The 115,343-nt window shown below is 60.0% G+C and carries 92 protein-coding genes and 1 pseudogene (2 of these 93 cut by a window edge); 51 read left to right on the forward strand and 42 right to left on the reverse strand.

Annotated elements, in window-relative coordinates; all coding sequences use genetic code 11:
• On the reverse strand, positions 1–140 hold the 5' end (the start) of the coding sequence (locus tag PspCFBP13508_RS06600; protein WP_137214011.1) for a helicase HerA-like domain-containing protein. Its footprint begins 1,348 nt before the window's first position; the window shows 140 of its 1,488 coding nt (coding positions 1–140); its start codon is at positions 138–140; its stop codon lies beyond the left edge, outside the window.
• Positions 141–326: 186 nt separating this feature from the next.
• Here PspCFBP13508_RS06600 and PspCFBP13508_RS06605 point away from each other — a divergent pair, with 186 nt between their 5' ends.
• From PspCFBP13508_RS06605 to PspCFBP13508_RS06620, 4 genes are all read left to right on the forward strand, one after another.
• Positions 327–2,216 carry a methyl-accepting chemotaxis protein gene (locus PspCFBP13508_RS06605; RefSeq protein ID WP_137214012.1) on the forward strand — a complete coding sequence of 630 codons (1,890 nt, stop codon included), beginning with the start codon at positions 327–329 and terminating at the stop codon, positions 2,214–2,216.
• A gap of 216 nt (positions 2,217–2,432) precedes the next feature.
• Positions 2,433–3,524 (forward strand): glycosyltransferase family 1 protein, encoded by a 1,092-nt coding sequence (locus PspCFBP13508_RS06610; RefSeq protein WP_178084478.1) that lies wholly within the window; start codon positions 2,433–2,435, stop codon positions 3,522–3,524.
• The gene (locus PspCFBP13508_RS06615) at positions 3,517–4,287 is read left to right on the forward strand and encodes a polysaccharide deacetylase family protein (protein WP_137214014.1); all 771 of its coding nucleotides are present in this window, start codon (positions 3,517–3,519) and stop codon (positions 4,285–4,287) included. Before PspCFBP13508_RS06610 ends, PspCFBP13508_RS06615 begins: the two co-directional genes overlap by 8 nt.
• Positions 4,284–5,282 (forward strand): lysylphosphatidylglycerol synthase transmembrane domain-containing protein, encoded by a 999-nt coding sequence (locus PspCFBP13508_RS06620; RefSeq protein ID WP_137214015.1) that lies wholly within the window; start codon positions 4,284–4,286, stop codon positions 5,280–5,282. Before PspCFBP13508_RS06615 ends, PspCFBP13508_RS06620 begins: the two co-directional genes overlap by 4 nt.
• On the opposite strand, the gene PspCFBP13508_RS27405 is transcribed toward PspCFBP13508_RS06620, so the two are convergent.
• Together PspCFBP13508_RS27405 and purU are read right to left on the reverse strand one after the other, a co-directional pair.
• A complete protein-coding gene (locus tag PspCFBP13508_RS27405; protein WP_163018872.1) occupies positions 5,266–5,442 on the reverse strand; it encodes a hypothetical protein in 177 nt (58 codons plus the stop codon). The two genes, PspCFBP13508_RS06620 and PspCFBP13508_RS27405, sit on opposite strands and share 17 nt — an antisense overlap.
• A gap of 81 nt (positions 5,443–5,523) precedes the next feature.
• Positions 5,524–6,372 (reverse strand): formyltetrahydrofolate deformylase, encoded by an 849-nt coding sequence (gene purU, locus PspCFBP13508_RS06625; RefSeq protein ID WP_016773477.1) that lies wholly within the window; start codon positions 6,370–6,372, stop codon positions 5,524–5,526.
• A 336-nt stretch (positions 6,373–6,708) separates the two neighbouring features.
• Between purU and mvaT the strand changes: the two genes are divergently transcribed.
• Positions 6,709–7,086: a histone-like nucleoid-structuring protein MvaT gene (mvaT, locus tag PspCFBP13508_RS06630; protein WP_016773476.1), complete on the forward strand. Its 378-nt coding sequence runs from the start codon at positions 6,709–6,711 to the stop codon at positions 7,084–7,086.
• Between the two features lie 96 nt (positions 7,087–7,182).
• Here mvaT and sbcB read toward each other — a convergent pair whose 3' ends face one another.
• Positions 7,183–8,613 carry an exodeoxyribonuclease I gene (sbcB, locus tag PspCFBP13508_RS06635; RefSeq protein ID WP_137214016.1) on the reverse strand — a complete coding sequence of 477 codons (1,431 nt, stop codon included), beginning with the start codon at positions 8,611–8,613 and terminating at the stop codon, positions 7,183–7,185.
• Positions 8,614–8,880: 267 nt separating this feature from the next.
• Here sbcB and PspCFBP13508_RS06640 point away from each other — a divergent pair, with 267 nt between their 5' ends.
• From PspCFBP13508_RS06640 to PspCFBP13508_RS06665, 6 genes are read left to right on the forward strand one after another with little or no spacing between them, the layout of a single operon-like run.
• Positions 8,881–9,597, forward strand: coding sequence for an RDD family protein (locus PspCFBP13508_RS06640; RefSeq protein WP_130910005.1), 717 nt, complete (start codon positions 8,881–8,883; stop codon positions 9,595–9,597).
• Positions 9,594–10,571 (forward strand): stage II sporulation protein M, encoded by a 978-nt coding sequence (locus tag PspCFBP13508_RS06645; RefSeq protein ID WP_137214017.1) that lies wholly within the window; start codon positions 9,594–9,596, stop codon positions 10,569–10,571. Before PspCFBP13508_RS06640 ends, PspCFBP13508_RS06645 begins: the two co-directional genes overlap by 4 nt.
• Positions 10,558–12,096: a DUF4129 domain-containing protein gene (locus tag PspCFBP13508_RS06650; protein WP_137214018.1), complete on the forward strand. Its 1,539-nt coding sequence runs from the start codon at positions 10,558–10,560 to the stop codon at positions 12,094–12,096. The genes PspCFBP13508_RS06645 and PspCFBP13508_RS06650 overlap by 14 nt, the downstream gene beginning before the upstream one ends.
• A complete protein-coding gene (locus PspCFBP13508_RS06655; RefSeq protein WP_137214019.1) occupies positions 12,093–13,256 on the forward strand; it encodes a DUF4350 domain-containing protein in 1,164 nt (387 codons plus the stop codon). Before PspCFBP13508_RS06650 ends, PspCFBP13508_RS06655 begins: the two co-directional genes overlap by 4 nt.
• Entirely contained in the window at positions 13,253–14,254 is a 1,002-nt protein-coding gene (locus tag PspCFBP13508_RS06660; protein WP_137214020.1) for a MoxR family ATPase, read from the forward strand. The genes PspCFBP13508_RS06655 and PspCFBP13508_RS06660 overlap by 4 nt, the downstream gene beginning before the upstream one ends.
• Positions 14,251–15,579: a DUF58 domain-containing protein gene (locus PspCFBP13508_RS06665; RefSeq protein ID WP_137214021.1), complete on the forward strand. Its 1,329-nt coding sequence runs from the start codon at positions 14,251–14,253 to the stop codon at positions 15,577–15,579. Before PspCFBP13508_RS06660 ends, PspCFBP13508_RS06665 begins: the two co-directional genes overlap by 4 nt.
• A gap of 13 nt (positions 15,580–15,592) precedes the next feature.
• Here the strand turns inward: PspCFBP13508_RS06665 and PspCFBP13508_RS06670 are convergent, their stop codons facing one another.
• From PspCFBP13508_RS06670 to PspCFBP13508_RS06695, 6 genes are all read right to left on the reverse strand, one after another.
• Positions 15,593–19,897 carry a hypothetical protein gene (locus PspCFBP13508_RS06670; protein WP_137214022.1) on the reverse strand — a complete coding sequence of 1,435 codons (4,305 nt, stop codon included), beginning with the start codon at positions 19,895–19,897 and terminating at the stop codon, positions 15,593–15,595.
• The gene (locus PspCFBP13508_RS06675) at positions 19,890–23,987 is read right to left on the reverse strand and encodes a neuraminidase-like domain-containing protein (RefSeq protein WP_137214023.1); all 4,098 of its coding nucleotides are present in this window, start codon (positions 23,985–23,987) and stop codon (positions 19,890–19,892) included. Before PspCFBP13508_RS06675 ends, PspCFBP13508_RS06670 begins: the two co-directional genes overlap by 8 nt.
• A 32-nt stretch (positions 23,988–24,019) precedes the next feature.
• On the reverse strand, positions 24,020–27,676 hold the full coding sequence (locus tag PspCFBP13508_RS06680; protein WP_137214024.1) for a Tc toxin subunit A: 3,657 nt from the start codon (positions 27,674–27,676) through the stop codon (positions 24,020–24,022).
• 140 nt (positions 27,677–27,816) lie between these two features.
• Positions 27,817–30,903: a hypothetical protein gene (locus tag PspCFBP13508_RS06685; RefSeq protein ID WP_137214025.1), complete on the reverse strand. Its 3,087-nt coding sequence runs from the start codon at positions 30,901–30,903 to the stop codon at positions 27,817–27,819.
• A gap of 332 nt (positions 30,904–31,235) precedes the next feature.
• Complete coding sequence (locus tag PspCFBP13508_RS06690; RefSeq protein ID WP_137214026.1) at positions 31,236–31,595, reverse strand: PilZ domain-containing protein; 360 nt, start codon at positions 31,593–31,595, stop codon at positions 31,236–31,238.
• 230 nt (positions 31,596–31,825) lie between these two features.
• Positions 31,826–32,212 carry a hypothetical protein gene (locus PspCFBP13508_RS06695; RefSeq protein ID WP_016773461.1) on the reverse strand — a complete coding sequence of 129 codons (387 nt, stop codon included), beginning with the start codon at positions 32,210–32,212 and terminating at the stop codon, positions 31,826–31,828.
• A 172-nt stretch (positions 32,213–32,384) separates the two neighbouring features.
• Here PspCFBP13508_RS06695 and pyk point away from each other — a divergent pair, with 172 nt between their 5' ends.
• Positions 32,385–33,836, forward strand: coding sequence for a pyruvate kinase (gene pyk / locus PspCFBP13508_RS06700; RefSeq protein WP_024014116.1), 1,452 nt, complete (start codon positions 32,385–32,387; stop codon positions 33,834–33,836).
• Positions 33,837–34,006: 170 nt separating this feature from the next.
• Here pyk and PspCFBP13508_RS06705 read toward each other — a convergent pair whose 3' ends face one another.
• Genes PspCFBP13508_RS06705 through PspCFBP13508_RS06715 form a run of 3 tightly spaced genes read right to left on the reverse strand, consistent with a single transcriptional unit; the run spans position 34,007 to position 36,813 of the window.
• On the reverse strand, positions 34,007–34,750 hold the full coding sequence (locus PspCFBP13508_RS06705) for an enoyl-CoA hydratase-related protein (RefSeq protein WP_137214027.1): 744 nt from the start codon (positions 34,748–34,750) through the stop codon (positions 34,007–34,009).
• A 28-nt stretch (positions 34,751–34,778) separates the two neighbouring features.
• The gene (locus tag PspCFBP13508_RS06710) at positions 34,779–35,714 is read right to left on the reverse strand and encodes an iron-sulfur-binding ferredoxin reductase (RefSeq protein ID WP_137214028.1); all 936 of its coding nucleotides are present in this window, start codon (positions 35,712–35,714) and stop codon (positions 34,779–34,781) included.
• Positions 35,707–36,813, reverse strand: coding sequence for a diguanylate cyclase (locus PspCFBP13508_RS06715; protein WP_137214029.1), 1,107 nt, complete (start codon positions 36,811–36,813; stop codon positions 35,707–35,709). The genes PspCFBP13508_RS06710 and PspCFBP13508_RS06715 overlap by 8 nt, the downstream gene beginning before the upstream one ends.
• A gap of 478 nt (positions 36,814–37,291) precedes the next feature.
• Here PspCFBP13508_RS06715 and PspCFBP13508_RS06720 point away from each other — a divergent pair, with 478 nt between their 5' ends.
• The 8 genes from PspCFBP13508_RS06720 to PspCFBP13508_RS06755 all read left to right on the forward strand — a co-directional run bounded on the left by PspCFBP13508_RS06720 (position 37,292) and on the right by PspCFBP13508_RS06755 (position 54,646).
• Complete coding sequence (locus PspCFBP13508_RS06720) at positions 37,292–38,815, forward strand: fumarate hydratase (protein WP_007916251.1); 1,524 nt, start codon at positions 37,292–37,294, stop codon at positions 38,813–38,815.
• A gap of 199 nt (positions 38,816–39,014) precedes the next feature.
• Positions 39,015–43,499: a SpvB/TcaC N-terminal domain-containing protein gene (locus PspCFBP13508_RS06725; RefSeq protein WP_137214030.1), complete on the forward strand. Its 4,485-nt coding sequence runs from the start codon at positions 39,015–39,017 to the stop codon at positions 43,497–43,499.
• Positions 43,496–46,237, forward strand: coding sequence for an RHS repeat-associated core domain-containing protein (locus tag PspCFBP13508_RS06730; protein WP_137214031.1), 2,742 nt, complete (start codon positions 43,496–43,498; stop codon positions 46,235–46,237). Before PspCFBP13508_RS06725 ends, PspCFBP13508_RS06730 begins: the two co-directional genes overlap by 4 nt.
• Entirely contained in the window at positions 46,234–49,017 is a 2,784-nt protein-coding gene (locus tag PspCFBP13508_RS06735) for an RHS repeat-associated core domain-containing protein (RefSeq protein ID WP_137214032.1), read from the forward strand. The genes PspCFBP13508_RS06730 and PspCFBP13508_RS06735 overlap by 4 nt, the downstream gene beginning before the upstream one ends.
• 78 nt (positions 49,018–49,095) lie before the next feature.
• Positions 49,096–50,856: an ATP-binding protein gene (locus PspCFBP13508_RS06740; RefSeq protein ID WP_137214033.1), complete on the forward strand. Its 1,761-nt coding sequence runs from the start codon at positions 49,096–49,098 to the stop codon at positions 50,854–50,856.
• Positions 50,856–52,184: a sigma-54 dependent transcriptional regulator gene (locus tag PspCFBP13508_RS06745; protein WP_137214034.1), complete on the forward strand. Its 1,329-nt coding sequence runs from the start codon at positions 50,856–50,858 to the stop codon at positions 52,182–52,184. Before PspCFBP13508_RS06740 ends, PspCFBP13508_RS06745 begins: the two co-directional genes overlap by 1 nt.
• 377 nt (positions 52,185–52,561) lie before the next feature.
• On the forward strand, positions 52,562–53,881 hold the full coding sequence (locus tag PspCFBP13508_RS06750) for an MFS transporter (protein WP_076563978.1): 1,320 nt from the start codon (positions 52,562–52,564) through the stop codon (positions 53,879–53,881).
• A gap of 135 nt (positions 53,882–54,016) precedes the next feature.
• Positions 54,017–54,646, forward strand: a complete 630-nt coding sequence (locus tag PspCFBP13508_RS06755) for a flavin reductase family protein (protein ID WP_071173402.1) — start codon at positions 54,017–54,019, stop codon at positions 54,644–54,646.
• Here PspCFBP13508_RS06755 and PspCFBP13508_RS06760 read toward each other — a convergent pair whose 3' ends face one another.
• Positions 54,647–54,889 carry a hypothetical protein gene (locus PspCFBP13508_RS06760; RefSeq protein WP_041479831.1) on the reverse strand — a complete coding sequence of 81 codons (243 nt, stop codon included), beginning with the start codon at positions 54,887–54,889 and terminating at the stop codon, positions 54,647–54,649. It abuts the gene before it with no gap.
• Positions 54,890–54,932: 43 nt separating this feature from the next.
• Positions 54,933–55,286, reverse strand: a complete 354-nt coding sequence (locus tag PspCFBP13508_RS06765) for an antibiotic biosynthesis monooxygenase family protein (protein ID WP_041479832.1) — start codon at positions 55,284–55,286, stop codon at positions 54,933–54,935.
• Positions 55,287–55,682: 396 nt separating this feature from the next.
• Here PspCFBP13508_RS06765 and PspCFBP13508_RS06770 point away from each other — a divergent pair, with 396 nt between their 5' ends.
• Complete coding sequence (locus PspCFBP13508_RS06770) at positions 55,683–56,612, forward strand: AraC family transcriptional regulator (protein WP_016773445.1); 930 nt, start codon at positions 55,683–55,685, stop codon at positions 56,610–56,612.
• Positions 56,613–56,736: 124 nt separating this feature from the next.
• Here PspCFBP13508_RS06770 and PspCFBP13508_RS06775 read toward each other — a convergent pair whose 3' ends face one another.
• Together PspCFBP13508_RS06775 and PspCFBP13508_RS06780 are read right to left on the reverse strand one after the other, a co-directional pair.
• Complete coding sequence (locus tag PspCFBP13508_RS06775) at positions 56,737–58,188, reverse strand: aldehyde dehydrogenase family protein (protein ID WP_137214035.1); 1,452 nt, start codon at positions 58,186–58,188, stop codon at positions 56,737–56,739.
• Complete coding sequence (locus PspCFBP13508_RS06780; RefSeq protein ID WP_137214036.1) at positions 58,185–59,822, reverse strand: 5-guanidino-2-oxopentanoate decarboxylase; 1,638 nt, start codon at positions 59,820–59,822, stop codon at positions 58,185–58,187. The genes PspCFBP13508_RS06775 and PspCFBP13508_RS06780 overlap by 4 nt, the downstream gene beginning before the upstream one ends.
• Before the next feature lie 218 nt (positions 59,823–60,040).
• Between PspCFBP13508_RS06780 and PspCFBP13508_RS06785 the strand changes: the two genes are divergently transcribed.
• Positions 60,041–60,922, forward strand: a complete 882-nt coding sequence (locus PspCFBP13508_RS06785) for a LysR substrate-binding domain-containing protein (protein WP_137214037.1) — start codon at positions 60,041–60,043, stop codon at positions 60,920–60,922.
• 209 nt (positions 60,923–61,131) lie between these two features.
• Here PspCFBP13508_RS06785 and PspCFBP13508_RS06790 read toward each other — a convergent pair whose 3' ends face one another.
• Together PspCFBP13508_RS06790 and PspCFBP13508_RS06795 are read right to left on the reverse strand one after the other, a co-directional pair.
• On the reverse strand, positions 61,132–61,746 hold the full coding sequence (locus tag PspCFBP13508_RS06790; RefSeq protein WP_137214038.1) for an NAD(P)-dependent oxidoreductase: 615 nt from the start codon (positions 61,744–61,746) through the stop codon (positions 61,132–61,134).
• A 45-nt stretch (positions 61,747–61,791) separates the two neighbouring features.
• Positions 61,792–62,670, reverse strand: coding sequence for an MBL fold metallo-hydrolase (locus PspCFBP13508_RS06795; protein WP_137214039.1), 879 nt, complete (start codon positions 62,668–62,670; stop codon positions 61,792–61,794).
• Between the two features lie 113 nt (positions 62,671–62,783).
• Here PspCFBP13508_RS06795 and PspCFBP13508_RS06800 point away from each other — a divergent pair, with 113 nt between their 5' ends.
• The gene (locus PspCFBP13508_RS06800) at positions 62,784–63,689 is read left to right on the forward strand and encodes a LysR family transcriptional regulator (RefSeq protein WP_206665447.1); all 906 of its coding nucleotides are present in this window, start codon (positions 62,784–62,786) and stop codon (positions 63,687–63,689) included.
• A gap of 218 nt (positions 63,690–63,907) precedes the next feature.
• Positions 63,908–64,084 carry a hypothetical protein gene (locus tag PspCFBP13508_RS27410; RefSeq protein ID WP_016773438.1) on the forward strand — a complete coding sequence of 59 codons (177 nt, stop codon included), beginning with the start codon at positions 63,908–63,910 and terminating at the stop codon, positions 64,082–64,084.
• 129 nt (positions 64,085–64,213) lie between these two features.
• On the opposite strand, the gene PspCFBP13508_RS06805 is transcribed toward PspCFBP13508_RS27410, so the two are convergent.
• Complete coding sequence (locus PspCFBP13508_RS06805) at positions 64,214–65,104, reverse strand: helix-turn-helix domain-containing protein (RefSeq protein WP_024014136.1); 891 nt, start codon at positions 65,102–65,104, stop codon at positions 64,214–64,216.
• Between the two features lie 175 nt (positions 65,105–65,279).
• Between PspCFBP13508_RS06805 and pobA the strand changes: the two genes are divergently transcribed.
• Together pobA and PspCFBP13508_RS06815 are read left to right on the forward strand one after the other, a co-directional pair.
• Positions 65,280–66,473 carry a 4-hydroxybenzoate 3-monooxygenase gene (gene pobA, locus PspCFBP13508_RS06810; RefSeq protein WP_137214040.1) on the forward strand — a complete coding sequence of 398 codons (1,194 nt, stop codon included), beginning with the start codon at positions 65,280–65,282 and terminating at the stop codon, positions 66,471–66,473.
• Between the two features lie 78 nt (positions 66,474–66,551).
• A complete protein-coding gene (locus PspCFBP13508_RS06815; protein ID WP_137214041.1) occupies positions 66,552–68,069 on the forward strand; it encodes an MDR family MFS transporter in 1,518 nt (505 codons plus the stop codon).
• A gap of 123 nt (positions 68,070–68,192) precedes the next feature.
• Here PspCFBP13508_RS06815 and PspCFBP13508_RS06820 read toward each other — a convergent pair whose 3' ends face one another.
• The 4 genes from PspCFBP13508_RS06820 to PspCFBP13508_RS06835 all read right to left on the reverse strand — a co-directional run bounded on the left by PspCFBP13508_RS06820 (position 68,193) and on the right by PspCFBP13508_RS06835 (position 72,122).
• A complete protein-coding gene (locus PspCFBP13508_RS06820) occupies positions 68,193–69,041 on the reverse strand; it encodes a cache domain-containing protein (RefSeq protein ID WP_130910932.1) in 849 nt (282 codons plus the stop codon).
• 134 nt (positions 69,042–69,175) lie between these two features.
• A complete protein-coding gene (locus PspCFBP13508_RS06825; RefSeq protein WP_137214042.1) occupies positions 69,176–70,033 on the reverse strand; it encodes an ATPase in 858 nt (285 codons plus the stop codon).
• A gap of 116 nt (positions 70,034–70,149) precedes the next feature.
• On the reverse strand, positions 70,150–71,142 hold the full coding sequence (locus PspCFBP13508_RS06830; RefSeq protein ID WP_137214043.1) for an NAD-dependent epimerase/dehydratase family protein: 993 nt from the start codon (positions 71,140–71,142) through the stop codon (positions 70,150–70,152).
• A gap of 92 nt (positions 71,143–71,234) precedes the next feature.
• Positions 71,235–72,122 carry a LysR family transcriptional regulator ArgP gene (locus PspCFBP13508_RS06835; protein WP_137214044.1) on the reverse strand — a complete coding sequence of 296 codons (888 nt, stop codon included), beginning with the start codon at positions 72,120–72,122 and terminating at the stop codon, positions 71,235–71,237.
• A gap of 97 nt (positions 72,123–72,219) precedes the next feature.
• Between PspCFBP13508_RS06835 and PspCFBP13508_RS06840 the strand changes: the two genes are divergently transcribed.
• From PspCFBP13508_RS06840 to PspCFBP13508_RS06880, 9 genes are all read left to right on the forward strand, one after another.
• Positions 72,220–72,822, forward strand: coding sequence for a LysE/ArgO family amino acid transporter (locus tag PspCFBP13508_RS06840; protein ID WP_016773432.1), 603 nt, complete (start codon positions 72,220–72,222; stop codon positions 72,820–72,822).
• 176 nt (positions 72,823–72,998) lie between these two features.
• Positions 72,999–73,595, forward strand: coding sequence for a Fe-Mn family superoxide dismutase (locus tag PspCFBP13508_RS06845; protein ID WP_016773431.1), 597 nt, complete (start codon positions 72,999–73,001; stop codon positions 73,593–73,595).
• 329 nt (positions 73,596–73,924) lie between these two features.
• Complete coding sequence (locus PspCFBP13508_RS06850; protein ID WP_137214045.1) at positions 73,925–75,976, forward strand: bifunctional diguanylate cyclase/phosphodiesterase; 2,052 nt, start codon at positions 73,925–73,927, stop codon at positions 75,974–75,976.
• Between the two features lie 225 nt (positions 75,977–76,201).
• Positions 76,202–77,560, forward strand: coding sequence for an imelysin family protein (locus PspCFBP13508_RS06855; protein WP_137214046.1), 1,359 nt, complete (start codon positions 76,202–76,204; stop codon positions 77,558–77,560).
• Positions 77,561–77,838: 278 nt separating this feature from the next.
• Positions 77,839–79,266, forward strand: coding sequence for a di-heme oxidoredictase family protein (locus tag PspCFBP13508_RS06860; RefSeq protein WP_137214047.1), 1,428 nt, complete (start codon positions 77,839–77,841; stop codon positions 79,264–79,266).
• A 27-nt stretch (positions 79,267–79,293) separates the two neighbouring features.
• Positions 79,294–80,358 (forward strand): imelysin family protein, encoded by a 1,065-nt coding sequence (locus PspCFBP13508_RS06865; RefSeq protein ID WP_137214048.1) that lies wholly within the window; start codon positions 79,294–79,296, stop codon positions 80,356–80,358.
• A 14-nt stretch (positions 80,359–80,372) separates the two neighbouring features.
• Positions 80,373–81,473: a DUF1513 domain-containing protein gene (locus tag PspCFBP13508_RS06870; RefSeq protein ID WP_137214049.1), complete on the forward strand. Its 1,101-nt coding sequence runs from the start codon at positions 80,373–80,375 to the stop codon at positions 81,471–81,473.
• A 168-nt stretch (positions 81,474–81,641) separates the two neighbouring features.
• On the forward strand, positions 81,642–82,790 hold the full coding sequence (locus PspCFBP13508_RS06875) for an efflux RND transporter periplasmic adaptor subunit (RefSeq protein WP_137214050.1): 1,149 nt from the start codon (positions 81,642–81,644) through the stop codon (positions 82,788–82,790).
• 13 nt (positions 82,791–82,803) lie between these two features.
• Positions 82,804–85,830, forward strand: coding sequence for a multidrug efflux RND transporter permease subunit (locus PspCFBP13508_RS06880; RefSeq protein ID WP_137214051.1), 3,027 nt, complete (start codon positions 82,804–82,806; stop codon positions 85,828–85,830).
• Positions 85,831–86,008: 178 nt separating this feature from the next.
• On the opposite strand, the gene PspCFBP13508_RS06885 is transcribed toward PspCFBP13508_RS06880, so the two are convergent.
• The 5 genes from PspCFBP13508_RS06885 to colR form a co-directional block, all read right to left on the reverse strand.
• Complete coding sequence (locus PspCFBP13508_RS06885) at positions 86,009–86,236, reverse strand: hypothetical protein (RefSeq protein WP_016773424.1); 228 nt, start codon at positions 86,234–86,236, stop codon at positions 86,009–86,011.
• Positions 86,237–86,238: 2 nt separating this feature from the next.
• Positions 86,239–86,955, reverse strand: coding sequence for a lipopolysaccharide kinase InaA family protein (locus tag PspCFBP13508_RS06890; RefSeq protein WP_130912038.1), 717 nt, complete (start codon positions 86,953–86,955; stop codon positions 86,239–86,241).
• Between the two features lie 3 nt (positions 86,956–86,958).
• Positions 86,959–87,627 carry a class I SAM-dependent methyltransferase gene (locus tag PspCFBP13508_RS06895; protein ID WP_137214184.1) on the reverse strand — a complete coding sequence of 223 codons (669 nt, stop codon included), beginning with the start codon at positions 87,625–87,627 and terminating at the stop codon, positions 86,959–86,961.
• Positions 87,628–87,778: 151 nt separating this feature from the next.
• Positions 87,779–89,062, reverse strand: coding sequence for a HAMP domain-containing sensor histidine kinase (locus tag PspCFBP13508_RS06900; RefSeq protein ID WP_130912036.1), 1,284 nt, complete (start codon positions 89,060–89,062; stop codon positions 87,779–87,781).
• On the reverse strand, positions 89,052–89,735 hold the full coding sequence (gene colR, locus PspCFBP13508_RS06905) for a two-component system response regulator ColR (RefSeq protein WP_016773421.1): 684 nt from the start codon (positions 89,733–89,735) through the stop codon (positions 89,052–89,054). The genes PspCFBP13508_RS06900 and colR overlap by 11 nt, the downstream gene beginning before the upstream one ends.
• Before the next feature lie 210 nt (positions 89,736–89,945).
• On the opposite strand from colR, the gene PspCFBP13508_RS06910 reads away from it, so the two are divergent.
• A complete protein-coding gene (locus tag PspCFBP13508_RS06910; RefSeq protein WP_137214052.1) occupies positions 89,946–90,689 on the forward strand; it encodes a phosphatase PAP2 family protein in 744 nt (247 codons plus the stop codon).
• Between the two features lie 189 nt (positions 90,690–90,878).
• Here PspCFBP13508_RS06910 and groL read toward each other — a convergent pair whose 3' ends face one another.
• The 4 genes from groL to PspCFBP13508_RS06930 form a co-directional block, all read right to left on the reverse strand.
• Positions 90,879–92,525, reverse strand: a complete 1,647-nt coding sequence (gene groL / locus PspCFBP13508_RS06915; RefSeq protein WP_064365078.1) for a chaperonin GroEL — start codon at positions 92,523–92,525, stop codon at positions 90,879–90,881.
• Positions 92,526–92,575: 50 nt separating this feature from the next.
• Positions 92,576–92,869 carry a co-chaperone GroES gene (locus tag PspCFBP13508_RS06920; RefSeq protein ID WP_007916610.1) on the reverse strand — a complete coding sequence of 98 codons (294 nt, stop codon included), beginning with the start codon at positions 92,867–92,869 and terminating at the stop codon, positions 92,576–92,578.
• A 259-nt stretch (positions 92,870–93,128) separates the two neighbouring features.
• Entirely contained in the window at positions 93,129–93,605 is a 477-nt protein-coding gene (locus PspCFBP13508_RS06925; protein WP_137214053.1) for an FxsA family protein, read from the reverse strand.
• Between the two features lie 71 nt (positions 93,606–93,676).
• The gene (locus tag PspCFBP13508_RS06930; protein WP_137214054.1) at positions 93,677–94,402 is read right to left on the reverse strand and encodes a HugZ family protein; all 726 of its coding nucleotides are present in this window, start codon (positions 94,400–94,402) and stop codon (positions 93,677–93,679) included.
• Between the two features lie 163 nt (positions 94,403–94,565).
• Here PspCFBP13508_RS06930 and PspCFBP13508_RS06935 point away from each other — a divergent pair, with 163 nt between their 5' ends.
• On the forward strand, positions 94,566–95,324 hold the full coding sequence (locus tag PspCFBP13508_RS06935; RefSeq protein WP_137214055.1) for an SDR family oxidoreductase: 759 nt from the start codon (positions 94,566–94,568) through the stop codon (positions 95,322–95,324).
• Between the two features lie 20 nt (positions 95,325–95,344).
• On the opposite strand, the pseudogene PspCFBP13508_RS27590 reads toward PspCFBP13508_RS06935, so the two are convergent.
• Together PspCFBP13508_RS27590 and apbC are read right to left on the reverse strand one after the other, a co-directional pair.
• Positions 95,345–95,452, reverse strand: a pseudogene (locus tag PspCFBP13508_RS27590) (metal ABC transporter ATP-binding protein); the annotation flags it as partial.
• A 3-nt stretch (positions 95,453–95,455) separates the two neighbouring features.
• A complete protein-coding gene (apbC, locus tag PspCFBP13508_RS06945; protein WP_130912033.1) occupies positions 95,456–96,550 on the reverse strand; it encodes an iron-sulfur cluster carrier protein ApbC in 1,095 nt (364 codons plus the stop codon).
• Positions 96,551–96,869: 319 nt separating this feature from the next.
• Here apbC and metG point away from each other — a divergent pair, with 319 nt between their 5' ends.
• The 8 genes from metG (at position 96,870) to PspCFBP13508_RS06985 (ending at position 103,672) form a co-directional block, all read left to right on the forward strand.
• Positions 96,870–98,921 (forward strand): methionine--tRNA ligase, encoded by a 2,052-nt coding sequence (gene metG, locus PspCFBP13508_RS06950; protein ID WP_137214056.1) that lies wholly within the window; start codon positions 96,870–96,872, stop codon positions 98,919–98,921.
• 114 nt (positions 98,922–99,035) lie between these two features.
• The gene (locus PspCFBP13508_RS06955) at positions 99,036–99,605 is read left to right on the forward strand and encodes an Rnf-Nqr domain containing protein (protein WP_137214057.1); all 570 of its coding nucleotides are present in this window, start codon (positions 99,036–99,038) and stop codon (positions 99,603–99,605) included.
• Positions 99,602–100,606: an electron transport complex subunit RsxB gene (gene rsxB / locus PspCFBP13508_RS06960; protein WP_137214058.1), complete on the forward strand. Its 1,005-nt coding sequence runs from the start codon at positions 99,602–99,604 to the stop codon at positions 100,604–100,606. Before PspCFBP13508_RS06955 ends, rsxB begins: the two co-directional genes overlap by 4 nt.
• Positions 100,593–101,576, forward strand: coding sequence for an RnfABCDGE type electron transport complex subunit D (locus PspCFBP13508_RS06965; protein WP_137214059.1), 984 nt, complete (start codon positions 100,593–100,595; stop codon positions 101,574–101,576). Before rsxB ends, PspCFBP13508_RS06965 begins: the two co-directional genes overlap by 14 nt.
• Entirely contained in the window at positions 101,573–102,181 is a 609-nt protein-coding gene (locus PspCFBP13508_RS06970) for an RnfABCDGE type electron transport complex subunit G (RefSeq protein ID WP_137214060.1), read from the forward strand. Before PspCFBP13508_RS06965 ends, PspCFBP13508_RS06970 begins: the two co-directional genes overlap by 4 nt.
• Positions 102,178–102,750 carry an Rnf-Nqr domain containing protein gene (locus PspCFBP13508_RS06975; RefSeq protein ID WP_137214061.1) on the forward strand — a complete coding sequence of 191 codons (573 nt, stop codon included), beginning with the start codon at positions 102,178–102,180 and terminating at the stop codon, positions 102,748–102,750. The genes PspCFBP13508_RS06970 and PspCFBP13508_RS06975 overlap by 4 nt, the downstream gene beginning before the upstream one ends.
• A complete protein-coding gene (gene nth, locus PspCFBP13508_RS06980; RefSeq protein ID WP_016773410.1) occupies positions 102,747–103,385 on the forward strand; it encodes an endonuclease III in 639 nt (212 codons plus the stop codon). The genes PspCFBP13508_RS06975 and nth overlap by 4 nt, the downstream gene beginning before the upstream one ends.
• Positions 103,386–103,492: 107 nt before the next feature.
• The gene (locus tag PspCFBP13508_RS06985) at positions 103,493–103,672 is read left to right on the forward strand and encodes a hypothetical protein (protein ID WP_130912026.1); all 180 of its coding nucleotides are present in this window, start codon (positions 103,493–103,495) and stop codon (positions 103,670–103,672) included.
• Positions 103,673–103,760: 88 nt separating this feature from the next.
• Here PspCFBP13508_RS06985 and PspCFBP13508_RS06990 read toward each other — a convergent pair whose 3' ends face one another.
• Positions 103,761–104,387, reverse strand: coding sequence for a response regulator transcription factor (locus PspCFBP13508_RS06990; protein ID WP_130912025.1), 627 nt, complete (start codon positions 104,385–104,387; stop codon positions 103,761–103,763).
• 418 nt (positions 104,388–104,805) lie between these two features.
• Here PspCFBP13508_RS06990 and PspCFBP13508_RS06995 point away from each other — a divergent pair, with 418 nt between their 5' ends.
• Positions 104,806–105,519, forward strand: coding sequence for a hypothetical protein (locus PspCFBP13508_RS06995; protein ID WP_130912024.1), 714 nt, complete (start codon positions 104,806–104,808; stop codon positions 105,517–105,519).
• 122 nt (positions 105,520–105,641) lie between these two features.
• Here the strand turns inward: PspCFBP13508_RS06995 and PspCFBP13508_RS07000 are convergent, their stop codons facing one another.
• A complete protein-coding gene (locus PspCFBP13508_RS07000) occupies positions 105,642–106,859 on the reverse strand; it encodes an argininosuccinate synthase (protein ID WP_007953201.1) in 1,218 nt (405 codons plus the stop codon).
• Between the two features lie 129 nt (positions 106,860–106,988).
• The gene (locus tag PspCFBP13508_RS07005) at positions 106,989–107,903 is read right to left on the reverse strand and encodes an OmpA family protein (RefSeq protein ID WP_041479867.1); all 915 of its coding nucleotides are present in this window, start codon (positions 107,901–107,903) and stop codon (positions 106,989–106,991) included.
• 160 nt (positions 107,904–108,063) lie between these two features.
• Between PspCFBP13508_RS07005 and pyrC the strand changes: the two genes are divergently transcribed.
• Both pyrC and rnt read left to right on the forward strand, forming a co-directional pair.
• Positions 108,064–109,110, forward strand: coding sequence for a dihydroorotase (pyrC, locus tag PspCFBP13508_RS07010; protein WP_137214062.1), 1,047 nt, complete (start codon positions 108,064–108,066; stop codon positions 109,108–109,110).
• Positions 109,107–109,784: a ribonuclease T gene (gene rnt, locus PspCFBP13508_RS07015; protein WP_016773404.1), complete on the forward strand. Its 678-nt coding sequence runs from the start codon at positions 109,107–109,109 to the stop codon at positions 109,782–109,784. Before pyrC ends, rnt begins: the two co-directional genes overlap by 4 nt.
• A gap of 75 nt (positions 109,785–109,859) precedes the next feature.
• On the opposite strand, the gene PspCFBP13508_RS07020 is transcribed toward rnt, so the two are convergent.
• Complete coding sequence (locus PspCFBP13508_RS07020; RefSeq protein ID WP_003227723.1) at positions 109,860–110,462, reverse strand: peroxiredoxin; 603 nt, start codon at positions 110,460–110,462, stop codon at positions 109,860–109,862.
• Between the two features lie 312 nt (positions 110,463–110,774).
• Between PspCFBP13508_RS07020 and PspCFBP13508_RS07025 the strand changes: the two genes are divergently transcribed.
• Together PspCFBP13508_RS07025 and bfr are read left to right on the forward strand one after the other, a co-directional pair.
• Positions 110,775–110,993, forward strand: a complete 219-nt coding sequence (locus PspCFBP13508_RS07025) for a bacterioferritin-associated ferredoxin (protein ID WP_003227725.1) — start codon at positions 110,775–110,777, stop codon at positions 110,991–110,993.
• Positions 110,994–111,193: 200 nt separating this feature from the next.
• On the forward strand, positions 111,194–111,667 hold the full coding sequence (gene bfr, locus PspCFBP13508_RS07030; protein ID WP_016773403.1) for a bacterioferritin: 474 nt from the start codon (positions 111,194–111,196) through the stop codon (positions 111,665–111,667).
• 205 nt (positions 111,668–111,872) lie between these two features.
• Here the strand turns inward: bfr and grxD are convergent, their stop codons facing one another.
• From grxD to PspCFBP13508_RS07045, 3 genes are all read right to left on the reverse strand, one after another.
• Positions 111,873–112,214 carry a Grx4 family monothiol glutaredoxin gene (grxD, locus tag PspCFBP13508_RS07035; RefSeq protein ID WP_016773402.1) on the reverse strand — a complete coding sequence of 114 codons (342 nt, stop codon included), beginning with the start codon at positions 112,212–112,214 and terminating at the stop codon, positions 111,873–111,875.
• Between the two features lie 97 nt (positions 112,215–112,311).
• Entirely contained in the window at positions 112,312–114,417 is a 2,106-nt protein-coding gene (locus PspCFBP13508_RS07040) for a molybdopterin oxidoreductase family protein (protein WP_137214063.1), read from the reverse strand.
• A 135-nt stretch (positions 114,418–114,552) separates the two neighbouring features.
• Positions 114,553–114,843 (reverse strand): hypothetical protein, encoded by a 291-nt coding sequence (locus tag PspCFBP13508_RS07045; RefSeq protein ID WP_016773401.1) that lies wholly within the window; start codon positions 114,841–114,843, stop codon positions 114,553–114,555.
• A gap of 404 nt (positions 114,844–115,247) precedes the next feature.
• Here PspCFBP13508_RS07045 and argF point away from each other — a divergent pair, with 404 nt between their 5' ends.
• Positions 115,248–115,343, forward strand: the 5' portion of a protein-coding gene (argF, locus tag PspCFBP13508_RS07050; protein ID WP_024014160.1) for an ornithine carbamoyltransferase. Its footprint extends 825 nt past the window's final position; only the first 96 of its 921 coding nucleotides appear in the window; the start codon lies at positions 115,248–115,250; its stop codon lies beyond the right edge, outside the window.

The raw sequence follows: 115,343 nt of genomic DNA on the forward strand, positions 1-115,343 counted from the left end.
GCCAGACGCTGCAATGTCACGGTCTTACCGGTGCCGGTAGCGCCGGCGATCAGCCCGTGGCGGTTGGCGAGGCGCATGGCCTGAGCGATGGGTTGCGCGGCCGGATCAGCGCCGATAACGAGTTGCAAGGAGTCAGGCATTTTCTCACCCAATGGTTAATCTTTGATGACACATGGCCGATACATAAATTGGATAGACCCGTCAGAAAATCGGGTCGGACATTTCCCTAAGGAGAGCCGGAAATATCAGTTTTTCAACCTTGCCCATAGTGCGCGTCTCTATCAAAGCACGCCCAGGACATTAAGACCTTAGCGGAACCCCAAGCCATGAACAAAAACCTGCGCTTCAGCCATAAGATTTTGCTTGCCGCCGCGCTCATCGTCATTGCCGCTTTCGCCTCGTTCACGTTGTACAACGACTGGCTGCAGCGCAATGCGATCCGCGATGATCTGAACAACTACCTCAATGAAATGGGCGAGGTCACCGCCGGCAACATCCAGACCTGGCTCAGCGGGCGCATCCTGCTGATCGAGAACGCCGCGCAGAACATCGCCATCAACCCGGAACCTGCCACGGTCGCCAGCCTGCTCGAACAGAAAAGCCTGACTTCGACGTTCATGGCCACCTATCTGGGCGATGCCACCGGGCACTTCACCATCCGCCCGGACGTGAAAATGCCGGACGGTTTCGATCCGCGCGTACGCCCTTGGTATAAAGGCGCCGAAAGCAGCAGCACTTCAACCCTGACCGAACCCTACATCGATGCGGCCACCGGCCAGTTGATCATCTCCATCGCCACCGCGTCGAAAAAGGCCGGGCAGAGCGTCGGCGTGGTCGGCGGCGACCTCAGCCTGCAATCGCTGGTCGACACCCTCGCCGCACGGGATTTCGATGGCATGGGCTACGTGTTCCTGGTCAGCGCTGACGGCAAGATCCTCGTTCATCCGGACAAGGCCCTGGTGATGAAGTCGCTCAAAGAAGCCTACCCGCAGGACACCCCGCGCATCAGCAGCGATTTCAGCGAAGTGACGGTTGATGGCAAAACCCGCATCGTCACCTTCGCCCCGATCAAGGGCCTGCCGTCGGTGAACTGGTACATCGGTCTGTCGATCGACAAGGATCAGGCCTACTCGATGCTCAGCGAATTCCGCACCTCGGCGGTGATCGCGACCATTATTGCCGTGGCGATCATCATTGCCCTGCTCGGCATGCTCATCCGCCTGCTGATTCAGCCGCTGCACGTGATGACCCGCGCCATGGAAGACATCGCCGACGGCGAGGGCGACCTGACCAAACGCCTGAAAATCGTCAATAACGACGAATTCGGCATCCTTGGCACCGCATTCAACCGCTTCGTCGAGCGTATTCACGGCTCGATCCGCGAAGTGTCCTCGGCCACCGGCCAGGTCAACGAAGTCGCCCTGCGCGTGGTCGCGGCGTCGAACTCGTCGATGTACAACTCCGATCAGCAAGCCTCGCGCACCAGCAGTGTTGCCGCCGCGATCAATCAGCTCGGCGCTGCCGCCCAGGAAATCGCCCGCAACGCCGCGCAAGCGTCGAATCAGGCCAGCGATGCCAGGGGTCTGGCCGAAGATGGCCAGCAGGTGGTCGAGCGCAGCATCAAAGCGATGAACCAACTGTCGAGCATGCTCAGCGCGTCGAGCACCAACATCGAGTCGCTGAACAGCAAGACCGTCAACATCGGCCAGATTCTCGAGGTGATCACCAGTATTTCCCAGCAGACCAACCTGTTGGCGCTGAACGCGGCGATCGAAGCGGCGCGTGCCGGTGAGGCCGGTCGCGGTTTTGCCGTGGTGGCCGATGAAGTGCGCAATCTGGCGCACCGCACGCAGGAATCGGCACAGCAGGTGCAGACCATGATCGAGGAGCTGCAAGTCGGCGCCCGAGAATCGGTGAGCACCATGAGCGACAGCCAGCGCCACAGTCAGGACAGCGTGGAAATCGCCAACCTTGCCGGCGAGCGCCTGAACAGCGTGACCCTGCGCATTGGCGAGATCGACGGAATGAACCAGTCGGTGGCGACCGCGACCGAAGAGCAGACTGCGGTGGTCGAGTCGATCAACGTCGACATTACCGAGATCAATACGCTTAACCAGGAAGGCGTGGAGAACCTGCACGCGACGTTGCGCGCGTGTTCGGATCTGGAGCAGCAGGCTTCGCGTCTCAAGCAACTGGTGGGCAGCTTCAGGATTTAAGCTGCGGCGACTGGCCACTTCGCGAGCAGGCTCGCTCCCACAGGGAAAATGCATTCCATTGTGGGAGCGAGCCTGCTCGCGAATATCTACCTTTCAACGAAACCCGACTGACACCCCACCGCGCAATCCCGACCGAACATCTATTCTGGATAACGGTCAACCAAGGGAGAACAACACAGCGGAGGGTTGCTCACCGTGCATATCGCCGACATCACCATGTTCTACGCCCCGGCCAGCGGAGGCGTACGGACTTATCTGGATGCCAAACACCGTCGCCTCGGCGACCGCAACGCCATTCGTCACAGCCTGCTGATCCCCGGCGCACGACTGGGTGAACATGACGGCATTTACACGGTTCCAGCGCCCGCGCTGCCCTTCGGCAAAGGCTATCGCTTCCCGCTGCGCCTGGCGCCATGGCGCAATGTCCTGCAGGATTTGCAGCCGGACCTGATTGAAGTCGGCGATCCCTACCTCACCGCGTGGGCGGCCCTGGATGCGCGGCGGCAGCTGGATGTGCCGGTGATCGGCTTTTATCACTCTGATCTGCCGCTGCTGGCGGGCAATCGCATGGGCCATTGGGTCACGCCGAATGTCGAGGCCTACGTCACCCGTCTCTATGGCAATTTTGATCGTGTCCTTGCCCCGAGTCAGGTTATGGCCGACAAGCTCATTGGGCTTGGCGTGCGCAACGTGCATGTGCAGCCGCTGGGCGTCGATCTGCACACTTTCCATCCCGACGCCCGCGACCCCGGCCTGCGTGCCGAGCTGGGAATCGCTGAAGACACCCGCCTGCTAATCTTTGCCGGGCGCGGTTCCAAGGAGAAAAACCTGCCGGTGCTGCTCAAGTGCATGCAGCGCCTCGGTCCGCGCTATCACTTGTTGTTAGTCGGCTCGTCGATGCCCGCAGCGGTGCCGGACAACGTCAGCGTCATCGACGAATTCTGCCCGGCGCCGAAAGTCGCGCGGCTGATGGCCAGCGCCGATGCGCTGCTGCATGCCGGCGACCAGGAAACCTTCGGACTGGTCATCCTTGAGGCCATGGCCTGCGGCATTCCCGTGGTGGCGGTGGCGGCCGGGGCGTTTGAAGAAATCGTCAACGATTCCTGCGGCCTGCTCTGCGCGCCGAACAATCCCCAGGCCATGGCCAACGCCGTGCGTGAGCTGTTCAGTCGCGGCTGCGCCCGCCTCGGTCAACAGGCGCGCCAGCACGTCGAACGGTATTACGCCTGGGACACCGTGGTCGACAGTCTGCTCAGCCACTATCACGCGGTGCTCGGCCATACGCTGCCACGGGTGGCCAATGGTTGAAGAAATGAAAGCTGTTTGCCTGGTGTTGCATGATGTGGCGCCCTCGACCTGGGCGGATTACCAGCCCTTCGTCGAGGCTGTCGATGCCTTGGGTGATGTGCCGATGACGTGGCTGGTGGTGCCGGACTTCCATCGCCACGATGCCCTTGATGCCAACCCTGCCTTCCGGCGAGTGCTCGATGCCAGGGTCGCCCGAGGCGATGAACTGGCGCTGCACGGTTACTACCACGACGATCAGGAACCCATGCCAAACACCCCGCGCGACTGGTTCATGCGCCGGGTCTACACCCATGAAGGTGAGTTCTATCGCTTGTCCCGCGAAGCAGCCTTGGCCCGCCTGCATGCGGGTCTGAAAATGTTTCAGCGCTACGACTGGCCGGTGCACGGCTTCGTCGCCCCGGCCTGGCTGATGAGCGACGGCACGCGCCAGGCTTTGCGCGAATTACCGCTCAGCTACACCAGCGATCCGCAGCATCTTTATCGCTTGCCCGACTTCAGCGCCATAGATGCACCGGGGCTGGTGTGGAGTTCGCGCAGTGCCTGGCGTCGTGGCTTGTCGAAAATCGTCAGCGACCAGTGTGAACAGCGCTGGCGCGAGGCATCGGTGATTCGCCTGGGCCTGCATCCGGTGGACATGCGTCACCGTTTTTCTCGCGATTACTGGTTGCACACGCTGCAACGCCTGCTGGCGGAGGGACGCGTGCCGCTGACCAAAATCGACTGGCTGGCCCGACAGCGCGGACAACTGGAACGCGCAGCATGAAGCGCAGCCTGTTGTTGCTGATCGGCCTGCTGGCAGCGGTGCTGATTCCGGTGCTGCTCGGCGGCGGCGAAACCTGGTCGCGCCTGCGCAGTTTTCCGCTGAACTGGCTGTTGATCATGTTCGGCATGATCCTGCTGTGCTGGGGCATCAATACGTTGCGCCTGCGTTTGTTGCTTGGCGATCAGCGTGAAAAGGTCGCGCCGTTGAAAAGCCTCGGCGTAGTGATGGCGGCCGAGTTCGCTTACTGCGCCACGCCTGGCGGAAGCGGCGGACCGCTAACCATCATGGCGTTGCTCGCGCGTTGCGGCGTGCGTCCGGCGCGGGGCAGCGCAGTGTTTGCCATGGATCAGCTCAGCGATCTGCTGTTCTTTCTCTGCGCCCTGAGCGGGATTCTGATTTACGCGCTGTTCCAGCACCTGAGCGATCGCCTTGAATGGTTGCTGACGGTCAGCGCCGTTTCGCTGTTCGGCGGCTTGTTCAGTTGCGTATTGATTGCGCGTTATCACCGCGCATTGATCCGCCTGAGCGGGCGGCTGTTGGCGGGAATGAATGTCACGGCGCGCACTCGCCGACGCTGGGCGCGCAAGTTGCTGCACTTTCTCGCGGCGTTTACCGATACCTTGAAGTTGCCTTGGCAGACGCTGGTTCAGGTGTTTGCCCTGACCTGCGTGCACTGGCTGCTGCGCTACAGCGTCTTGTATCTGGCCTTGCGTGGGCTCGGTGCCGACTTGCAGTGGGCATGGAGTTTTCTGGTGCAGATGCTCTCGCTGGGCGCCGGCCAGTTCAGTTTGTTACCCGGCGGCGCGGGAGCGGCGGAATTGACCTCGGCCGCGTTGCTCGCGCCGATGGTGGGCAAATCCACCGCAGCGGCGGCGATCCTGATCTGGCGCGTGGTGACGTATTACTTCTATCTGCTGGTTGGCGGGCCGGTGTTCGTGTTGATGCTGGGCAAGCCGTTGCTGAAGAAGCTGATGAACGTCAGGCAGGCTTCTTAGGTTCGTCCTGCTCTTGCTGGAGTTGCTCCCAAAGCTCGGCGGCGCCGGGGAATTCGGTGCCGTCGTCCGGGCTCATGTCCTCCGGGTCGTAACGACTCAGGCAACCTTCACCAAGGGTGGCGGGCGCTTTTGAAGTGGCTTTGTCCAGTGGATCGCTCATGGCTTTTCCTCGGGCTCAAATGACAAGGGCCTGGACGATTCAACGCCCAGGCCCTTGGTTTTTCAAGCGTGGCGTGCTCGATCAGAACACAACCGTCTTGTTGCCGTGCACCAGCACGCGGTCTTCCAGGTGATAACGCAGGCCGCGGGCCAGCACCATCTTCTCGACGTCACGGCCGAAACGCACCATGTCTTCGATGCTGTCACTGTGGCTGACACGCACCACGTCCTGCTCGATGATCGGGCCGGCGTCCAGCTCTTCGGTCACGTAATGGCAGGTTGCGCCGATCAGCTTGACGCCGCGCAGGGACGCCTGGTGATACGGCTTGGCGCCGACGAACGAAGGCAGGAAGCTGTGGTGAATGTTGATGACCTTGTGCGCGTATTCGCGGCACATGTCCGGCGGCAGGATCTGCATGTAGCGCGCCAGCACCACCACTTCGGCGTCATGCTGCTTGACCAGCCGCGACACTTCGTCAAATGCAGGCTGCTTGTCCTGCGGATTGACCGGCACATGGTAGTAAGGGATGCCGTGCCACTCGACCATGCTGCGCAGGTCGTCGTGGTTGGAGATCACGCAGGAGATTTCGCAATCCAGTTCGTCGCTGTGCCAGCGGTGCAGCAAGTCGGCCAGGCAGTGGGATTCGCGGCTGGCCATCAGCACCACGCGCTTTTTCTGCTCGGTGTCGGTGATGCGCCAGTCCATCGAGAACTCTTCGGCGATCGGCGCGAACTTCTCGCGCAACTCTTCGATACCGAACGGCAGGGAATCGGCACGGATTTCGTGACGCATGAAGAACCAGCCCACTTGATTGTCAGAGTGGTGGCTCGCTTCGGTGATCCAGCCGTTATGAGAGGCCAGAAAATTACTGACTTTGGCAACGATGCCAACGCGGTCCGGGCAAGATATCACCAGCCGAAAAGTGCGCATGAGGGGGAAACTCCAGAACTTCACAAAGGCCGCCATTCTAGCGACTGCGCAGGAAAACTGCAGTACGCATGCGCGCCGGGCGCAACGAAGCTCGGCGAAACGGCTTTCTGACGCGGGCCTTCGTCAAGACCGTGACGCTTTAGCGAGGCTTTTGTCAGACAACTGTAAATATCTGTGCTGACTGCATCACATTATTTAACTGAACATTCAATTGACGGCTAACTCCTGTAACTCATTTAAATAAAAAGCCGATCTAAATGTTTACTTGATGAAACAGCCTGACTATTATTGCGGCACTGTCCCCTGTCATTCAGCATTCTACAAAAGGTAGTACTCATGTCCTTGATCAACGAATATCGCGCCACCGAAGAAGCTATCAAAGAGCTGCAAGCCCGTCTGAAGAACCTGTCCGAAGACGACAAACTGCAAGCCGAACTGGAATTCGAAGGCAAACTGCGCACGCTGATGGGTGAATACTCCAAGTCGCTGCGTGACATCATCGCGCTGCTGGATCCTGAAGCCAAATCCAAGGCTCCACGTGGCGGCGCAGTAAAAACTACCGGCACCAAGCGCGCGCGCAAAGTTAAGCAATACAAAAACCCGCACAACGGTGAAGTGATCGAAACCAAAGGTGGCAACCACAAGACTCTGAAAGAGTGGAAAGCCAAGTGGGGCGGCGACGTGGTTGAAGGCTGGGCTACCCTGCTGGGCTAAGCCGCAACATTTCGCCGAGCGATCCGCGAACAAAAGAACGCCAGCTTGCGCTGGCGTTTTTTTATGCCCGTAAATTAATTCCGGGTATGTTCGATTTCAAAGATTCAAACGTTTGCGTAATGCCTGGACATAGTTCTGCCAGTCATTGAGTACCTCTCTCTGCATTGGCGTCGCATTAAGCGACCATTGCTCGGCGGCTTCGATAAATGACTGCACGGTATTCGGCGCACCTGCCTCGGGTTGCGTCAGGCGCTGGCGACAAAATAATTTCCAGCGTTCCTGCTCGGCCACATCCAGGGTGTCTGGAAAGTTGCGCGCTCGATATCGAAAAAGTAGTTCGGGCAAACGTTCATCATCGAAAGGCCACTGTTCTTGCGCCAACTGCGCAGGATCGGCCGTTCGAACTTGTTCGCATAGACGCCGATCACGATCACCGATAAATCCATCGTACAACTGCTGCTCGGGATCTTCGCTGGGAGTGAAATCTTCGCTGGCATAAATTGCCGCGATTTTATCTTTCCAGACTTGTTGTGCGTCAGTTAGTCGCACTGTCCGCTCCTGATATAGCGCCATGTCCAGCCCAAGGCGCTGCTGGTCTTGTGCGCGCAATACCGCCAGCGGCGCTACAACCGGGCATCGATTGATGTGAATCAGCTTGAGCGGCACCGGCAGTTCACCTTCGGCCAAGTCATCGCGACGGGTATACAAGCGCTGGCGCAGAGTTTGCGCATCGAGGTCCAGCAGCCCCTGCGGATCGAGATGCAAGTCACAGACGATCAAGGCGTTGCGATTCTTCGGGTGCCAGGCCAGCGGCAGCACCACGCCGACATAACTGCGTGCCGCCGAGAAACGCCCGGACACATGCACCAATGGCTGCAACAGGCGGATCTGGTCCATCACCTTCTGTTTGCTGCGCAACTGGAACAGCCACTCGTAGAGCTTGGGTTGTTTCTCGCGAATCAACCGCGCCAGCGCGATGGTGGCGCGCACATCCGACAGGGCTTCGTGAGCGTGCCCATGATCGATATTGTTGGCCGCTGTCAGGCGTTCGAGCTTGAGGGTCACGCGGCCTTCATCATCGGTCGGCCAGACCAGACCGTCCGGGCGCAATGCGTAAGCGGCGCGCACCACATCAATCAGATCCCAGCGACTGTTGCCACCCTGCCATTCACGGGCATAGGGGTCGAAGAAATTGCGATACAGGCTGTAGCGGGTCATCTCGTCGTCGAAACGCAAGGTGTTGTAACCGGCGCCACAGGTGCCCGGTGCGGCCAGTTGCGCATGCACGCGAGTCATGAAATCGGCTTCGCTCAGACCTTTTTCAGCGAGCTGACCGGGGGTGATGCCAGTGATCGCGCATGCCGCCGGGTGCGGCAGGATGTCTTCGCTGGGCTGGCAATAGAGGTTGACCGGCTCGTCGATCTCGTTGAGCGCATGGTCGGTGCGAATCCCGGCCACTTGCAGCGGTCGGTCGTTGCGCGGATTGATGCCAGTGGTTTCGTAGTCGTACCAGAAGATTGAAGTCACGGGCGAATCCTGAACAGAAGATCGGCGAAGTCTAGGCGTTTCAGGGTTGCCACGGCCAGCCTGGTCGCCCTCGAACAGCAATTTCTCCAGATTCCTACAGGTGAATCGCATTTTCCCTGTGGGAGCGAGCCTGCTCGCGAAAGCTTTCTATCAGTTGCAAATGCGCTGACTGACCCACCACATTCGCGAGCAGGCTCGCTCCCACACCCGAGAGGCTGCTAGCATCAGGCGCACTTGCACCCCGAACAGGCGAACATCAGGTAGCCCATGCTCGAGCCCACAGCACCGCGAAGGAAAGCACCGCTGGATACGCGCCATCAGGTCGAAACACCGGAAGGCATCGACCTGCCGTTGCGCCCTGCCGGATTGATGGTGCGCGCCGTGGCGTTTGCCATCGATCTGGGCGTTCGCGGCTTGATCCTCGGCGTGCTGTTTATCGCACTGGCGTTTCTCGGCAAGCTCGGCATGGGCCTCGGTTCCTTGCTGCTGTTTGCCATCAGCTGGTGGTACATGGTGCTGTTCGAGGTGCTGCGTCAGGGCCGCTCGCCGGGGAAGCAATGGCTGGGTTTGCGCGTCGTGCACGATGACGGCACGCCGATCGGCTGGTCGGCCTCGCTATTGCGCAACCTGCTGCGCTTTGTCGATCTACTACCCTTCGGCTATTTCCTCGGTGCGCTCAGTTGCCTGCAACACCCGACTTTCAAACGCCTCGGCGATATTGCCGCTGGCACCCTGGTCGTCCACAGCGAACGCCTGCTGAGCCGACCGCAATTGCCTGATGCAGAACCTCGTCGCTGCCCTGTCCCACTCACCCTGAGCGAACAACGCGCCGTGCTCGGCTTCGCCGAACGTCAGGCCGAGCTGTCTCCCGCACGGGTCAATGAGTTGGCGGCGTTGCTGGCCCAGCCGCTGCATATTTCGGCACCCAAAGCGGTGTCCGAACTCAACGGCATCGCGCGCGGTTTGTTGGGGCCGACCCCATGAAGCAGAGCCTGTTCGAAAGTCGCCACAAGGCGGAATGGGAGCACTTCGCCTTGGCGCTCGCACGCCTTGAACAGGGCAAGGACACCGCGCAAGTGGCGGCTTTCCCCAAGGCTTATCGTCGCCTCTGCCAACATCTGGCCCTGGCCCAGGAGCGCGGCTACAGCAGTTTTCTGATTGATTCACTGCAGCAGCAAGTGCTGCGCGGCCACCAACAGCTGTACCGGCATCGCAGCCGCCTCGGCGCGCAAATCCTTGCGTTCATCCTCGCCGACTTCCCGCGTCTGGTGCGTGAAGAGTGGCGCTTCGTAGCTGTCGCCAGCCTTCTGTTCTTCGCCAGCCTGATCGGTTTCGCCGTTGTGGTTTATCTGTTCCCGGAACTGATCTACAACCTGATCCCTGCCGAACAGGTGCGCGAAATGCAAGGGATGTACGACCCCGTTGCCGGCCACCTCGGACGCTCGGCCGAGCGGGCGGCGAGCGAAGACTGGGTGATGTTCGGCTATTACGTGATGCACAACACAGGCATCGCCTTCCAGACGTTCGCCAGCGGTTTGCTGATGGGTGTGGGCAGTGCATTTTTCCTGCTTTACAACGGCATGATCATCGGCGCGGTGGCGGGGCATCTCAGCGAAATCGGTTTTGGCCAGACCTTCTGGTCGTTCGTCATCGGTCACGGCGCATTCGAACTAACGGCGATTGCCCTCGCCGGAGCGGCGGGCCTCAAATTGGGCTGGGCGCTGATCGCACCGGGCTGCCTGACACGCGGCGAGGCACTCCGGCTGGCTGCGCGCAAGAGCGTGTTGCTGGTGTGCGGGGTCATGCTGTTCCTGCTGATCGCCGCTTTTATCGAGGCTTACTGGTCGTCGAAAACCAGTGTCACGCCGCTGACCAAATACGCCGTCGGCACCGCGCTGTGGCTGGCCGTCGCGGTGTATCTGCTGTTTGCCGGAAGGACCCGCCATGCGCCTGAGTGACGCCAGCGTAGTGATCCGCCCGCGCACGACCTGGGAAGCCATGGACCTGGGCGTATTGATGAGCCAGCAGCATCGGCGATTGTTGATGAGCAGTTGGGCGATCGTCACCCTGCCGCTGTTCTCCCTGCTCAGCCTGTTGCTGTGGGATTCGCCATCGCTGGCGGTGTTCATTTTCTGGTGGCTGAAACCGGCCTTCGAACGCCTGCCGTTGTACATTCTCTCCAAAGCGCTGTTCGGCGAAACCCCGACGCTCAAACAAGCCCTGCGTGAATGGCCGCGCCTGCTCAGGCCGCAACTGTTGGCCAGTCTGACCTGGCGGCGACTGAGTCTGAGTCGCAGCTTTGTACTGCCGGTGACGCAACTCGAAGGCCTCGACGGCGAGGCCCGACAACAACGTCTGCAGGTGCTGCTGCAACGCAACGGCGGCGCCGCGCAATGGCTGACGATTATCGGCGTGCATCTGGAGACCGCACTGTGGATCGGCTTGATGCTGCTGTTCTACATGCTCTTGCCGCAGCAGATCGAAACCGACTGGGACTGGCAATCGCTGCTGCTCGCCGCCGATCAGGACTGGCGTTGGCTGGAGCACCTGACCAACGCTTTTTATGCGCTGATCCTGGTGGTCTGGGAGCCGGTTTATGTTGCCTGCGGCTTCAGCCTCTACCTGAACCGCCGCACACAACTGGAAGCCTGGGACATCGAGTTGGTCTTTCGCCGTTTGCGCCAGCGCTTGAACAAAGGCGTGCTCGGCATGTTGCTGGCGGCGTGTCTGCTGCTGCCGAATCTGCAACCGGTGTGGGCCAGCGATGCGCCGGATGCTCCTCGGTTGTTGAATCAGCCGCTGACCAGTCAGGCGTCGCGCGACAGCATCCAGTCGCTGCTCGAACAACCGCCGTTCAAGAACAAGGAAAGCGTCACCCGCTATCGCTTTGGCGACGACCCGGCAAGTCCGGCCAAAGACGCGCAAGCGGGTGAGGCACCGCAGTGGCTGAAAACCCTTCTCGGTTGGCTCGATGGTCGACACCTTGATGCCTTGGCGAACGTGATTGAGGTGCTGTTGTGGGGCGCGTTGATCGCGGCGCTGGGCTGGCTGGTCTGGCGTTATCGCGAGTTTCTCCGGGCCTTCGTCAGCCGCCGACCGAGCCTGCCAGCGCGCAGCAAACCGCCGGCGTCGCCGCAAGTCTTCGGCCTGGATCTCAACCGTGAAACCCTGCCGGATGACATTGCCAGCAGCGCCGAACGCTTGTGGCTGAACGAACCTCGCGCCGCGCTGGGCCTGCTCTATCGAGGCCTGCTCAGCCATTTGCTGCACGATTTCGACCTGACGCTGAAAACCGCCGACACCGAAAACCAGATCCTCGAACGCATCGAGCAATTGCAACGCCCGGACCTGCTCGTCTACAGCCGCACCCTTACGGTTCACTGGCAGAACATGGCCTACGGACACCGGATTCCACCGGCTCATTTACAAGCGCAGTTGTGCAACGGCTGGCGTGAATTGTTCGGCAAAGGATCCGCCCATTGAACCGGCGCCTCGGCTGGTCGTTGGCTACGCTGGCGCTTCTGCTGCTGGGCGGCTTGAGCCTGTTCCTCTACCTCAAGGCCCGGCCGTATCAGGAAACCGTCGATCACGGCCCCTCGCCTGCCGCGCAAGCCAATCCTTATCTGGCGGCAGAGATGTTCCTGCGCGAACGCGGTCTTGTGGTCAACCACGCCGAGACGCTGGCGGTGCTGCCACACACCGAGCCGCACGGTCATACGCTGCTGTTGTTCGGCGAGCGCGCGCGGATGACGCCGCGTGAAGTCGATCAGGTGTTGAACTGGACTCGCGCCGGCGGACGCCTGGTGTTTGTCGCCGAGTCGCTGTGGGATGCGCAGACCGGGCAAAGCAACGATCTGCTGCTCGACCGGGTGCAACTGCACCAATCGCTGAGCAAGGACCTGAAAGATCCTGCGCAAACAGTTGAAAAGGACCGCTACCCGGAACTGACCAAGCTGTATCTGGAGGACGAAGAGGCGCCGGCCTACGCCGGTTTCGACACCGACTTCCACCTCGACGACCCGAACAATGTCGCGCAAGCCTGGGCCAACAGCGCCAAAGCCACGCACATGATGCAACGGGTGTACGGCCTCGGCACGATCACCGTAGTCACTGATGCGGAGCTGTGGAAAACCCCGGCCATCGGCAAATACGACAACGCCTGGCTGCTCTGGTACCTGAGCGCCGACACCGACGTCACGCTGATTTACAACACGACGCACGATGGTTTGTGGACCTTGCTCTGGCGCTACTTCCCGCAGGCCATCGTCGCCCTGCTCGCCTTGATCGCTCTGTGGCTGTGGCAGGCCGGCGTGCGCCACGGCCCGGTGCAAATGCCAGCGCCAGCAGGTCGCCGCCAACTGCTGGAGCATCTGCGTGCCAGCGCCGATTTCCTCCTGCGTCACAACGGCCAGCAGGCGCTGCTGCAAGCCTTGCAACAAGACATCCTGCGCCGCGCCCGCCGCCGCCATCCCGGTTTCGATCAATTGAATGTGGCCGAGCAATGGCTGGCGTTATCGCGCCTGACCCGGCAACCCACCCGCGCCATCAGCCAGGCCCTGAGCCCACGTCCGAACCAGCGTTTGTCCAGCGCCGAATTCAGCCGTCAGGTCGCTCATCTGCAAACCTTGAGGAACGCGTTATGACTGAACAGATCGAGCCCGGCAGCGTGACTCACGCTGCCCAGCAACGCCAGCGCGCCAGCCAGTTGGCGCAGGCAGTGCGCAATGAACTGAACAAGGCGCTGATCGGCCAGGAAGCGGTGGTCGACGATGTCCTGACCGCGCTGATCGCCGGCGGCCACGTGCTGCTCGAAGGTCTGCCCGGGCTGGGCAAGACCTTGCTGGTGCGCGCTTTGGCGCGTTGTTTCGGCGGCGAGTTTGCGCGCATCCAGTTCACCCCGGACCTGATGCCCAGCGACGTCACCGGTCACGCCGTGTATGACCTGCAGACCGAGCAGTTCAAGCTGCGCAAAGGCCCGCTGTTCACCAACCTGCTGCTGGCCGACGAGATCAACCGCGCGCCGGCAAAAACCCAGGCGGCGTTGCTCGAAGCCATGCAGGAGCGCCAGGTGACGCTCGAAGGGCGCGCGCTGCCGATCGCGCAACCGTTCATGGTGCTGGCGACGCAGAATCCGATCGAACAGGAAGGCACCTATCCGCTGCCGGAAGCCGAGCTCGACCGCTTCATGCTCAAGGTGCGCATGGATTATCCCGACGCCGATCAGGAGTTGAACATGGTCCGCCAGGTCTGTCGTTCGACCCGCGCCGACATGCTCGACGTGCAACCGCTGCGCACGGTGTTGCAGGCCAAGGATGTGCAAGCGTTGCAACGTATCGCCAGTGACTTGCCGCTGGACGATCAGGTGCTCGATTACGCCGTGCGCCTGGCGCGCAGCACGCGCACCTGGCCGGGGCTGACCCTAGGCGCCGGGCCGCGCGCCTCGATCGCGCTGGTGCGTTGCGCCCGTGCCCGCGCCTTGTTGCGCGGCGGTGAGTTCGTGATTCCGGATGACATCAAGGGCTGCGCGCTGGCGGTGCTGCGCCATCGCGTGCGCATCGCGCCGGAACTGGATATCGAAGGCCTGCAAGTCGATCACGTGCTTGCGCAGTTGCTCGATCAAGTGCCGGCGCCGCGCCTGTGAAACCTTCGCGTCTGCTGCTGATCTGGCTGGCCCTGCTGGTGGTCATCAGCATCGTGCTCGGCGCCCTGCAGGCGTTGCAGACCGACATCCCGTCCAGCCTGATTTCGGTCAACCGGGGGTTACTGCTGGCGCTGTTGGCCTTGGCGGTTATCGACGCTGTGCGCCTCAGACGCCTGCCCTCGCCACGCATCAAGCGGCAGATGCCTGGCAGCCTGGCACTCGGGCGCTGGGGAGAGATAAATCTGCAAGTTGCCCATGAGTTTGCCGAGCCACTGAAGGTCAATCTCTTCGACCACGTCCCCGACGGCCTCGCGTTTGAACATCTGCCGCTGACCGTTGAGCTTCAACCTGGGCATGTCAGCCACATCAGCTACCGCCTGCGCCCCACCAGACGCGGGCATTTCAGCTTCGATCAGTGCGAAGTCAACCTGCCGAGTCCGCTAGGTTTCTGGTCAGGCAAACGCCTGCTCGGAGTCGTCGATCAGACCCGCGTCTACCCCGACTTCGCCCGACTCTACGGCGGTGAGCTGCGCGCCGTCGACAACTGGCTCAGTCAGCTCGGCATACGCCAGCGCCAACGTCGCGGTCAGGGTCAGGAATTTCATCAGCTGCGCGAATTTCGCGAGGGCGACAGCCTGCGCCAGATCGACTGGAAAGCCACCGCCCGCCAGCGCACGCCGATTGCCCGCGAGTACGAAGACGAGCGCGATCAACGGATCATCTTCCTGCTTGATTGCGGCCGGCAGATGCGCAGTCGGGACGGTGAGCTATCGCACTTCGACCATGCGCTCAATGCTTGTCTGCTGCTCGGTTATATAGCGCTGCGTCAGGGCGATGCGGTGGGGCTGAATACCTTTGCCGGTGATCAGCCGCGACACGTGGCGCCGGTCAAAGGAGGCGGCCAACTGAACGTCTTGCTCAACGCTGTTCATGACCTGGAGAGCACGCAACGTCCTGCCGATTATCAAGCTGCCGCCAGCCAGTTATTGGCTCGCCAACAGCGCCGGGCGCTGGTGGTGCTGGTGACCAATTTGCGCGATGAAGATGATCAACTGCTGGGCGCGGTCAAGCGCCTGAGCGTGCACCATCGGGTATTGGTGGCGAGCCTGCGGGAAGAAGCGCTGGATACACTGCGCCAGACCGCGGTGCAAACGCTGCCCGAAGCATTGGCCTACTGCGGCACGGTAGATTATTTGAATGAACGGGCCGAACTCCATGAGCGGTTGAATGCTCATGGAGTAGCAGTGATGGATGTTCGGTCCGCGCAATTCGGGGCCGCGCTGGTGACCCGCTACCTTGACTGGAAAAAATCCGCCACGCTCTAGCGCGACCGCTGGCTCAGACTACGACCAGAGTCAATGAACTTTCGGCTGTACCTACAGGGTTATTCACGCTTGCCCTGACAATGACCGAGCCAGTTTCAACCGGTGCAAAAACCACCTTCGACCATCCCTTGTCATCGCTGACAGTCCCTCTCAACGGAACATCATCAACGGTCCAGAGCACGCTCATATCGACCACTGGCTCAGCCAGATTTTTTACCACTTGCACCGCGATCGTCACAGGCTTGCCCATTTGGCCGATGAGGGGCACTGCATAAATGGAACGCAAGATGACGCTGGGTCGGGCAACCACGTTGATCCTTGCCAGCGCAACCGCGCCCGAATTCAGCGAAGCCACCAGATCAAACTGGCCGACCTCAGTAGGCTGGAATTTTACCGGCGCGATTCCTAGCTCGTCGGAAACCGACGACGGCAGCGATTTGCCAGCGAATTGCCAATCGACGGGCAGGTTTGTTACGGGTGTGCCTTGCGGGTTGGCTTTCACTACGGCCCAGGCGTTCACCTCATCTGCACGATAAACAATTGTCCTGTCGCAACTGAGCGATTCAATCACCGGCGCTTGCCCGGTATAGGTCAATACAGCCATATCCCAACCGGCCAGCCCTCCTTCAACGGTCGCTGACAGAACGCCATCACTCAAACCCATGAAAGTCCAGTCAGCAATACCCTCGTTATCGGTCACAGAGCGCTCTAGCTGCCCGTTGAATTCCCACGTCACGGGCACGCCGGCCAAGGCCTGTCCGGTCAATGCAGAAGTCACTCTGGCTTTCGCATGCACTCTGTCGTCGTCGGGAGGCTGCCGGGCGTCGGACGGCTCATAAAGCTCTGCGATCTGTCTCGGTTGGGCGAGAACCAGATCCATCGCTATCGAAGCCCAATTGTCCGCATCGCCAACGGTTGCGATGACCTGACTGGAACCTGGCGTTGTAGGAACAAAGCATACTTTCGCCCTCCCGTAAAAATCGGTCTCGGCGTTCAGAACGCCAAGGTCAGGGTGTGTAAATGTCACCAGCACTCCTGCCATCGGTTTTGCACTGATGGACGAAACGACCTGGATCGCCTCTTCAAAGACATCTCCCCAAAGAAGCTGCGAACCGGCATGGCTGGCCGCCGAGCTGATCCTCATCACCTGCGAGCCTGAACCCTGCGACATCGCGTTGGCCGGCGACAGCCGTGCCAGCCGTTCGGCGCAGAGCCGCAACGCAAAACTGCCGTCCGTGAAATCTCCCGCGCGCAACGCGAACCTTGCCATTCCATTCGTGACAACCTGCGCCATGCCCAACTCTGGCTCATAGTGATTGCCCAATACCGTGGGCGCAGTGCCGGTATGCCCCATACGTACGGTCTGCCCGTTAAATTCTTCCGGGAAAAACGCCACGATACTGTGCCTGCCTTTGCGACGCGGGAAACCGGTGGTCCCGCCCCAGTCCTGACTGGTCTGACCATCGAAACTGACCTTGACTCGCGGCCAGAGATCTTCTGCCAACGGTTTGAAGGTAGCGCTTCTGTGCTCTGAGGTATTGTCGTAGAGACTGAACAATGTCGCCTGCACTGTCTGCATGTCGGTGCTCACGGGAAGCACGGCGAAGCCGGAGTTACCATCGCTGTCAGTATTGACCGCTACAGGGTCGCCGCCGGAACGCCAGGTGACCGGCACATCGGCAACTGCCTCTGCGGTAAAACGCGACACCACATTAGCCCATGTCCAGGCCTGATCGAGATCGACTACCGGATCCACCGGTGACTCGAGTATGAAATTGAAACTCAAGGCGTTATGTCCCAACTCCATTGGTGTGACGGGTGCGACGAATACCAATTGAGGCAGGTTTACAGCGAGCGCAAAGTTGCCCGCCCTTGTGCTGCTGCCGAAACCGAGTTGCCAGAAAGCGCCCTCTGCACCCAGCGGTTGCGATTGCTTCAAGGGCGGACTCACGATCGCATTCAGTTCCTCGGCAGGCGTTCCCGACCACTCCAGCGCTGCTGACAGGCCCACCAGCGGGCTTAGCTCATTGAGGCAGACGGTAAACTGATGATCCGCACCGAGGCAGGGATATAGCTTCTGCCCATCGAGTGCTGCCGTTACTCGATCCAGCCTGACGCCAACTTCCCGAGCCAGGTCCGGATTGACGAATCGCCCGCACAACTCGCGATCATCTGCAACAGCATCAGCCCGCAAACGCAACTCGAAGGGTCTGCTCAGACTTTCGTCGGCGTTGGAAGACAGGTTCCATGTCAATCCATCAGCCCCCAGCGGGAAAGAAACGCCGAGATAAGCCGGGTTCAGACCGATCAGTGGATCGCCCTCTCGCCAATCCAGACTGATGCGTTTGCTGCCGATCCACGGGCTGGCGGCAGCAGGGCTGACCTTCAGCACGTGTGTCTGGCCATGCCGGCAAACCAATCCGATGGTCTGATGATCGATTGCCTGACCATCCAGAGTGATCGTCACATGCTCATTCCAGACACTGGTCGCAATCGCCTTGACGACGAATTCCATCTCGCTCGGCTCGGCTTCTTCGTGAGCCTTGATGGTGGCAATCACGCGATGGTCCCCCGCAGCTGCGGGTTGATGCCCATGACTGGACCAGCCTCCCGCGCCTGTCAGGGTCCTGGTCACGCTCCCGTCCGGCTCGTTCCAGAAAACCAGCGCTCCCTCTACCGGGCCACCGGTTCCTGATGCTGTCCTGTGCAGCACCTGCACCCACATTCGTGCGCTGTGGTTTTCATCCACCACGCAAATCCTGTCCGGTCCTCGCACCTCACCGGGCATGACCACATTGCGTGCCAGCGACATGGGTTTGGCCGGCGAACTTTCCAACAGATGCGCAGAGGTCAACCGCAGAGAAAACTGGCCATCCTGCCTGTCCTCGTTAGCAAATCGATACTCAAGCAGTCCATCCGGACCTATACGCGCGGCTGTTTCAAGCGGCGGCGTGACAGTAACTCCCAGCTTCTCGGCAGAGTCACCACTCCAGTGCAATGTCACGTCTGTGTCCCACAGCACCTGGGGAAACCGGACTTGCAAACGATAGGTCGTTCCGCGATTGGGATAGTCTTTCTGCTCCCACGGCCGCTCGTCTCCAGCGGCCATGATCGTGCGGACCTCTTGCAAAGGGTCGGTCGCCAGCACCTTGACTTCAAAGGCCTGACTCACCACGCCGCTGGCGTAGTAAAGGCTTTCGACCGAAGCTTGAATCTGCACATCGCCGGCCGCGCTCGGTTGTTGTTCAAACCAGGCCCAGCCCTCACGATCGGTCGGCGTCGTGGTTCCTGCGTCAGTGCCGTCTACCGTCCAGGTGACTGTTATTCCCTCCAGCACCTTGTCGGTGTAATACGAACCGACGCAGACGCCAACCCTGATGGATTGGCCGTGCTCCATCACCACGTAATGCGCTGCCTCTTTCAGTTGAATGAACTTCAGGCGGTGGTCGCCGAGTGATACCGGGATATCCAGTTCCGGGGCGTTGAACTCGTTCAATAACTGCAGGTTGAAAAGATAGGGAGGTTCGCCGTCAAGTTCCGGGCAAACCAGACTCCAGGAATCATCCAGCGGTTTATCCCTGCCCCAATCCGGATCGGCGACAATTGCGCCCTGTGGGTTGCTTTTGATGTTCAACGACGCCCGTGTACCCTGCCAGGTATCATCCTGCGCATGGATGCATTTGAAGCGGTGCGCTGCCGAACCAAGCGCGCCCAGACAAAGAGGCACGGCACGGCCCACTGGCAATTGCTGCCCGTCCAGTTGCAGGGTCAACACCCGCGCCGCCGGCAAGTGCAACTGAAGATTGATCCGGGTGATCCGCAACGAAGAGAAGTAGTCGCCCTCTTTGTTGACCGGACTGATGGCGTGGACTTTGAGAATGTCGGTATCCACAAGCGGCAATGTCACATCCACTATGTACGAGCGCGGTCGGAACATTCGAGGCAGGCCATCGCGCTGGCGCAGAAGATCGGCCGTTCGATCGCGGCGAGCGCCCACGAGCAAGGGAATTTTCTGCGTATCAGGCAGCCCGGCCAAACTGAGCTCCAGCAGGCCCTCCTCATCGTGGTTCATTTCACAAAGAAAGCTGATGACATACCTGACGTCGTTACTGGAACTTTTGAATAGGCTGATCTCCTGATAAGCCGAAGAACCGTCCATGGCAGAGAGGATATTCATGCGCTCGCCACTTTCCAATTGATCGGACCTGGTCACGACATAAGCCGGGTTGACCGGCCCCCTTTTCCACTGCGCGAGGCTCTGGGAGAAGTCGCCATTGAGGATCAGATTGCGCTCGGCCTGAATATCGGGATCAAGCATGATGACGGCTCCGTTCGGCGTTGCGTTTCAAAGCCTTCGCTGCGGCTTCTGTCACCAGATTTTCCACTGCCAGTATGAAGGTCGGCTCACCGGCCTTGGCCGTATAGCGGATAGTGATGATGAGGTCGGTAATGGATGCAAGCACGGCAGACTGAGCCGGCTCGCCCCACCACGGAAAATGGATTTCCCAACAGGAAACCGCCCCCGAACATTCAAAAGCGCGAAGCAACCCCGGATCCTCATCCTCCATGACGCGCCCATCATCAGCAACGCCTTGGGAAATGCCGATTTGCTGGCCCGAGCGGGTGTTGAACACCACATCGGCAGGCGCTGGCTTGCTGTCGGGGTCATGCAGATATTCCACCGCCTGTGGCACTGGCCGGACGACGGTACGACTGCCAGTCTGGGTCAATGTTGCCCTGAGGTTTTCATAGGGTCCGAGCAACGCCGGGCAGTCAAATTCAACCGAGCGGATCAACCGGCAGTATTCACCGGGATGGTCGCGATTGAAGTTCAGCTCACTCACGCAAAAGGCGAGCCGTCCGTCAGCCTGCAGGTTTTCAAGCGCCGTCGCCCAGTCGGGGGCATCAGGCTGAGGCTCGACGGTATCAGCGAAGAGCTGACGCAAGGAAACGGTCTTGACCCGCTCGATACGTCGCTCGAAGCTTTGCAAGTGATCGCGCTGCTCACGCATCACAAAGCCAACCAACTGCTGACCAGCCAACAAACCGTGATGCTTCTCGGACCATGCCTGGGGCAAAACCGTCTGTGAATCGTAATCACCGGTTTGTGCAATGCGCGATGCCTGGGCACTGATGCACAGACTGTAAGTTGCATCATAAGCCTGGTAGTACAACGCCTTGAGTTGTCCCAGCAACCAATCATAAAGCTGGCTGTGGGCAGTGCGTTTGTGCAGAAAGTCGTACACCGCCAAAGACTGACGATTGGTTTGCAAGACCAATTGCAAACTGGCCTGGGCAGCCTCTACGGCAATTACCTGCGCATTGATCTGCTCGTCCAGCGCCAGCAGTTCGGCGAGCGCCAGGTTGCGTTGCAAACCCCATTCGCGGCGTCGCAGACGATAGCCCTCGGTCACCGCTCTTTTTTCCGCGTCGGCCTGTTTGCCCATGGAAGCAATCTGCAAGCCATGGGCGATGGCATGTAGAACACCTTCAGGAAAGGCATTGCCGTTGGCCATGCCAAAGACTTTGGGAATGACCGAAATCGCTCCCGCTGCAGCCTGAACAGCCACCGAGCCCTGATTCAGTTCCTTGGCAGCGTGCAGGTCATCCATGACCTTGTATTCCTCTGCCGTGACGTTTTCGTCAAACCACGCGGCGTACTCATCGGCGCGTTGCTTGACGGCGGCGTGACTTTGGCGCAAAGCCGTCAGCGTCACATTCATCTGAGCGAGGGATTTTTCCTGAATGGCTTTCGTCCATTCGGCTTGTTCCAGCAGATGCCTTTGTTGCAACTCCACCTGTTGCGCTGTGTCGCGCTGTTCCATGAAGCGCAGCAGTTCACTGCCGAGGTTTTGCAGCTCCTGCGCAGACCGCAGGGCAAATTCGCTGGTCACTCGCCAGCCATAACCATTTATGACTGGGCGCCCGCCCATTCGCCGTGGCCCGGCGTTGTTTCCTGCTGCCAGGTCACGTAACAGTTGCGCAGGATCACCCGGCGGTTCATACAGCGGCAATTCGAGCGGTTTGCCATCAATGGTCAACCAGTGACGCAAGTTGTGAAGGCGCTGCCGAGGCAATTGGATCAGCGCCAGCAAGCGATCATTGGTCGGCAATTTGAAGGGTGGTGTCGCCAGCAGCCCCATCGCGGGTGCGAAATCAGCCGAGGGCGGTACGTCGGCAAGGGAATACACATGCGTTCTCTCGAACGCTTCCAGCGTCGGGCGCTCGCTCTGGTCAATCAGCGCTCCGAGAGTCTGTGTCTGCCAATCGGTCACCGAGCGCGCCGAAGGCGGGTCGCCCATCAGGTCCTGCGCCTGCTGATAACACTCCTTGGCCAGCACCAGACTGTCCCGCGTCTGCTGACGGTAATACCAGTCCCCCTCCTCGACCAGATTCTTGACGAACTCCATGAAGGTGAGGATCTGAAAGTGCTGCGGCGCCGCGTAACTGATGGCGTACGGATCATCCTCTACCAGACACTCGGGGCCGGCATTGCCGGGACTCACCAACGGCCGGCAGCGCCAGTAATCCGGCTTGTCGCCTGGCTGCGGGGGATCTGAAACCTGCGCGGTCGCTTGCGGATCGAACACCCTGCGCCACCAGGCTTCAGCCTCGCGATAACGATTTTCGTCGCGAAAGCGGATAGCCACCAGATGAATCAGATGGAAGAACAACTCCCAGAAATAAAGGCCATTGGCACCATTGAAGGCTCCGTTGGGCTCATCGACCGGCCCGGCTTCCGAGGGCGGTTCAACCAGAAACTGCGTCGGCCAGGCGAGCACCGCATCAATGGAAATATTGGCGAGCCCGACCAACTGCGGACCGAACAGCGAATTGAGGCGTACCCGTGCCAATGTTTGCGGATTGTTGAAGGCCAGAAACTGCGCCGCGTCATGCTGATTCTTTTCCAGTACTGCGGGGTCGAAACCCGCGATGCCGGTCATTGTCAGCACGAATTCTTTACGGCCATAGGGTGCAGAGGCATCAGTAGCGCCGAAAGTGAAGGTGATGGGACTGGTGAAGCCGCCTGAACCACGCTTGTAGGCAAGCCAGTCGGTGGCCCATCCGCCAGCTATTGAACGCTCCCCACTGGTTTGCTTCGGATCCCCGTCCGAGGGTTCGCTGGTCAGCATCAAATCGAAACCAGCGCAAACACTCGTGCTTGCCACCACCTCTGGGGCATTTGACCTGCAAATCCCCCTGACAACCAGGATGTCTCCCGTGGAGTGAGCAAGCAGAAAAGCATCCAGTTCGTAGAAGGCAGTCAGTGTCCCGGGCGTCGCGATCGTCGTAACTATTTTTGGACGCATCTGCTCGGTCAGCGAATGCTGGACAGTGAGAAAACTGTCGAAACGTTGCGCCAGCATTTCCAGCCAACTGCCTTCATATTCCGGCCGAGAGCGAAACAGTGCATCGCGCACCACAGGCGTATGCGCTACTTCACCATTGAAAAACAGGATGCCAAGAACGCCATTGGGATGACTTTCGCTAACACGGACAGTGGCAATCAAGCGGCTACCGACTGCAGGATGGGCCGCGAGATCCGGAATGCTTTGCAGATTTGTTGCCGGCGACCAGTCACCGTTCTGCGATCTGAACGCTATGTTGATGCTCACCTTGTAGGGAACATAGCCGTCCTTGCCTTTCTCGCCGAGTTTGTCTGCAAGCTCGGCCCAGACCAGACACGGCCTGCCGTTCCAGAATACCGGGCGCACATCCAGCACGGTTCCGGTCGCCCCGACATCGATCAATTCCCACTCGTTCCACGCTGCCGGATTGACGCAGGTACAGGTCGGCGTCAGTTCAATCTGCGCTTCGCGCCAAAAGTATCGGTAAGGCGCCACGCGCTCGCGGCCGACAATGAAATAGCGCCCATCCACGGCCGAGGTGCCATGCATAAAAGCACTGACGACTTCCAGGTTGCAGGTTTCTTCAAAGGACTTCAGATAGTTGCGCAAAGCGATCAATACCGAATCGGTGCTTAACCGCGTCTGGTTCAGATCGGTCATCAGCGCCTGGAACAAACGAGTCGTGCGCGGCCGCGCGAACGGCGTCATGTAGTTTTCCGGGTAAACGAGGAGCGACATCAACGCCGACCAGTCCGAATAGTTTCTGTACAGCTCCCAGCGTTTCAGATCCTCTTCAGGGAACTCTGTCTTCGAATACCCCGGCTCAAGCTTGCGGTAGGCAGCATTGATGAATTTCTGCGCGCAGCTGATCGCCTCGGCACCCAGTGCACTGGGCACTTTTTGCGTGTCGAGCGAGTCCAGACGCAGCAATTCATTCAGATGGTCTGCGTTCTTCATGATGCTGAACCGGCCACCGCTCTCGCCAAAGTGGCCCAGGCAATACTCCGTCAGTGCAGTGCGACGTTGTTCCAGCAAATCGTTGATGATGCTTTGGCTCATGATCTTCACCTTCTGGCGGGGCGGCGCAAATGTCATGCTTCATCTGGAAGGGGGAGAGGCGCGAACTCAATCAATGCAAAATCCACAGCCTTCTCGCTGGTTTCCGAGAGCACGGTGCAAATGAATGTGCCTCCCGTCGGACTTGAGATAACCGCTCGGGCAACGCCTTGCTGAGTGGTCTGGCCCTGCTGGGGTCGAATCACCGCCTCAACCGCCAGTAAAGGCTCGTCACCAATAGCGGTGGCGGACCAACGCACCCAGCGGTTTTTGCCCAGATTGCCGAAGCGATCCATGAGAACGGCCGATAACTCGACCGCTTTTCCCACTGGCACGACGCTGGTGGGCACTCTGGACATGAAAGGCGCGGGGAAATCCAGGTTCATGCCGTCGTCGGTCAACTGGATGAGCGGCCCCTCCTGCGGCGTGATCAAGGGCACCCAGAACAGCGGACGCTCAGCCCCCATGATCTTTCCTGGCGTGTAGGTTGCCGTGGCGACACCCGTTCCTGGCTGGGTTTGGCCGATGATCAGCGTGCCAAGACTGGCCTGTCCGCGAATGGACACACCGCTGAGCGCGTGGCCGTCCTGGTCCGTCAGCGTGATGGTGAAGATGATTTTTTCCGCACTTCCGGCAATCACCTCAGAGCTGTTCGGCACGATCTTCATGTTAATGAGTGGCGCCCGCAGCTCGGCGGATGGGCTAACCGCTGGCGCCGTTTCCCCAAGACTCAACGAGGCATGCTCGGCAGCGTCTTTGTAAACCGGCTTGTCGACGGTTTCAGGCAGCGTTCCCAGCAGAAAAATGGTCAGCGCATCCATGTTGGTGTGGGTGGCCAGTTCGCGTATCCGGACCAACAGATCCAGTTGCCTGAGATTTTTCAAGAGCCTGTATTGCGGGTCGATTCGCCCGATGCATTCGTGCACGTCCTGCTCGCTCCAGTCGAAAAACCGGGCCAGCCAGACCTCCGACGCCTGCTGTGCGAGGCGCAGCGCGTCGGCGGACAACTTCTCTGGATCTCCCAATTCGTGGATCTGCCTCAAGTACTCAAGCAACTCGGTATGAGGCTGCTTGCTGATCTCGAAGGCATGAGTCAGAACCGTCAGGTAGTACAGGGTAGCGACGGTGAAGACTTGAGAGCCGTCCTGCTCCCACCAATTGTTGAGCCCGTGATCGAGCAGCGCATCAAGGGTTTCGAGGCTGATGTCCAGTTCGGCCACGACGGCACTGAGCCGACGTATGTCAGCCAGCAGAACGAACAGGGGATCAAGAGGTTCCTCGCGCAGGGTGCGTGACAGCGCCCAGTCTTCACCCATCTGCTCGACGATTCTGACCAACAGCTCGTAGACGCTCGAATTCGCCCAGTTCAAAGTCTTCAGCGCCCGTTCTGCATCCAGCCCGGTATAAACAGCCAGACATTCCCGAGCGACTGAAAGCTGAGCGGCACGCGCCTGCAGCAGAACCGTGAGCATGATTTCGACGATGGGAGCACGCACACTGCTGTCATCTTCATCCAGCCCCTCCCTGACCGCCTTGTCGAGTTCCTCTCTGGCGAAGACAACGTATTGGTCTTCTGTGCCCTCGCGAGATTTCACCAGACCCAGCGGATCAGTCAGCGAAGACAGCAGATCTTTCCAGTCACGGCCCACCAGCGGCGGCACACCGGCGGTCACGAATCCGATATGAGTCAATAATGCCTCGCCCAACAAATTGCGGACCTGCTCGAACAAGCGCAGTTCTGGCTCGGTCGCAACATTGGATACCTGAAGATCGGCCACCTGTTGCAGCATCCACAGCACGGGCAAATTGCGCGTACGACACCAGTAGCGGCATGCAGCCAGTGCCGAAATGAGGTTCAACACGTCGGGGACAGTGTCGCCGGCCGTGGGTTTTCCCTTGATCACCGGAACGCCCGCCAGACCGTCAGCCCACGCCTCCCCGCCAAGCACCATGAGCATCAACAGCCCCTCTACAGGTGTCATGCCCAACAAGCGGGGCAATTTCACCAGGCGGTAAAACGCCGACAGAACCTGCGGGCTGCGCTCGAGCGTGTCGGTTCGGCCATGGGCACGGGCGATCGCCAGCGCCAGATACTGGTAGGTCTGCAGGTCGATTTCCAGTGCGCTGCAGATTCGGCTGACGGTGAATTCGGGCACACCCTGCGCCGGTAGCAAAGGAAACACAGCGTTATCAAGGAGCAATGGATCGCGGTAGTCTCCCTGGACATTATTGAAGATCTGATCAAATTGTGACGCTACCTGCCCGCGGCCATAGATTGAGAACGCGTCGATAAACACCACGAAATCCGCAGCCTTGCAGCTGAAGCCTTCACGCAAGGTCTGGAACAACCCCAACGCATGCACGGTATGGTCGGTAACCCGGATGGCCGGTTTCAGAGGTTTTTCAGAGCCATCGGGGATGCCAGCCCACTCGGCGTTGACCGCAGCAACCAGCAGCGAATCGACCTCCTCGGGAGGCAGCTTCAGCCATAGATCCAGGCGCCGCTTGCGGTTCATCCGATCGTATCGTCCCGGGTTCATGGGGGATTGGCTCAATCGGTGCAGCAGATTCTCGTAATTGACACTGACGGCGGGTGATTCGCCGCCATTGATAAAGACTGAACCGCAACGCTCGCTTTCCTGCGCAGCGAAAGGCGCATAAACAAGCACGTTGGCCGACCGTGTTGGTGCGTAACGGCGAATTGACAGAAAAGCTTCCAGGCCTTCGGCATCCAGCTTGGTGCGCTGAGCGAAAAACTCCACTTGATTGAGGTTCTGCCAGTCCACCCCGGTTGTACCGTAATTCTTTAAGTAGAATGCCTCTTTGGTGTCCGTGTCGGCGTCGTCGGGAATGAGCTGCTCGGTCAACAACTCTCGCTGGAACGGTCCCAGCCGCGAGGCATGGGCCAGCGCACGACCGGCATCGTCATCCCAAGCCTCGGGAAGCAGAAAGTTGGGGTATTCGATATCTGTCCAGCGGGCAAAATGCCCCACTGACAGACTGTGATGAGCAACCACCGCATTGATGGTTGCCCAATGCTTGTAGTAGGGCAAACCATTCGGATAACGCCGCAGGATCATGGCATCTTCCAGCTCCGGCTCGGTTCTGCCGCTAAACCTTTCCAATACCTTGAGAGTGATATTTACTGCAGAAACGGTCTGGTGCATCGCGTTGTGGTCGATGAACAGTTCCCTGATATCGGCCCGACGCGTGCGGATAGGAATCTTCCCGGTTACCTCATCGGCATCACCGTGTTTTTCGATATTGTCCCCGGCCCACTTCCACATCTGTACCAGATAAGCGACAACTCCCGTGGCATCTTCAAGCGCGCCAACCGGTGCGAACTGGTCAAATGCCGGGCGGAACAGGAGTTCGTAACTGGGCCCGGTGTTGAACCCACCCGCCGCGTACGGTGGCGGTTTCGGCTCGCCGGTCAATGACTGCTCGATGAACTGCCGTCGCAGGTAAACCGCCAGCCCATTCAATCGACGCAGAAACCTCCTGGCCTCCTCGACATTGATGTCGAAGTCTTTCGCCAGGCCCTCGGCGCCCTTCTCCACCAAGGGAAAAATCGACTCGCCACGCTCCAGCCAGGATCTCAGACCGGCAAACTTTTCCAGGCTCTGCTGCTCGCCAAAGACCTGCTCGAACAACTCCAGGCTGGGTTTTTTTGCCGTACTCTTACTGGCCATGCTGTCAGTCCCTGAACAGTTGATGTGCGCTGGCGGGGAACCTTGCCGGCATCGGTTGATACAGACCATTCAGCGCTTCGAAACAGATAGAGTCCACTGTCATAAATGACAGTTTTTACGACCGTTCATCGGAACTGCGTTCAAGAGTTGTCTGGCGACTCGACACGCACATCAAAACGTCCACTTTCTGCATCGTCTGATATTGGCGTCCCTGTGCTGGATATTTGCCGGAAACGGCACCACTGGGCGCCACTGTGCAACGGCATCGTCGGAGTGGCCGTCCAGCCTGCGTCAGTGACGGTAATGGGGCCGGCAAGCACGACATCCGGGCTGTACCAGCTCATGAGCGTGCCGATGCCCGGTATGCCCGAACCTGTGAAGGCCGCCACGGGAGAAACCCAACGGCCTGGCCCTGGATATATGAATTGCGGAAGAAAGAGCCTTAGCTGACATTCCCACTCGCTGGGGGCCGAGTGGTATCCACCGTTGGAGGCCACAACGCTCAATGTGACAGCCCCATCGGGTGGCTCCAGCGTTGCGGGGATTGACCAGCTTGCGTCGTCTAGCACCGAGGCCGTGCCCAATACGGATTCCCCGCGCTTGAGCGTGATCCGGTCGCCAGAAACGCCGAACCCGGACACCGTCACTGTAGCGCCAAGGAATTCTTCGGGAGTGGGCGATTCAGGGGTCACCGCGACGGGTACGACCCGACACGGCAGATCGAGGCTTGGTTTTGAGGTTCTGCTCTCGAACGTCTGAGTTGCCCAAAGGATTTCGTCTCCGACCTCCAACGAAACGCCGGCATCCCACACACCGTCCACACCGATCTGGACATCGCGCAACAATGGCTCATCGAGCCCGCGGCGCCAAACCGTAACCAACCCCTCTCCCCGCCCCGTACCCGAGAGAGTTGCCCTGCGCGCCAGATCGCCTCCAGGTTGCGGGTGCATAAACTCGGGTGGCATCACCACGACGTCGAACTCGCGCACCTCACTGTCCTTCGACGCCCGACCGTTGAGGGTCTGCTGCGCGGTGATGAACCACGTCTTGATGGCAAGTCCGGTGAGAGGTACCGACCAGGGACCGTCCTGCCCGAGAACCACTGGATCGCCCAAGCGCTTTCCTTCCTGTAGATCCCACAGCTGCATCGAAGCGCCTGCCATGCCGAAGTCACCGGTCACCGTCAGATCGCTGTCGGTTTCCTGTTTGGGCAGCGGCGTTCTGATCGCGGGCTGGAGCCGCTCCAGGTAAACCTTGAATTCCAGGGAGCCTGGCTTCGATGCAAGTCCGACGACGGTCTGCGTCGCTTCGATGGTGTAGAGCACTCCATCCGTAAACGGAGTCGGGCGCTGAAAGGTCCATTTATCCCCGATCACCTGCGCTGCAAATGAGCAACCGCTATCGCTGAACGTAATATTCACCAGTGCGTCTGGCCAGCACATGCCGCTGAAGATCGGCGTTAGCCCATCCTCGGGAGGAACATCGAGACCGGGTTCGCGAGGCGCAATGCTGACGTGATAATCCAGCCAGCTTTCAAAGCCGTTGAGTATTTGCTGGATGAATACTTTCTGATTGTTCGTCGGACCCCAAAGGGTCGATGCTTGCGTCGACCATCGCCGATTACTGACCGGAGCATCAGGCGCAGCGAGCTCACTTTGAGCCAGCCATATTTTGACGGTAGCGTCGGTGATGCCTGCACCGCTGAAGGTAGGTTGGTAGTCGTCGGTGTGAGTTACATTGCTGACGGGGGACAGCTTCTTTTCGACGTCGAATTCAAAAGGCAACGAGTCGATCCAGCCTCCGGTATTGTCGGCAATCTGTTGAATCGCCACGAGTGTACGGCGGCCCAATTCCCAGCCCGTTGCGGTGGTAGCCCACGTACCGTCGTTTTGCACCATGGCAACAGCTGGCGCATTCCCCTCGCCTGTTTTCACTGTGAACTGGATTCGCGTAGGGAAGTCGGGATCGTAGTGGCCCTTGCCTGAGAACGTCACCGTTGAATTGTCTGGAAAACCGATCACTGGTAACTCAGGTTTGGGAGGGCGAATCCTGAAGGCTCGCCATGCACCGCGACCGAGAATAGAGTCTTCGACAACCAGGCTGATGGGGCCTGGGCGAATGTCCTTGACCGCCACCGTCCACGGCTGGTGACCTGGCGGCACAGTCGCGGTTCCGTAGACGGGGCCCGCTGCCAAATCCTCATATACCTTCAACACGGCACCAGCCCGACCTCTTTCGCCGTCCAATGAAAAAGCTTGCTCTTGCAATGGCGCAGGTCCGGTAATGATCGGGGGACCCGAAAATGTAAACTCGTAGATGAAACTTACTTTTGAGCTGACACCGCGTAAAACCTGAATAGCAATAAACATGGTCTTTTTGGGTTCAAAGCGATGTGCGCTTGTACTCCAGGTACCATCGGGGTTAACCGTGGCATGAAGCACCACGTCGCCCAAGTCCAATCCGTAGACTTCGACTGTAGCGTCCGGCAGTGCTCCACTACCGTGAATGGTTGCACCTTCGACGCTTGTCGAGCCCTCGCGTATTGAAGTTATCTGGACGCGATCAATCACGGAGAAAGCAACAATATCCGAGTCAAGATCCCCAGGTAGACAGGGAACTACCCGCTCTCTGACAAAAATCCGGTAGTTGCCTTGTGAAAGTTGACCCAAGGGTATGTTGAACCGACCGCCTTGTACGTTCTGGACGGGTGAACTCAGTGGCGTTTCCGGTGCATCAAAAACCCGGAGAGTTGATGCCCCTGCACTGATGGTACCGCTGACGGTCACATCGCCTGCCTTGATTACACTGTTATTAACAGGAAAGGCGATAAATGGTGCATCGAACATATAAAACCAGCCGGAGTCGTACCAGTCACTCCAACCCCCATTCCTGTATATAGCGTAATGAATAGCGGTGCTGCCAGCTCTGCGGCGTACATCAGGAGGAAGAGTTATAACACCCGAGCCAACCGCCCATTCCTCTTCTATATAATTGTTACTGTTGCCATCCTTATAATGAACTTTGAGCTTTTCTGCAGGACCAGACAGTGTGGTGATGAAACGTTTCTTCAAATCCCCGACCGCTCCACTTCGGGGGTAGCTGAACTCTCGGACCGTTAGCAGGGCGCCAGGGTTTTCTTCTTTATCAGCTCTATCGGATTGCCCCTGAGCTTTGATCGATTCTTCACCCGGCAGGTTATGTTCATCATTCGAATGGTCATCCATCATCGTCAACCTCGGGCAAGTGGATTGTGTTATTCCTCACTTAGTTGAATCGATCCTTATGGAAAGGCACACCTGTCAACTCTGACAGTCCCGACTAACGGTAACTTTTTCCGCACTGCAACCTCCTGACGCCCTTCAGCCGAAGATGCACCGCTACAGCGGACTGCGCCGTTACCTGCGAGATGGGGTTATTGCTGGCGGAGAAGGCGCTGGATCAGGAGCGGGCAATCGCGGTGGCATGACGTCAAGATCAAAAGATCGCAGCCTTCGGCAGCTCCTACAGGGGGAACGCATTCCAAATGCAGGAGCTGCCGAAGGCTGCGATCTTTTGCTGTTCAGGCAGAAGCCGGCAATGGCTGAAAACTGAAGTATTGCTTTAACGCCAGCACCAGCTCGCCGAACTCCGCCGGCGCACGCCGCAGGATGAAACCGGCGTCGTAGTGCAACGGCGTGGCGTCTTCATGGCACCACATGCAACAAGCGCTGAAATCGATGACTTGCTGACTGCCATCGCGGGCGGGGACTTTGAGGCGTAACTGAAAATCTGCGCCAACCATCATCGGCAACTGGCTGATCAGCATCAGCCCGTCCACCGACACGTTGCCGAGAAAGCCGACGGGTTTGTCGGTGATGCTATTGAACACTCTGAGGTAATACGGCAACTGGTGCCGTTCGATCCGGCGGTCGGTAAACATGATGTGCTGTACGCCATGCAGGGCTCCGCAAGGAGCCGCACCTGTGCTTCGGAACGAGCCTGTAGGCAGGCCCGCTCTCCCCGCTTCCGGTGTGACGGTCGCAACAATCACCGTCACTTTTACCACTGCCAGTCGCAGGTGTTGCGCCGCCATCGAGACAAGCCTCGCAAGCGGTTTCCTTGACTATAGCGGAGCTTGTACAGACGGCCAGATTTTGTACGACGGTACCGTCAGAAGCGTGTCGGCCGTACCACCGCAGCAGCGCTGCGTGTCGGGTAATGGCCCAGGCTCTGCAGGGTTTCCAGACGCGCGCGGGCACGGTAGGCGTATTCGCTGTTGGGGTACGAAGCAATGATGAACTGGTAGGTCTGCACTGCGTCGATGTACAGCTTCTGCCGTTCCAGGCACTGGCCGCGCATCATCGACACTTCCGGCCACACGTACGGGCGGGCGCGGCTGGCGCGCTCTACTTTGGACAGTTCAAGCATGACCTGCTCGCAATTGCCACGTTCATAGGCGCTGTAGGCGTTGTTCAAATGATGGTTCATCGACCAACGGGTGCAGCCCGTCGCGGCGAGGACGCTGAGGGCAAGGGCGGCAATGGGCAACAATCGCATGGGGGTTCTCCTGTCTTGTGCTCTGTATCGACCCCTGGTCGAAAATCTTCAGGCGCGTTTGTCCCGAAGTTGCCACGTTCAATAAAGAAAACGATAAGTAGTGCATTCGAACAATGACTACACCCTTCGAGCATAGTAGCCTCTGCCTGCGCTTGAACTCAGGAGTCTTTGCATGTCCGTCCGTCGTACCAAAATCGTCGCTACCCTTGGCCCGGCCAGTAACTCGCCGGAAGTTCTCGAACAGCTGATTCTGGCTGGTCTGGACGTTGCCCGTCTGAACTTCTCCCACGGCACCCCCGACGAGCACAAGGCTCGCGCGAAACTGGTGCGTGACCTCGCTGCCAAGCACGGCCGCTTCGTCGCCCTGCTCGGCGACCTGCAAGGCCCGAAAATCCGTATCGCCAAATTCGCCAACAAGAAGATCGAGCTGAAGATCGGTGACAAGTTCACCTTCTCCACCAGCCATCCGTTGACCGAAGGCAACCAGCAAGTGGTCGGCATCGACTACCCGGATCTGGTCAAGGACTGCGGCGTGGGCGACGAGCTGCTGCTCGACGACGGCCGCGTGGTGATGCGTGTTGAAACCGCCACTGCCACCGAGCTGCATTGCGTGGTGACCATCGGCGGCCCGCTGTCCGACCACAAAGGCATCAACCGTCGCGGTGGTGGTCTGACTGCCCCGGCGCTGACTGAAAAAGACAAGGCCGACATCAAGCTCGCCGCCGAAATGGAAGTCGACTACCTCGCGGTGTCCTTCCCGCGTGACGCCGCCGACATGGAATACGCCCGTCAACTGCGTGACGAAGCCGGCGGCACTGCCTGGCTGGTGGCGAAGATCGAACGCGCCGAAGCAGTGGCCGACGACGAAACCCTCGATGGCCTGATCAAGGCCTCCGACGCAGTGATGGTTGCCCGTGGCGACCTCGGTGTGGAAATCGGCGATGCCGAGCTGGTGGGCATTCAGAAGAAAATCATCCTGCACGCACGTCGCCACAACAAAGCGGTGATCGTCGCGACGCAGATGATGGAGTCGATGATCCAGAACCCGATGCCGACCCGCGCCGAAGTGTCCGACGTGGCCAACGCCGTGCTCGACTACACCGACGCCGTGATGCTCTCGGCCGAGTCCGCCGCTGGCCTCTACCCGCTGGAAGCCGTACAGGCGATGGCGCGCATCTGCGTCGGCGCCGAGAAGCACCCGACCGGCAAGACCTCCAGCCACCGCATCGGCAAGGAATTCAGCCGTTGCGACGAAAGCATCGCGCTGGCGACCATGTACACCGCCAACCACTTCCCGGGGGTCAAAGCGATCATCGCCCTGACTGAAAGCGGCTTCACCCCGCTGATCATGTCGCGGATCCGCTCCTCGGTGCCGATCTACGCGTTCACCCCGCACCGCGAAGCCCAGGCCCGCGCGGCGATGTTCCGTGGCGTCTACACCATCCCGTTCGACCCGGCCTCGCTGGAACCGCACGAAGTCAGCCAGAAAGCCATCGACGAGCTGACCAAGCGCGGCGTTGTGGAAAAAGGCGACTGGGTCATCCTGACCAAGGGCGACAGCTACCACACCACCGGCGGTACCAACGGCATGAAGATCCTGCATGTCGGTGATCCGCAGGTCTGAGTGACCGGCAGCTGAAACGCAAAAGCCCCGCCATGTGAATGGCGGGGCTTTTTTGCTTGAGATTCAACAGATACTTTGTCTGGTAAGGCCCTTTCGCGAGCAGGCTCGCTCCCACAGGAGATTGCATTTCAAATGTGGGAGCGAGCCTGCTCGCGAAAGCGTCTCAAGATTCAGCGAAAAAAACCGCTCAACGCCGCCACCGCCTCCGGCGAACGCAACCGCTGGGTGAACAACGCGCCCTCCTCCTCGATCACTTTTCGCAGCAACTCGCGATCCGGCGCTCGCATCAATTGCTTGCTGATGCGCACCGCTTCGGCCGGCAGTTCATCGAAACGCAGGGCCACTTCCCGAGCCTTGCTCAAGGCCGCTTCACCGCTGTCCAGCGCTTGGGTGGCAATCCCCCACTGCGCTGCCTGCTCACCACTGAAGCCTTCACCCAGCAACAGTAACTCAGCCGCTTTCGCCTGCCCAAGCAAGCGCGGCAGGATCAGGCTGGAACCGAATTCGGGACACAATCCGAGGTTGACGAACGGCATGCGCAGCCGCGCGTCGCGGCTGACATAGACCAGATCGCAGTGCAACAACATCGTCGTTCCGATGCCTACCGCTGCGCCAGCCACGGCGGCGATCACTGGTTTGCGACATTCGAGCAGGTTGAGCATGAAGTGGAACACCGGGCTGTCGAGGTCGCTCGGCGGTTGTTCGATGAAGTCGGCGATGTCATTCCCAGCGGTGAAACACTCGGCACTGCCAGTGATCAGCACGGCATTGATTTCCGGGTCGCTGTCAGCCTGTTTCAATGCTTCGGCGAGGCGGCCGTACATGGCGCGGGTCAGGGCGTTTTTCTTGTCCGGGCGGTTGAGGCGCAGGGTCAGCAAACCGCGTTCGCGTTCCAGCAGGATGGCTTCGGTCATGGCGTGTCTCGCGTCTGAAAATCAGCGCTCAACCACGGCTGACAAACACGTCGGCCAGCAGTTGATTGCGCGGCAATCCGGCCAGATACAGACGCTTGGCGAACGCGTCGACACTGGCTGTCGAGCCGCAGACTAAGGCCAGGGTTTGCCGAGAAACAAGGCGCAGTTGCGCCAAAGCGGCGGCTGAGTCGGTCGCTGTCCACAGCTCGACGCTGAGGTTTTCACGCTGCGCGGCCAGCGCGGCAAGGGGTTTGGCCAGATAGTGCTCGCGCTCGTCATGGGCCAGGTGAATGACACGGATGGCGCCTTGGTGATCCTGCCGCAAGGCTTCGCGCAGCACACCGAACAACGGGCCTAAACCGGTACCGGCGGCCAGCAGCCACAGTGGCCGGGCGTGCCAGTCCGCATCGTAATGCAAGGCGCCGCCGCGCAGTTCGCCAAGGCGGATCGCGTCGCCGATCTGCAGCCGGCGTGCGGCATCGATGAATTCGCCGGGCTGACGGCAATCGAGGTGAAACTCGAGGAAGCGGTCTTCTTGCGGCAGGCTCGCCAGTGAATACGGACGAGCAATGTGGCCGATCCACAGCACCAGATGCTGGCCGGCGCTGTAGCGCAGTGGCCGCCGCGGGGTCAGGCGCAGGCGCAGAACGCTGTCGCTGAGCCAGTCCAGCGCCTCGACCACGGCCGGGAGGCCGTCGGTAAGCGGATCGAAGGTGTGCACCTGCAAGTCTTCGCTCACCTGGCATTGGCAGGCCAGCCGCCAACCCTGCTGGCGCTGTTCGGCACTCAAGGCGTCCGGACGATTGTCAGTGGGCAGGCCTTGCACGCATTGCACCAGACAGGCGTGGCAACTGCCGGCGCGACAGCTGTAGGGCACGGCAACGCCGTTCTGATTGAGGGCATCAAGCAGATTGCTGCCCGGCTCAACCGTCCACTGCCGCTCACCGACACGCAATTCAGGCATCGACGTTCTCCCACGCGGCGGCACAGCGATTGCGCCCGTCACGCTTGGCCCGGTACAACGCCTGATCGGCGCGCTGCAACGCTTCGTCCAGATCATCGCCTACGGCCAGCAGGGTCATGCCCGCCGACAGGCTCAGGTTGCGCACTTGCAGGCCCATCAACTCCACCTCGCTGAAGGCGATGCGCAAACGCTCGCAACACGCGGTCAGGCGTTCGGCATCACAGTCGGGCACCAGCACCACGAATTCCTCGCCACCATAGCGCGCCAGCACATCGCCGTCGCGCAGGCAGGCTTGCGCCACACCGGCAAACGCCTGCAATACCTGATCGCCGGCGGCGTGGCCGTGCAGGTCGTTGATGCGTTTGAAGTGGTCCAGATCGATCAGCGCCAGCCCGTGCATTACGTCGCCATCCAACGCGTTGAGCTCGCGGGAGGCGATGCGCAGGAAATGCCGGCGATTGAACAGCCCGGTCAACTCGTCGGTGGCGACCAGGTCTTCAAGCTGGCGCATCATCCCGCGCAGGGTGTCCTGATGCGCCTGCAAGGCAAACCGGCGCTGACGCTGACGTTGCCGCGAGACCTGAACGAAGCGTGCGTAAAGCACCAGCCACGCCAGCACCATCGCCAGAATGCACACCTGCAACGCCGCGAGCGCAGGCTCGGCGAGGCGAAAGTGATAAGCGTCCCACAGGGTAATCGCAGAAAAACTGAAGAACACCAGCAGCGCGCAACGGATAAACACACGTCGAGTGAGATGGAACAGGCCGAACAGCAGGATCAGCACATAGAACACCAGAAACGCACCGCGTGCCTCGTCGACATGGGCGATCAGCCAAGTCTGCCAGCCGAGGCCCATCAGCACTTGCGCTTCGGTCAGGCTGGGGTCGGCGAAGCGCTGGTTGCGCCCGCTCCAGAACAGCCCGAACAGGGTCGCCTGGCTGATGACCACCAGGGCGCTGCCGATGGTCACACCACTCAGAGATTGCTGGTAATGCCCGGTGAAAAACGCCAGCCACAGCAGCAGCAAAGCCAATCCGTAGGTGGCCGCAGCGAGGGCGAAGCGTTTGAGCAGAAGGCGTTGAATGGCGTTATGGGTCAATCGTTGACTCACCGTGCGATAGGAGGCTGACCGAGTGTCCTACTCTACAGACCGGATGCCACTTTAGAGGGCCGGTCGCTAAATGACCACCGATTTTCGGGCTCGAAAATTGACGTCAAATGCATGACCTGATTGAGCTGCATTGATGCCCGCACCAGGTCCCTGTGGTGAGTGGATTTATCTTCGATGGGCTGCGAAGTGGCCCCTTGCAATCTTTCATTCACGCCAAGCGCAGAGGTTTTACGGCTGCTGCGCAGCCGAGCGGGGATAAATCCCCTCGCCCCGGGGCATCCGACCAAAAGCCAATGTGTGCCCACCACCGAGCCGCGGTATACTGCCGCGCCTTTTTAGCGTCGCGCCACAAAGGGACAGCCGCAAGCCTCAAGCGGCAAGCTCAAGCTGTCCGCGTAATGCTTAACTTGCCGCTCGAAGCTAGAAGCTTGTAGCTGCCCCATCGTGTTTTAGAGGAGCGCGACTCATGACCGTGATCAAGCAAGATGACCTGATTCAGAGCGTTGCCGACGCCCTGCAGTTCATTTCCTATTACCACCCCGTGGATTTCATCCAGGCGATGCACGAAGCCTACCTGCGCGAAGAATCGCCAGCGGCCCGTGATTCGATGGCGCAGATCCTGATCAACTCGCGCATGTGCGCCACCGGCCACCGCCCGATCTGCCAGGACACCGGTATCGTCACCGTGTTTGTCCGTGTCGGCATGGACGTGCGCTGGGATGGCGCCACCATGGGCCTGGACGACATGATCAACGAAGGCGTGCGTCGCGCCTACAACCTGCCGGAAAACGTCCTGCGTGCCTCGATCCTCGCCGACCCGGCGGGTGCTCGCAAGAACACCAAGGACAACACCCCGGCCGTTATCCACTACTCCATCGTCCCGGGCAACACCGTGGAAGTGGACGTGGCGGCCAAGGGCGGCGGTTCCGAGAACAAGTCGAAAATGGCCATGCTCAACCCGTCCGACTCGATCGTCGACTGGGTATTGAAGACCGTGCCGACCATGGGCGCCGGCTGGTGCCCACCGGGCATGCTGGGTATCGGCATCGGCGGCACCGCCGAGAAAGCCGCGGTGATGGCCAAGGAAGTGTTGATGGAATCCATCGACATTCACGAGCTCAAGGCCCGTGGCCCGCAGAACCGCATCGAAGAAATGCGTCTGGAGCTGTTCGAGAAGGTCAACCAGTTGGGCATCGGCGCCCAGGGCCTTGGTGGCCTGACCACCGTGCTCGACGTGAAGATCATGGATTATCCGACCCACGCCGCTTCCCTGCCGGTGTGCATGATCCCCAACTGCGCTGCCACCCGTCACGCACACTTCGTGCTCGACGGTTCCGGCCCGGCCTCGCTGGAAGCGCCACCGCTGGACGCCTATCCGGAAATCGTCTGGGAAGCCGGCCCGTCGGCGCGTCGCGTCAACCTCGACACCCTGACCCCGGAAGACGTGCAGAGCTGGAAACCGGGCGAAACCGTGCTGCTCAACGGCAAGATGCTCACCGGTCGCGACGCCGCGCACAAGCGCATGGTCGAGATGCTCAACAAGGGTGAAACCCTGCCGGTCGACCTCAAGGGTCGCTTCATCTACTACGTCGGCCCGGTTGATCCGGTCGGTGACGAAGTGGTTGGCCCGGCCGGCCCGACCACCGCAACGCGGATGGACAAGTTCACCCGCCAGATCCTCGAGCAGACAGGCCTGCTGGGCATGATCGGCAAGTCCGAGCGCGGCCCTACCGCGATCGAAGCGATCAAGGACAACAAAGCCGTGTACCTGATGGCCGTCGGCGGCGCTGCTTACCTGGTGGCGCAAGCAATCAAGAAGTCCAAGGTGCTGGCATTTGCCGAGCTGGGCATGGAAGCGATCTACGAGTTCGAGGTCAAGGACATGCCGGTCACCGTTGCGGTGGACAGCAAAGGTGAGTCGGTACACATCACTGGCCCGGCGATCTGGCAGCAGAAGATCAGCGAAAGCCTGGCGGTGGAAGTGCAGTAAGCCCTTCGCTTGCATGAAACGGCCGGCCATCCGCAGCGATGGACCGGCCGTTTTCACAAGTGCAAACCGATCGCGATAAAAAAGCTGCCGGTGCATACAAAATGATCTTGTGCACCTGTCAGATCTGACAGGTTCATCTTTGGCCTTTTCTTGTTAGCGTCGATCCAACACGCCCACGCTGCGCGCTATGGATTCGACCATGCCCGATCAAGATTTGAGCATCACTGCTCCGTCCATCGCCAAAAGTTCATCGATCGCGACGATCGGCAAGAGCTGGAGCGCTGTAGGGCCCACGGGCACAGCGGGGTTCGAACTGCCGATCCCTGCGAGCGTTGGGCGCGGTTTTGATCCGCAAATGACGCTTTCGTGCAGCAGCCAGAGCGGTAACAGCGCGTTTGGCCTGGGCTGGAATCTCGGTCTGAGTCAAATCAGCAGACGCACCAACAAGGGCGTACCGCGCTACAGCGAGCACGACGAAATCATCGGTCACGACGGTGAAGTGTGGATGCCCGAGCTGGATGATGACGGGAAGCTGAAATCGCGCAGGGAGCAAACCTACCGGGATGTCGTCATTGCTGCCCATGATGTCGTGTCTTACCGGGCGCGTATCGAGGGTGATTTCTCGCTACGCGAACGCTGGCAACCGGCTGACGGTGGAGCGCCCTTCTGGCTGGTACACGGCGCCGACGGCACATTGCACGTCTACGGCAAAACCACCGCCTCACGCCGTGCCGACCCCGACGACGAATCGCGCATCAGCAATTGGCTGCTGTGTGAAAGCATGAACGCCCATGGCGAACACATCTGCTACGAATACAAACCCGACGATCAGCCTGACGAACAAGACCCGATTCACGACTATCGCGCCCAGCGTTATCTGCGACGGGTGTGTTACGGCAATGCCACGGCGAGCGATCACCTTTACAGCTGGGACACTGACCGACCGACGGATCTGCCATGGCATTTTCAACTGGTGTTCGATTACGGCGAACGCAGCAATTCGCTGACGGAGATTCCGAGCTACGAGGAAGTGAACCGCTGGCGGCTGCGACCGGATCCGTTTTCCAGCTATGGGCAGGGTTTTGAGCTGAGCACCCGCAGGCTCTGCCAGCAAGTGTTGATGTTTCATCACTTCCCCGGGGGCCTGGCGACAGAGGCAAAACTTGCACGTCGCCTGCTGCTGGAATATCGACCGTTCCAGAACATTGCGCAGTGGGCTTACAGCCAGATCACTGCAGCGCACTATCAGGCGTTCGATGGCCAAGGCAATGTCGAACACACTCCACCGGTGGAATTCGACTACTCGCCTTTCGAGATCAATAAAACCCCTGCCCGGCTGTTGGAAAACGAGACTCAACCGGGCATCGAAGACGGCGGGTTCTATCAATGCGTCGATCTGTATGGCGAGGGCGTGCCGGGCTTTCTCTGCCGCTACGACAACGCCTGGTATTACCGAGAACCGCGACGCGCGGCACCTGGTACCGAACTGATCGGTTACGACCCATGGGTTTTGCTGGACAGGATCCCGGTGGCAGATCGCAACCGCGCCGTGGCGCAACTGCTTGACCTGACCGGTGACGGCCGCCTGGATCTGATCATTGCCCGGTTGGGTTACTGCGGTTTTCATGCGTTGAATGCGCAGCGGCAATTCGAACTGTTCAGCGCGTTCGACACGTTTCCCCGGGAACACCAGGATCTGACTTTGACCATGGGGGATTTCAGCGGGGACGGGCTGATGTCAGCGGCCAGCATCAGCCCCGACCGCGTACGTCTTTATGCCAGCCTGCGCGAAAAAGGCTTCGCCGCCGCACAGGAAATCCCCCATGAATACGCAGACGATCGTCTGCCGGTGTTCAGCAACTCGCGAAGCGAACTGGTGCTTCTGGGCAATCTGCTTGGCAGCGACATGCCCGAGCTGTGCCGCATCCGCCATGACGAGGTCCGCTGCTGGCCGAATCTTGGTCACGGCAAATTCGGCAAAGGTCGCAAGATCAGCGACCTGCCCTTCACCCATGAAGAATTCGACGCCTCGCGAGTACGTCTGGCCGATCTCGATGGCTCCGGCGCGCCCGCGCTGATCTATCTCAAATCCGATGGGTTCGACATCTACCTGAACCGGGGCGGCAACGGCCTGGAGCAGATTCCCGTCAGCGTGCCGTGGCCTGAAGACGTGCGCTATGACCGTTTGTGCCAGGTCAGTTTCGCCGACCTGCAAGGCCTCGGTTGCGCCAGCCTGATTCTGACGGTGCCGCATATCCAGCCGCGGCATTGGCGCTACGATTTTGTTGCAGCCAAGCCCTACCTGCTGGTCAACAGTAACAACAACATGGGCTGTTCCAGCAGCGTGACTTATCGCAGCTCGGCTCAGGAATGGCTGGATGAAAAGGAGCGGCTGCTGGCACTTGAGCGTGCACCGGTATGTCATCTGCCATTTCCGCTGGCCGTGGTGAAGAAGCAGGAGCAACACGACGAGATCACCGGCAACCGGTTGACCCAGTCGTTCACTTGGCGCGAAGGGTTCTACGACGGCAAGGATAGGGAATTTCGTGGGTTCGGCTACTTGCAGCAACTTGACTGCGAGGTTGGAGCCGATCCTTCAGAGCCCGGCTTCAGCGAGCCAGTGCAAACATGCACCTGGTTTCACAACGGTCAGGAAATCAATCGCTCCCGCGACGATTATTTCAGCGCGGACGCGGACGCCTGCCCGTTGGGCGAAACCCTGTTCAGTCGTTACCACCCCAAAGGTGAAATCGATGAGCCCGTCACTCCGGAGGGGTCCGACAGTCGCTATCGGATTGCGCAGGCACTGGTTGGCTCGGTCGCTCGAACAGAAATTTTCCCCTACCGCGCCGATGCGCAGGCGCCCGGTGCAGCCGCGCTGTACTCGGTAGAAGAGAAGCGCTATCTGGTTCGCGAGGTACGACCGCAGGGGCAATATGCCGCAGCCGTGCTGCTACCCCTTCAGGCCGAAGCAATCAGTTATCAGTACGACGGCTTTATCAATGACCCGCTGTGCCGCCACGATGTCATCCTGCGCTGGGACGCTTACGGCGCCGCGACCCACGCACTTACGGTGAGCTATGCGCGCAGGTTGACCGCCCAGAGCCCGCCCCCCTTCACCGAAGACCATCTGAATCAATGGTGGTCCGACGCTCACGACGAAGCGCAGCAATACTTTTACATCAGTGAAACCCGTGCACGCCGGATCAATCTGGTCGACTCGCAACAGTGGCGATTGGGCCTGCCCTATCAGGATCAGGGCAATGCCTTGAAGTTGGCCAAGGGCGATCTGCCGGTCGGGCTCAACCCGGGACAGGTATCGTTCGAGTTTCTGCGAGAGCACCAGGATTCCACGCAATGGCATAGCGAACGGGTGCTGACTTCCCAATCGATCCAGCGCTATGTGAGCGTGGACGGTATCGAACTGGATGACGGTGTCGCCGGGTTCGAAGCCCTGGCGCATTCTCTGGAGCTGGCGCTACTGGACAAGACCGCGCTGGACGCTTACAGCGTTGTGCCAGGCCTGGTCATCCGTGAAGCCCTGCTGGATATTGGCTATGCGCCCATGCCGCCGTTGTTCGAAGCGGCGCCGAGTGACGAACAGAATCTCTGGTCGTCGCGCTTCAATTTTTCTCGCTACGGCAACCTGCCAGCGTTCTACAACGTGCTCGCATTCAACGAAACGCCAAGCCATGGCATAACCACGGCGGTTTACGACAGTCATTACCTGACGATCATGCGGATGGAGTTGCCGGACGGTTGTGCCGTGCGCGTCGCGGAATTCGATTACCACGCGCTGAAACCCCTGCGAGTCATCGACGCCAACGACAATCTCGAAGAAGTTATCTACGAGCCTTCCGGTCAGCCATTGGTCACAAGTTTCCAGGGTACGGAAAATGGCAAACCCGCCGGCTTCCATGCCCTGAGCGACTATCGGCCGTTGCCCGACACTCATCCGGAATGGGCCATCGCCAATCCGGCGCAGGCCGTCCAGGGCGCAGCGAGTACCCTGCACAAAAACCTGTTCAGCTGGATGGCAGCCATTCCTGCTTCGGCGCTTGGGCGCCAAGGGATCAAACAAGGCGACCTGCTGCCCGGCGGACACATTCGCGCCAGCACACGTCGCCGGCTGACCCTTGCCCGGACATTGACGCTCGATGATCAGCGGATGCTCGAGGCCATCAGCTCAGCGTGTCGAGAACCTGTACACACCGTGATACTCAGCGCCGACCGCTATCCCGACGATGCGATCGATGCGCAGATCCAGATCGTCAAAGCCTGTGTCGACGGTTTTGGTCGTGCATTGCAAACCCTGCAATTGGTCGACCCGGGGCCGGCGCATGACGTGGACCCGAACACTGGCGAGTTGCTTGCCGAAAACGCTGAGTTGCCTGCCGATCCACGCTGGCGCGTCAGCGAACGGGTCGAATACAACAACAAGGGTTTGCCCATACGCCAGTACCGGCCGTTCTTTGCCAACAGGCACTGCTACGTCAATGATCAATCGCTGCACAGACTCGGGCTGTTCGACCAATTGTTCTATGACGCGCAGGGGCGTCCGATCAAGCTGGTCAACGCCAAAGGCGACTTTTCCCGCCAGACTTACCATCCCTGGTATCACACCAGCGAAGATTTCAACGACACCGCCGAAGAGCAAGAGTCCGCTCGCGAGTCAGGCTCATGACCTCCTCCCTGCATTGGCGCACGCCGTCACTGGCGGTCATCGACGGCCGCGGCCTGCCGATCCGACAGGTCGCTTACTTGCGCTCAGCAGTCGGTGCCACACCCAGCGCTCTGGTGACGACCCGGCAGCACGATCTGGCAGCGCGCCACGTGGCGCAGCAGGATCCGCGCTTGCCAATGGCGAACGCCACCACCACTTACATGCTCAATGGCACAACGCTGTTCACCGATAGTGTCGATTCGGGCTGGCGCCTGGTCCTGCCAGGCATGGCCGGCGAGCCTTTACAGCGCTGGGATGAGCTTGGCCATCACTGGGAATCGACATTTGACCCGCTGCTTCGCGTGAAAACTCTCAGGGAACACGGCGAGGACCTGGGCGAGAGTTTCACCTATGGCAAGAGTGATGCCGATGCAAGCCATAACCTGCGGGGGCAGTTGAACAAGCAGACAGATGCTTCAGGTTTACTGGAGATCACCGGCTACTCCCTCTCCGGCCAGACGCTCGTGGAAACCCGAACCTTCCATGATGACGAGCCGTTCACCACGCGCCAGATGATCAGCCCCGTCGGTGCTGTCCTGGAGCAAACCGACGCCGGCGGTCATCGCCGAGCATCACGCCATGGTCTTGCCGGGCAGCTCAGGCAAGTGGATCTTGAGATCAAGGGGCACTCCGTCAAGCGAGTGATGCTCGATGCACAGTACAACGCCAACAATCAGATCATCGCGCAACTGGCCGGCAACGGCGTGCTCAGCCAATGGACATACGACCCGGCCGACGGGCGTTTGCACACGCAAACAAGTCACAAACCCGGTGAAGACAGGCTGCAGGATCTCGAATATTTCTACGACCGCGTCGGCAACGTCATTCGTATCGAAGATCACGCTTTCGAGCCGACCTGGTCCGCCAACCAGCGGGTCGATGGCCATCGCGAATTCAGCTACGACTCGCTGTACCGGTTGATCCGTGCCACGGGTCACGACGACGCCCTGCCCCCGGACACCCACGGTCTGCCGCAACCGCCCACCGAAAAAAACCGCCTCAACTATACCCAGACGTACAGCTACGACGATGGCGGCAACCTGATCGAACTGCGTCATCAGCGCGACGGTGCCAGTCGCACCCGGCGCATGTACATCGACGATCAAAGCAATCGCGGTGTGCGCCGGGAAACGGGCGATGATGAACCGGACTTCAGCAACTGGTTCGACCTGCACGGCAATCAGCGCAGGCTGCGGCACGGCCCGACCTTGCACTGGAACAAGCGTGACGAGCTGGAGCACATCGATCTGGTGGTGCGGCCGGACAGCGCCAACGACGCCGAATACTACCGCTACAGCCAGGGCGTGCGAGTGTTCAAGCGCCACGAAACCTTTGCTCCGGGTGCCAACCATTTTCATCAGGTCCGCTACCTGCCCGGTCTGGAAATCCGCAGCAAGGACAACGGCGAAGAACTGCACGTCATCAGCCTCGGCAATGCACGCTGCCTGCACTGGGTGACCAATCCACCTGCCGAAAACAACCAGGTGCGTTACACCCTGGACGACCATCTCGGCTCTTGCGTGATGGAACTGAACGAAGAGGCGACAGTTACCAGCGAAGAAGGCTACTACCCCTTCGGCGAAACCGCGTGGATGGCGCCGGAATCGGAAATCGAATACCGCTTCATCCGGTATTCCGGCAAGGAAATGGACGTCAGCGGGTTGTATTACTACGGCGCCCGTTATTACGCGCCGTGGTTGCAGCGCTGGATCAGTGCCGATCCGGCGGGGGATGTGGATGGGTTGAACCTGTATGGGTTCGTCGGGAACAACCCGCTGACTTTTGTGGATGTGCATGGCAACAGCCAAGACAGATTCGATATCGTCAATTTCTCAAGGTTTGCAACGGTACTCGGCAACCACGCTGCTATGACGCAGGACAAGATGCTGAAAATTTCACAAAGAAAATACGGGGGGGATCTGCTCAAGAGCGGATTTGCAGAAGCACTTATAGGCACTGCCGGCTTCTTTGCAGGTTACTTCGGCGGCACATTCGTTGGTTCAGAACTTACCGCCGGTATGCCAGAGGCCGTCAAATACCTGGTCGATATGGTTGCCACGCACATCAACGGCGACATTGCCGAGTCGATCGTCGCTCAATTCACGTCCTTTGCAAATATGACAAGCCCATTGATTCCACAAACTTCGGTCATGAGCGTCGAAGCCATTGATCAAAAGATCGCTGGCACGGCGAGTTCATCGAGTTTTACGCCAGCTGATGCGTCCACCATCCTGATGAGCCGTGGCGTCGGATCATATGTTCCAGGCACGGGTGCGGCACTTAACCTGGGTTCGCGAGTGCAGGAAGTGGTGGACATACAAAATGGTCTGGATCCGGTCAAGATTGGAAAAATCGAAACAATGCTCGCCGACTGGCATCAAGCCCTTACTTCGCGAATGACCCATATTGAGAAGGCCTTCAGACGAACAGGACAAAACACGATCAATTCGGCTGACGTGCTATCTGACAAGAGCCGCTTGAAGGATGCCAAAATCATTCGGCTAGATACCTTGCGAGAGCAGACCACTGAGATCCTTGGATTTATCGAAACCACCCAGACCATGATGAAGTGGTACAAGGAAGATTTACTTACAGACAATGTTTTCCTGCGCAAAGAAGCGAAACCGAGGACCGGGTTCAGGGCGAAATTTCAGGCTTTTGTCGAGCGTTTCACCAGACATGTCTACCCACCCCAATGAAGTACGATACCGTCCATTCGCGCACTCCTGCGTTGACGGTCATCGACGCACGTGGTCTGCCAATCCGACAGATCGCTTACCTGCACTCGGTAGCCGCTGATCCGCCAAGCGCTCTGGTATCTTGCCAGCACCACGATGTAGCCGGGCGCCTGGCGGCACAGTACGACCCGCGCCTGCCGGTGGCGAACGCCACCAACGTCTATGCGCTCGACGGCACTGTGCTGTACACCGATAGCGCCGATTCGGGCTTGCGCCTGGTGCTGCCGGGACTGGCCGGCGAACCACTGCATCGCTGGGACAAACGTGATCATCATTGGCAATCGACCTTTGACATGCTGCTACGCGTAAAAACGCTAAAGGAAGCCAGCGGGGATCAGATCGACAGTTTCAGCTATGGTGAAAGTTCCGCCGATGGAGACTGCAACCTGCGCGGCCAGTTGATCGAACAGACGGATTTTTCAGGATCGCTGAAAATCACCGGTTATGCCCTCACCGGCCAGGCGATTGCAGAAACCCGCACCTTTCGCGATGGCGAGCCGTTCACCACGCGCCAGATGATCAGCCCCGTCGGTGCTGTCCTGGAGCAAACCGACGCCGGCGGTCATCGCCGAGCATCACGCCATGGTCTTGCCGGGCAGCTCAGGCAAGTGGATCTTGAGATCAAGGGGCACTCCGTCAAGCGAGTGATGCTCGATGCACAGTACAACGCCAACAATCAGATCATCGCGCAACTGGCCGGCAACGGCGTGCTCAGCCAATGGACATACGACCCGGCCGACGGGCGTTTGCACACGCAAACAAGTCACAAACCCGGTGAAGACAGGCTGCAGGATCTCGCCTATTTCTACGACCGCGTCGGCAACATCATTCGCATTGAAGACCACGCCTTCGAACCCACCTGGTTTGCCAACCAGCGGGTCGATGGCCATCGCGAATTCATCTACGACTCCTTGTACCGGTTGATTCGCGCAACCGGTTACGACGACGCCCTACCCCCGGACATCCCCGGCCTGCCGCAACCGACCGATCCGAAAAACCGCCGCAACTACACCCAGACTTACACTTACGACAAGGGAGGAAACCTGATCGAGTTGTGCCATCAGCGCGACGAGGGTTGTCGCACCAGGCGTATGCACATCGACAGTGAAAGCAATCGCGCAGTACGCCGGGAAACCGGCGATGACGAACCGGACTTTGGCAACTGGTTCGACCTGCACGGCAATCAATCCAGGCTGCGGCACGGCCCGACATTGCACTGGAACAATCGTGACGAGCTGGAACATATAGATCTGGTCATTCGCAAGGACAGCGCCAACGACACCGAGAATTACCGCTACAGCCAGGGCGTGCGGGTACTCAAATATCGCGAAACGGTCGCCAGGGGGGTCAGTCACATCGATAAAGTGCGCTACCTGCCCGGCCTGGAAATCCGCAGCAAAGACAACGGCGAAGAGCTGCACATCATCAGCGTCGGCAACGCGCGGTGTCTGCATTGGGTGAGCAATCCGCCTGCCGCCAACACCCAACTGCGCTATACCCTCGAAGACCATCTCGGCTCTTGTGTGATGGAGCTCAATGAAGAGGCCGTCATCACCAGCGAAGAAGGCTATTACCCGTTCGGCGAAACCGCGTGGATGGCCCCGGAATCGGAAATCGAATACCGCTTCATCCGTTACTCCGGCAAGGAAATGGATGCCAGTGGTTTGTATTACTACGGCGCGCGTTATTACGCGCCGTGGTTGCAACGTTGGGTCAGTGCGGATCCGGCGGGGGACGTGGATGGGTTGAATCTGTATGCGTTTGTAAGCAACAACCCCGTCGGTTATATAGACGCCGACGGTCAAGGCAAATTACTGCCGACAAAAGCGGACTATGACGCCGCCTGGAGCAGGCACTTTTCGCGGGAAAACGCCAGCTATGCAAAAAGAGGTCAGGGAATGGCTTCTGATCGCCTGCGCAGCACTCTGGCGAATCAGATACTCAAGCACGTGAATATTCTGGGAATCACCCAACTGCGATCCAACAATGTGCAGCAGCAGATGCTCAACCAGAATTCAACTTCCCATTTTGCGAAAGCAACAGCCCGTAGAACAGCCGTCCATGTGACGAATCAGGCCCTCAGTTATGGCGCAGGAATAGTGGTTGGGCTGGGTGCCCAAGCGTTAGGGGTAGCCGCTCCTGGCGTGGGAAATGTGGTTGGTGTCGGCATGGGGATTGCCACCAAAACCGCCGTCAGCTTCGCTATCGACTATGTCGCCGAAAAATCCGGGCTGAGCACCTCGGTCAAGCTCAAAGCAAGTGCTCTTGATCCTGACAAAATCATCCGGCAGGCAGAGTACAAGTCCATGAACCTACTGAATTACCTGGGCGCCAAGGGCATCAAGAATTTTGACGTTCGAAAAACCAAAGGCCAGGTAGGTACCGGAAAACTTGCTGCCGCTTTTGGGCTCAAGTTTTTTGCACCAAACGTTGCTTCTGAAGCCGGTGCAGGGCTTTCCTTAGCGATTGGAGCAGTAGAAATCGTTAAAGAAGTCAGCGACGCCAGTTCTGAAATATCCGACGAGAAATACGGCAGGCTGTTCACATATATCCCGGCATTGGTCCAGCAGATCAACGATAACCTGCAAACCACCAGAGAGTACTTCGCTGCGCTTTCCATTGATTCGCTGGCAGGAGTCAAACTTGCCGACCTCGAAACGGAAACGGCAAGAATTACCGGACACCTGCAAGAAACGATGAACAGGGCAATATCCTATTCGAAGAAACCCAGGGCGGCATGACCCCCATGGATCTCAAGTAGCAGGCAAGGGGTGATGGCATGCTATCGTGCCCCTCCTCCTACCATCCGTTAGACCAGCATGCTGCCGACTTCCCGTACCCTGCGTCTGTCGTTGTATTCCCTGCTGATCATCGCCGGCACGGTCGTGGCCGCGACACTCGCGATGCGCCACGCCGAGCGTCAGGCGCTGGAAGAAGACGCGGCCCGCGCCAATCAGCAACTGGGGTTGTACGCCAACTCATTGCACACCCTCATTGATCGCTATCGCGCCCTGCCCGCCGTACTGGCGCTGGACCCGCAATTGCGTTCGGCACTGGCCGGCCCGGTCGATGCCGCGCAGCAAGCGGCACTGAATCTGAAGCTGGAAAAGATCAACGGCGCGGCGCAGTCCTCGACCCTGGAATTGCTGGATCGAACAGGGCTGGCGGTGGCGGCGAGCAACTGGCGGCTGCCGAGCAGTTATGTCGGCCACAATTATGGTTTTCGCCCGTACTTCAGCCAGACCCGCACTCAGGGCACCGGACGTTTCTACGCGGTGGGCGTGACCAGCGGCATTCCCGGCTATTTCCTTTCCAGCGCGGTGCTCGGTGACCACGACGAGTTCCTCGGCGCCATGGTCGTCAAACTGGAATTCCCGGAGCTGGAGCGCGAATGGAGCCAGGGCAGCGACACGCTGCTGGTCAGCGATGCGCGCGGGATTATCTTCATCGCCAACCAGCCGGGCTGGCGTTATCGCGCCTTGCGGCCGTTGAGCGCCGATGATCTGGTCGAGATCAAAAGCACGCGTCAGTACGACAAGCAATCGCTGCTGCCGCTGACCCATTTGCCGCTACGGCGCTTCGATGACAACAGCGATCTGCGCCGGGTCGAAGGTCCGCAGGGCACGGCGGATTATTTGTGGGAATCGCTGCCGCTGACGACCGAAGGCTGGACCCTGCACCTGTTGCGCCGCCCGCAAGTAGCCTTCGAGGATTTGCGCAACGCCGCGCTGGCCGCCGCTGGCGTGTGGCTGGCGCTGGTGTTTCTGTTGCTGTTTCTCAATCAGCGCTGGCGGCTGGCCAAGGTCCGTCAGCGCAATCGTGAAGAGCTTGAGCGTCTGGTCGAGGAGCGCACCCGCGACTTGCGCACGGCGCAGGAAGGCCTGGTGCAGTCGGCCAAACTCGCCGCGCTGGGGCAGATGTCCGCCGCGCTGGCCCACGAAATCAATCAACCGCTGACCGCCCAGCGCATGCAACTGGCAACCTTGCGCCTGCTGCTCGAACATGGCCGCGTCGATGACGCCTACAAGGCGCTGAAACCGGTGGACGATATGCTCACGCGCATGGCTGCCCTCACCGGCCACCTCAAGACTTTCGCCCGAAAAAGCCCGAGCGGCCTGCGCGAACGTCTGGACCTGGCGACGGTGGTCGATCAATCACTGCAACTGCTCGATGCGCGACTGCGTGACGAACAGGTCAGTCTGGTCCTGCATCTGACCCGTCCGGCGTGGGTGCGCGGTGATGCGATTCGTCTCGAACAGGTGTTGATCAACCTGTTGCGCAATGCGCTGGATGCAATGCAAGGCAAAGCCTGCAAGCGCCTGGAAATCCGTCTGGAGGCCGATGAGCAATTGTGGCGGCTCAGCGTCAGCGACAACGGCGGCGGGATTGCCGAGGAACATCTGGGCCAGGTGTTCGATCCGTTCTTTACCACCAAACCGGTGGGTGACGGTCTGGGCCTGGGGCTGGCAGTATCCTTCGCCATCGTGCATGAATCCGGCGGGCGCTTGAGCGTGGAGAATGGCGACCACGGCGCAGTGTTCAGCCTGACCCTGCCAATCGATCTGGAGGCACATATCTGATGCTCAATTCGGTGATGGTGGTCGACGACGAAAGCAGCATTCGCGACGCCGTTGAACAGTGGCTGAGCCTGTCTGGGTTTCAGGTGCAATTGTTCAGCCGTGCCGAAGAATGCCTCGCCGCGCTCCCGGAACATTTTGCCGGGGTGATCCTCAGCGACGTGCGCATGCCCGGCATGGACGGTTTGCAATTGCTCGCCGAAGTGCAACAGCGCGACGCCGATCTGCCGGTGATTCTGCTCACCGGCCATGGCGACGTGCCGATGGCGGTCGAGGCGATGCGCGACGGCGCCTACGACTTTCTGGAAAAACCGTTCAGCCCGGAAACCCTGCTCGGTAGCCTGCGCCGAGCGCTGGACAAACGCCGCCTAGTCCTGGAAAACCGTGCCCTGCACGAACTGGCTGACAACCGCGCTAGGCTGGATGCGACGTTGCTCGGCGTGTCCCGCGGCTTGCAGACATTGCGTCGGCAGGTGCTGGATCTGGCGACGTTGCCGGTCAACGTGCTGATCCGTGGTGAAACCGGCAGCGGCAAGGAACTGGTCGCGCGTTGCCTGCATGATTTCGGCCCGCGCGCCGGTAAGCCCTTTGTAGCGCTCAATTGCGCGGCGATCCCGGAGCAACTGTTCGAGGCCGAGCTGTTCGGCCATGAGAGCGGCGCGTTTACCGGCGCCTCGGGCAAGCGCATCGGCAAGCTGGAATATGCCGATGGCGGCACGCTGTTTCTCGATGAGATCGAAAGCATGCCGCTGGCCCAGCAGGTGAAATTGCTGCGGGTCTTTCAGGAACAAAAGCTCGAACGGCTGGGTTCGAACCAAAGCATTCGCGTTGATTTGCGTATCGTCGCGGCAACCAAACCGGACCTGCTCGACGAAGCCCGCGCCGGGCGTTTTCGTGAGGACCTGGCGTATCGCCTGAACGTCGCCGAACTGCGCTTGCCGCCGCTGCGCGATCGCCGCGAAGACATTCCGTTGCTGTTCGAGACCTTTGCGCACAACGCCGCCCAGCGTCTGGGCCGGACCTTTCCGCCGTTGACCGGTGCGCAGCTCAGTCACCTGCTCAGCCATGACTGGCCGGGCAATGTTCGCGAACTGGCCAACGTTGCTGAGCGTCAGGTGTTGGGGCTGGATGAACCGGTCGCCGGAATCGATCCGGGGCAATCGCTGGCGGCGCAGCAGGAAGCCTTCGAAGCACAATGCCTGCGCGCGGCGTTGACCCGGCACAAAGGTGATGTCAAAGCCGTGCTCGAAGAACTGCAACTGCCGCGCCGCACCTTCAATGAAAAGATGCAACGGCATGGGTTGAGTCGGGAGATGTTTCTGGCGGAGTGAGGCAGAGATTTGTGGTGTAGCTGAAATCCATCCCCCTCACCCCAGCCCTCTCCCCCAGGGGGCGAGGGGGAAGGGAGCCGATCTCCATGCTTTCCCGAATCTGTATTCGACTCGATATTGCAGTTCGATGTAACCCACAAGAACACCTCGGTCAGTCCCCTCTCCCTCTGGGAGAGGGCTAGGGTGAGGGGCTTTTGATCTTCACGCGGTAAGCGGAAATCCGCTCACTCAGCCCAATAAGTCGGCACAAATCCGCTCAGTCTTCCCCGCCACCCCCTCTAAACCGGCCCCTCACCCCTTGGCACACCTCCTGCTATAGCCCCAGCAGGCTGCGTTCCGACGCGCTCCACAAAAACAATTAAACGAAGGATCCTTCAATGGATAACTCCAACGCCCTGCCCCTTGGGTCGGCTGCCGTGCCGGCCAAACCAAGAACCACCGCGAGCCGGATCAAATCGATCTTCAGCGGTTCTGTCGGCAACATGGTCGAGTGGTACGACTGGTACGTGTATGCCGCCTTCTCCCTGTACTTCGCGAAAACCTTTTTCCCCGCCGGTTCCACCACCGCGCAACTGATGAACACCGCTGCGATCTTCGCCGTGGGCTTCCTGATGCGCCCGATCGGTGGCTGGCTGATGGGCATGTACGCCGACAAGGTCGGGCGCAAGAAAGCGCTGATGGCCTCGGTGTACCTGATGTGCTTCGGCTCGCTGCTGATCGCCCTGAGCCCGAACTATGAAACCATCGGCATCGGCGCGCCGATCCTGCTGGTGTTCGCCCGCCTGCTGCAAGGCCTTTCGGTTGGCGGCGAATACGGCACCTCGGCGACTTATCTGTCCGAGATGGCGACCAAGGAACGTCGCGGCTTCTTCTCCAGCTTCCAGTACGTGACCCTGATCTCCGGCCAGCTCATCGCCCTCGGCGTATTGATCGTGCTGCAAAACACCCTGACCACCGAACAGCTGTACGCGTGGGGCTGGCGCATTCCGTTCGCCATCGGCGCGCTCTGCGCAGTGGTAGCGCTGTACCTGCGTCGCGGCATGGAAGAAACCGAATCGTTCACCAAGAAAGAGAAGTCCAAGGAAAGCGCGATGCGCACCTTGATGCGCCACCCGAAAGAGCTGTTGACCGTGGTCGGCCTGACCATGGGCGGCACCCTGGCGTTCTACACCTACACCACCTACATGCAGAAATACCTGGTGAACACGGTCGGCATGAGCATCTCCGACTCGACCACCATTTCCGCCGCCACGCTGTTCCTGTTCATGTGCCTGCAACCGATCATCGGTGGCCTGTCGGACAAGATCGGCCGGCGCCCGATCCTGATCGCCTTCGGTGTGCTCGGTACGATCTTCACCGTGCCGATCCTGATGACCCTGCACACCATCCAGACCTGGTGGGGCGCGTTCTTCCTGATCATGGCCGCGCTGATCATCGTCAGCGGCTACACCTCGATCAATGCGGTGGTGAAAGCCGAATTGTTCCCGACCGAAATCCGCGCCCTGGGCGTCGGCCTGCCGTACGCACTGACCGTGTCGATCTTCGGCGGCACCGCCGAATACATCGCGCTGTGGTTCAAGAGCATCGGCATGGAAACCGGTTACTACTGGTACGTCACCGCGTGCATTGCCGTGTCGCTGCTGGTGTACATCACCATGAAAGACACCCAGAAACATTCGCGGATCGTCACTGACTGACGGGGCTACATCGCTGGCAGGCCACAAAATCTGTGTCCTGCCACGAACCCTACGGGGTCTCGCGTCTGGCTGGAAATATGCGCTGGGTCCTTGCACTATGGCGGCATCCGAATGCAGCTCAGGAATCCGCTCCCCATGCCCGATGACATCCACTTCTACGAACCCGCCAACGGCCACGGCCTGCCTCACGATCCGTTCAACGCCATCGTCGGCCCGCGCCCCATCGGCTGGATTTCTTCGCAGGATGCCGAAGGCCGGCTCAATCTCGCGCCGTACAGTTTCTTCAACGCCTTCAACTACGTGCCGCCGATCATTGGCTTTTCCAGTGTCGGGCGCAAAGACAGTCTGAACAACATCGAGCAGACCGGGGAGTTCGTCTGGAACCTCGCCACGCGCCCGTTGGCCGAGCAGATGAACCAGAGCTGCGCGATGGTCGCGCCTGAGGTCAACGAGTTTGAACTGGCGGGGCTGACGACCGTGGCGTCGAAGGTGATTTCGGTTCCACGGGTCGCCGAAAGTCCAGTGTCCTTCGAGTGCAAGGTCACGCAGATCATCCAGCTGCAACGCGCCGATGGCGAAACCGTACCGAGCTGGCTGATCCTCGGCGAGGTCGTCGCCGTGCACATCGCCAAATGGCTGCTGAAAGACGGCATCTACGACACCGCCGCCGCACAACCGATTCTGCGTGGCGGCGGGCCGGCGGATTATTTTCAGCTGGGGCCTGAAGCACTGTTCAAAATGTGGCGCCCGGGGGCGCAGAAGTAATTACCAGATCAGCTCGGCGTCATCAGTGACGCCCTTGAGCTTGTCCAGCTCGTTGATGGCCGCATCATCGGCAGCGATGGCGCCGGGGAACACCTGCTCGTTGAGCAATTTGTGAAAGCGCGGTGCGCCGCCATCGACCAAAGCCTTGACCGCGATGGCCGCGTAATAACCCTTGTTGCCGCCCAGCTCGACGGGGACGACTGCGGAAACTGCTTCGAAGCGTTCAAACTCTTTACGTGCCATGTCGCGGATCCTGGCTCAATCAAATAAGCCGGACATTAAACCCTCAACCGGCGAGTTTGTGTATCGGCGCCGCGCATTGACCGAGGGCCTGCGCGGCGGAAACGTCCCTGAAGGTGTGGAAGTCGAGGCTGTTGACCACCAGGTCCTGGACCAGCTCGGCAAAGACTTCCATCGACGGACTGTTGAAATACGCCGTCATCATCTGTTGGCTGCTCCAGTAGCCGCTGACCAGCCACAGGTCGGCATCGCACTGCGACTGTTGCAAGGAAAAACTCAGGCAGCCGGGCGCCGCGCGCGAGACCTCGATCAACGCGCTGAGGCGCACACCGAGTTCCGCCGAACGCCCGGGCTGGGCACGAACGAAGGCCATATGACTGACAGGCATCTGCTTGGACATGATCAACCCTCCATGAAATCGCGTGGCAGCCGGGAGACGGGCTGCGACTGGAGCAAAGATTAAGGTCCGCGGCGGCAGCGCCGTTAGTCGATTCCTGCCTTCGCGTTGCACAATCCTGCGAGACTGTGCAGACGACCTGTAACAACCTGTAAACCTGCGCAACACGTGTGTCATACGCGTTTTGTGTAGGAGCTGCCGAAGGCTGCGATCTGTTGATTTTGCCTTGAAGATCAACGGATCGCAGCCTTCGGCAGCTCCTACAGGATCGTATGGCGGAAGACATGTGCGCACCTCAGGGCAGAATCAGGCAAGCATTTGGCAGAATGTGTCTACCGCCGCTGCTTGCACAAACATATGCTCTGCTGCATTCCCCCTCACTTGCCGAGGATGCCGTGTATGACGTCATTCGATCGTTTTCAAGCCGAACCCAGCGCCGACATGGAAAAGCAGCGCGCGGAGCTGGCGGCGATCATCCGCCGCAACACCAGCGACGATGGCAGCTACCAGACCGCGATCGGTTCGCTGGTGATGTCGCGCCACACCCAGTCCCATGATTTTGCCCCGGTGCTCGCGCAGCCGGCGCTGTGCATCATGGCGCAGGGGCGCAAAGAGGTGCGCCTGGCCGATGAGTTCTTCAACTACGACCCGCTGAATTATCTGGTGGTGTCGGTTTCGATGCCGCTCAGCGGCCGGGTGGTCAATGTCTCGCCGGAAGAACCGATCCTCGCCGTGCGCCTCGACATTGATCCGACCGAAATCACCGCGCTGATCGCCGACGCCGGCCCGATGGGCGTACCGACCCGGCCGACCGGACGTGGCCTGTACGTGGAAAAAATCGACAGCGCCATGCTCGATGCAGTGTTGCGTCTGGCCCGGCTGCTCGACGCGCCGAAAGACATCGCCATGCTCGCGCCGCTGATTCGCCGGGAGATTCTCTACCGCTTGCTGCGCAGCCCGCAGGGTCATCGTTTGTATGAGATCGCGATTGCCAACAGCCAGAGCCATCGCATCAGCCAGGCAATCAAATGGCTCAACGGCAATTTCGAGCAGCCGCTGCGCATCGATGATCTGGCGCGGGAAGTGAACCTCAGCGTGTCGACGTTGCATCACCGTTTCAAGGCGATGACCGCGATGAGTCCGTTGCAATATCAGAAGCAACTGCGCCTGCAAGAAGCGCGGCGGCTGATGTTGACCGAAGGCCTGGAAGCCTCGGCGGCGGGGTATCGGGTGGGCTATGAAAGTCCGTCGCAGTTCAGCCGCGAATACAGCCGCCTGTTTGGCGCGCCGCCGTTGCGGGATCTGGCGCGGTTGCGGCTTTCGGTCTGATCCAGTATCTGAGGTGGGGCTTATGGCGCTTTCGCGAGCAGGCTCGCTCCCATAAGGAAATGCATTCCAATGTGGGAGCGAGCCTGCTCGCGAAGGGGTCAGTCCAGGCGCTACATATCTATGATCAGACCGCGCGGATCACATGCTTGATCTCCTGAAACGCCGCCAACCCCCAAGGCCCCAGTTCGCGGCCGACGCTGCTCTGCTTGTAACCGCCCCAAGCCGTCTGCGGGAAGATCACCTGCGGAGCATTGATCCACACCAGCCCTGCCTGCAAGGCATTGGCCACGCGATCCGCCGTTGCAGCATCGCGCGTCGCCACACTCGCGACCAGGCCGAACTGCGTGTCGTTGGCCAGCGCAATCGCCTCGCTCTCGCTGGCGAAACTGCGCACACACACCACCGGGCCGAAAATCTCTTCACGCCATAACGCGCTGTCCAGCGGCACGTCGGTGAACACCGTCGGTTGGAGAAAATAACCGCGCGGCAAATGCGCCGGACGATTGCCGCCGCACACCAACCTCGCCCCGGCGCTCAAACCGCGATCAATATGCCCAAGCACCCGCTGGTACTGCGCCTGATTGACCAGCGCGCCCATCTCCACATCCGCATCAAACGGATCAGCGACTCGGATCGCCTCCGCACGTTTTTGCAGGCGCTGAAGAAATTCATCCATCAATGCCTCGGCCACCAGCACCCGACTGGTGGCCGAGCACATTTGCCCGGCGTTGAAGAATCCGCCACCACAGGCCAATTCCACCGCCAGTTCCAGGTCGGCATCCGCCAGCACCAGCAAAGAAGATTTGCCACCCAATTCCAGGCTGACACCCTTCACGGTTTCTGCGGCGCGCTGCATCACCTGCACGCCAACCGCATTGCTGCCGGTGAAGGAGATCTTGGCGATACGTGGATCCGCCGACAACGGCGCGCCCACCGCCAGCCCGGTGCCGCAGACCAGATTGAACACGCCGTCGGGCAACCCGCATTCAGCGATGATCGCGGCCAGTTCCAGCTCCGGCAGCGGCGTCACTTCAGAGGGTTTCAGTACCACGCAGCAACCGGCGGCGAGCGCCGGGGCGAGTTTCCACGCGGTGGTGACCATCGGGAAATTCCACGGCACGATCAGCCCGACCACACCGCATGGCTCACGCCGCAAGCGTGCGCTGAAATCCTCGCTGGGCAGCGGCACGTTGCTGTCCTGACCGGCGTCGAAGCCTTCGGCGAGTTCGGCGTAATAGTCGAAAGTGGCGATCACGTCATCGACGTCGATCGCCGCTTCGAACACCGGTTTGCCGTTGTTGCTCGACTGCAGGTTCATCAAGTGCTCGCGAGCGTTGCGCACGCCGTTGGCAATGTTGCGCAGGATCGCAGCGCGTTCGGCGCCGGTGGTTTTCGACCAATGTTCGAACGCCTCGGTCGCCGCGCTGATCGCCTGGTCGACGGCGTGTTCGTCACCGCCATTGACGGTGGTCAGCAGCGCTTCGGTAGCGGGGTTGATCACCCGTAGATGTTCGCGGCCCGACGACCATTGACCGTTGATGTAGAGCCCGTCGAGTGTGGTTGGAAAACTGATCATTGGGCCACCGCCTGCATCCACTGGTTCTGGTCGATTTCAATCAGCGTCGGGCCTTGCCGGTCCGTCGCCTCGCGCAGCGCTGCGCGCAATTCGTCGATGCTGCTGATGGCTTGCGCGGCGCAACCGAGGCCCTTGGCCACGGCGACGAAATCCGGGGTGTAGATGTCCACGCCGACCGGTTCGATGGCGCGGTTGACCATGTACTTTTTGATCTCCTCGTAACCCTGGTTATTCCACAGCAGCACGATTACCGGCACCCGCGCTTCAACGGCGCTGGCCAGTTCCGGCAGGGTGAATTGCAAGCCGCCGTCACCGATCAGGCACACCACCGGCGGGCGCGCGCCGTTATCGAGTTGTCCACCGAGCCACGCACCAATCGCCGCCGGCAACGCATAGCCGAGGGTGCCGTAACCGGTGGATGCGTTGAACCAGCGACGCGGACGCTCGGGGTTGAACGTGAGGTTGCCGGTGTACACCGGTTGCGTGGAATCGCCGACGAACACCGCGCCAGGCAGCTCATGCAGCACGGTTTCGAGGAAACGCGTCTGCGCCAGCGTCGGCGCATCCCAGCTCGCCGCCAATTCTTTACGCAGACGCGCGGCGCGGACCTGGCCCCAATCATTGCGGCGTTCGACCAGCGGTTGGTGCGACAAGGCGCTGAGCAATGCTTGCGCGGCATTGCGCGAATCAGCGACCAGTGCGACGTGCGGCGGGTAGTTGCGCACGGTCTGATCGGCATCGATGTCGATGCGCAACAGCTTGCCGGGAATCTCGAAGCCGCCGGCGAAGGTCACGTCGTAATCAGTCTCGGCCAGCTCCGTGCCGATCGCCAGCACCACGTCGGCTTCAGCGACCAGTGCGCGGGTGGCGACCAGGCTCTGCGTCGAACCGATCAACAACGGATGGCTGGTCGGCAGCATGCCTTTGGCGTTGATGGTCAGCGCCACTGGAGCGTCGAGCAATTCGGCGAGTCGGGTCAGCTGCGGCGCTGCGTCGATAGCACCGCCGCCGGCGAGAATCAGTGGACGTTGCGCCGTGGCGAGCAGTTCGCTCATGCGGGCCACGGCAGCCGGTGCGGCGCCGGCGCGATCGATATTCACCGGCAGGCTGGCGAGCAACTCATCGGCCTCTTCCACCAGCACGTCCAACGGAATTTCGATGTGCACCGGACGCGGTCGTCCGGCCTGGAACAGCGCGAAAGCGCGAGCAAGCACCACCGGCAGTTCGGCAGCGGACATCAGCGTGTGCGAGAACGCTGCGACGCCGCCGACCAGTGCGCTCTGGTTCGGCAGTTCATGCAACTTGCCGCGGCCACCGCCCAACTGACTGCGCGACTGCACGCTGGAGATCAGCAGCATCGGAATCGAATCGGCGTAAGCCTGGCCCATGGCCGTGGTGATATTGGTCATGCCCGGGCCGGTGATGATGAAGCACACGCCGGGTTTGCCGCTGGTGCGCGCGTAGCCGTCAGCCATGAACCCGGCGCCCTGTTCGTGACGAGGCGTGACGTGGTTGATGCTTGAACGCGCGAGGCCTCGGTACAGCTCAACGGTGTGTACACCGGGAATGCCGAACACCTGCTCGACCCCGTAATTCTCCAACAGCTTGACCAGTACTTCGCCGCACGTTGCCATGTTGATTGCCCTTTCATTCACTGAACACTCCCTGTGGGAGCGAGCCTGCTCGCGAATAAGCGGTCCAGCCAACATCCGTGTCGAACCTTGAACCGTCTTCGCGAGCAGGCTCGCTCCCACAGGGTCCGTGGAGTGATCATTGGAACGGTGCGCAACTGGCAGCAACAATCGATTAAAAGTCATACTAGCCATGTCCCCACGTCATACCTCGGATCGCCATGAAACGCCTGCCACCCCTTCCCGCTCTGCATACGTTCTGGATCACCGCGCAATGCTGCAATTTCACTCGCGCCGCCGAGCAGTTGCACATCACTCAGGGCGCGGTGAGCCGGCAGATCGCCGGGCTCGAAGAACAGCTCGGTTATCCGCTGTTCATTCGTCTGGCCCGAGGTCTGGCGCTGACGGCCGAAGGCCGCGAATGGCTGCCGCGAGTGGAAAAGGTCTTCGGGCTGATCAGTGAAGCGACCGAGCAGATCGGTCTGACGCGGCAAACCTTGCAACTCAAGGCCCCGAGCTGCGTGATGCGCTGGCTGCTGCCGCGTCTGCTGCAATGGCAGAAGGAACGCCCGGACGTGCCGGTGAAACTGACGGCCTCGCTGCAACACGGCGTGGACTTTCAGCGCGAGCAATTCGATGCCGCGGTGATCTACGGCCCGCCGCCGGACAATTCGCCAGGCGCACTGCATCTGTTCGACGAGCAACTGACACCGGTCTGCTCGCCGCAACTGCTCAAGGGCTCGCCGGCGCTGAATTCACCGCAGGATTTGCAAGAGCATCTATTGTTGCACCCGACCCACGACATTCAGGACTGGTCGGTATGGCTCGATGCGGCGGGTTTGCAACTGGGCAGTCTGCGCAGCGGTCAGCATTTCGAAACGCTGGATCAGGCGATGTCGATGGCGTCGCACGGGACGGGGGTGGCGATCGGGGACTGGTCGCTGATTGGCGATGATCTGAACGCAGGACGGCTGGTGATGCCGTTTGCGTTGAAGGTGAAGACGGGGTTGGCGTATTACGTGGTGGTGCCTGCTGGAGCCGAACCCTCGCCGCAACTTGAGGAGCTGATGCTCTGGCTGGTTGAGCAGGCTCATTTGCGCTGAAGCCTCTCCCCTCACCCTAGCCCTCTCCCCAGGGAGAGGGAACCGAGCGTGTTGTTTGATCTGCCTGCACCGACCTGCAATAGCAAGTCGAACTCAGGTCTGGAAAAGCATGGAGATCGGCTCCCTTTCCCCCTCTCCCCCTTGGGGGAGAGGGTTGGGGTGAGGGGGGAAAATTCTGAAGTCAGACCAATCCCTCCGCATCGACGCGGTCAATACCCGACCGTATAACGCTGCCGCAAATGCTCCGGCGTTTCCACTTCGTCAATCAGCGCAATCGCGTAATCGGCAAAGGTGATCCAGCTACGCCCTTCGGCACTGACCAACAGATGATCCTTGCCGACGCGATACTGGCCGCTGCGTTCACCCTCGACAAACTCCGCCGACGGCGAGAGGAAAGTCCAGTCCAGTTCCTGCTCCTGACGCAACGCATCAAGAAACGCCGCCCCCGCGCTCGCCTCGGCTTTGTATTCAGCCGGGAAACCGGCACTGTCGATCACCCGCGTGTCATCCGGCAGCAACAGCGAACCGGCGCCGCCGACCACCAGCAAGCGCTTCACGCCCGCCTGTTTTACCGGTCCGACAATCGCCGAGGCCGGGACGGTGGCGAAATGCGCTGCGCTGATCACCACGTCGTGACCGGCCACTGCTGCTTGCAGCGCCGCCGAATCCAGCACGTCGAGGCTCTTGCTGACGACACCGGCGCGATCACCGACCTTTGAGGTATCGCGGGCAATGGCGGTGACGCTGTGGCCGCGACGCAGGGCCTCTTCCAGCAGTTGGCTACCGGCACGGCCGGTGGCACCAATGATTGCGATCTTGCTCATGACATTCTCCAGTTGGCTTGAAAATGCTGCGTGTTCAGGTTCGGCTTACCACTGCATCTCGCCCTTGGCGACTTTCGCGCTGAGCTCCAGCGAACTTTCTTCGCCCAGCTGCGGGTAGCGTTTTTTCATCGCTGCGATCAGTGCAGCAGAGTCTTTGGCCTTGGCGGTTTCGGCATCGAAGGCCTTGATGTAATCGGCGGTGAATTTCACGCTGGCCAGCGAGCGGCTGCTGTCACCCAGGTAATGGCCGGGCACCACGGTTTGCGGTTTCAGGCTTTCGATGGTGTGCAGGGTGTGCAGCCAGTCGGCGTGGGATTGCGCGGTCTGGGTGTCGGCCATCCACACATGAATGTTCTCCGCGACCACTACGCCACCGACCACTGCTTTGAGCGACGGGATCCATACGAAGCTGCGATCCGGTTGCTTGCCGTCGAGGCCGATCACCTGCAATTGCTTGCCTTCGAGGGTCAGGCTGTCGCCCTTGAGCACGTCCGGGACGATGGTTTTCGTCGGCACATCGGCGCCCATTTTTGGCCCCCAGTAGGCCAGTTTGCCGTCGACGGTGTGCTTGATGTGATCGACAGTCGGCTGCGAAGCCAGCACTTTCGCCTGCGGGAATGCTTTGGTCAGGGTGTCGAGGCCGAAGTAGTAATCCGGGTCACCGTGGCTGATGTAGATGGTGGTCAATTGCTTGCCACTGGCGCGGATCTTCTCCACCACCTGCTCGGCCTGGGATTTGCCGAATTGCGCATCGACCAGAATCGCTTCTTTCTCACCGCTGACCAGCACCGAGCTGACCGGGAAAATCGCCTGGGTGCCCGGGTTGTAGACATCGAGGCTCAGCTCGGCGGCGGATGCATGGGCGGCAAAGCCGAAAAATGCTGCGGCGAGCAGAACGCGCTTGAAAGGGGTGAAGCCGATCATTTGTTGCTCCGGATTGCGAATGCCAGTCTGGCGATGCAATAGAGCTTAGTTGCCAGACTCAGTACAAAAAATGCGATGCTTGGACATAGTTTGTTTCTGAAAGCGGGCAAATCATGGATCGGCTTCAAGCAATGCGGGTATTCATCACGGTCGTGGACCTCGGCAGCCAGTCGGCGGCGGCCGATCACCTCGACCTGTCGCGGCCGGTAGTGTCGCGCTATCTGGCGGAGCTGGAAGACTGGGTCGGCGCGCGGCTGATGCACCGCACCACGCGCAAATTGAGCCTGACCGCCGCCGGCAGTGAAATCCTCCCGCGCTGCCGGCAGATGATCGACCTGTCGCACGACATGCAGGCCGCCGTCAGCGAACCCGATGACGCGCCGCGCGGATTGCTGCGGATCAGCGTCAGCACCTCGTTTGGCCAGGCGCAACTGGCCGATGCGGTCGCGGCGTACGTCAGGTTTTACCCCGGCGTGAGTATCGATCTGCAAATGCTCGACCGCACGGTGAATCTGGTCGATGAACGCATCGATCTGGCGATTCGCACCAGCAATGATCTTGATCCGAATCTGATCGCCCGGCGCCTGACCGTGTGCCGCTCGGTGGTCTGCGCAGCGCCGGCTTATCTGCTTGAGCAGCCGGCGCCGCAGACGGTTGAGGATTTGAGCCGACATAACTGCCTGACCCATTCCTATTTCGGCAAGAGCCTGTGGCATTTTGAAGAGGATGGCGAACCGGTTTCGGTACCGGTGCAGGGCAATATCAGCGCCAACGAGGCCAGCACCCTTCTGCGCGCAACCCTGGCCGGCGCGGGCGTGGCGATGCTGCCGACCTACCAGGCTGGCGTGCATATTCACAACGGCGAGCTGCTGCGTTTGCTGCCACACGCAGAACCGCGCCAAATGAATATCTACGCGGTGTACGCCTCACGTAAACACATGCCGGCGGCACTGCGCAGCATGCTCGACTTCCTCGTGCAGCGCTTTCCCGAGGCCCCGGCCTGGGATGCCGACCTGTAAACCCGATCCCTTGTGGGAGCGAGCCTGCTCGCGAAGAGGCCAATACTTTCAACATTGATGTCGCTTGCACCACCGCCTTCGCGAGCAGGCTCGCTCCCACATGGGCATCAATTCGCTGAATGGCCGGCTAAATCCTCAAGCGCACTCGCTGGCAAGTGCGCGCCGCTGACCTATGCTCAAAGTAATACCGCAAGGTAGACGTTCAGAGGTCGAACACCATGAACATCAAAACAAAAAGATACGCCGCCATCTTCATCACCTGCGCCGCCACGCTGGCGCTGTACGGCACCGCTGCCTGGCGGGTCGAGCAGTTGCGCCAGCTGCCGCGCGAGTACGCGAGCTGCAACTATGAGCGGTGTATTCCGCACAATGCCACGTTGAACGCATTGCGCTGATAGACCTGAGCTGGAATGCAACTCTGTGGGAGCGAGCCTGCTCGCGAATGCGCGGTGTCAGCCAGCATCGTTGCTGAGTGAAAGAGCGTATTCGCGAGCAGGCTCGCTCCCACAGGGCTCATCAGCACATCAGGATTGTTGCTCGGCCTTCAAGCGGTCGCGGAATGCCTTTGGTGAAATCCCCACGCGGCGGCGGAACAGGCGCGTGAAATTGGTCGGATCGGAAAACCCCAGCAACTCCGACATCTCGTAGATCGTCATGCTGGTGTAGGTCAGCAGGCGTTTGGCTTCCAGCAACTGACGCTCGTGCATGATCTGCAACGCCGGTTGCCCGGCCAGTTCACGGCAGGTGCCGTTGAGGTGCGACACGGAGATGCCCAGGCGATGGGCGAGGTCTTCGACCTTGACGTGCTGGCGGTAAGTCTCTTCCACCAACTGAATGAAACCGTTGAGGTATTCGCGTTGGCGCTGCGGGCGCTGGCTGGCCTTATGCCGAACGATCGCCTGGCGGCTGACCCAGACCATGATCACGCTGACCAGCGAATGCATGAGCATTTCCCGCGCCGGTTGATGGCCGTTGTACTCGGCCTGCAACGCTGAAAACAGGCTGTTGAGATAATCGCCATCCTTGCCGGCCGGGTAGTTTTCCGCTCGGGCCAACGCGTGTACCGAATCGCCCAATTGCGCCTGCAAATGATTGATCAGCGGCGTGGCCAAGGTGACGATGAAGCCTTCAACATCCTCGGAAAAACGAAAGCCGTGCACCGACAACGGTGGCAGCACTTGTATCGCCGGGGTCTCGAGCTGCGTGCGCTGGCCTTCGATTTCAAGCTCTGCCTGACCTTTGAAAACGAACAGCAGCTGGCACAGATCTGCGTGGCGGTGAGGTTTGATTTCCCATTGATGTTCGCGACTGCGCGAGGAAATGGTTTCACAGTGCAGCAAGTCCGGGGTCGGCCAGTCCAGGCTTTCACCGTAGAGCTTGAACACCGGAATAGAAGGCAGGGCAGGCTTGTTCATACTTCAATCCAGGCCTCTGGTTTTTGGGCGATAATCGCACCGATTGGCAGAATGTACAGGTATCGGCTCAGTTTTCACCTTCAATTGACAGACCCGCAAGGGAAAAATGCAAGCACTCGATCCATAAAATCATTCACCGGCTGTTGCTGTGTGAAGCTTGCGAGTCATAAAAACAATGAAAACTCTGAAAACCCAAGTCGCCATTATCGGCGCCGGTCCTTCCGGACTGCTCCTCGGCCAGTTGCTGCACAACGCTGGCATCGACACCCTGATCCTCGAACGCCAGACGCCCGATTACATTCTTGGGCGCATCCGCGCCGGTGTGCTTGAGCAAGGCATGGTAGAGCTGCTGCGTGAGGCCGGCGTCGGTCAGCGAATGGATGCCGAAGGTCTGGTTCATGGCGGCTTCGATCTGGCGCTGGACGGGCGTCAGGTGCACATCGACCTGCACGCGCTGACCGGCGGCAAAACAGTAATGGTCTACGGCCAGACCGAGGTCACCCGCGACCTGATGGCCGCTCGTCGGGACGCAGGGGCGCCAACAATTTATCAAGCGAGCAATGTCGTTCCCCATGGCATGAAAAGCGACGAAGCTTTTGTCACCTTCGAAAAGGACGGTGAAAGCTGGCGCGTCGATTGCGATTACATCGCCGGTTGCGATGGTTTCCACGGCGTCGCGCGGCAGTCGATTCCGGCCGATTGCCTGAAGATTTTCGAGCGGGTCTACCCGTTCGGCTGGCTGGGGATTCTCGCCGACACACCGCCGGTCCACGACGAATTGGTCTACGCCCGCCATGAGCGCGGCTTCGCTTTGTGCAGCATGCGTTCGGCCACCCGCACCCGCTATTACCTGCAAGTGCCGGCAGATGAAAACGTCGATGACTGGAGTGATCAGCGTTTCTGGGATGAGCTGAAAAAACGCCTGCCGGTAGCGCTGGCGGAAAAACTGGTGACCGGCCCTTCGATCGAAAAAAGCATCGCGCCGCTGCGCAGTTTTGTTGTCGAGCCAATGCAGTACGGGCGCATGTTTCTCGTCGGCGACGCCGCACATATCGTACCGCCGACTGGCGCCAAGGGCTTGAACCTGGCGGCCAGCGATGTCAGCACGTTGTTCAATATTCTGCTGAAGGTCTATCGCGAAGGCCGCACCGATCTGCTGGAAAAATACTCGGAAATCTGCCTGCGCCGAGTATGGAAAGCCGAACGATTTTCCTGGTGGATGACGTCGATGCTGCATCGCTTCGACGAGCATGATGAATTCAGCCAACGCATCAGCGCGTCGGAACTGGACTATTTTGTCAGCTCGCAAGCCGGGCAAAAAACCATTGCAGAAAATTACGTCGGGCTTCCGTACGAGGCTATCGAATAGCCTGCTATCGACTTACACTGGCGAGCACTTACCCGCTCGCCTTGTCCATGCGGGTCAATCACTGCCCGCAGGTTTTCCGTGACCACTCTCAATCAGCCTGAAACGCCCAAACCGGCCATTCGCAGCGTGCTGGTCGCCTTGATGATGGCGATCTTCCTCGGTGCGCTGGACCAGACCATCGTCGCCGTGTCGATGCCGGCGATCTCCGCGCAATTCAAGGACGTCAGCCTGCTGGCCTGGGTGATTTCCGGTTACATGGTGGCGATGACCGTGGCGGTGCCGATCTACGGCAAGCTTGGTGACCTTTACGGGCGGCGCAAACTGATGCTGTTCGGTATGGGCCTGTTCACCCTCGCCTCGCTGTTCTGCGGCATGGCGCAGAGCATGGAGCAGTTGGTGCTGGCGCGAATCCTTCAAGGCATCGGCGCCGGCGGCATGATCTCGGTGAGTCAGGCGATCATCGGCGACATCGTCCCTCCACGTGAACGCGGGCGCTATCAGGGTTATTTCAGCAGCATGTACGCCGTGGCCAGCGTTGCCGGTCCGGTGCTTGGCGGCTACATGACCGAATACCTGTCGTGGCGCTGGGTGTTTCTGATCAACCTGCCGCTGGGCCTCGGCGCCTGGTGGGTGGCTCGGCGCAATCTGCGCGGCTTGCCGATTCCACAGCGCAAACCGGTGATCGATTATCTCGGCACGGTGCTGATGATCATCGGCCTGACCGCGTTGTTGCTCGGTATCACCGAAGTCGGCCAGGGTCATTCATGGCGCAGCAGCGAAGTGCTCGGCCTGTTCGGTTGTGCCGTGGTGGTGCTGGCGCTGTTCGTCTGGCATGAACGCCGGGCGCGGGAGCCGTTGCTGCCGATGCACCTGTTCGCCAACCGCAATGCCCTGCTGTGCTGGTGCACGATCTTCTTCACCAGTTTCCAGGCCATCTCGCTGATCGTGCTGATGCCGCTGCGCTTCCAAAGCGTCACCGGCGCTGGCGCCGACAGCGCGGCGTTGCACTTGCTGCCACTGGCGATGGGCTTGCCGATCGGTGCCTATTTCGCCGGCCGCCGCACCTCGATCACCGGACGCTACAAACCGCAGATTCTCACCGGGGCGATCCTCATGCCGATCTCGATTCTCGGCATGGCCTTCAGTTCGCCACAAGCGACACTGCTCAGCGGTCTGTTCATGCTGCTCAGCGGCATCGCCGGCGGCATGCAGTTCCCGACCTCGCTGGTCGGCACGCAGAACTCGGTGGAACAACGCGACATCGGCGTCGCCACCAGCACCACCAACCTGTTCCGCTCACTGGGCGGCGCGGTGGGCGTGGCGTTGATGTCGGCGCTGCTGCTGGCGTTATTGCACGACTCCAGTTTCGCCCATCTGGCGAACAGTTCGCTGATCAGCGAAGGGCATTCGGGCAACGTCCTGCTCGATGGCCTGAACGCAGCACCCGGCGAAGCGCAGAACGCTTTGCGCGCGGAGCTGCTGGTGACCTTCCGCCACTTGCTCTGGGTCAGCACGGCAGTGTCGCTGCTGGGGCTGGCAGCGGCGATTGCCATGCCGAACAACCTGCTGCGCGGACGGGAGCACGGCGCGAAATAATTGCCGCAACAAATACCACTGTGGGAGCGAGCCTGCTCGCGAAGGCGCGGTGTCAGCCGGCACATAGCTGAATGACACACCGCTTCGCGAGCAGGCTCGCTCCCACAAGGGAACGGTGTTCGCTCAAGGGCTGTAGTAACCCACCGCGACGAGGAAATGCCCGACCTTTTTCAGGTACGCATGCTTGTCCTCGATCTTGCCGGTCACCGGGTTTTTCCAGCGGTATTCGTATTCGCCTTCTTCCTGCTTGCCGATCAGCGCCAGAATCGGCTCGCCCACCGGTTTGCCTTCCGGATCCTTGACCTTGCCAAAATCAGTGTTGATCAAACGCAGATTGGTGCCGTGGGCGACATAGCGTTGATTGTTCAGATCGACCACGAAGACATACAGGTCATCCTGCAGATATCCGCCCTTGAGCGAGTTGATCGCCACCAACGTGCCCTTCTCGTCCTTGCTCAGATCCGTCGCGGCTTTTTCCAGCAGGGCCTTGGCCTGCTCAGCTGAGGCCCGTGGCAGGTAGTAACCCACCGCGAGAATGCGCTGCCCGACGCGCTGATAGAACACATGCTTGCGCTCGACCTTGCCGTCGGCCCAGTTCTGCCAGCGATATTCGGCCTGCTGGATGCCATTGCCTTCCGGCACTTTCAGCGCATCCTTGAACGCCTTCTGCAGATCCGGCCCGAGCACTTCGCTGACATCACGGCCGATCAGCGCCGATGACGGCCCGCCACTGGCAAGCATGACGCCTTTGGTGTCGAGGACGAACACGTAGCGATCCTTGTCGACGAACTCACCCTGGCGGCTGAAGGCGGCAAACGCCTTGTCGCCATTGTCGTGGTAATAGGCCAAGGCTTTTTCCAGCAGGGCGATGGCGGCCTGACTGTCATCCTTGGCGGCGGTGGCGGCGCTGGCCTGACCGAAACCGGCCAACAGAATCAGGCCGAGCCAGGCCACTTTATGCAAAAACCCCATAGCGCATCCCTCGTTCTTTTTGGTGTCTCAAGAGCGTAGACGGCTTGGGCTGATGTACGAGTATTCAGAATGATGCAGGGGATTACAGGCCCCTGTGGTAAGGGGACAAAGCCCTCCGGGCAACAGATCAGTCGCTACGGGCGAGAATTGATCTGCTGCTGGAGATTCTGGATCTGCGCCTGCAAGGTATTCAGGTTGCGGGTCATCTGCGCGCGGAACGCATCGAACTCGGCGGTGTTGCCGCCACCCTGTGGCGCTGCCGGGCGGTTGTCCTGCTGACTTTTCAGCACCACGATGTCCTGCTCCAGACGGTCGATCGCCGCGCTCGGATTGCCCTGTTTCTTCAGCGCGGCGATATCGGCGCCGAGGCTTTTGAACTGGGCGTCGAAGGCTTTCAACTGGCCATCGACCTTGCTGGTATCGGCCGGGGTGCTTTTAATGGTCGCCAGCTCGGCGCTCAAGGCTTTGACCTGCGCCTGCAACTGCGTATTGGCGTTCTGTTGTTCGGTGGTCTGCGCGGTCATCTGCGCCAGACGCTTGTCCAGTTCGCTGGCCTGACCAGCCACGCCTTGCTGCTGCTTGCTCTGGTCGAGCAGCTTGCCTTCGAGTTGCTTGATTTGCAGCTTCAGCGCTTCGCTGTCGCTGCTGACGTTGCTCTGGCTGGCGACGACCTTGCCGGAAATATCCTGCAGGCGCCCTGCCGCTTCTTCGCTGATGCGGGCGAAGCTTTCCTGGGTGGCGACCAGTTGCTGCTCCATCAGCGAGATCTGCTGGAAGCTCCACCAGGCCAGACCGATGAAGGCGAAAAACAACGCGCCGACCAGCGCCCACAGCGGCCCAGTGCTGGCGGCCTTGACCTTGACCACTGGCGCGCTGCGCGAATGCACGGATGTACGGGGGCTGGGGGCGATGTCATCGTCGTCGAACGGATCGGCGCGCAGGCTTGGCACGTTATCGAAATCGTCGTCGTGGGCATCGTTTCGCATGGACATTGAGGCAACCTTTGGCAAACGCGGTGATGGCTAAATGCTGCGAAGTATAACCGCCGCAGCCGCAGGCATTGACCCTCAACCCGCAAGGCGGTTCATTGCCGCCCGGCCGAATCGTTTCAACGGATGTCCTGGGCTTTCCACCACGCACAGAACTCATCGAGGGCCGCCCACAGGCTGACTTTCGGATCGTAGTCGAGATAATGCCGGGCGCGGCTGATGTCGAGGGTGAAATTTTTTTTCATGACCTGCATGCCCAGGCGCGACAGGGTCGGCTCCGGGCGTCCCGGCCAGAGCATGCACGCGCCTTCGTTGAGCGCCGCGACGCTGTAGGCCAGACCGTAGGAGCGGTATTTGCGCACCTGATCGACTTCCATCCGCCGCATCACGTAATTGACCACGTCCCACAGCGGCACCGGCGTGCCGTTGCTGATGTTGTAGGCCTTGCCCAGCGCCGAACCTTGCGCCAACAGGCTGCTGAGCATGGCTTCGTTGAGGTTTTGCACGCTGGTGAAATCGACCTTGTTCAAGCCGTCGCCGATGATCGCCAGCCGGCCCTTGCGCTGCATCTTCAGCAGGCGCGGGAAGATGCTCATGTCGCCGGCACCGGTGACGAAACGCGGGCGCAGGGCGATGGTTTCCAGACCGAACTCCTGGGCACCGAAGACTTTCTGCTCGGCCAGATATTTGGTCGCGGCGTAGGGATGCTTGAAGCGTTTGGGCACTTGCTCTTCGGTCAGACCGAGATGGTCGCGGCCATCGAAATAGATCGACGGCGACGACAGATGCACCAGCCGCCGCACCCGCTGCTTGAGGCACGCTTCGACGACGTTTTCGGTGACTTCGACGTTGCCCTGATGAAAGTCCTGATAACGCCCCCACACACCGACAGCACCGGCGCAATGCACCACGGCTTCGACATCGTTGCACAGATCCCGCACCAGATCGGCGTCGCTCAGATCGCCCGGCACGAACTCCGCGCCCCGGCGCACCAGATGCTCGACGCTCTCGGCCCGGCGACCGTTGACCCGCACTTCAAGGCCCTGCTCCAGGGCGAAACGCGCAAAGCGCCCGCCAATAAAGCCGCTGGCGCCGGTAACCAAAATCTTCATCAAAAACTCCAGGGAAGCAGCTGCAAGCTTCGAGCTTTCAGCTGCAAGTTGAAACGGTGCGTGTTCTTGCAGCTTGACGCTTGTTGCTGCGCTCAAGCCACTAGCCATTGCTTTGCGGAGCGCAGCAGTTGTTCGGTCAGTAGATTGAGCAACTGGCCGCCATTGCGCCAATGATGCCAGTACAGCGGCACGTCTATCGGTTTATCTGGCAGCAATTCGCGCAGCACCCCGCGTTGCAATTGCTCGCGCACCTGCAGCTCTGGCACCAGGCCCCAGCCCAGACCGGCTTCGGTCAGGCGAATGAAGCCTTCGGAAGACGGGCATAAGTGATGTTCAAAAGCGCCGTCGACGCCCAACAGCGCCAGATAGCGATGCTGAAGGAAATCGTCCGGGCCGAAAACCAGCGCCGGGGTGCGCGGCAGCTGTTCGGCGCGCACCCCATCGGGAAAATGCCGAGCGATGAACGCTGGACTGGCTAGCGCCCGATAGCGCATGGCGCCGAGCAATACGCTGCGGGCACCTGCCACCGGCCGTTCGCTGGCACACAGGCATGCGGCCACTTCACCGGCACGCATACGCTTGAGGCCGACGGTCTGGTCTTCGACGATCAGGTCGAGCAACAAATGCTGCTCGGCGCAGAAATCGCCGACGGCCTCGGCCCACCAAGTGGCGAGGCTGTCGGCGTTGAGGGCGATGCGCAGGCGATCGGGCAAGCCTTCTTCGTCCAGCGCCGGCACCACTGATTGCAAGTCGCGCTCGAGCAGACGCACCTGCTGCACATGGTTGAGCAAGCGTCGGCCGATCTCGGTCGGCGCTGGCGGTGTTCCGCGCACCAGCACTGGCTGGCCGACCCGCGCCTCGAGCAATTTGATGCGCTGGGAGATCGCCGACTGCGACAGGCCCAGCACTTGTGCGGCGCGATCGAATCCGGCCTGCTCGACCACAGCGGCGAGCGCGGAAAGCAATTTATAGTCGAACATCAGTTTTCCTAATGGGCGATCAGCACTATTGGTTTTTCTTATACAGCGTCACACCGGAGAATAGCCAGCAAGCACTCTCTTTCAAAGGATCTCTCCCATGTGGCAAAGCTACGTAAACGGCCTGTTGGTGGCGTTCGGCCTGATCATGGCGATCGGCACGCAGAACGCTTTTGTCTTGGCGCAAAGCCTGCGCCGTGAACACCATTTGCCGGTGGCGGCATTGTGCGTGGTGTGTGACGCAATTCTGGTCGCGGCCGGGGTGTTCGGCCTGGCGACGATTCTGGCGCAGAACCCGACCCTGCTGGCGATCGCCCGTTGGGGCGGTGCGACGTTCCTGATCTGGTACGGCAGCCAGGCGCTGCGCCGGGCCTGCTCGAAACAGAGCCTTGAGCAAGGCGAGAACCAGACCGTGCGTTCGCTGCGCGCAGTGATGCTCAGCGCGCTGGCGGTGACCTTGCTCAACCCCCACGTTTATCTCGATACGGTACTGCTGATCGGCTCACTGGGCGCGCAGCAATCGGTGCCGGGCGCTTATGTGGTCGGCGCGGCGAGTGCATCGTTGTTGTGGTTTTTCACCCTGGCCCTCGGCGCGGCGTGGCTGGCACCGTGGCTGGCCCGCCCGAGCACGTGGCGCATTCTCGATTTGGTGGTGGCGTTGATGATGTTCGCCGTCGCCGCGCAGTTGATCATCGCCGGATGAATAATTGCCAAAGGCTCTGGAACCTCTATCCCACACAGTTGTTGCGTGGTTAAGGCGCGACCCCGGTGCTATGATCCGAACCCTGCGCCGCAAAGAGTAAAAACTCGCCGGTGCATTTCCGGCCGCCCGTGATCGGCCTTGCGCTCACCGCAACAGACCTGATTAGGAGAATCATCATGGCTTTCGAATTGCCGCCGCTGCCTTACGCACACGATGCCCTGCAGCCGCACATCTCCAAGGAAACCCTGGAGTTCCACCACGACAAGCACCACAACACCTACGTCGTGAACCTGAACAACCTGGTGCCAGGCACCGAGTTTGAAGGCAAGACCCTGGAAGAAATCGTCAAGACTTCTTCGGGCGGCATCTTCAACAACGCCGCTCAGGTCTGGAACCACACTTTCTACTGGAACTGCCTGGCGCCAAACGCCGGCGGTCAACCAACCGGCGCTCTGGCAGATGCCATCAACGCAGCGTTCGGTTCGTTCGACAAGTTCAAGGAAGAATTCAGCAAAACCTCGATCGGCACCTTCGGTTCCGGCTGGGGCTGGCTGGTGAAAAAGGCTGACGGTTCCCTGGCCCTCGCCAGCACCATCGGCGCCGGCAACCCGCTGACCAGCGGCGACACCCCGCTGCTGACCTGCGACGTCTGGGAACACGCTTACTACATCGACTACCGCAACCTGCGTCCGAAGTACGTTGAAGCGTTCTGGAACCTGGTCAACTGGAAGTTCGTGGCCGAGCAGTTCGAAGGCAAAACCTTCACCGCTTAAGCTGCGCGCCAGACAAGAAACCCGGCTTCGGCCGGGTTTTTTTATGCCCGGCGCATGGCGTTTCTCGCACGGTAAAAGCAGCTTCACGCCGTTTGCCGCCAGCCCTCAGCCGTCTACCATCACAGACAGGAAAAAATCTTTGGCCCAGTGCTCAAGTTGAAGGCAATTGCAACCGACACAGTTAATTCAGAGCTATTACTCAAATGACGACATTGCGGCCAGGATCACGGCGACTTTTCCCGTGCCCGATTGTCCCTTTGACTGCCAACCCGGGATTGCCAATACTCATGGCAACTTGACGCTACCCGCACGGAACAAGGAATAACCCTTTGAAGCTGGAACTCAAGAACAGCTTGTCGGTGAAGTTGCTCCGGGTCGTGCTCCTGTCGGCATTGATCGTAGGCGTAGTCTTGAGCTGCGCGCAGATTGTCTTCGATGCCTACAAGACCCGTCAGGCAGTGGCCGGCGACGCCGAACGGATCCTCGACATGTTCCGCGATCCATCGACCCAGGCCGTGTACAGCCTGGATCGGGAAATGGGCATGCAGGTGATCGAAGGGCTGTTCCAGGACGACGCCGTGCGTCAGGCCTCCATCGGCCACCCCAACGAAGCCATGCTCGCGCAGAAATCCCGCGAGCTGCAGCATTCCAACAGCCGTTGGCTGACCGACCTGATTCTCGGCCAGGAACGCACCTTCACCACGCAACTGGTCGGCCGTGGCCCTTACAGCGAATACTACGGCGACCTGAGCATCACCCTCGATACCGCCACTTATGGCGAAGGGTTCATTGTCAGCTCGGTGATCATTTTCATTTCCGGGGTGTTGCGCGCACTGGCGTTGGGCCTGGTGCTGTATCTGGTCTATCACTGGCTGCTGACCAAACCGCTGTCGCGAATCATTGAGCACCTCACCGAGATCAATCCGGATCGTCCCAGCGCGCACAAGATTCCGCAGATCAAGGGCCACGAAAAAAACGAACTGGGCCTTTGGATCAACACCGCCAACCAGTTACTCGAGTCCATCGAACGCAACACCCATCTGCGCCACGAAGCGGAAAACAGCCTGCTGCGCATGGCCCAGTACGATTTCCTCACCGGTCTGCCGAACCGCCAGCAATTACAGCAGCAACTGGACAAGATTCTCGTCGATGCCGGCAAATTGCAGCGCCGCGTCGCGGTGTTGTGCGTCGGCCTGGATGACTTCAAGGGCATCAACGAGCAATTCAGCTACCAGACCGGCGACCAATTGCTGCTGGCCCTGGCCGATCGTTTACGTGCCCACAGCGGTCGTCTCGGCGCCCTCGCTCGACTGGGCGGCGATCAGTTCGCGCTGGTGCAGGCCGACATTGAACAGCCTTACGAAGCAGCAGAACTGGCGCAAAGCATTCTCGATGACCTCGAGGCGCCCTTCGCCCTCGACGATCAGGAGATCCGCCTGCGCGCGACCATCGGCATCACCCTGTTTCCGGAGGACGGCGACAGCACCGAGAAGCTGTTGCAGAAAGCCGAGCAGACCATGACCCTGGCCAAGACCCGCTCGCGCAATCGTTATCAGTTCTACATCGCCAGCGTCGACAGCGAGATGCGCCGTCGTCGCGAGCTGGAAAAAGACCTGCGTGACGCGCTGATCCGCGACCAGTTCTACCTCGTCTATCAGCCGCAGATCAGCTACCGCGATCACCGCGTGGTCGGCGTCGAAGCGCTGATTCGCTGGCAACATCCGGAACACGGCCTGGTGCCGCCGGACCTGTTCATTCCGCTGGCCGAACAGAACGGCACGATCATCGCCATCGGCGAGTGGGTGCTCGATCAGGCCTGCAAGCAATTGCGCGAGTGGCACGATCAGGGTTTTGCCGATCTGCGCATGGCGGTCAATCTGTCCACCGTGCAACTGCACCACGCCGAGCTGCCACGGGTGGTCAACAACCTGTTGCAGATGTACCGCTTGCCGCCGCGCAGTCTGGAACTGGAAGTCACCGAAACCGGCCTGATGGAAGACATCACCACCGCCGCCCAGCATCTGCTGAGCCTACGCCGCTCCGGTGCGCTGATCGCGATCGACGACTTCGGCACCGGCTATTCATCGCTCAGTTATCTGAAAAGCCTGCCGCTGGACAAGATCAAGATCGACAAGAGCTTCGTTCAGGACCTGCTCGATGACGACGATGACGCGACCATCGTTCGCGCGATCATTCAACTGGGCAAGAGCCTGGGCATGCAGGTGATTGCCGAGGGCGTGGAAACCGCCGAGCAGGAGACGTACATCATTTCCGAGGGCTGCCACGAAGGTCAGGGCTACCACTACAGCAAACCGCTGCCGGCGCGGGAGCTGGGGATTTACCTCAAGCAGGCGCAACGCAGTAACGCGGCGATTCTTTAAAGATCAAAGATCGCAGCCTCAAAGATCAAAAGATCAAAAGATCGCAGCCTCGTTGCACTCGTCAGCTCCTACAGTGCAACGAGGCTGCGATCTTTTGATCTTCTTGCGCAAATAAGAAATATTTCCAGGCACGCCTTTACACATAATGCGAAAGATTTGCATTATGTCGCAGTTTTGCGCGCCCCCGGCGCCAGTCCACTCAACTACCGAAGCAGGATGTTCGCCATGATTCGTATGCCTCTGGCTACCGCCAGTCTGCTGGCCATCGCTATTTCCCTCGCCGGTTGCGGCGAAGGCAAGGACAAAGAAAAAGCCTCCGAGATGACTCCGGCTTCCAGCAGCGCTGCTCCAGCCCCGGCGCCGGCCGCTGCACCCGCTCCTGCTGCCGGTAAAGTTGACGACGCCGCCGCCAAGGCTGTGGTCGCGCACTATGCCGACATGGTCTTCGCCGTTTACAGCGATGCCGAATCCACCGCGAAAACCCTGCAAACCGCCGTCGACGCGTTCCTCGCCAAGCCGAACGCCGACACCCTGAAAGCCGCCAAGGCTGCCTGGGTCGCCGCGCGCGTGCCGTACCTGCAGAGCGAAGTATTCCGCTTCGGCAACACCATCATCGACGACTGGGAAGGTCAGGTTAACGCCTGGCCCCTGGACGAAGGCCTGATCGACTACGTCGACAAATCCTACGAGCACGCACTGGGTAACCCGGGCGCCACCGCCAACATCATCGCCAACACCGAAGTGCAGGTCGGCGAAGACAAGGTCGACGTGAAAGAGATCACCCCGGAAAAACTCGCCAGCCTCAACGAGCTGGGCGGTTCCGAGGCGAACGTTGCCACCGGCTACCACGCGATCGAATTCCTGCTCTGGGGCCAGGATCTGAACGGCACCGGCCCGGGCGCTGGCAACCGTCCGGCCTCGGACTACATGGAAGGCGCCGGCGCCACCGGTGGTCACAACGAGCGTCGTCGTGCCTACCTGAAAGCCGTGACCCAACTGCTGGTCAGCGATCTGGAAGAAATGGTCGGCAACTGGAAGCCGAACGTGGCCGACAACTACCGCGCCACCCTGGAAGCGGAGCCAGGCGAAACCGGCCTGCGCAAAATGCTCTTCGGCATGGGCAGCCTGTCCCTGGGTGAACTGGCGGGCGAACGCATGAAGGTTTCCCTGGAAGCCAACTCCCCGGAAGACGAGCAGGATTGCTTCAGCGACAACACCCACTACTCGCACTTCTACGACGCCAAAGGCGTGCGTAACGTTTACCTGGGCGAGTACACCCGTGTTGACGGCACCAAGCTGACCGGCGCCAGCCTGTCGTCGCTGGTGGCCAAGGCCGATCCGGCTGCCGACACCGCGCTGAAAGCCGATCTGGCCGCGACCGAAGCGAAGATCCAGGTCATGGTCGATCACGCCAACAAGGGTGAGCACTACGACCAGTTGATCGCTGCCGGCAACACCGCTGGCAACCAGGTGGTTCGCGACGCCATCGCCGCGCTGGTCAAGCAGACCGGTTCGATCGAAGCCGCTGCTGGCAAACTGGGCATCAGCGACCTGAACCCGGACAACGCCGATCACGAATTCTGATCACAGCGTCCGCGTCAAAAAGAGGCGACCTTCGGGTCGCCTTTTTCATTATTGGCACACCACTATCCCTGTGGGAGCGAGCCTGCTCGCGAAGGCTTGATCCGGCGCAGCATTTTCAGCGCGTCGGGCGCCGCTTTCGCGAGCAGGCTCGCTCCCACAGTGTTGGCGTGCGCTACACGGCTTGCGCGATATCCAAGCAAACGATAATTCCTCTTATTCAAACTCCCCCGCCCTGTTAGACTTTGCGCCTTTGTTTTCGCCCGTTTGCAGGATGTCTGATGCCGTCGTTGCCGCTTCGCTTGTCCGCACTGTTGCTGGCCCTGGGCCTGAGTGCCTGCGATGACGCCCCGCGTTTCACCAAGGCCGAGCCGGGGGAAGCGCGTTCGGGCGGTGCGGCGACTGTACGCAAGAGCGATCAGAACGCCTTTTCCCTGCCATCGGCCAACCTGCCGCCGTCGCGGCGGGTGGATTTCAGTGTCGGCAACAGTTTCTTTCGCAGCCCGTGGGTGATCGCGCCGTCGACCACCACGGCGCGCGACGGCCTCGGCCCGTTGTTCAATACCAACGCCTGCCAGAACTGCCATATCAAGGACGGTCGCGGTCATCCGCCGGCACCTGATGCAACCAATGCAGTGTCGATGCTGGTGCGCCTGTCGATTCCCGACGCGCCGCCCTACGCCACAGTCATCGAACAGCTCGGCGTGGTGCCGGAGCCGGTGTATGGCGGGCAGTTCCAGGACATGGCCGTGCCCGGCGTCGCCCCGGAAGGCAAGGTGCGCGTCGACTACACACCGGTGCCCGTACGCTTCAAGGACGGCACCGAGGTCGAGTTGCGCAAACCGACCCTGCAGATCACTCAACTCGGTTACGGCCCGATGCACCCGGACACGCGTTTTTCCGCGCGGGTGGCGCCGCCGATGATTGGTCTGGGCCTGCTCGAAGCGATCCCTGAGCAAGCGATCCTCGCCAACGCAGCCGCCCAGGCGAAAGAGAACAACGGCATCAACGGCCGGCCCAACCGGGTCTGGGATGACCAGTTGCAGAAGACCGTTATCGGCCGGTTCGGCTGGAAGGCCGGGCAACCGAACCTCAATCAACAGAACGTTCACGCGTTTTCCGGTGACATGGGCCTGACCACCAGCCTGCGACCGTTCGACGATTGCACCGAGGCGCAGACTGCCTGCAAACAGGCGCCGAACGGTAATGGCCCGGACGGTGAACCGGAGGTGAGCGACAACATTCTGCGCCTGGTGCTGTTCTACAGCCGCAACCTGGCAGTGCCGGCGCGCCGTGGCATTAACGACCCACAGGTGCTGGCCGGCAAGAATCTGTTTTTCCAGGCCGGTTGCCAGTCGTGCCACACGCCGAAATACACCACCGCCGCCGATGCCGCCGAACCGGAATTGGCCAATCAGGTGATTCGTCCGTACAGCGACTTGCTGCTGCATGACATGGGCGAAGGCTTGGCGGACAACCGCACGGAATTTCAGGCCTCCGGCCGCGACTGGCGCACGCCGCCGTTGTGGGGGATTGGTCTGACGCAAGCGGTCAGCGGTCACACCCAGTTTTTGCATGACGGCCGCGCACGCAACCTGCTCGAAGCGGTGCTCTGGCATGGCGGCGAAGCGACGGCGGCGCAGCAACAGGTTTTGTCTTTCAATGCCGAGCAGCGCGCTGCGTTGCTGGCGTTTCTGAACTCACTTTAAATACTGAAAAAACATCGGGAGCCCGACATGTTCCGTCCCAAGTTACTGTTCACCAGCCTCGCCGCGCTCGCCCTCGGCGCCTGCTCGCCGCAGGACCCGCAAGCGGTCACTTCGGCGGCGATCGCCAAATCGGTGATCCTGCCGACCTACACTCGCTGGGTCGAAGCCGACAAGCAACTGGCGGTCAGCGCCCTCGCCTACTGCCAGGGCAAGGAAAGCCTGGAAACTGCCCGTGCCGATTTCCTCCACGCGCAGAAAGCCTGGGCCGAGTTGCAGCCGCTGCTGATCGGTCCGCTGGCCGAGGGCAACCGTTCGTGGCAAGTGCAGTTCTGGCCGGACAAGAAAAACCTCGTCGGCCGTCAGGTCGAGCAACTGGTCGTCGCCCAGCCGCAGATCGATGCCGCCGCATTGGCCAAATCCAGCGTCGTGGTGCAAGGCCTGTCGGCTTACGAATACATCCTCTTCGACGCCAAGCCTGACGTCGCCAACGATGCGCAGAAAGCCAAATACTGCCCGCTGCTGATCGCCATCGGCGAGCGCCAGAAGCAACTGGCCGAAGAGATACTGCAGGGCTGGAACAACACCGATGGCATGCTCGCGCAGATGAGCAAGTTCCCTAACCAGCGCTACGCCGACTCCCACGAAGCGATCGCCGATCTGCTGCGCGTCCAAGTGACGGCTCTGGATACCCTGAAGAAAAAACTCGGCACGCCGATGGGCCGTCAGAGCAAGGGCGTGCCGCAGCCGTTCCAGGCTGATGCGTGGCGCAGCCAGTCGTCGCTGACCGCACTGGAAGCCAGCCTAGCCGCCGCCAAAACCGTCTGGGAAGGCGTCGACAACAAAGGCCTGCGTGGTCTGCTGCCGGCCGAGCAGAAACCGTTGGCGGACAAGATCGATGCCGCCTATGCCGCTTCGCTGAAGCTGTTCGACAGCACCCAGCGCTCGCTGGGCGAAATGCTCGAAGACGACGCTGGTCGCCAACAACTCAACGATATCTACGACAGCCTTAACGTCGTCCATCGCCTGCATGAAGGCGAGCTGGCCAAGGCGCTGGGCATCCAACTGGGCTTCAACGCCAACGACGGTGACTGATGAGGGCGAGTGCCATGCTGCGACGTCAGGTTCTGACTTTAGGTAGTGCACTGCTGGGAGCAGTGACGCTGGGCGGCTGGACGCTGTTCAAACGCAAGGATCAGAGCCCGCTGCTGCTGTCGGCGCGCGACGACACCGATGGCAAGCATTACGCGGTCGGTTATCGCCTCGACGGTACGCGGGTGTTCGCCACCCACGTCGGCCAGCGTTGCCACGACATCATCAACCACCCGACGCAGCCGCTGGCGCTGTTCGTTGCACGGCGTCCGGGTACCGAGAGTTACCTGATCGACCTGCGCGACGGCAAGCTACTGCAGACCGTGACCTCCCAGCCGAACCGGCACTTTTACGGCCACGCCGTGGTGCACAAGGATGGTGAATACCTGTACGCCACCGAGAACGACACGAGCGATCCCGGACGTGGCCTGCTCGGCGTGTACAAGTTCGAGGGCGAACGGCTGGTGCATTCGGGCGAGATCTCCACCCACGGCCTCGGCCCGCATCAGGTGTCATGGATGCCCGACGGCGAGACGCTGGTGGTGGCCAACGGCGGGATTCGCACCGAGGCGGAAAGCCGCGTCGACATGAACCTCAACGCCATGGAACCGAGCCTGGTACTGATGCAGCGCGACGGCACATTGCTGAGCAAGGAAACCCTCGCCCAGCAGATGAACAGCGTGCGCCACCTGGGCATCGCCAGTGACGGCACAATCGTTGCCGGCCAGCAATTCATGGGGCCGTCCCACGAGCGCTCGGAGCTGTTGGCGATCAAGCGCCCCGGGCAAGCGTTCGTGGCGTTCCCGGTAGCGGAAGAGCAGTTGCAGGCGATGGGTCACTACACCGCCAGCGTCGCCGTGCACAGCGATCTGCGTCTGGTCGCGTTGACAGCGCCGCGCGGCAATCGCTTCTTTATCTGGGATCTGGACAGCGGCGAACTGCGCCTCGATGCGCCTTTGCCTGATTGCGCCGGGGTCGGAGCGGTGAAGGATGGCTTTGTCGTGACCTCGGGTCAGGGCCGTTGCCGCTACTACGATTGCCGCCAGGAACAGCTGCTGGCCAAGCCGCTGGAATTGCCGGCGGGGCTCTGGGACAACCATCTTCATCTGATGGCGTAGAACGCCCTTAAAAGATCGCAGCCTTCGGCAGCTCCTACTTTGGAATGCAATCCCCTGTAGGAGCTGCCGAAGGCTGCGATCTTTTGCTGTGTTGGCAGTTGGATTCCCTGCCACTCTCGGAGTAATGTTCGGGCCTGTCTCACCTGATTTATCCAAGGAAATGGAAATATGCTGCGTCGCCGCATGCTGATCATGTTGGGTGTTGTTTTGCTGATCGTCCTGGTACTGGGCGGATACAAAGCCTTTTCGATCTACACGATGATCCAGGGCTTTTCCAGGCCCAAGCCGCCGATCAGTGTCGCCGTGGCGACTGCCGGCGAACAGCCGTGGCAGATGCGCCTGCCCACCGTCGGCACGCTCAAGGCGCTGCAAGGTGTCGACTTGAGTCTGGAAGTCGCCGGCACCGTCACTGAACTCAAATTCGAATCCGGGCAGAAGGTCAAGGCCGGACAGCCGTTGCTGCAACTCGACAGCGCCGTCGAAACCGCTCTGCTGGAAACCGCCCGCGCCGACCTCGGCCTGGCGCAACTGGACTTCGGCCGTGGCGCGCAACTGGTCGACAGCCGCGCGATCTCCAAAGGCGAGTACGACCGCCTCTCCGCCGTGCTGCAGAAGAACAAGGCCACGGTCAATCAGCTCAATGCTTCGCTGGCGAAAAAGCGCATCCTCGCGCCATTCAGCGGCACCATCGGCATCCGCCAGGTCGACGTCGGCGACTACCTCGCCAGCGGTACCAAAATCGCTACGTTGCAGGATTTGAGCAGCCTTTACGCTGACTTCTATGTGCCGGAACAAGCGGTGCCGAAACTCGCTATCGGTCAGCCCGTGCAGTTCACCGTCGCCGCTTATCCGGGGCAGAACTTTGCCGGCAAGATCAGCGCGATCAACCCGATCGTCGAAAGCACCACGCGAAACATCCTCGTCCGCGCCACCCTGGCCAACCCCGACGGCAAGCTGCTGCCGGGCATGTTCGCCAGCCTTGAAGTGCTGCTGCCTGATCCGCAAAAGCACATCGTGGTGCCGGAGAGCGCGATCACCTACACCCTGTACGGCAACTCGGTTTATGTGGTCGGGCAGAAGAAGGCCGAGGACGGCAGCGTCGCCAAGGATGACAACGGCCAACCGCTGCTGATCGCCGAACGTCGTTTCGTCGAGACCGGTGAACGCCGCGATGGCCTGGTGATGATCAACAAGGGCGTGCAGAGCGGCGAACAAGTGGTAACGGCGGGCCAGATCAAACTGGACAACGGTGCCCACATCGCCATCAGCGACGACAAGACCCTCGGCGAGCAGAACAGTCCGCCTCGCGCCGACTGATCAAGGAATCCCCATGGCTTTTACCGATCCGTTCATCCGCCGCCCGGTGCTCGCCACCGTGGTCAGCCTGCTGATTGTGCTGCTGGGCTTCCAGGCCTGGAGCAAGCTGCCCCTGCGCCAGTATCCGCAAATGGAAAACGCCCTGATCACGGTGACCACGGCTTATCCCGGGGCCAACGCCGAAACCATTCAGGGCTACATCACCCAGCCGATGCAACAGAGTCTGGCCAGCGCCGAAGGCATCGATTACATGACCTCGGTCAGCCGGCAGAACTTCTCGGTGATTTCAATTTATGCGCGCATCGGTGCCAACACCGACCGCTTGTTCACCGAACTGCTGGCCAAGGCCAACGAGGTGAAGAACAAGCTGCCGCAGGACGCCGAAGACCCGGTGCTGAGCAAGGAATCCGCCGACGCTTCGGCGCTGATGTACATCAGTTTCTTCAGCAAGGACCTGAGCAACCCGCAAATCACCGACTACCTGTCGCGGGTCATCCAGCCAAAACTGGCGACGCTGCCGGGCATGGCCGAAGCGGAAATTCTCGGCAATCAGGTGTTCGCCATGCGTCTGTGGCTCGACCCGGTGAAACTCGCCGGCTTCGGCCTCAGCGCCGCCGACGTGACCGCCGCAGTGCGCCAGTACAACTTTCTCTCCGCCGCCGGCGAAGTGAAAGGCGAGTACACCGTCACCAGCATCAACGCCAACACCGAACTGAAATCCGCCGAGGCCTTCGCGGCGATTCCGCTCAAGGTCGATGGTGACAGCCGCGTGCTGCTGCGCGATGTCGCACGGGTGGAAATGGGCGCGGAAAACTACGACTCGATCAGTTCGTTCGGCGGCACGCCGTCGGTGTACATCGGCATCAAGGCCACCCCCGGCGCCAACCCGCTGGACGTGATCAAGGAAGTGCGCAAGCTGATGCCCGAGCTGGAAGCGCAGCTGCCGCCGAACCTGAAAAGCGAGATCGCCTACGACGCGACATTGTTCATTCAGGCCTCCATCGATGAGGTAGTGAAAACCCTGTTCGAAGCGGTGCTGATCGTTATCGTCGTGGTGTTCCTGTTCCTCGGCGCTCTGCGTTCGGTAGTGATCCCGGTGGTGACCATTCCGCTGTCGATGATCGGCGTGATGTTCTTCATGCAGATGATGGGTTACTCGATGAACCTGCTGACGCTGCTGGCGATGGTGCTGGCCATCGGTCTGGTGGTGGACGACGCGATTGTCGTGGTGGAAAACATCCACCGGCACATCGAGGAAGGCAAGACGCCGTTCGATGCAGCGCTGGAAGGCGCGCGGGAAATTGCCATGCCGGTGGTGTCGATGACCATCACTCTGGCGGCGGTGTATGCGCCGATCGGATTCCTCACCGGGCTGACCGGGGCGCTGTTCAAGGAGTTCGCCCTGACTCTGGCCGGTGCGGTGGTAATTTCTGGCGTCGTCGCCTTGACCCTGTCGCCGATGATGTGCGCGTTTCTGCTGCGTCACGAAGAGAATCCCAGCGGCCTGGCCCATCGTCTCGATCGTGTTTTCGAAGGGCTCAAGCGCCGTTATCAAAGCATGCTGCACGGCACGCTCAACACCCGGCCGGTGGTGCTGGTGTTCGCGGTGATCGTGCTGTGCCTGATTCCGGTGTTTCTCAAGTTCACCAAGTCAGAACTGGCCCCGGACGAGGACCAAGGCATCATTTTCATGATGGCCAGCGCGCCGCAGCCGACCAACCTCGACTACCTGAGCACCTATACCGACGAATTCATCACCATCTTCAAAGAGTTTCCCGAGTACTACTCTTCGTTCCAGATCAACGGCTACAACGGCGTGCAGGCCGGTATCGGCGGTTTCCTGCTCAAGCCGTGGAACGAGCGCAGCCGCACGCAGATGGAAATCCTCCCCGAGGTGCAGGGCAAACTGGAGAGCATTCCCGGCTTGCAGATCTTCGGTTTCAACCTGCCTTCCCTGCCCGGCACCGGTGAAGGGCTGCCCTTCGAGTTCGTGGTCAACACCGCCAATGACTACGAGCTGCTGCTGCAAGTCGCCGACCGCATCAAGAAGCGCGCGATGGAGTCGGGCAAGTTCGCTTTCGTCGACCTTGATCTGGCGTTCGACAAGCCGGAAGTAGTCGTGGATATCGACCGCGACAAGGCCGCGCAGATGGGCGTGTCGATGCTCGACCTCGGCGGCACGCTGGCGACCTTGCTTGGCGAAGCGGAGATCAACCGCTTTACCATCGACGGGCGCAGCTACAAGGTCATCGCCCAGGTTGAACGGGCCTACCGCGACAACCCGGACTGGCTGAACAATTACTACGTGAAAAACACCCAGGGCGAATTGTTGCCGCTGTCGACCTTGATCAAGGTCAGTGATCGCGCGCGACCGCGTCAGCTCAATCAGTTCCAGCAGCTCAATGCGGCGAAGATTTCCGGCTTTCCGCTGGTGAGCATGGGCGAAGCCATCGACGCCGTGCTGCAGATTGCCCGCGAAGAAGCACCGGCCGGGTTTGCCTTTGACTACGGCGGCGCCTCGCGGCAGTACGTGCAGGAAGGCAGCGCATTGTGGGTAACTTTCGCTCTGGCATTGGCGATCATCTTTCTGGTGCTGGCTGCGCAGTTCGAAAGCTTCCGTGATCCGCTGGTGATTCTGGTGACAGTGCCGCTGTCGATTTGCGGTGCGCTGATCCCGTTGTTCCTCGGCTGGTCGAGCATGAACATCTACACCCAGGTCGGGCTGGTGACGCTGATCGGCCTGATCAGCAAGCACGGGATCCTGATCGTCGAGTTCGCCAACCAGTTGCGCAAGGACAAGGGCCTGAGCGCCCGTGAGGCCGTCGAGGAAGCGGCGGCGATTCGCTTGCGTCCGGTGCTGATGACCACGGCGGCGATGGTGTTCGGCATGGTGCCGCTGATTTTGGCGACCGGTGCGGGAGCGGTGAGCCGCTTTGATATCGGCCTGGTGATTGCCACGGGGATGTCGATCGGCACGTTGTTCACATTGTTCGTGCTGCCGTGTGTTTATACCTTCCTTGCTAAGCCAGATGCCAGATAAGCCCATTTCCCTGTGGGAGCGAGCCTGCTCGCGAATGCGGCAGTTCAGCTGCATTGATGTCGACTGACACACCTTCGCGAGCAGGCTCGCTCCCACAGAGGGCGATATGTATCTTGAAAGTTGTGGAATAAAAAAAGGCCTCGCATCTGCGAGGCCTTTTATTTGGGCTTCAATCGTTTCAACTGGCTGGCCTCATTCCCTGGGACAGGCCGAACATGAACAACAGCAAATCATGATCGGGCTGGGTCGCCACGGAGGCCTTGGCCACCCGTGGAACCGAGCAGTGAGCGTCGTTCCCGGACGCTCCTATGACCTGCATGCGCGGCTGCTCCCAGGCAGCCACCGCCAGTGAAGCAACTGCCAAGGCCCCAACCAGGAACAAACCTCGTGCAATTTCGAGTTTCATCGCTATAAACCTTTGATAGCGCTGCCAAACGCCGTCTCATAAAAGTAGACGAGTTTTTTCCAGTCGGCATCGCGGAACGACGAATGGCGACGCAGTTGCTTCATGTCATGCCGGGCGGCGCGATAGGCGGTCAGACGCTGACGGCACTTCTCCAGATCGATCAACGCCACTTCAACCTGCGCCGCTTCGCCTTCACCGGTCACCCGGACGAAGACATGCTTGATGTAGATGCAGCTGTGTTGCCAGCGGCCCTTGTGCATGCGGGCCAGGTTTTCGGCGAGGTCCTTGAGGACTCGCTCGTAAACCACGTTGTCACATTGATCGCGACCACCGACGGCGGCCAGCCAGTGCTCCAGTTCCTGGAAGCCGTCCAGCGACTTCGTCACCAGCAATGCGCGCCACTTGTGCTGAGGATCGGGCTGGGCGCCGCAGAAAACGATTTGCGGTACGCGGACACCGAGCTTGCTCACGCCGGTCAGCGCGTCGAGCTCACGCAATACGGTGGGGCGTCCGAACGGGTGAAGCCAGCTGCGATAGATGTGCCCGGTCTGGCGCTTGGCGTACAACAGCTGACCGTCACGGTCGACGATGCGCTGCACCCCGCTTTCGCCACCACGGCGCACATTGGGCTCTTCAACCCATTCGCCGCGCTGGTTCCAGTAATGATCGAAACGATCCTGGGGAGCGACATTCGCTTCAACCGCTGCTTGCACTGCCATCCTCTACCTCTTGCGTAATACGTAAACTCGCCACATCGCATAGAGCGGTATGAAGTCCAGTTGTTCCTGAATGCGGAAACCCGCCTGTTCGAATTCTTTCTCGATCGTCGCCGCCGGAATCAGAAAACGATTCTGATAGTCATGGCTCGCCCGTTCCCGCTCGGCGCGCTTGCGCTTCCAGGCCTTGAAATTGCCGTCGACCCACAACGAAACAATCACACTGTCACGGGTCACCCGCTCGAACTCGCGCAGGATCACCCGGCGGTGCTCGGCCTCGCCGATGTGGTGCAGCAGACGCATGCAAAAGATGCTGTCGACCGAGTTATCCGGCAGAGCGATGTCGAATGCCGAGGTGTGCAGTGGTTGCACGCGCTTGACCACTTCGGCCGGTTGCCCTCGCAACGCGGTCTTGATCATCGATTCGGAATTGTCCGCACCGATGATTACCCGGTTGGGCTTTTCCGCAAGCATTGGCCAGAAACGCCCGGCACCACATGGCAGATCCAGCACCAGTCCGGGGTCACCCGCGAGCGCCAGGGCCTTGCGACCCACTTGCTCGTCGCGCCAGTGCGACAGGCGGCGACCAAGGCTTTCCTGATGCTTGCGCAGATATCGTTGTGCGTGTTGGTCGTCGTACTTTTCGGAAAAATCGAGCTTGATCGGGCCGGCCATCATCTGGACTCCTGAGTTCTGATGACGCCACCTTAAGCAGCGACCTGTCAGCGTCAGGTCATCCAATTGTGAAAATTCTGTCAGGTAAATGCGCAAATTATTACAACGTTATACAGGATTCAGACAGCTGTACGGGAGTAGCCTCGAGCCACTATTTGCCGGCATTCACGCCAAGATCCACCTCGAATCGGCAGCCATTGGGCTCCATCGTGCTCAGGCTCACCGTCCATCCCTGGTTTTCACAGATGCGTTGCACCAGCGACAAGCCCAGGCCGAGACCTTCTCCACGTTTCTCGCTGCCGCGTACAAAGGGCTCGAACATCGCCTCGCGTTTTTCCTCGGGAATGCCCACGCCCGAATCCTCGACAACAAAACCGTTGGCGGTGAGGGTCAGGCGAATGAAGCCCTGTTCGGTGTAGTGCAGCGCGTTACGCAGAAGATTGCCCATGACCGCGTTCAGCAAGGTCGCGTTGTAGCGAGTGTCCGGTGGGTTGCCCGGCTCGAACATCAGCGTCAGGCCCTTGCGCTCGATCGGCTCACGCCACAGGCACAACAGGCTTTCGGCGACTTGCGTGAGATTCTGCTGCGGCGCCGCCGCGGCTTCTTCGTTCTGTGTGCGTGCCAGCATCAGGAAAGTCTGTACCAGTTCGCGCATCTCTTCGCTGGCCCGGGCAATGCGCTCGACCTGCGCGCGACCGCGCTGATCGATACCGGGGTTTTCCAGCAACAGTTCGCAGGAACTGGCGAGGACCATCAGTGGCGTGCGCAACTCATGGCTGACGTCACTGGTGAACAGGCGTTCACGGGTCAGCGCCTGACGCAAGCGCCCCAGCGTGGCATCGAATGCCACCGCCAGCTCACCGACTTCATCCGCTGCGTAATCCGGCGCCAAGGGTGGCGCCAGGCCGAGCAACTGGTCGCGATGACGGACCTGCCGCGCCAGGCGCACCACCGGCGCCATCACTTTGCGGGCGAGCACCCAGCCAAGGAACACCGCCAGCGCCAGACTGAGCACGAAGCCGACCAGCACCACAGCAAACAGCACGCGCTCGCGCTCTTCGAAATCGCTTTGATCCTGCAGCAAAACATAACGCCGACCATCCACCACTTCGACCATGGCGTGATAGGACAGTTGTTCGCGAAATACCTCATGGAAACCTGCATCGAGGTGACGCAGATCCTTGGGCAGGTCGAAATCCCCTGGCCCGCCGCTGAAATAGAACAGCTGATCCGGCTCGGGCCGGTGGCTCCAGTCGGAGACGTTGTCCATCAGCAGCAGACGTTGCAGGTCGCCGCCCAGCCCCGCAGAAATCAGTTTCTCTTCCACCAGGTGCACCGTCGCGACGATGCCCATGGCGAAGGCGCCAGCCACCAGCGCACTCATCAGTGCAAAGGCGATGATGATCCGCTGGGAAAGACTCTGCTTAAACTCCATCTCGCCCCTCGGCCAAGCGATAACCGACACCGTGCACGGTGTGCAGCAGTGGCTTGGCGAATGGCTTGTCGATCACCTGGCGCAATTGGTGAACATGGCTGCGCAGGCTGTCGCTGTCCGGGCAATCATCGCCCCACAGCGCCTCCTCAAGAATTTCCCGACGCAACACATGCGGGCTCTTCTGCATCAACACCGCGAGCAGCTTGAGACCGACCGGGTTGAGCTTGAGCAACTTGCCTTCGCGGGTCACTTCGAGAGTGTCGAGGTCGTAGCTCAGGTCGCCGACCTGCAATGCCCGGCGACCGCCGCCCTGAGCACGGCGCATGACCGCTTCGACGCGCGCCGCCAGTTCGGACAGAGCGAACGGTTTGATCAGGTAGTCGTCGGCGCCGGACTTGAAGCCCTGCAGCCGGTCGTCGAGTTGATCGCGGGCGGTGAGCATGATCACCGGCGTGTCGCGCCGGGCATCTTCACGCAGGCGTTTGCACAAGGTGTAGCCGTCGATGCCGGGCAGCATGATGTCGAGCACGATCAGGTCGTAATGCTCGGTCGCCGCCAGATGCAGACCGGACAGGCCGTCTTGTGCGCAATCGACGGTATAGCCTTTCATGCCCAGGTAATCGGCCAGATTGGCCAGGATGTCACGGTTGTCTTCGACCAGCAGAATTCGCATGGACATCTCCTCCGAACGGGGTAACGGCCGTCTTGGCCCGCGCAGCTTACGGCCAAGTGGGGCTCAGGGCTAGGGGCGTTTTTCGATAAACCTGCACTGCGCGCGCTGCGACGTTTTTTTCACTTTCGGTTAACAAATCGCCGACGCCAGCGCGCGCAGACTCCGCGCGATTGCGCCTTCACTCTCTCTTCATCGACCAAGGAACCTGCCATGGTGTCGACCTCTGCCCTTCCCGCTTCAAGACCGCTGAACTGGTGGTTGTGTCTGGGCATTCCCGCAGCGGCGGCGATCATTCTGCTGTTGCTCGAACTGACCGATCTGGACATGGTTCTGGCGCAGATGTTCTACGACCCGGTGGCCGGGGACTTCATCGGGCGGCACAGCTATTTTCTTGAAGACATCCTGCATGACCGGGCGAAACAGCTGGTGATCGGCTTCTCGGTGTTTGCCATCCTCGGTTTCATCGGCGCGTTTTTCATCGAAAGACTGAAACCGTTCAAGCGCGAACTGGGCTGCCTGGTGCTGTCGCTGGGGCTGGCGACTTCGTTTGTCACCCCGGTCAAAGCCGTCACCGCCGTGCAATGCCCGTGGAGCCTGGAGCAATTCGGCGGTCACGAGACCTACAGCAAACTGATGGAGCATCGCCCCGCCACTGATAAGCCGGGACGTTGCTGGCCGGGTGGCCATGCGGCGACCGGGTTTACGCTGTTTGCTTTGTTCTTCGTGTTGCGCGACCGCCGCCCGCGACTGGCGCGGCAGGCATTTGTGTTTGCCTTTGCGCTGGGCTCGGTGTTCTCGATCAGCCGCATGATGCAGGGCGCGCACTTCTTTTCGCACAACGTGTGGACGGCGATTTTTTGCTGGCTGATTTGTCTGGGGGCTTATTACTGGGTGCTGTATCGCCCGGCTGCCAAGACTTCGACGGCGATGAACACACAGCCGATCAATGCCTGAAATAAACAACCTGTGGGAGCGAGCCTGCTCGCGAATTGTCGGCTCAACTGGCTTGCATGTCGGATGACAGACCGCTTTCGCGAGCAGGCTCGCTCCCACAGGGGATACCAGTGAGCTTCGAAATTGGGGCAATAAAAAACCCCGCTGACTTTCGCCAGCGGGGTTTTTCGTTACAGGGCCAGGGCTGGCTTACATCATGCCGCCCATGCCACCCATGCCGCCCATGTCTGGCATACCGCCGCCAGCTGCACCTTCTTTCTTCGGTGCGTCGGCAACAGCTGCTTCGGTGGTCAGGATCAGACCGCCGATGGAGGCTGCAGCTTGCAGAGCCGAACGGGTTACCTTGGTTGGGTCCAGGATGCCCATTTCGATCATGTCGCCGTATTCGCCGGAAGCAGCGTTGTAACCGAAGTTACCTTTGCCGTTCTTCACTTCGTTGACGACAACGCTTGGCTCGTCACCGGAGTTGGCAGCGATCTGACGCAGCGGCGCTTCAACAGCGCGACGCAGCACAGCGATACCGACGTTCTGGTCAGCGTTGTCGCCGGTCAGCTCGGTCAGTGCTTCCAGAGCACGGATCAGCGCCACGCCACCGCCAGGTACCACGCCTTCTTCAACGGCTGCGCGGGTTGCGTGCAGGGCGTCTTCAACGCGGGCTTTCTTCTCTTTCATTTCAACTTCGGAACCAGCGCCAACCTTGATCACTGCAACGCCGCCGGACAGCTTGGCCAGACGCTCTTGCAGTTTTTCACGGTCGTAGTCCGAGGAAGTTTCGGCAACCTGGGCGCGGATCTGAGCGATACGGCCTTCGATGTCTGCCTGCACGCCAGCACCGTCAACGATGATGGTGTTTTCCTTGGACAGGGTGACGCGCTTGGCGTTACCCAGGTGCTCCAGGGTGGTGCTTTCCAGGCTCAGACCGATCTCTTCGGAGATGACGGTACCGCCGGTCAGAACAGCGATGTCCTGCAGCATGGCCTTGCGACGGTCGCCGAAGCCCGGTGCCTTGACGGCAGCGACTTTGACGATGCCACGCATGTTGTTCACAACCAGAGTCGCCAGGGCTTCGCCTTCAACGTCTTCGGCCACGATCAGCAGTGGACGGCCGGCTTTGGCAACGGCTTCCAGCACTGGCAGCATTTCGCGGATGTTGGAGATCTTCTTGTCGACCAGCAGGATCAGCGGGCCGTCGAGCTCGGCAACCATGGTGTCCGGCTTGTTGACGAAGTATGGCGACAGGTAGCCACGGTCGAACTGCATGCCTTCAACAACCGACAGTTCGTTTTCCAGGCCCGAGCCTTCTTCAACGGTGATCACGCCTTCTTTACCGACTTTTTCCATGGCTTCGGCAATGATGTCGCCGATGGAGTTGTCGGAGTTGGCCGAGATGGTGCCGACCTGAGCGATGGCTTTGAAATCAGCGCATGGCTTGGACAGGGCTTTGAGCTCTTTGACAATGGCGATGGTCGCCTTGTCGATGCCGCGCTTGAGGTCCATCGGGTTCATGCCGGCAGCGACGGCTTTCAGGCCTTCGTTGACGATCGACTGAGCCAGAACGGTAGCGGTGGTAGTACCGTCACCAGCGTCATCGTTGGCACGGGAGGCAACGTCTTTGACCAGCTGCGCGCCCATGTTTTCGAAGCGATCTTCGAGTTCGATCTCTTTGGCGACGGAAACGCCGTCCTTGGTGATGGTCGGAGCGCCGAAGCTCTTCTCGAGGATCACGTTACGGCCTTTCGGGCCCAGGGTCGCTTTTACCGCGTCAGCCAGAACGTTGACGCCTTTGAGCATCTTGGAGCGGGCGGCATCGCCGAACTTAACTTCTTTAGCAGCCATGATCGATATTCCTTAAATACTTTGTAGTAGCGGGAAAATGAACGGGGATATCAGCCTTCGATAACCGCGAGGATTTCGTTCTCGCTCATTACCAGCAGGTCTTCGCCATCGACTTTCACAGTGTTGCTGCCGGAGTAAGGACCGAACACAACCTTGTCGCCTTCCTTCACGGACAGTGCACGCACTTCACCGTTTTCCAGAGCTTTGCCCGGGCCTACAGCGAGAATCACACCGTGGTTGGCTTTTTCAGCAGCCGAACCTGGCAGGACGATACCGCCAGCGGTTTTCTTTTCTTCTTCGCTGCGACGGATGACGACGCGGTCATGCAGAGGACGAAGCTTCATTGTCGATCTCTCCTAATTGTGGTTTTCATCGGCCGGTGTAGTCCCGGCGGGTTTAACGAATCCGGCCTGCGCCGGTTGCGGTCCGTCGAGCGAACCGCGCAAGTCTGTCCGGTTTGAATACCGGAAACCTTTCGGTGACCGATACATAGGGGCGCACAAGCCGATTACAAGGGCTGATGGAAAAAATTTTTCATCGCCACACAGCAAAAAAGCGCCATAAACGAGCACGGCACCCGAAGGTGCCGTGTCGATGCTGATGTCACTTGTTGTCGCGATGTTCGAACTCGCCTTCGATCACATTCGGCTCTCGACCGAGCGGCTCGCGCGGGGCCGGGCCGCCGCGGGGTTGCAGGTCGTCGGCGAAGGCGCGCTGGCGCATGGCCTGGTCTTCGGCGCGCTGGCGCATCTTGTTCGCCAGCAGACGCCGGGTGACCGGCAACAGCATCACCAGACCGACCACGTCACTGATGAAACCGGGAATGATCAACAGGCCACCGGCCAACGCCAGCATCAGGCCTTCGAGCATGGTCTGCGCGGGCAATTCGCCGCGATTCAGACTTTCCCGGGCACGCAATGCGGTGGCCAGACCGGCGACGCGCAGGACGAACACACCGAACGCCGAGCCGAGAATGATCAGCAGCAGGGCCGGGAAGAACCCGATAGAGCCTGCCACTTTGACGAATACGAACAGCTCCAGCACTGGAAACAGCAGAAAGAGCAACAGAAAAGGGCGCATCAAAGTTTCCTCAACGCAAGAAATGCCTTGCAGTAAGCCTTAGATGACGTCGCCCTTGCGTGAATTCAAGCTTAACTTTGCGCTTTTTTCGGCCAGGAATGGGCGTGAGCCAGAGAAACCAAGGCCTCGCGCACTTGTGTCGGCGTATTACATGGCGCCGCGAAGGGCAACCAGTAGACGGCCTGACCGATGCGCAGATGCATGCCTTCGCTGTCGATCCCTGCCAGTTGCGCCGGCGTGCTGTCAGGCAGCCCGGCGAGCTCGACGTAATGGGCGATGGCCTTGGCGTGATCGCTGTTCATGTGCTCGACCATGCTGATTTCAGCCTTGCCGGCGAACGGGTTGGCCAAGGTCAGATCGTCGATCCAGTGGATCGCACCAAAGCCGCCGATGTAACGATGGCGCACCGGATCGAGCACCCAGAAATCGAAATCGTGGGCCTGGTGATAATTCTGCGAGTCAGGGAAATAGCGGTAATAACGCTCGGCGGCGGCCTCGATGGCTGCCGGGTCTTCGAGTTTCTGCGCTTGGGCCAGATAAGTCAGCCGCCCGACCGCCTGCACATCGTCGGCCACGCGCTCGCCCACCAGCATCGAACACTTCGGATCTTTCTGCAGGTTATGCGTGTGCTGGGCGATGCGGCTGATCAGGATCAGCGGCCGGCCCTGCTCGTCCAGGCAATACGGCACAACCGAACCAAAGGGAAAACCCGGCATCGATTTGGAGTGGGTCGACAGCACTCCACGGTATTCCTTGAGAAGCAATTCTCGGGCATTCTTCGCCACTTCAGCGCTCAATTTGTGACTCCTTAAATGGGTTCCGTCTAGAAAACGGACAGGCGCGCAGCGAAAAGTAACCGGCGCGCATCGGGCAAATGTTCGTGTGCAACCAGGCCTGACCGGTACCGATCGAGCGTTGCCGACAACAAAAACAACTCAGACCTGCCAGCGGGACATGCGAATGCAACTCAACGACAAAGTAATCATTATCACTGGCGGTTGCCAGGGTTTGGGCCGTTCCATGGCCGAGTATTTCGCCGGCAAGGGCGCGAAACTGGCCCTGGTCGATCTGAATCAGGAAAAACTCGACGCCGCCGTGGCTGCGTGCAAAGCCAAGGGTGTCGAAGCGCGCAGCTACCTGTGCAACGTCGCCAGTGAAGAACAGGTCGAGCACATGGTCGCGCAAGTGGCCGAAGACTTCGGCGCCATCCACGGCCTGATCAACAACGCCGGGATCCTGCGCGATGGTCTGCTGCTGAAGGTCAAGGACGGCGAGATGACCAAGATGAGCCTGGCGCAGTGGCAGGCAGTGATCGACGTCAACCTGACCGGCGTGTTTCTTTGCACCCGAGAAGTCGCGGCGAAGATGGTCGAGCTGAAGAACAGCGGCGCGATCATCAATATTTCCTCGATCTCCCGTGCGGGCAACGTCGGCCAGACCAACTATTCCGCCGCCAAGGCTGGCGTAGCGGCAGCGACCGTAACCTGGGCGAAGGAACTGGCGCGTTACGGCATTCGCGTCGCGGGCATTGCGCCGGGCTTCATCGAAACCGAAATGACTTTGGGCATGAAGCCGGAAGCGCTGGAGAAGATGACGTCGGGCATTCCGCTCAAGCGCATGGGCAAGCCGGAAGAGATCGCCCATTCGGCGGCGTATATCTTCGAAAACGACTACTACACCGGGCGGATTCTGGAGATGGATGGCGGGTTGCGCATCTGACTGTCACCCTGAAACAAATGTGGGAGCGAGCCTGCTCGCGAATGCGGTGTGTCATTCAACCCATTGGTTGTCTGATCTACCGCTTTCGCGAGCAGGCTCGCTCCCACAGGTTTTTCAGCGCTGCTGATGGATCAATCGTCGCTGATGGTGATGTTCGGCATCGCCGGCGTGGCCGCTTCCTGCAAGACGATGCGCGCGCCGACGTGGCGGGCCAGTTCCTGATAGACCATGGCGATCTGGCTGTCCGGCTCGGCGATCACGGTTGGCTTGCCGCCATCGGCCTGTTCGCGGATCAGCATCGACAGCGGCAGCGAGGCCAGCAATTCGACGCCGTACTGGGTGGCCAGTTTTTCGCCGCCACCTTCACCGAACAGATGCTCGGCATGCCCGCAGTTCGAGCAAATGTGCACGGCCATGTTTTCCACCACGCCCAGCACCGGAATGTTGACCTTGCGGAACATTTCCACGCCTTTGCGTGCGTCGAGCAACGCCAGATCCTGCGGCGTAGTGACGATCACCGCGCCGGCCACCGGGACTTTCTGCGCCAGGGTCAACTGGATGTCGCCGGTGCCTGGCGGCATGTCGATGACCAGATAATCCAGATCGCCCCAGGCAGTTTGCGTGACCAGTTGCAGCAGCGCCCCGGAAACCATCGGCCCGCGCCAGACCATCGGCGTGTTGTCGTCGGTCAGGAACGCCATCGACATGACTTCCACGCCGTGGGCCTTGAGCGGCACGAACCATTTCTGATCCTTGACCTCAGGACGGGTGCGCTCGGGAATGCCGAACATGATGCCTTGGCTCGGGCCGTAGATATCGGCGTCGAGGATGCCGACTTTGGCGCCTTCACGGGCCAGCGCCAGCGCGAGGTTGGCAGCGGTAGTGGATTTGCCCACGCCGCCCTTGCCGGACGCGACGGCGACGACGTTCTTGACGTTGGCCAGCCCCGGGATCTGCGCCTGGGCCTTGTGCGCGGCGATCACGCTGGTGATCTCGACTTTAGCCGCAGTGACACCTTCGAGGTTTTCGATAGCCAGTTGCAGCATTTGCGCCCAACCGCTCTTGAACAGGCCGGCGGCGTAGCCGATTTCCAGCTGCACATTGACGCGGTCACCGATGATCTCGATGTTTTTCACGCAACCGGCGCTGACCGGGTCCTGGTTCAGGTAAGGGTCGGTGTATTGGCTGAGGACGGCTTCCACCGCTGCGCGAGTGACGGCGCTCATGGGCAACTCCGATAACAAGACTGGAAAGGATGGCGGGTATCGTACGCTGGACACCGATTTGAGGCGAACAGATTACTTGCGCTGAAAAGCCACCGTGGTGAGGGGATTTATCCCCGTTGGGCTGCGCAGCAGTCGTAAAGACATTGCACTCGGACTATCTGATACATCGAAGTTTGCGGTTTTGAGGCGGCCTCGCCACCCAGCGGGGATAAATCCCCTCACCACACGAGCTCTCAAAGTACCCGGTGGCGCAGGGGTGAAAAATATGCGCCAGCGCTTTATAGTGGCCGACCTCCGTTTCATCAAGTAGCGAAGCCCCATGTCCGAGCCACGCAAGATCCTCGTCACCAGCGCCCTGCCCTACGCCAATGGTTCGATCCACCTTGGCCACATGCTGGAATACATCCAGACCGATATGTGGGTGCGCTTCCAGAAGCATCGCGGCAACCAATGCATCTATGTCTGCGCCGACGACGCCCACGGTTCGGCGATCATGCTGCGCGCGGAAAAGGAAGGCATCACCCCGGAACAACTGATCGCCAACGTACAGGCTGAACACAGCGCCGACTTTGCCGACTTCCTCGTCGATTTCGACAATTTCCACTCCACTCACGCCGAAGAAAACCGTGAGCTGTCGAGCCAGATCTACCTCAAGCTGCGTGACGCCGGGCACATCGCCCAGCGCTCGATCACCCAGTATTTCGACCCGGAAAAGAAAATGTTCCTGGCCGACCGCTTCATCAAGGGCACCTGCCCGAAATGCGGCACCGAAGACCAGTACGGCGACAACTGCGAAAAATGCGGCGCGACCTACGCACCGACTGACCTGAAGGATCCGAAGTCGGCGATCTCCGGCGCCACCCCGGTGCTCAAGGATTCCCAGCACTTCTTCTTCAAGCTGCCGGATTTCCAGGACATGCTGCAGGCCTGGACCCGAAGCGGCACCCTGCAGGACGCCGTGGCCAACAAGATCGCCGAATGGCTGGACGCCGGCCTGCAGCAGTGGGACATCTCCCGCGATGCGCCGTATTTCGGTTTCGAGATTCCGGGCGAACCGGGCAAGTATTTCTACGTGTGGCTGGATGCGCCGATCGGTTACATGGCCAGCTTCAAGAACCTCTGCAACCGCACGCCGGAGCTGGACTTCGACGCGTTCTGGGGCAAGGATTCGACTGCCGAGCTGTACCACTTCATCGGCAAGGACATCGTCAATTTCCATGCGCTGTTCTGGCCAGCCATGCTCGAAGGCGCCGGCTACCGCAAGCCGACCGGCATCAACGTGCACGGCTACCTGACCGTCAACGGCCAGAAAATGTCCAAGTCGCGCGGCACGTTCATCAAGGCCCGCACTTATCTGGATCACCTGTCGCCGGAATACCTGCGCTATTACTACGCGGCCAAGCTCGGCCGTGGCGTCGATGACCTTGACTTGAACCTCGAAGACTTCGTGCAGAAGGTCAACTCCGACCTGGTCGGCAAAGTGGTCAACATCGCCAGCCGTTGCGCCGGATTTATCCACAAAGGCAACGGCGGCCTGATGGTCGACAACAATGCCGCGCCGGAGCTGACCGAGGCCTTCCTCGCCGCCGCGCCAAGCATTGCCGACGCCTACGAGGCCCGCGATTTTGCCCGCGCCATGCGTGAAATCATGGCCCTGGCTGACCGCGCCAACGCGTGGATCGCCGACAAGGCGCCGTGGTCGCTGAACAAGCAGGAAGACAAGCAGGATGAAGTCCAGGCGATCTGCGCCACCGGCATCAACCTGTTCCGCCAGTTGGTGATCTTCCTCAAACCGGTGCTGCCGCTGCTGGCCGCCGATGCCGAGGCGTTCCTCAACGTCGCGCCGCTGACCTGGAATGACCACACCACCTTGCTGGCCAACCACCAGCTCAACGAATTCAAACCGTTGATGACCCGCATCGACCCGGTAAAAGTGCAAGCCATGACCGACGCCTCCAAGGAAGACCTGACCGCCAGCCAGACCGACACCGGCGCTGCGGCACCTACGGGTAACGGCGAACTGGCCAAGGATCCGCTGTCGCCGGAAATCGATTTCGACGCCTTTGCTGCCATCGATTTGCGCGTCGCTCTGATCGTCAAGGCCGAACACGTCGAAGGCGCCGACAAGCTGCTGCGCCTGACCCTCGACATCGGTGACGAGCAACGCAACGTGTTCTCCGGGATCAAGAGCGCCTACCCGGACCCGTCCAAGCTCGACGGTCGCCTGACCATGATGATCGCCAACCTCAAGCCACGGAAAATGAAGTTCGGTATTTCCGAAGGCATGGTGATGGCGGCAGGTCCCGGCGGTGAAGAGATCTACCTGCTGAGCCCTGACAGCGGCGCCAAGCCGGGTCAGCGCATCAAGTAAGACGTTGCCGTAAAGCGATCCCACCGACGTGCGCTGCATGCCGGTGGGATTTTTCATATCTGGCCCGATAGTGCCTACCCTTAAGAGACACCCGCCCGTTTCGCTGGCAGAACCATGACCGAACTCGTGTTAACGCTGATCAGTGCTGCGCTGCTCAACAATTTCGTGTTGCACTGGCCGCTGGGCGTCGCTCCGCTGCTGGCGGGCAACCGACGCCAGGTGCATGCGCTGGGGTTGGCGACGTTGTGCCTGATGGTGGTGGTCGGCGTTATCGGTCAGGCGATCTGGCAGTGGATACTGCTGCCGTTGCAGCTTGAAGCGCTGCGCCTGTTCGTGTTTCTGCCGTCGAGTGTGTTGTTGATCACGCCGCTGCTGAAACTGCTGGCGCGCGGGCTGCCGGATTGGCCGTTCGACGGATTGTGGCCGCTGCTGCTCGGCAATGCCGGCGTACTCGGGCTGGCGTTGATCAATGCGCAAAATGATCAAGGCCTGCTGCACGCGACAGCATTGAGTTTCGGCGCCGGGCTGGGTTTCTGGCTGGTGTTGAGTGTGTTCTGCGACCTGCGCGAGCGCACGGCCGACAACGATATTCCCCTGCCCTTTCGCGGCCTGCCGATCGACCTGATCAGCGCCGGACTGATCGCAGTGATTTTTCTCGGATTCAGTGGATTGATCAAAACATGAGTCTGCTTCAACGCATCGATGCCCTGCTGCCGCAGAACCAATGCGGCAAGTGCGGACATCCCGGATGCAAACCCTATGCACAAGGCATTGTTGACGGCGAGCCGATCAACAAGTGCCCGCCGGGCGGCGAAGAAACCATCGCTGCCCTGGCCGAGCTGTTGAAAATACCGGTCCTGGAACTGGACATCAGCCGTGGCCCGGCACCGCCGCAAGTCGCCTTCATCCGCGAGGCCGAATGCATCGGCTGCACCAAGTGCATTCAGGCCTGCCCGGTCGACGCCATCGTCGGCGCGGCAAAACTCATGCACACGGTGCTGATCGACGAGTGCACCGGTTGTGATCTGTGCGTTGCGCCGTGCCCGGTCGACTGCATCGAAATGCATCCTTTGCCTGCGAACACGACTGCCGTGGTTGGCGGTCTTGCGTTCGGTCTTGAAGAACAGCGCGCCCGCGCAATCAAGCGTGACCACGCGCGCCAGCGTTTCGAGCGCCGCAACCAGCGCCTGCTGCGCGAAGAACAGCAAAAGCAGGCCGAACGTGAAGCGCGAGCGCAGCGTGCGGCACAGCCGCAAGTGTCGACCGCCGACCCGGTGCAGGCTGCGCTGGAGCGGGTGCGGGCACAAAAAGCCGCGAGCGCCGATGCGGCGCTGAAGAAAGCCAAGGTCGATGTGGCGATGAGTCGCGCTCAATTGCATAAATCGCTGAAAGCCTTCGGCCATCCGCCGACGTTCGAACAGCAGTCGCAATTGATCGTCCTGCAGCAACAATTCGAAGCCGCCGAGCAAGCGCTGGCGAATCTGGAAAGCAGCCAACCGGCAATTCCCGCCGTTCCCGCACCGACCAACGACGCCGAACTGAAGCGAGCCAAGATCCAGTTGGCCATGCGCCGCGCCGAGCTGAAAAAAGCCCAAGCAGCGGAGGCTGCGCCGGAGCAGATCGCAGCACTGGAGCAAGCCGTGACTGACGCCGAGCGCCAGGTGCAAGACCATGCCACCCCTTGAGGCAGCGGACGATCGCCTGCAACAGGCGATGAATACCGTGCTGCTCGCAGCGCTGCCGGGGCTGCTCGCTTTGTTCTGGCTGTATGGCTGGGGCGTGTTGATCAATCTGCTGCTGGCGGTCATCAGCGCTTTGCTCGTCGAAGCTGGGGTCGCAAGCCTGCGTCGACAAGCCGTGCAACCGACGCTGCGCGATCGCAGTGCACTGGTCAGTGCGATGTTGCTGGCCGTCGCGCTGCCGGCTTATTGCCCTTGGTGGCTGACCGTCACGGCGACCGCTTCAGGCTTGTTGTTCGGCAAGCATCTGTATGGTGGCGTCGGCAAAAACCCTTTCAATCCGGCGATGCTTGGCTTTGCCCTGAGCATGGTGCTGTTTCCGCAAGCGATGACCCATTGGCCCGGTCATGGCCTCGATTTCCCCTCGGCGTTGCAACAGGTTTTCAACCCGGCTCCAGCACCGGACGCCTGGGCGCAAGCCACGGCACTGGACAGTCTGCGCATCAATAAAAGCCTGACCATCGATGAGCTGTTCGTCAGCAACCCGGCCTTCGGCCGTTTCGGCGGGCGCGGTGTGGAATGGGTGAATCTGGCGTTCCTGCTCGGCGGCCTGTGGCTGTTGCAGCGGCGGATCTTTTCCTGGCACGCACCGGTGGGGATGCTCGCCAGCCTGTTCGTCATCAGCTTGTTGTGCTGGAACGGCTCGGGTTCGGATTCCCACGGTTCGCCGCTGTTTCATCTGCTCAGCGGCGCGACCATGCTCGGTGCATTTTTTATCGTGACCGAACCGGTGTCCGGCGCGAAAAGCGCCCTCGCCCGCCTGCTGTTCGGCATTGGCGTCGGCTTGCTCACCTATCTGATTCGCACTTGGGGTGGTTACCCCGACGGCGTCGCGTTTGCGGTATTGCTGATGAATCTGCTGGTGCCGACGCTGGAGCGCTTCGCCGCCAGCCACCAGTTGAAGGTGAACGCGTGAACCGCTCGGCGAGCGTCGTGACGGTCGTGCTGCTGGCACTCTTTGGCGTGAGCGCAACATACGTGCTGCAGCGCAGCAGTGCACCGCAGATTGCCAGCGAGCAGCGTTTGCTCGACAGCCGCAAATTGCTTGATGTGCTTCCTTCGGGGTACTACGACAATCAGCCGCTGGAACAACCGCTGACGAAGCTCGCCGAGCCTGTTTTGCGCCATAGCACGCTGTCGGGCGGCTATCGAGCGACCCGCTCCGGACAGACAGTCGCGGTGCTGTTGCGCAGTCGCAGCGAAGGTTACGCAGGAGCACTGGAACTGCTGATTGCCATTGATGCAAATGGCAAACTCCTCGGCGTGAAAACCCTTGAGCAGCGCGAAACGCCAGGATTGGGTGGTGACATCGGAGAATGGCCGAACTCCTGGCTTCAGGCCTTCATCGGCAAATCCCGTACAGAGCCGACAGACGCCGGTTGGGCGCTGAAAAAGGATCAGGGGCAGTTCGATCAAATCGCTGGTGCGACCATAACTTCCCGTGCCGCCATCAACGCGATTCATGACGCACTGCGTTATTTCGATGAGCATCGGGCGCTGCTGCTGGGGAATGGCCAATGAGACGCACGGTGAGTTTATTGATGCTGGTGCCGCTACTCGGCGCCACACAAACGTTGAGCGCTGCGCTGGGGATGACCTTGATGCTCGGCATAGTGCTAGGCGCTTTTGCCATCTGCATGTCACCGCTGCGCGAGCGCCTGACGGGCACCCATACGTTGCTCGCCAGCCTGACACTTGCTGCCACATTGACCAGTTGCGCGGATATTGTGGCGCAACGCTGGTTTTTGCCATGGCAGCAGGCGTCTGCGCTCTATATAGGGCTGCTTGCCTTGCAGTGCGTCGCTCTTGAATACAGTGGCCTCTTTCGCGAGCCCATCGCTGCCATTTTCAAACGCTGCACCCTGTTCGCCGCGCTCATGCTGTTGATCGGCGGGCTGCGTGAAATCCTTGGCCATGGCTCCCTTGGCCGAGGGCTGTCGGCGTCCTGGCAAGGTCTGGTTGTCTTCCCCGAGGGATTGCATCTGTTTACGCTGGTCCCCGGCGCTTTGGTTTTAACGGGCGTGCTTCTCGCCGCACGTCAGGCGTGGACACGCCGCCACTCTGTCATCAAGGAAACGCATCGCCCATGAATGCTGCAAAACGTCTTGAGATATTTCGCCGACTGCACGAAGACAATCCCGAGCCGAAAACCGAGCTGGCCTACTCTTCGCCGTTCGAGCTGCTGATTGCGGTGATTCTTTCAGCGCAGTCCACCGATGTCGGCGTCAACAAGGCCACCGCCAAACTCTTCCCCGTCGCCAATACGCCCGCCGCTATTCACGCGCTGGGGGTCGAAGGCCTGTCCGAGTACATCAAGACCATCGGCCTGTACAACAGCAAGGCGAAGAACGTCATTGAAACCTGTCGCTTGCTGGTTGAACGCCATGGCGGGGAAGTGCCGCAAACCCGCGAAGAACTCGAAGCCCTGCCCGGCGTCGGGCGCAAGACTGCCAATGTGGTGCTAAATACCGCTTTCCGGCAATTGACCATGGCGGTCGACACGCACATCTTCCGCGTCAGCAATCGCACCGGCATCGCGCCGGGGAAAAATGTGGTGGAAGTTGAAATGAAATTGATGAAGTTTGTACCGAAAGAATTCCTGCTCGACTCACACCACTGGTTGATTCTGCACGGCCGTTATGTGTGCCTGGCACGCAAACCGCGCTGCGGCAGCTGCCGCATCGAAGATTTGTGCGAATACAAACACAAAACTTCTGACGATTGAGCCATCATCAGTTTTCCGTATCCATCGATTGAAAAAATCTTTTTTACCCGCCGCACTAATGTCGATATAAGGAGCGCCAAAGGCAGTCTTAGCCGGGAGTCGACTTCATGAGTACCGATAAAGAACAACTGGATGTGGAAGAAGATTTTATTGTCGCTGATGCCGATGACGCGGAGCCGGTGGTGGAAGTGGCTAAAACCAACCTCAGCAAGCGTCGCACAATCGACAACCTGCTTGAGGAGCGCCGATTGCAAAGACAATTGGCCGACTACGATTTTGATCTCTGATACCTGAAGGCCTCCCTGAACGGAGGCTTTTCAATTTCTGCGACAACCGAGCTTGATCGGCCCATGACGGTCTCAGCTGTCGAATCGTTCAAACCAGGCCATTGCGCTGCGCCAACTCGATGAGATCAACCAGAGACCGCGCATTGAGTTTCAGCAACAGACGAGTCTTGTAAGTGCTCACAGTCTTGTTGCTCAAAAACATGCCGTCTGCGATCTCCTTGTTGGTCTTGCCGCGGGCCAATTGCTGCAACACCATCATCTCCCGTCCGGACAGTCGATCAACCATGTCCGCTTCACTCGCATTGCCCAGACTGGTTCGCACGGTATGCAGCGCCTGATTAGGGAAATAGCTGTAGCCGGACAGAACAGCCTTGATCGCACTGAGCAATTCGGTGAGATCCTGTTGCTTGCATACATAACCCGCTGCGCCGGACTGCATACAGCGCATCGAAAAATGTCCCGGAGCCTGGGAAGTCAGCACCAGAACTTTCACCGGCATGGCAGTGGAAGTCAGGCGAGCAATAACTTCCAGGCCATCAAGTTTTGGTATGCCTATATCGAGAATGACAAGGTCCGGCAGTTGTTCACGAGCAATTTGTAGTGCATCAACGCCATTATCCGTTTCTGCAATGACTTCGTAGCCATGCCGTTCCATCAGCATACGTACCGCAAGTCGAATGACGGGATGGTCATCCACGATCAGCACTTTATTCATGGGCAAGTCCAGTTTTCGCTGTTCGAATTTTTAGAACACGCACGATATCCCAGTCACTTGCTTCAAGGCATGGCAACTTTTACACGCACTTGCATCGAGAGACATTCCCTACAAGCATCGAGGATAATTCCCACAAATCGGCCATTCTCGACCCGTCATAACCTCCTTCCTGCCTTCCTTATGGCGGCGAAACCTGGATTGCCGTGCAGGCAAATCCTACGCATCGCTGGTCCTGCGTGACGTCCCTGCTCACAATCAATTGGACATATAAGGTAACGAACCGGCAACAAGACACGTTCGACACCACATCATTGATTCTATAAAACTTGGAAATAAACACTTGCTACTTGCATGAACGTTTTTGCTGTAAATGGAAACATTGAACTTTCAACTAAACACAGAAGATGGAACTCAACCCATGCTGAAGATAAAAAACCAGATCACCAACCCCATGACAGTCATTGCCATATTTGCGATTCTTTCGGAAACTTCCGCCGCGGTCTCGCTGCCTTTTCTGGACAACAAGGACCGGGAAATTTACGTGTGGTTTCTGATCAGCTTTCCCTTTTATTTGTTATTTCTGTTTTTTATCACGCTCAACTTCAATCACCGGTCGCTTTATTCGCCATCCGACTTTGGCAAAGACAAAAGCTTTTTGAAGACGACAGAGCATCAGGAGCGAGACGACAAACGCAACGCACTGCTTCGCGAAACAGGCGAGCATTGCGCTTTCGAGCTGACCAGTTGCATCGTGTCAGCCAAAACCGGCCCTGGCCGATTCCCGCGTCCATGCAGAATTCACAACGCGCCAGACCCTCCACCCGGCACCAGGCGAAGAACCGATCCGGTTGTGCAGAACATCAAGCTGTCACCCTCGGTAGGCGAACTGACCATCATCGACGCGCGAGGTATCGATGCATCAAGGGAATTCGATGCGATCCTCGAAGCGCTCAAAAACGCAGAGAGGAAACATGCGCGCGTTCTCGTATTCCTGTGCAATCACGCCTCGGATTCGCTGGCCCACTGCGCACTGCAACAGATCAGGCAGGCGAAGAAAGGCCCAGGCGCCACACTTTGCATCGTGTACAACCTGTGTTCGCAGACTGTGACATTGCTCGGCAGAACCAGCTGACACCGCGACCACGCCTGTGTACAGACAGAACAAGGACCGGCCTGATGAACCCTACTGAAAATCCGAAAAAAAAGGCGGCCCTGAACAGGCCGCCTTTTTTAATGCGCGTCGGTCAGAGTCGCTCAGAACAACTTGCGACCCTTGTTAGCAGCAATACGCATGCGCAGCGCATTGAGCTTGATGAAGCCTGCCGCGTCGGCCTGGTTGTAAGCGCCGCCGTCTTCTTCAAAGGTCGCGATGTTGGCGTCGAACAGTGAGTCGTCGGACTTGCGGCCAGTAACGATGACGTTGCCTTTGTACAACTTCAGGCGCACTACGCCGTTCACGTTGACCTGCGAAGCGTCGATCATCTGTTGCAGCATCAGACGCTCAGGGCTCCACCAGTAGCCGGTGTAGATCAGGCTGGCGTACTTGGGCATCAACTCGTCTTTGAGGTGAGCGACTTCGCGGTCCAGAGTGATCGACTCGATGGCGCGGTGGGCGCGCAGCATGATGGTGCCGCCCGGGGTTTCGTAGCAGCCACGGGACTTCATGCCGACATAACGGTTTTCGACGATGTCGAGACGACCGATGCCGTGCTCGCCGCCGATCTTGTTCAGCGTCGCCAGTACGGTGGCCGGGGTCATTTCGACGCCGTCCAGCGCGACGATGTCGCCGTTGCGGTAGGTCAGTTCCAGGTATTGCGGGGTGTCGGGAGCCTTCTCCGGGGAGACGGTCCAGCGCCACATGTCTTCTTCGTGTTCGGTCCAGGTGTCTTCCAGCACGCCGCCTTCATAGGAGATGTGCAGCAGGTTGGCGTCCATCGAGTACGGAGATTTTTTCTTGCCGTGGCGTTCGATCGGGATCGCGTGCTTCTCGGCGTAGTCCATCAGCTTCTCGCGGGACAGCAGGTCCCACTCGCGCCAAGGGGCGATCACTTTCACGCCTGGCTTGAGCGCGTAGGCGCCCAGTTCGAAGCGCACCTGGTCGTTGCCCTTGCCGGTGGCGCCATGGGAAATGGCGTCGGCGCCGGTTTCGTTGGCGATTTCGATCAGGCGCTTGGCGATCAGCGGACGGGCGATGGAAGTACCCAGCAGGTACTCGCCTTCGTAAACGGTGTTGGCGCGGAACATCGGGAACACGAAATCACGCACGAATTCTTCGCGCAGGTCGTCGATGTAGATTTCTTTGACGCCCATGGCCTGAGCCTTGGCGCGGGCCGGCTCGACCTCTTCGCCTTGACCGAGATCAGCGGTGAAGGTCACCACTTCACAGTTATAAGTATCCTGCAGCCACTTGAGGATCACCGAAGTGTCCAGGCCGCCGGAATACGCCAGAACGACCTTGTTTACGTCCGCCATGCCATCACTCCACGGGGTTCTACGGAAAGCCGGGGAGTCTACCGCTCAAACGCAATAATTTACAGAGGCGCGACAGCTTAAGACGACAAAGCGACAGAATCTGTCGAGAGCGCGACGATGACCGGCGGGTCAGGAAGTCGCTGCGGCCGTGGCCGGCGTACTCGCTTGCGGCGCCGGCGCAGGAGCCGTGGTGGGTGCCACGCGCGACAGTTTCACGTTGACCCGACGGTTCTTCGCACGATTGGCCTTGCTGGTGTTCGGCACGATCGGATATTGCTCGCCGTGGAAACGCACGGTGATCTGCGATTCCTGAATGCCGTTGGCCTTGAAGAAATCCACCACCGCCAGCGCGCGGCGGCGCGACAATTCGCGGTTGGTCAGACGATTGCCGCTGTTGTCGGAATGACCGTCGAGGTCAATGTGGTTCACCGTCGGGTCGGCCTTCATGTATTCGAGCATCACTTGCAGCTTGGCCTTGGCAGCCGGGTCCAGCTCAACCCCTTCGCCGGGGAAGCCGATTTGCGACTGCTTGATCTGGTCGAAATTCTGCGGCAGCAATTTCGCCACACAGCCTTGATAGTCGTTGAACGCCTTGCTGAATTTCACCGGCAACAAACGCACTTCGGAGACGCGGCCATCGCCAGACGCACGGCGTACCACCGGGCTGCGACCGTCCAGCAGACCGCTGATCAATCCCCCGGCCTGGGATTGCGAGCTGTTGAACAACACATTGCCGCTGCCCAGACGCACAGAGCCCAGATTGATGTCGCCACGCCCCGGCTGCCAGGGTGCAGCGGCAGCGAGCAAGGTCGCCGAACCACCACCGAGCATGGCGTTATAGGCATTCAGGCGAAAGATCGCCTGCTCACCGGCCTTGCGCACGAACTCGCCCGAGCCGAAATCGGTGATCGGCTGGGTCAGGCGGCATTCGAACTGGTCGCCGGCGACCGTCCACTCAATGTTCTCCAGACGGGTCTGGTAAGTCAGCGCCATCGCGGGAAGGCTGGCAAACACACTGAGCAGGGCTAAATAACGCTGGCGCACGGGAGGCTCCATTGGCTTGTGAAACACAAACACCGATTCACACAATGTTTACGGCATACCTTCGGGATATCGGACGCGTGTGGCAAAACTTGATAGCGGGTGCCTGCAAGAGTCTTTTCCGGTAGCATTCGCCTCAGTTTGACCCGCCTGGAATCCCCTCATGTCCGACCGCCTGACCCTGCTGCGTCCCGACGACTGGCACATTCATCTTCGCGATGGTGCCGTGTTGACCAATACCGTTGCCGATGTGGCCCGCACCTTCGGGCGCGCGATCATCATGCCGAACCTGGTACCGCCGGTGCGCAACGCCGCTGAAGCCGACGGCTATCGCCAGCGCATTCTCGCTGCCCGCCCGGCCGGCAGTCAGTTCGAGCCGTTGATGGTGCTGTACCTCACCGATCGCACCCAACCGGAAGAAATTCGTCAGGCCAAGGCCAGCGGTTTCGTCTACGCCGCCAAGCTGTACCCGGCCGGCGCGACCACCAACTCCGATTCCGGCGTGACCAGCATCGACAAGATCTTCCCGGCGCTGGAAGCCATGGCCGAAGTCGGCATGCCGCTGTTGATCCACGGTGAAGTCACCCGTGGCGACGTCGATGTGTTCGATCGCGAAAAGATTTTCATCGACGAGCACATGCGCCGCGTGGTCGAGCGTTTCCCGACGCTGAAAGTGGTGTTCGAACACATCACCACCGGCGACGCCGTGCAGTTCGTCAACGAGGCTTCGGCCAACGTCGGCGCGACCATCACCGCGCATCACCTGCTGTACAACCGCAACCACATGCTGGTCGGGGGGATTCGGCCGCACTTCTACTGCTTGCCGATTCTCAAGCGCAACACCCACCAGGAAGCCTTGCTCGACGCGGCCACCAGTGGCAGCACCAAGTTCTTCCTCGGCACCGACTCGGCGCCCCACGCCCAGCATGCCAAGGAAGCCGCCTGCGGTTGCGCCGGTTGCTACACCGCCTACGCCGCCATCGAGATGTATGCCGAAGCGTTCGAACAGCGTAACGCGCTGGATAAACTCGAAGCCTTCGCCAGCCTCAACGGTCCACGTTTCTACGGCCTGCCGGCTAACACCGATCACATCACCCTGGTCCGTGAAGAATGGACTGCCCCGACCAGCCTGCCGTTTGGCGAGCTGACCGTTATCCCGCTGCGCGCCGGTGAAAAACTGCGCTGGCGCCTGCTGGAGGAACACGCGTGAGTGAAGACAATTTCGACGATGAACTGGACGGTCAAGGTGGCGGCGGCGGTTCCCGTCATCCGATGGCAGCGCGTTTTCGCGGCTACCTGCCGGTTGTCGTCGACGTAGAAACTGGTGGCTTCAACGCAGCCACCGATGCCTTGCTGGAGATTGCCGCGACCACCATCGCCATGGATGAAAAGGGTTTCGTCTACCCGGATCACACCTACTTCTTCCGCGTCGAGCCATTCGAAGGCGCCAACGTCGAAGCGGCAGCGCTGGAGTTCACCGGGATCAAGCTCGATCATCCGCTACGCATGGCCGTCAGCGAAGAAACCGCGCTGACCGACATCTTCCGTGGCATTCGCAAGGCGCTGAAAGCCAACGGCTGCAAGCGGGCAATTCTGGTCGGGCACAACAGCAGTTTCGACCTGGGCTTCCTCAACGCAGCAGTTGCGCGCCTGGACATGAAGCGCAACCCGTTCCACCCGTTCTCCAGTTTCGACACCGCGACCCTGGCGGGTCTGGCGTATGGTCAGACCGTGCTGGCGAAAGCCTGTCAGGCCGCGGGCATCGATTTCGACGGTCGTGAAGCGCACTCGGCGCGTTACGACACCGAAAAGACCGCTGAGCTGTTCTGCGGCATCGTCAATCGCTGGAAGCAGATGGGCGGCTGGGAAGACTTCGACGACTGATCCCCTGCGAACAAATCCCGCGCATGAAAAAACCGGCCCACATGGGCCGGTTTTTTTGTACCTCGACGTTGCGCCTTACAGGGCCGCAGCGTTCTCGGTCAGGTAAGCCGCAACGCCTTCCGGCGAAGCGTTCATGCCTTTGTCGCCTTTCTTCCAGTTGGCCGGGCAGACTTCGCCGTGCTCTTCGTGGAATTGCAGCGCGTCGACCAGACGGATCAGCTCTTCCATGTTACGGCCCAGCGGCAGGTCGTTGATGATCTGCGAGCGAACCACGCCTTTGTCGTCGATCAGGAACGCGCCACGGAAAGCCACGCCGCCTTCGGATTCAACGTCGTATGCCTTGGCGATGTCGTGCTTCATGTCGGCAGCCATGGTGTATTTCACCTGGCCGATGCCGCCATTGTTGACCGGGGTGTTGCGCCAGGCGTTGTGGGTGAAGTGCGAGTCGATCGACACGGCGATCACTTCAACGTTGCGTGCCTTGAAGTCAGCCATGCGGTTGTCCAGAGCGATCAGCTCGGACGGGCAGACGAAGGTGAAGTCCAGTGGGTAGAAGAACACCAGGCCGTATTTGCCTTTGATGGCCGAGGACAGGGTGAAGCTGTCAACGATCTCGCCATTGCCGAGTACGGCCGGGACGGTGAAGTCTGGGGCTTGTTTGCCTACGAGTACGCTCATTGATATCTCCTGGTGTAGAAACTTGAAGTTCAAGGTCCGGGCCAGCCTGCCACCCTCAGGCGACAGCCCTGTGACACGAACCCTCTTCGCAAGGGACGACCATCATACACTGCGTATTTGGCCTGTCCGTAACGGATTTTCCCTGTTCGGTTATCCACTGCGTATTCATGGGGTCAGACGCGCATTTGGAAAATACCGTTCGTCAGTCGCCGGCAAATAGGCTGCGAAGCGTTCCGAAAGCACTTTGACAATCATTCTCGTTAACATTAAGATCCATCGCAATTGAGTCACAACCAGCGACGGTTCTTACTTATGTATGTTTGCCTCTGCACTGGCGTCACCGACGGACAGATCCGCGAAGCGATCTATGAAGGTTGCTGTAGCTACAAAGAAGTTCGCCAGGCCACCGGCGTCGCCAGCCAGTGTGGAAAATGCGCCTGCCTTGCCAAGGAAGTGGTGCGCGAAACCCTGACCAAGCTGCAAACCGCCCAGGCCGCGATCCCTTACCCGGTAGAATTTACTGCTGCGTAAATGCCCCATTTCAAAGAACCGGACTAGATGTCCGGTTTTTTTATGCCTGAAAATCAATTGCTTAGCGTCCAGACGCGGAACACAAACATTCTTATTCCGATTAATTTTCATTTATTATTCAATAACTTAGGTTTGACACTTATAAATACCAAGCTCAAACTCCGCCTTATATACGGTTAATACAGGGCAGGACTCCGATCATGAAAGGCGACATTACAGTCATCCAGCATCTCAACAAGATCCTCGCCAATGAGCTGGTCGCGATCAATCAATACTTTCTGCATGCACGCATGTATGAAGATTGGGGTCTGAACAAGCTCGGCAAGCACGAATACCACGAATCCATCGACGAGATGAAACACGCGGACAAGCTGATCAAGCGCATCCTGTTCCTTGAAGGCCTGCCGAATGTGCAGGACTTGGGCAAGCTGCACATCGGCGAGCACACCCGCGAGATGCTCGAATGCGACTTGCGCATCGAAAAGACCGGCCATGCCGATCTGAAAGCCGCCATCGCCCACTGCGAAACCGTTGGCGACTTCGGTAGCCGTGAACTGCTCGAAGACATTCTCGAGTCGGAAGAAGAACACATCGACTGGCTGGAAACCCAGCTCGGCCTGATCGACAAGATCGGTCTGGAAAACTATCTGCAGTCGCAGATGGGCGAAGAGTAGGAGCTGTCGGGTGAAACGAGGCTGCGATCTTTATCGATTTCAGCTTTAACTTCGCAAGACCTATGTAAACGCCAACAAAAAAGCCCCGCCCTCTTTCGAGGTGCGGGGCTTTTTTGTTGGCCGAAGATCAAAAGATCGCAGCCTCGTTTCACTCGACAGCTCCTACAGGAGACGCGTCGTCGAGCGAAACTCCATGAACGCAGAATCAGGCTTCGGACTTGTTCGCCGCTGCCGCTTCGACAGCCGCCTTGATGGTGCTTTGCAGCGAACCGTCTGCAGCCATCTCGGTCATGATGTCGCTGCCGCCGACCAGCTCACCACCGACCCACAGTTGCGGGAAAGTCGGCCAGTTGGCGTACTTTGGCAGATTGGCGCGGATTTCCGGGTTCTGCAGGATGTCCACGTACGCGAACTTTTCACCACAGGCCATCACGGCTTGCGCAGCTTTTGCGGAGAAGCCGCACTGCGGGGCATTCGGCGAGCCTTTCATGTAAAGCAGAATGGTGTTGTTGGCAATCTGCTCTTTAATCGTTTCGATGATATCCATGGAGCACCTCGGCTGAACTTTCCGACTCAGAGGTCGGCACGGTGGCGCATTGTAACGGAATCCCGAGCGCCATGCTCGGTCTCCCCGACAGACCCGCTCAAGCCGCCGCCACGGTCACCGGCACACCGTTCAACGCCGCGTTACCCGACAGTTCGTCGAGCTGGCACTCGTCGGTCAGGTCGTTGGCGCTCGATCCCGGCTGGCCACTGGCGATTGCCATCTGCACGCCCGGGCGCGCATGGCCCCAACCGTGGGGCAGGCTGACCACGCCTTTCATCATGTCGAGACTGGCGAGCACTTCCACCTCGATCTGCCCGACCCGCGAACTCACCCGAACCCGCTGCCCATCGGCCAGACCACGGCTGGCCAGGTCATCCGGATGCATCAGCAACTGATGCCGCGGCTTGCCCTTCACCAGCCGATGAAAATTGTGCATCCACGAATTATTGCTGCGTACATGGCGGCGGCCGATCATCAACAATTCATCGGCTGCCGGCGCCTGCAACGCGGCAAAGCGTGCGAGGTCGGCGAGAATTTCCGGCGGTGCGGCCTGGATACGCTGATTCGGCGTTTTCAGACGTGACGCCAGATTCGGCTTCAGCGCCCCCAGATCAATGCCGTGCGGATGATCGAACAGCGTCACCAGCGACAGCTTGTGCTCGGACCCATCGCCGTAGCGGCCCATGCGCAGGCCCATGTCGATCATCTTCGCCGGCGGCATCGTCGGTTTCAGCTCCTTGCCGGTTTTCTCGGCGAAGGCTTTGGCCAAGCCGACGAAGATCTCCCAGTCGTGCAGCGCACCCTCGGGCTTGGCGAGAATCGCGCGATTGAAGCGGGTGACGTTACGCACCGCAAACAGGTTGAAAGTGGTGTCGTAGTGATCGTTTTCCAGCGCCGAGGTCGACGGCAGGATCAGATCGGCATAGCGCGTGGTTTCGTTGATGTACAGGTCGATGCTGAGCATGAAGTCGAGGCCGTCCAGAGCCTGCTCCAACTGCCGGCCGTTGGGCGTCGACAGCACCGGGTTGCCGGCGACGGTGATCAGCGCGCGGATCTGCCCCTCGCCTTCCGTGAGCACTTCTTCAGCGAGCACCGAGACCGGCAACTCGCCGCCGTATTCCGGACGACCGGAAACCCGGCTCTGCCATTTGTTGAAATGCCCGCCCGAGGTCGACGCCACCAGATCCACCGCCGGCTCGGTGCACAGTGCACCGCCAACGCGATCGAGATTGCCGGTGACCAGATTGATCAACTGCACCACCCAATGACAGAGGGTGCCGAAGGCCTGGGTCGAGACGCCCATGCGTCCATAGCAGACCGCACTCGGCGCAGCAGCGAAGTCGCGCGCCAGTTGGCGAATCTGTTCGGCAGGCACTGCGCAGAGCGGGCTCATCGCTTCGGCACTAAACGCAGCCACGGCGTTGCGCACCTCGTCGAGGCCATCGACCTGCAAATGGCTGTCGCGGGTCAGGCCTTCGCTGAACAGCGTATTGAGCATGCCGAACAGCAACGCCGCATCGCCACCGGGGCGGACGAAAACGTGTTGATCGGCCATCGCTGCGGTTTCGCTGCGGCGCGGATCGACCACCACCACTTTGCCGCCGCGCGCCTGAATCGCCTTCAGGCGCTTCTCGACGTCCGGCACGGTCATGATGCTGCCGTTCGACGCCAACGGATTGCCGCCGAGGATCAGCATGAAATCGGTGTGATCGATGTCCGGAATCGGCAACAGCAGACCGTGGCCGTACATCAGATAGCTGCTGAGGTGGTGCGGCAGTTGATCGACCGACGTTGCCGAGTAGCGATTGCGGGTTTTCAGCAACCCCAGGAAGTAATTGCTGTGGGTCATCAGGCCGTAGTTGTGCACGCTCGGATTGCCCTGATACACCGCAACGGCGTTCTGCCCGTGACGTTCCTGAATCGCCGCCAGTTTCTCGGCCACCAGCGCAAACGCCTCGTCCCATTCGATCGGCAGCCATTCGCTGCCGACGCGGCGCATCGGCTGACGCAGGCGATCCGGATCATTCTGAATATCTTGCAGGGCCACGGCTTTCGGGCAGATATGGCCGCGGCTGAAGGTGTCGAGGGCATCACCCTTGATCGAGGTGATCGCGACGTTGCCATCGGTTTCCGTGGTTTCGATGGTCAGGCCGCAAATGGCTTCGCACAGGTGGCATGCACGGTGGTGAAGAGTCTTGGTCATGGCCAGTCTCTGTCTTGTTCGGGAGCAGGCAATCACGCCCGCGGGAACAAAACTATGGCCCGTGCGCAGAGGCGGCGCCAGCGACGTTCGTCTTGTGAATCGACGGTTATCAGGACAGCCGATAAATCGCCGCGATCAGTTCGGCGGCAACTGCGGCGGTGCCGCCAACTGGATTTCCTGGATGGTTTCGATCTGCTCGTGGGCGACGTGCACGCCGGTGAGCTCGCCGATCAACCGCCAGTGCTCATCGAGCCCGGCGCTGATGGTGGCCATGCGATCGATCATGTGTCGACCGGCGGATTTGACCACTTCATCGTCACTGCGCAGCAACTCGAAAGACATCGAGGTGACGGACGCGGTGAGATGGGTCAGGGAGCGAGCCGTGTGGCCCAGCAGTTCCATTAACAGTTGTTCTTTCGATTCCATGCGGAGGCTTCCTGCGTCGCTCGAAACTTATTTATAACCCAGCACTTTGCTTTAGCAAATGTTTCAGTCTGAACATCCGACCAAGCGAATCCGTGGCGCGATGGTCGTAAAGCGACCAAAGCCGCGCCGATGCCCCGCGGCGGATTGCCAAGCGCGGCGGGGCCAGTGTACAAAGAGGCTCGCTGCTGCACTGGACCCGGCTTCAAAATGCGCACCGATATCACTCGGTCCGCGCTCCGAATCCCGCTGAAAAAGTAGCCTATTGGCATAACGCGACATTTAATGTCAATATCGCGCCTCCCCCTATTTCGTCGCCCCGTGCGGCTTACGCCGCAGGTCTCGCCCGTTGTTCCGTTAAACAAGGCTTTGAGCATCTGCGGTCTGTAGCAAAAAGGTAGTCAATGATGAGCGCAAGGCACTTTCTCTCCCTGATGGATTGCACGCCCGAAGAGCTGGTCAGCGTGATCCGTCGAGGCGTTGAGCTCAAGGACCTGCGTAAC

The organism is Pseudomonas sp. CFBP13508, assembly GCF_005233515.1.
Lineage (GTDB): Bacteria > Pseudomonadota > Gammaproteobacteria > Pseudomonadales > Pseudomonadaceae > Aquipseudomonas > Aquipseudomonas mercuritolerans.

Bases quoted from the DNA above. Each gene is read 5' to 3' on its own strand.
- PspCFBP13508_RS06605 (WP_137214012.1), top strand. From the start codon at position 327: ATGAACAAAAACCTGCGCTTCAGCCATAAGATTTTGCTTGCCGCCGCG.
- PspCFBP13508_RS06610 (WP_178084478.1), top strand. From the start codon at position 2,433: ATGTTCTACGCCCCGGCCAGCGGAGGCGTACGGACTTATCTGGATGCC.
- PspCFBP13508_RS06615 (WP_137214014.1), top strand. From the start codon at position 3,517: ATGGTTGAAGAAATGAAAGCTGTTTGCCTGGTGTTGCATGATGTGGCG.
- PspCFBP13508_RS06620 (WP_137214015.1), top strand. From the start codon at position 4,284: ATGAAGCGCAGCCTGTTGTTGCTGATCGGCCTGCTGGCAGCGGTGCTG.
- PspCFBP13508_RS27405 (WP_163018872.1), bottom strand. From the start codon at position 5,442: ATGAGCGATCCACTGGACAAAGCCACTTCAAAAGCGCCCGCCACCCTT.
- purU (WP_016773477.1), bottom strand. From the start codon at position 6,372: ATGCGCACTTTTCGGCTGGTGATATCTTGCCCGGACCGCGTTGGCATC.
- mvaT (WP_016773476.1), top strand. From the start codon at position 6,709: ATGTCCTTGATCAACGAATATCGCGCCACCGAAGAAGCTATCAAAGAG.
- PspCFBP13508_RS06640 (WP_130910005.1), top strand. From the start codon at position 8,881: ATGCTCGAGCCCACAGCACCGCGAAGGAAAGCACCGCTGGATACGCGC.
- PspCFBP13508_RS06645 (WP_137214017.1), top strand. From the start codon at position 9,594: ATGAAGCAGAGCCTGTTCGAAAGTCGCCACAAGGCGGAATGGGAGCAC.
- PspCFBP13508_RS06650 (WP_137214018.1), top strand. From the start codon at position 10,558: ATGCGCCTGAGTGACGCCAGCGTAGTGATCCGCCCGCGCACGACCTGG.
- PspCFBP13508_RS06660 (WP_137214020.1), top strand. From the start codon at position 13,253: ATGACTGAACAGATCGAGCCCGGCAGCGTGACTCACGCTGCCCAGCAA.
- PspCFBP13508_RS06670 (WP_137214022.1), bottom strand. From the start codon at position 19,897: ATGCTTGATCCCGATATTCAGGCCGAGCGCAATCTGATCCTCAATGGC.
- PspCFBP13508_RS06675 (WP_137214023.1), bottom strand. From the start codon at position 23,987: ATGAGCCAAAGCATCATCAACGATTTGCTGGAACAACGTCGCACTGCA.
- PspCFBP13508_RS06680 (WP_137214024.1), bottom strand. From the start codon at position 27,676: ATGGCCAGTAAGAGTACGGCAAAAAAACCCAGCCTGGAGTTGTTCGAG.
- PspCFBP13508_RS06685 (WP_137214025.1), bottom strand. From the start codon at position 30,903: ATGATGGATGACCATTCGAATGATGAACATAACCTGCCGGGTGAAGAA.
- PspCFBP13508_RS06690 (WP_137214026.1), bottom strand. From the start codon at position 31,595: ATGTTTACCGACCGCCGGATCGAACGGCACCAGTTGCCGTATTACCTC.
- PspCFBP13508_RS06695 (WP_016773461.1), bottom strand. From the start codon at position 32,212: ATGCGATTGTTGCCCATTGCCGCCCTTGCCCTCAGCGTCCTCGCCGCG.
- pyk (WP_024014116.1), top strand. From the start codon at position 32,385: ATGTCCGTCCGTCGTACCAAAATCGTCGCTACCCTTGGCCCGGCCAGT.
- PspCFBP13508_RS06705 (WP_137214027.1), bottom strand. From the start codon at position 34,750: ATGACCGAAGCCATCCTGCTGGAACGCGAACGCGGTTTGCTGACCCTG.
- PspCFBP13508_RS06710 (WP_137214028.1), bottom strand. From the start codon at position 35,714: ATGCCTGAATTGCGTGTCGGTGAGCGGCAGTGGACGGTTGAGCCGGGC.
- PspCFBP13508_RS06720 (WP_007916251.1), top strand. From the start codon at position 37,292: ATGACCGTGATCAAGCAAGATGACCTGATTCAGAGCGTTGCCGACGCC.
- PspCFBP13508_RS06725 (WP_137214030.1), top strand. From the start codon at position 39,015: ATGCCCGATCAAGATTTGAGCATCACTGCTCCGTCCATCGCCAAAAGT.
- PspCFBP13508_RS06730 (WP_137214031.1), top strand. From the start codon at position 43,496: ATGACCTCCTCCCTGCATTGGCGCACGCCGTCACTGGCGGTCATCGAC.
- PspCFBP13508_RS06735 (WP_137214032.1), top strand. From the start codon at position 46,234: ATGAAGTACGATACCGTCCATTCGCGCACTCCTGCGTTGACGGTCATC.
- PspCFBP13508_RS06740 (WP_137214033.1), top strand. From the start codon at position 49,096: ATGCTGCCGACTTCCCGTACCCTGCGTCTGTCGTTGTATTCCCTGCTG.
- PspCFBP13508_RS06745 (WP_137214034.1), top strand. From the start codon at position 50,856: ATGCTCAATTCGGTGATGGTGGTCGACGACGAAAGCAGCATTCGCGAC.
- PspCFBP13508_RS06750 (WP_076563978.1), top strand. From the start codon at position 52,562: ATGGATAACTCCAACGCCCTGCCCCTTGGGTCGGCTGCCGTGCCGGCC.
- PspCFBP13508_RS06755 (WP_071173402.1), top strand. From the start codon at position 54,017: ATGCCCGATGACATCCACTTCTACGAACCCGCCAACGGCCACGGCCTG.
- PspCFBP13508_RS06760 (WP_041479831.1), bottom strand. From the start codon at position 54,889: ATGGCACGTAAAGAGTTTGAACGCTTCGAAGCAGTTTCCGCAGTCGTC.
- PspCFBP13508_RS06765 (WP_041479832.1), bottom strand. From the start codon at position 55,286: ATGTCCAAGCAGATGCCTGTCAGTCATATGGCCTTCGTTCGTGCCCAG.
- PspCFBP13508_RS06770 (WP_016773445.1), top strand. From the start codon at position 55,683: ATGACGTCATTCGATCGTTTTCAAGCCGAACCCAGCGCCGACATGGAA.
- PspCFBP13508_RS06775 (WP_137214035.1), bottom strand. From the start codon at position 58,188: ATGATCAGTTTTCCAACCACACTCGACGGGCTCTACATCAACGGTCAA.
- PspCFBP13508_RS06780 (WP_137214036.1), bottom strand. From the start codon at position 59,822: ATGGCAACGTGCGGCGAAGTACTGGTCAAGCTGTTGGAGAATTACGGG.
- PspCFBP13508_RS06785 (WP_137214037.1), top strand. From the start codon at position 60,041: ATGAAACGCCTGCCACCCCTTCCCGCTCTGCATACGTTCTGGATCACC.
- PspCFBP13508_RS06790 (WP_137214038.1), bottom strand. From the start codon at position 61,746: ATGAGCAAGATCGCAATCATTGGTGCCACCGGCCGTGCCGGTAGCCAA.
- PspCFBP13508_RS06795 (WP_137214039.1), bottom strand. From the start codon at position 62,670: ATGATCGGCTTCACCCCTTTCAAGCGCGTTCTGCTCGCCGCAGCATTT.
- PspCFBP13508_RS06800 (WP_206665447.1), top strand. From the start codon at position 62,784: ATGGATCGGCTTCAAGCAATGCGGGTATTCATCACGGTCGTGGACCTC.
- PspCFBP13508_RS27410 (WP_016773438.1), top strand. From the start codon at position 63,908: ATGAACATCAAAACAAAAAGATACGCCGCCATCTTCATCACCTGCGCC.
- PspCFBP13508_RS06805 (WP_024014136.1), bottom strand. From the start codon at position 65,104: ATGAACAAGCCTGCCCTGCCTTCTATTCCGGTGTTCAAGCTCTACGGT.
- pobA (WP_137214040.1), top strand. From the start codon at position 65,280: ATGAAAACTCTGAAAACCCAAGTCGCCATTATCGGCGCCGGTCCTTCC.
- PspCFBP13508_RS06820 (WP_130910932.1), bottom strand. From the start codon at position 69,041: ATGGGGTTTTTGCATAAAGTGGCCTGGCTCGGCCTGATTCTGTTGGCC.
- PspCFBP13508_RS06825 (WP_137214042.1), bottom strand. From the start codon at position 70,033: ATGTCCATGCGAAACGATGCCCACGACGACGATTTCGATAACGTGCCA.
- PspCFBP13508_RS06830 (WP_137214043.1), bottom strand. From the start codon at position 71,142: ATGAAGATTTTGGTTACCGGCGCCAGCGGCTTTATTGGCGGGCGCTTT.
- PspCFBP13508_RS06835 (WP_137214044.1), bottom strand. From the start codon at position 72,122: ATGTTCGACTATAAATTGCTTTCCGCGCTCGCCGCTGTGGTCGAGCAG.
- PspCFBP13508_RS06840 (WP_016773432.1), top strand. From the start codon at position 72,220: ATGTGGCAAAGCTACGTAAACGGCCTGTTGGTGGCGTTCGGCCTGATC.
- PspCFBP13508_RS06845 (WP_016773431.1), top strand. From the start codon at position 72,999: ATGGCTTTCGAATTGCCGCCGCTGCCTTACGCACACGATGCCCTGCAG.
- PspCFBP13508_RS06855 (WP_137214046.1), top strand. From the start codon at position 76,202: ATGATTCGTATGCCTCTGGCTACCGCCAGTCTGCTGGCCATCGCTATT.
- PspCFBP13508_RS06860 (WP_137214047.1), top strand. From the start codon at position 77,839: ATGCCGTCGTTGCCGCTTCGCTTGTCCGCACTGTTGCTGGCCCTGGGC.
- PspCFBP13508_RS06865 (WP_137214048.1), top strand. From the start codon at position 79,294: ATGTTCCGTCCCAAGTTACTGTTCACCAGCCTCGCCGCGCTCGCCCTC.
- PspCFBP13508_RS06870 (WP_137214049.1), top strand. From the start codon at position 80,373: ATGCTGCGACGTCAGGTTCTGACTTTAGGTAGTGCACTGCTGGGAGCA.
- PspCFBP13508_RS06875 (WP_137214050.1), top strand. From the start codon at position 81,642: ATGCTGCGTCGCCGCATGCTGATCATGTTGGGTGTTGTTTTGCTGATC.
- PspCFBP13508_RS06880 (WP_137214051.1), top strand. From the start codon at position 82,804: ATGGCTTTTACCGATCCGTTCATCCGCCGCCCGGTGCTCGCCACCGTG.
- PspCFBP13508_RS06885 (WP_016773424.1), bottom strand. From the start codon at position 86,236: ATGAAACTCGAAATTGCACGAGGTTTGTTCCTGGTTGGGGCCTTGGCA.
- PspCFBP13508_RS06890 (WP_130912038.1), bottom strand. From the start codon at position 86,955: ATGGCAGTGCAAGCAGCGGTTGAAGCGAATGTCGCTCCCCAGGATCGT.
- PspCFBP13508_RS06895 (WP_137214184.1), bottom strand. From the start codon at position 87,627: ATGGCCGGCCCGATCAAGCTCGATTTTTCCGAAAAGTACGACGACCAA.
- PspCFBP13508_RS06900 (WP_130912036.1), bottom strand. From the start codon at position 89,062: ATGGAGTTTAAGCAGAGTCTTTCCCAGCGGATCATCATCGCCTTTGCA.
- colR (WP_016773421.1), bottom strand. From the start codon at position 89,735: ATGCGAATTCTGCTGGTCGAAGACAACCGTGACATCCTGGCCAATCTG.
- PspCFBP13508_RS06910 (WP_137214052.1), top strand. From the start codon at position 89,946: ATGGTGTCGACCTCTGCCCTTCCCGCTTCAAGACCGCTGAACTGGTGG.
- groL (WP_064365078.1), bottom strand. From the start codon at position 92,525: ATGGCTGCTAAAGAAGTTAAGTTCGGCGATGCCGCCCGCTCCAAGATG.
- PspCFBP13508_RS06920 (WP_007916610.1), bottom strand. From the start codon at position 92,869: ATGAAGCTTCGTCCTCTGCATGACCGCGTCGTCATCCGTCGCAGCGAA.
- PspCFBP13508_RS06925 (WP_137214053.1), bottom strand. From the start codon at position 93,605: ATGCGCCCTTTTCTGTTGCTCTTTCTGCTGTTTCCAGTGCTGGAGCTG.
- PspCFBP13508_RS06935 (WP_137214055.1), top strand. From the start codon at position 94,566: ATGCAACTCAACGACAAAGTAATCATTATCACTGGCGGTTGCCAGGGT.
- apbC (WP_130912033.1), bottom strand. From the start codon at position 96,550: ATGAGCGCCGTCACTCGCGCAGCGGTGGAAGCCGTCCTCAGCCAATAC.
- metG (WP_137214056.1), top strand. From the start codon at position 96,870: ATGTCCGAGCCACGCAAGATCCTCGTCACCAGCGCCCTGCCCTACGCC.
- PspCFBP13508_RS06955 (WP_137214057.1), top strand. From the start codon at position 99,036: ATGACCGAACTCGTGTTAACGCTGATCAGTGCTGCGCTGCTCAACAAT.
- rsxB (WP_137214058.1), top strand. From the start codon at position 99,602: ATGAGTCTGCTTCAACGCATCGATGCCCTGCTGCCGCAGAACCAATGC.
- PspCFBP13508_RS06965 (WP_137214059.1), top strand. From the start codon at position 100,593: ATGCCACCCCTTGAGGCAGCGGACGATCGCCTGCAACAGGCGATGAAT.
- PspCFBP13508_RS06975 (WP_137214061.1), top strand. From the start codon at position 102,178: ATGAGACGCACGGTGAGTTTATTGATGCTGGTGCCGCTACTCGGCGCC.
- nth (WP_016773410.1), top strand. From the start codon at position 102,747: ATGAATGCTGCAAAACGTCTTGAGATATTTCGCCGACTGCACGAAGAC.
- PspCFBP13508_RS06985 (WP_130912026.1), top strand. From the start codon at position 103,493: ATGAGTACCGATAAAGAACAACTGGATGTGGAAGAAGATTTTATTGTC.
- PspCFBP13508_RS06990 (WP_130912025.1), bottom strand. From the start codon at position 104,387: ATGAATAAAGTGCTGATCGTGGATGACCATCCCGTCATTCGACTTGCG.
- PspCFBP13508_RS06995 (WP_130912024.1), top strand. From the start codon at position 104,806: ATGCTGAAGATAAAAAACCAGATCACCAACCCCATGACAGTCATTGCC.
- PspCFBP13508_RS07000 (WP_007953201.1), bottom strand. From the start codon at position 106,859: ATGGCGGACGTAAACAAGGTCGTTCTGGCGTATTCCGGCGGCCTGGAC.
- pyrC (WP_137214062.1), top strand. From the start codon at position 108,064: ATGTCCGACCGCCTGACCCTGCTGCGTCCCGACGACTGGCACATTCAT.
- PspCFBP13508_RS07020 (WP_003227723.1), bottom strand. From the start codon at position 110,462: ATGAGCGTACTCGTAGGCAAACAAGCCCCAGACTTCACCGTCCCGGCC.
- PspCFBP13508_RS07025 (WP_003227725.1), top strand. From the start codon at position 110,775: ATGTATGTTTGCCTCTGCACTGGCGTCACCGACGGACAGATCCGCGAA.
- bfr (WP_016773403.1), top strand. From the start codon at position 111,194: ATGAAAGGCGACATTACAGTCATCCAGCATCTCAACAAGATCCTCGCC.
- grxD (WP_016773402.1), bottom strand. From the start codon at position 112,214: ATGGATATCATCGAAACGATTAAAGAGCAGATTGCCAACAACACCATT.
- PspCFBP13508_RS07040 (WP_137214063.1), bottom strand. From the start codon at position 114,417: ATGACCAAGACTCTTCACCACCGTGCATGCCACCTGTGCGAAGCCATT.
- PspCFBP13508_RS07045 (WP_016773401.1), bottom strand. From the start codon at position 114,843: ATGGAATCGAAAGAACAACTGTTAATGGAACTGCTGGGCCACACGGCT.